The organism is Chitinophaga sp. 10T418, assembly GCF_056394125.1.
In genome coordinates this window covers 1-105191 of the sequence record NZ_JBFTHG010000021.1, presented here as the reverse complement: position 1 = coordinate 105191, position 105191 = coordinate 1, and the positions used below count along the sequence as shown (strand labels likewise).

At 46.8% G+C, this 105191-nt stretch carries 75 protein-coding genes and 1 tRNA gene; 47 read left to right on the top strand and 29 right to left on the bottom strand.

The genetic code is table 11. The features are described 5' to 3' along the window. The 3 genes from AC1DCV_RS34350 to AC1DCV_RS34340 all read right to left on the bottom strand — a co-directional run. The coding region (locus AC1DCV_RS34350; RefSeq protein WP_477027423.1) for an Ig-like domain-containing protein at positions 1 to 2709 on the bottom strand (2709 nt) is incomplete at its 3' end. Positions 2710 to 2717: 8 nt separating this feature from the next. Next, positions 2718 to 3887, bottom strand: a complete 1170-nt coding sequence (locus AC1DCV_RS34345) for an ABC transporter substrate-binding protein (protein ID WP_477027422.1) — start codon at positions 3885 to 3887, stop codon at positions 2718 to 2720. 31 nt (positions 3888 to 3918) lie between these two features. Further along, the gene (locus AC1DCV_RS34340) at positions 3919 to 4506 is read right to left on the bottom strand and encodes a phage tail protein (protein WP_477027421.1); all 588 of its coding nucleotides are present in this window, start codon (positions 4504 to 4506) and stop codon (positions 3919 to 3921) included. Positions 4507 to 4857: 351 nt separating this feature from the next. Between AC1DCV_RS34340 and AC1DCV_RS34335 the strand changes: the two genes are divergently transcribed. The 13 genes from AC1DCV_RS34335 to AC1DCV_RS34275 all read left to right on the top strand — a co-directional run bounded on the left by AC1DCV_RS34335 (position 4858) and on the right by AC1DCV_RS34275 (position 24227). Then, positions 4858 to 6120, top strand: coding sequence for an amidohydrolase family protein (locus AC1DCV_RS34335; protein ID WP_477027420.1), 1263 nt, complete (start codon positions 4858 to 4860; stop codon positions 6118 to 6120). A gap of 145 nt (positions 6121 to 6265) precedes the next feature. Next, complete coding sequence (locus AC1DCV_RS34330) at positions 6266 to 6835, top strand: hypothetical protein (protein ID WP_477027419.1); 570 nt, start codon at positions 6266 to 6268, stop codon at positions 6833 to 6835. A 167-nt stretch (positions 6836 to 7002) separates the two neighbouring features. Further along, on the top strand, positions 7003 to 9072 hold the full coding sequence (locus AC1DCV_RS34325) for a carboxy terminal-processing peptidase (protein ID WP_477027418.1): 2070 nt from the start codon (positions 7003 to 7005) through the stop codon (positions 9070 to 9072). A 73-nt stretch (positions 9073 to 9145) separates the two neighbouring features. After that, positions 9146 to 9736 (top strand): RNA polymerase sigma-70 factor, encoded by a 591-nt coding sequence (locus AC1DCV_RS34320; RefSeq protein WP_477027417.1) that lies wholly within the window; start codon positions 9146 to 9148, stop codon positions 9734 to 9736. An 11-nt stretch (positions 9737 to 9747) separates the two neighbouring features. Then, positions 9748 to 10869: a FecR family protein gene (locus AC1DCV_RS34315; protein ID WP_477027416.1), complete on the top strand. Its 1122-nt coding sequence runs from the start codon at positions 9748 to 9750 to the stop codon at positions 10867 to 10869. 105 nt (positions 10870 to 10974) lie between these two features. Continuing rightward, positions 10975 to 14538: a SusC/RagA family TonB-linked outer membrane protein gene (locus tag AC1DCV_RS34310; protein WP_477027415.1), complete on the top strand. Its 3564-nt coding sequence runs from the start codon at positions 10975 to 10977 to the stop codon at positions 14536 to 14538. Between the two features lie 23 nt (positions 14539 to 14561). Then, the gene (locus AC1DCV_RS34305; protein ID WP_477027414.1) at positions 14562 to 16058 is read left to right on the top strand and encodes a RagB/SusD family nutrient uptake outer membrane protein; all 1497 of its coding nucleotides are present in this window, start codon (positions 14562 to 14564) and stop codon (positions 16056 to 16058) included. A gap of 31 nt (positions 16059 to 16089) precedes the next feature. After that, positions 16090 to 16968 (top strand): hypothetical protein, encoded by an 879-nt coding sequence (locus AC1DCV_RS34300; RefSeq protein WP_477027413.1) that lies wholly within the window; start codon positions 16090 to 16092, stop codon positions 16966 to 16968. Positions 16969 to 16979: 11 nt separating this feature from the next. Beyond that, the gene (locus AC1DCV_RS34295; RefSeq protein WP_477027412.1) at positions 16980 to 18047 is read left to right on the top strand and encodes a redoxin domain-containing protein; all 1068 of its coding nucleotides are present in this window, start codon (positions 16980 to 16982) and stop codon (positions 18045 to 18047) included. Between the two features lie 68 nt (positions 18048 to 18115). Beyond that, entirely contained in the window at positions 18116 to 19528 is a 1413-nt protein-coding gene (locus tag AC1DCV_RS34290; protein WP_477027411.1) for a peroxiredoxin family protein, read from the top strand. Between the two features lie 36 nt (positions 19529 to 19564). Further along, entirely contained in the window at positions 19565 to 22126 is a 2562-nt protein-coding gene (locus tag AC1DCV_RS34285) for a M1 family metallopeptidase (protein ID WP_477027410.1), read from the top strand. Between the two features lie 25 nt (positions 22127 to 22151). Then, positions 22152 to 23258: a TlpA family protein disulfide reductase gene (locus AC1DCV_RS34280; RefSeq protein ID WP_477027409.1), complete on the top strand. Its 1107-nt coding sequence runs from the start codon at positions 22152 to 22154 to the stop codon at positions 23256 to 23258. Positions 23259 to 23390: 132 nt separating this feature from the next. Then, on the top strand, positions 23391 to 24227 hold the full coding sequence (locus AC1DCV_RS34275) for a universal stress protein (RefSeq protein WP_477027408.1): 837 nt from the start codon (positions 23391 to 23393) through the stop codon (positions 24225 to 24227). Here the strand turns inward: AC1DCV_RS34275 and AC1DCV_RS34270 are convergent. Beyond that, the gene (locus AC1DCV_RS34270) at positions 24220 to 24885 is read right to left on the bottom strand and encodes a hypothetical protein (RefSeq protein ID WP_477027407.1); all 666 of its coding nucleotides are present in this window, start codon (positions 24883 to 24885) and stop codon (positions 24220 to 24222) included. The two genes, AC1DCV_RS34275 and AC1DCV_RS34270, sit on opposite strands and share 8 nt — an antisense overlap. Positions 24886 to 24894: 9 nt before the next feature. Next, on the bottom strand, positions 24895 to 26361 hold the full coding sequence (locus tag AC1DCV_RS34265) for a patatin-like phospholipase family protein (protein ID WP_477027406.1): 1467 nt from the start codon (positions 26359 to 26361) through the stop codon (positions 24895 to 24897). Positions 26362 to 26496: 135 nt separating this feature from the next. Between AC1DCV_RS34265 and AC1DCV_RS34260 the strand changes: the two genes are divergently transcribed. After that, on the top strand, positions 26497 to 27513 hold the full coding sequence (locus tag AC1DCV_RS34260; RefSeq protein ID WP_477027405.1) for a DUF3500 domain-containing protein: 1017 nt from the start codon (positions 26497 to 26499) through the stop codon (positions 27511 to 27513). Between the two features lie 86 nt (positions 27514 to 27599). Here AC1DCV_RS34260 and AC1DCV_RS34255 read toward each other — a convergent pair whose 3' ends face one another. The 5 genes from AC1DCV_RS34255 to AC1DCV_RS34235 form a co-directional block, all read right to left on the bottom strand. Beyond that, complete coding sequence (locus AC1DCV_RS34255; protein WP_477027404.1) at positions 27600 to 29132, bottom strand: sulfatase family protein; 1533 nt, start codon at positions 29130 to 29132, stop codon at positions 27600 to 27602. Positions 29133 to 29168: 36 nt separating this feature from the next. Beyond that, positions 29169 to 30824: a RagB/SusD family nutrient uptake outer membrane protein gene (locus AC1DCV_RS34250; protein ID WP_477027403.1), complete on the bottom strand. Its 1656-nt coding sequence runs from the start codon at positions 30822 to 30824 to the stop codon at positions 29169 to 29171. A 20-nt stretch (positions 30825 to 30844) separates the two neighbouring features. Next, entirely contained in the window at positions 30845 to 34237 is a 3393-nt protein-coding gene (locus AC1DCV_RS34245) for a TonB-dependent receptor (RefSeq protein ID WP_477027402.1), read from the bottom strand. A gap of 113 nt (positions 34238 to 34350) precedes the next feature. After that, positions 34351 to 35499: a FecR family protein gene (locus tag AC1DCV_RS34240; RefSeq protein WP_477027401.1), complete on the bottom strand. Its 1149-nt coding sequence runs from the start codon at positions 35497 to 35499 to the stop codon at positions 34351 to 34353. 72 nt (positions 35500 to 35571) lie between these two features. Further along, positions 35572 to 36150, bottom strand: a complete 579-nt coding sequence (locus AC1DCV_RS34235; RefSeq protein WP_477027400.1) for an RNA polymerase sigma factor — start codon at positions 36148 to 36150, stop codon at positions 35572 to 35574. A 324-nt stretch (positions 36151 to 36474) separates the two neighbouring features. On the opposite strand from AC1DCV_RS34235, the gene AC1DCV_RS34230 reads away from it, so the two are divergent. Further along, positions 36475 to 38916, top strand: coding sequence for a tail fiber domain-containing protein (locus tag AC1DCV_RS34230; RefSeq protein WP_477027399.1), 2442 nt, complete (start codon positions 36475 to 36477; stop codon positions 38914 to 38916). A 240-nt stretch (positions 38917 to 39156) separates the two neighbouring features. After that, positions 39157 to 41289, top strand: coding sequence for a family 20 glycosylhydrolase (locus tag AC1DCV_RS34225; RefSeq protein ID WP_477027398.1), 2133 nt, complete (start codon positions 39157 to 39159; stop codon positions 41287 to 41289). A gap of 46 nt (positions 41290 to 41335) precedes the next feature. Here AC1DCV_RS34225 and AC1DCV_RS34220 read toward each other — a convergent pair whose 3' ends face one another. Continuing rightward, a complete protein-coding gene (locus tag AC1DCV_RS34220) occupies positions 41336 to 43717 on the bottom strand; it encodes an ABC transporter permease (RefSeq protein WP_477027397.1) in 2382 nt (793 codons plus the stop codon). Positions 43718 to 43908: 191 nt separating this feature from the next. Continuing rightward, positions 43909 to 44460, bottom strand: coding sequence for an AAA family ATPase (locus AC1DCV_RS34215; protein WP_477027396.1), 552 nt, complete (start codon positions 44458 to 44460; stop codon positions 43909 to 43911). Here AC1DCV_RS34215 and AC1DCV_RS34210 point away from each other — a divergent pair. The 3 genes from AC1DCV_RS34210 to AC1DCV_RS34200 all read left to right on the top strand — a co-directional run bounded on the left by AC1DCV_RS34210 (position 44459) and on the right by AC1DCV_RS34200 (position 47699). After that, entirely contained in the window at positions 44459 to 45907 is a 1449-nt protein-coding gene (locus AC1DCV_RS34210; protein WP_477027395.1) for a sensor histidine kinase, read from the top strand. The two genes, AC1DCV_RS34215 and AC1DCV_RS34210, sit on opposite strands and share 2 nt — an antisense overlap. Positions 45908 to 46194: 287 nt before the next feature. Beyond that, a complete protein-coding gene (locus tag AC1DCV_RS34205) occupies positions 46195 to 47187 on the top strand; it encodes a hypothetical protein (RefSeq protein ID WP_477027394.1) in 993 nt (330 codons plus the stop codon). Positions 47188 to 47246: 59 nt separating this feature from the next. Next, positions 47247 to 47699 (top strand): DUF7832 domain-containing protein, encoded by a 453-nt coding sequence (locus AC1DCV_RS34200; protein WP_477027393.1) that lies wholly within the window; start codon positions 47247 to 47249, stop codon positions 47697 to 47699. A gap of 14 nt (positions 47700 to 47713) precedes the next feature. Here AC1DCV_RS34200 and AC1DCV_RS34195 read toward each other — a convergent pair whose 3' ends face one another. After that, positions 47714 to 48067 carry a winged helix-turn-helix transcriptional regulator gene (locus tag AC1DCV_RS34195; RefSeq protein ID WP_477027392.1) on the bottom strand — a complete coding sequence of 118 codons (354 nt, stop codon included), beginning with the start codon at positions 48065 to 48067 and terminating at the stop codon, positions 47714 to 47716. 132 nt (positions 48068 to 48199) lie between these two features. Here AC1DCV_RS34195 and AC1DCV_RS34190 point away from each other — a divergent pair, with 132 nt between their 5' ends. From AC1DCV_RS34190 to AC1DCV_RS34145, 10 genes are all read left to right on the top strand, one after another. Further along, positions 48200 to 48511, top strand: coding sequence for an NAD(P)-binding domain-containing protein (locus tag AC1DCV_RS34190; RefSeq protein ID WP_477027391.1), 312 nt, complete (start codon positions 48200 to 48202; stop codon positions 48509 to 48511). A 42-nt stretch (positions 48512 to 48553) separates the two neighbouring features. Beyond that, positions 48554 to 49084: an imine reductase family protein gene (locus AC1DCV_RS34185; protein ID WP_477027390.1), complete on the top strand. Its 531-nt coding sequence runs from the start codon at positions 48554 to 48556 to the stop codon at positions 49082 to 49084. Between the two features lie 40 nt (positions 49085 to 49124). Further along, a complete protein-coding gene (locus AC1DCV_RS34180) occupies positions 49125 to 49808 on the top strand; it encodes a response regulator transcription factor (RefSeq protein ID WP_477027389.1) in 684 nt (227 codons plus the stop codon). Continuing rightward, positions 49805 to 51172, top strand: coding sequence for a HAMP domain-containing sensor histidine kinase (locus AC1DCV_RS34175; protein ID WP_477027388.1), 1368 nt, complete (start codon positions 49805 to 49807; stop codon positions 51170 to 51172). The genes AC1DCV_RS34180 and AC1DCV_RS34175 overlap by 4 nt, the downstream gene beginning before the upstream one ends. Positions 51173 to 51384: 212 nt before the next feature. Continuing rightward, positions 51385 to 54135, top strand: a complete 2751-nt coding sequence (gene mgtA, locus AC1DCV_RS34170) for a magnesium-translocating P-type ATPase (RefSeq protein WP_477027387.1) — start codon at positions 51385 to 51387, stop codon at positions 54133 to 54135. Positions 54136 to 54279: 144 nt separating this feature from the next. Beyond that, positions 54280 to 55380 carry an efflux RND transporter periplasmic adaptor subunit gene (locus tag AC1DCV_RS34165; RefSeq protein ID WP_477027386.1) on the top strand — a complete coding sequence of 367 codons (1101 nt, stop codon included), beginning with the start codon at positions 54280 to 54282 and terminating at the stop codon, positions 55378 to 55380. A gap of 26 nt (positions 55381 to 55406) precedes the next feature. Continuing rightward, complete coding sequence (locus AC1DCV_RS34160; RefSeq protein WP_477027385.1) at positions 55407 to 58490, top strand: efflux RND transporter permease subunit; 3084 nt, start codon at positions 55407 to 55409, stop codon at positions 58488 to 58490. 9 nt (positions 58491 to 58499) lie between these two features. Then, positions 58500 to 59786 (top strand): TolC family protein, encoded by a 1287-nt coding sequence (locus AC1DCV_RS34155; protein ID WP_477027384.1) that lies wholly within the window; start codon positions 58500 to 58502, stop codon positions 59784 to 59786. 36 nt (positions 59787 to 59822) lie between these two features. Then, a complete protein-coding gene (locus AC1DCV_RS34150; protein ID WP_477027383.1) occupies positions 59823 to 60533 on the top strand; it encodes an SDR family oxidoreductase in 711 nt (236 codons plus the stop codon). A gap of 107 nt (positions 60534 to 60640) precedes the next feature. Then, positions 60641 to 61783 (top strand): FG-GAP-like repeat-containing protein, encoded by a 1143-nt coding sequence (locus tag AC1DCV_RS34145; protein ID WP_477027382.1) that lies wholly within the window; start codon positions 60641 to 60643, stop codon positions 61781 to 61783. Positions 61784 to 61785: 2 nt separating this feature from the next. Here the strand turns inward: AC1DCV_RS34145 and AC1DCV_RS34140 are convergent, their stop codons facing one another. Continuing rightward, the gene (locus AC1DCV_RS34140) at positions 61786 to 63081 is read right to left on the bottom strand and encodes an OmpA family protein (RefSeq protein ID WP_477027381.1); all 1296 of its coding nucleotides are present in this window, start codon (positions 63079 to 63081) and stop codon (positions 61786 to 61788) included. An 83-nt stretch (positions 63082 to 63164) separates the two neighbouring features. Continuing rightward, on the bottom strand, positions 63165 to 63395 hold the full coding sequence (locus tag AC1DCV_RS34135; RefSeq protein ID WP_477027380.1) for a hypothetical protein: 231 nt from the start codon (positions 63393 to 63395) through the stop codon (positions 63165 to 63167). A 132-nt stretch (positions 63396 to 63527) separates the two neighbouring features. Between AC1DCV_RS34135 and AC1DCV_RS34130 the strand changes: the two genes are divergently transcribed. From AC1DCV_RS34130 to AC1DCV_RS34120, 3 genes are all read left to right on the top strand, one after another. Next, positions 63528 to 64007 (top strand): inorganic diphosphatase, encoded by a 480-nt coding sequence (locus tag AC1DCV_RS34130; RefSeq protein WP_441578063.1) that lies wholly within the window; start codon positions 63528 to 63530, stop codon positions 64005 to 64007. A gap of 302 nt (positions 64008 to 64309) precedes the next feature. Next, positions 64310 to 66937, top strand: coding sequence for a PAS domain S-box protein (locus AC1DCV_RS34125; RefSeq protein WP_477027379.1), 2628 nt, complete (start codon positions 64310 to 64312; stop codon positions 66935 to 66937). Positions 66938 to 67120: 183 nt separating this feature from the next. Continuing rightward, positions 67121 to 67636, top strand: coding sequence for a response regulator (locus tag AC1DCV_RS34120; RefSeq protein WP_441578065.1), 516 nt, complete (start codon positions 67121 to 67123; stop codon positions 67634 to 67636). A gap of 3 nt (positions 67637 to 67639) precedes the next feature. Here the strand turns inward: AC1DCV_RS34120 and AC1DCV_RS34115 are convergent, their stop codons facing one another. The 3 genes from AC1DCV_RS34115 to AC1DCV_RS34105 all read right to left on the bottom strand — a co-directional run bounded on the left by AC1DCV_RS34115 (position 67640) and on the right by AC1DCV_RS34105 (position 73045). Further along, a complete protein-coding gene (locus AC1DCV_RS34115) occupies positions 67640 to 69994 on the bottom strand; it encodes an ABC transporter permease (protein WP_477027378.1) in 2355 nt (784 codons plus the stop codon). A gap of 19 nt (positions 69995 to 70013) precedes the next feature. Then, positions 70014 to 70421, bottom strand: a complete 408-nt coding sequence (locus AC1DCV_RS34110; protein WP_477027377.1) for a hypothetical protein — start codon at positions 70419 to 70421, stop codon at positions 70014 to 70016. A 143-nt stretch (positions 70422 to 70564) separates the two neighbouring features. Beyond that, the gene (locus tag AC1DCV_RS34105; protein ID WP_477027376.1) at positions 70565 to 73045 is read right to left on the bottom strand and encodes a YfhO family protein; all 2481 of its coding nucleotides are present in this window, start codon (positions 73043 to 73045) and stop codon (positions 70565 to 70567) included. A 395-nt stretch (positions 73046 to 73440) separates the two neighbouring features. Between AC1DCV_RS34105 and AC1DCV_RS34100 the strand changes: the two genes are divergently transcribed. Next, a complete protein-coding gene (locus tag AC1DCV_RS34100; protein ID WP_477027375.1) occupies positions 73441 to 74373 on the top strand; it encodes a hypothetical protein in 933 nt (310 codons plus the stop codon). Positions 74374 to 74405: 32 nt separating this feature from the next. Further along, positions 74406 to 74942, top strand: coding sequence for a hypothetical protein (locus AC1DCV_RS34095; protein ID WP_477027374.1), 537 nt, complete (start codon positions 74406 to 74408; stop codon positions 74940 to 74942). 63 nt (positions 74943 to 75005) lie between these two features. On the opposite strand, the gene bla is transcribed toward AC1DCV_RS34095, so the two are convergent. Then, complete coding sequence (gene bla, locus AC1DCV_RS34090; RefSeq protein ID WP_477027373.1) at positions 75006 to 75722, bottom strand: subclass B1 metallo-beta-lactamase; 717 nt, start codon at positions 75720 to 75722, stop codon at positions 75006 to 75008. Between the two features lie 126 nt (positions 75723 to 75848). Between bla and AC1DCV_RS34085 the strand changes: the two genes are divergently transcribed. The 7 genes from AC1DCV_RS34085 to AC1DCV_RS34055 all read left to right on the top strand — a co-directional run bounded on the left by AC1DCV_RS34085 (position 75849) and on the right by AC1DCV_RS34055 (position 82705). Next, positions 75849 to 76664 (top strand): serine O-acetyltransferase, encoded by an 816-nt coding sequence (locus tag AC1DCV_RS34085; RefSeq protein WP_477027372.1) that lies wholly within the window; start codon positions 75849 to 75851, stop codon positions 76662 to 76664. 98 nt (positions 76665 to 76762) lie between these two features. Next, positions 76763 to 78820 carry a TonB-dependent receptor gene (locus AC1DCV_RS34080; RefSeq protein ID WP_477027371.1) on the top strand — a complete coding sequence of 686 codons (2058 nt, stop codon included), beginning with the start codon at positions 76763 to 76765 and terminating at the stop codon, positions 78818 to 78820. 3 nt (positions 78821 to 78823) lie between these two features. Further along, entirely contained in the window at positions 78824 to 79396 is a 573-nt protein-coding gene (locus AC1DCV_RS34075; protein ID WP_477027370.1) for a Crp/Fnr family transcriptional regulator, read from the top strand. 170 nt (positions 79397 to 79566) lie between these two features. Beyond that, positions 79567 to 80028, top strand: a complete 462-nt coding sequence (locus tag AC1DCV_RS34070; RefSeq protein WP_477027369.1) for a hypothetical protein — start codon at positions 79567 to 79569, stop codon at positions 80026 to 80028. 79 nt (positions 80029 to 80107) lie between these two features. Beyond that, positions 80108 to 80902: an MlaE family ABC transporter permease gene (locus tag AC1DCV_RS34065; protein ID WP_477027368.1), complete on the top strand. Its 795-nt coding sequence runs from the start codon at positions 80108 to 80110 to the stop codon at positions 80900 to 80902. A gap of 3 nt (positions 80903 to 80905) precedes the next feature. After that, entirely contained in the window at positions 80906 to 81679 is a 774-nt protein-coding gene (locus tag AC1DCV_RS34060; RefSeq protein WP_477027367.1) for an ABC transporter ATP-binding protein, read from the top strand. Between the two features lie 3 nt (positions 81680 to 81682). Then, positions 81683 to 82705: an MlaD family protein gene (locus AC1DCV_RS34055; protein WP_477027366.1), complete on the top strand. Its 1023-nt coding sequence runs from the start codon at positions 81683 to 81685 to the stop codon at positions 82703 to 82705. 4 nt (positions 82706 to 82709) lie between these two features. Here the strand turns inward: AC1DCV_RS34055 and AC1DCV_RS34050 are convergent, their stop codons facing one another. The 10 genes from AC1DCV_RS34050 to AC1DCV_RS34005 form a co-directional block, all read right to left on the bottom strand. Continuing rightward, complete coding sequence (locus AC1DCV_RS34050) at positions 82710 to 83006, bottom strand: isochorismate lyase (protein ID WP_477027365.1); 297 nt, start codon at positions 83004 to 83006, stop codon at positions 82710 to 82712. A gap of 1 nt (position 83007) precedes the next feature. Continuing rightward, positions 83008 to 83712, bottom strand: coding sequence for a 3-keto-disaccharide hydrolase (locus tag AC1DCV_RS34045; RefSeq protein WP_477027364.1), 705 nt, complete (start codon positions 83710 to 83712; stop codon positions 83008 to 83010). Between the two features lie 64 nt (positions 83713 to 83776). Next, a complete protein-coding gene (locus AC1DCV_RS34040; protein ID WP_477027363.1) occupies positions 83777 to 84478 on the bottom strand; it encodes a CDGSH iron-sulfur domain-containing protein in 702 nt (233 codons plus the stop codon). Positions 84479 to 84980: 502 nt separating this feature from the next. Continuing rightward, entirely contained in the window at positions 84981 to 86327 is a 1347-nt protein-coding gene (locus AC1DCV_RS34035) for an alpha-L-fucosidase (protein WP_477027362.1), read from the bottom strand. Positions 86328 to 86333: 6 nt separating this feature from the next. Next, on the bottom strand, positions 86334 to 87518 hold the full coding sequence (locus AC1DCV_RS34030; protein WP_477027361.1) for a DUF4998 domain-containing protein: 1185 nt from the start codon (positions 87516 to 87518) through the stop codon (positions 86334 to 86336). A 25-nt stretch (positions 87519 to 87543) separates the two neighbouring features. Then, the gene (locus AC1DCV_RS34025) at positions 87544 to 88710 is read right to left on the bottom strand and encodes a DUF5000 domain-containing lipoprotein (RefSeq protein ID WP_477027360.1); all 1167 of its coding nucleotides are present in this window, start codon (positions 88708 to 88710) and stop codon (positions 87544 to 87546) included. Between the two features lie 30 nt (positions 88711 to 88740). Next, positions 88741 to 90639, bottom strand: coding sequence for a RagB/SusD family nutrient uptake outer membrane protein (locus AC1DCV_RS34020; protein ID WP_477027359.1), 1899 nt, complete (start codon positions 90637 to 90639; stop codon positions 88741 to 88743). A gap of 21 nt (positions 90640 to 90660) precedes the next feature. Further along, on the bottom strand, positions 90661 to 94047 hold the full coding sequence (locus AC1DCV_RS34015; RefSeq protein ID WP_477027358.1) for a SusC/RagA family TonB-linked outer membrane protein: 3387 nt from the start codon (positions 94045 to 94047) through the stop codon (positions 90661 to 90663). 238 nt (positions 94048 to 94285) lie between these two features. Continuing rightward, on the bottom strand, positions 94286 to 95449 hold the full coding sequence (locus tag AC1DCV_RS34010) for a FecR family protein (RefSeq protein WP_477027357.1): 1164 nt from the start codon (positions 95447 to 95449) through the stop codon (positions 94286 to 94288). An 84-nt stretch (positions 95450 to 95533) separates the two neighbouring features. Beyond that, positions 95534 to 96118 (bottom strand): RNA polymerase sigma factor, encoded by a 585-nt coding sequence (locus tag AC1DCV_RS34005; RefSeq protein ID WP_477027356.1) that lies wholly within the window; start codon positions 96116 to 96118, stop codon positions 95534 to 95536. Between the two features lie 349 nt (positions 96119 to 96467). Between AC1DCV_RS34005 and AC1DCV_RS34000 the strand changes: the two genes are divergently transcribed. From AC1DCV_RS34000 to AC1DCV_RS33975, 6 genes are all read left to right on the top strand, one after another. Next, a complete protein-coding gene (locus tag AC1DCV_RS34000) occupies positions 96468 to 97616 on the top strand; it encodes a putative sensor domain DACNV-containing protein (protein WP_477027355.1) in 1149 nt (382 codons plus the stop codon). 61 nt (positions 97617 to 97677) lie between these two features. Beyond that, positions 97678 to 98277, top strand: coding sequence for a pseudouridine synthase (locus AC1DCV_RS33995; RefSeq protein ID WP_477027354.1), 600 nt, complete (start codon positions 97678 to 97680; stop codon positions 98275 to 98277). Between the two features lie 147 nt (positions 98278 to 98424). Next, positions 98425 to 100725: a family 20 glycosylhydrolase gene (locus tag AC1DCV_RS33990; RefSeq protein WP_477027353.1), complete on the top strand. Its 2301-nt coding sequence runs from the start codon at positions 98425 to 98427 to the stop codon at positions 100723 to 100725. 94 nt (positions 100726 to 100819) lie between these two features. Continuing rightward, the gene (locus AC1DCV_RS33985) at positions 100820 to 102118 is read left to right on the top strand and encodes a hypothetical protein (protein ID WP_477027352.1); all 1299 of its coding nucleotides are present in this window, start codon (positions 100820 to 100822) and stop codon (positions 102116 to 102118) included. Positions 102119 to 102431: 313 nt separating this feature from the next. After that, positions 102432 to 104882, top strand: a complete 2451-nt coding sequence (locus tag AC1DCV_RS33980) for a glutaminase family protein (protein ID WP_477027351.1) — start codon at positions 102432 to 102434, stop codon at positions 104880 to 104882. Between the two features lie 160 nt (positions 104883 to 105042). After that, positions 105043 to 105115: transfer RNA gene (locus AC1DCV_RS33975), tRNA-Lys, on the top strand. Positions 105116 to 105191: the final 76 nt, after the last annotated feature.

The window sequence follows — 105191 nt, the reverse complement described above, 5'->3', positions numbered from 1 at the left end:
GTTACCCACGTTCACGGCTACACTGGCGGGTACCTGGATAGTCACGGTGCCATTAGCAGTAGGTGTTACCAGTACAGTGTAGGTAATATTGTCTGTTGTTTGGAATGCACTTAACGTAGCATTGGTAGCGGTAATATCTCCGACTACAAATCCAGTCACCGCTTCAGTGAAAGTAATCGTAGCTGTGAATGGTTGATTTAATGGAGACGTAGCGCTGGCTGTCACCGTTACACCTGGTATGTTTGTATTCACCAGTACACCTGTGGTATTTATCGCAGGAAGTGTAAGTACGGCATTGTTACCGGCTGCATCTTTTATAGTGCCGGTGAGCGCAGCGCCAAGGGTAATGCCGTCCATGTCTACATCTCCGGCCTGCACTATATATAGGAAGCCCAATGTATCTGTACCAGTGCCGCCCTGATAGGTAGCCTGATGGGTAGTGCCACCAATGGTGATATCGAGCGTAGGCGTGCCCGTTACAACGATGGACTCACTGAAATGTGCTTTGAAGCGGAGCCCTTCACCGAGGTGATAGATGCCGTTGGCTGGAATATCTACAGCTGTAATAGTAGGCGCCGTACCATCATAAACGCGGCTTAGCATATTGGAAGCCGTATTGTTGTTGCTACCCACGTTCACGGCTACACTGGCTGGTACCTGAAGGGTTACGGTGCCATCTGCGGTTGGTGCGACAAGGACAGTATACGTAATGTTGTCTGTTGTTTGGAATGCACTTAAGGTCGCATTGGTAACGGTGATATCTCCGACTACAAATCCAGTCACCGCTTCAGTGAAAGTAATCGTAGCTGTGAATGGTTGATTTAATGGAGACGTTGCGCTGGCTGTCACCGTTACACCTGGTATGTTTGTATTTACAAGTACACCAGTGGTGTTTACTGCAGGTAGCGTGAGTGCTGCATTGTTACCGGCTGCATCTTTTATAGTGCCGGTGAGCGCAGCGCCCAGTGTGATACCGTCCATATCTACATCTCCGGCCTGTACTATATAGAGGAAACCCAATGTATCTGTACCGGTACCGCCTTGATAGGTAGCCTGATGGGTAGTGCCGCCGATAGTGATATCGAGCGTAGGCGTACCTGTTACGGCGATAGACTCACTGAAATGTGCTTTGAAACGGAGTCCTTCACCGAGGTGATAGATGCCGTTGGCTGGAATATCTACAGCTGTAATAGTTGGCGCCGTTTGGTCCAGCGTAATTTGTGCCTGTACAGTTTGCGTATTTCCCGCTGCATCCGTCAATTGCATGTATACGGTTTTGAGTCCGTCACCTGTTGGCAGCGTAAATGCTTTTGTAGCGGCCACTGCTTCATAGGCGGAAAAACTTACATTGTCCGTCGAAAAGCGCATCTGCGTAGCTCCAGCGGTTGTAATGCCTAAGGTGACTGCGGTCGCATTGGTAAGAGTGGCGCCACTATTGATCGTAAGCGTTCCCGTAGGAGCGGTTTTGTCAATGGTATAAACATCTCCGGTGGTAAAAGGAACATTACTTACGGTACTTCCCATGCCGGTGCCGGTTACATTCAGACGCAGCGTACCATCTCCGGTGCCTGTATTGACAGTGACGGTATAAGTAGTGCCACTGCCGGTAACTCCTGAAATAGATGCGCCGGTAACACCACCGCTGGTGGTTAATGAAAAGGCAGAAGTGGTAACGCCGGTAGCCGTACCGCTAAAGGTTACGGTGTACTGTACGCTTGCAGCATTGGTAGGACTGCTGCCTACTTTAGTGACGCTGCTTACAGAAATAGAAGGAGGAGATAGTTTGATAACCCGGCCACTTCCGGTGGAAGCCCCATCATCTACAAAAACATCGCCATGACTGTTGACCGCTATTCCCCAGGGATAAAAAGAGAGGCTGCCAATCGTCAGTCCATTAAAAATTTCAGTACCTGTGGCTCCGATGCCAACAGGAGCCGTATATTTCATAACATGAGCAGCAGTGCCGCTGGTACTTTCTGTTGTATAAAGATTATCCTGATCATCTATGGCAAGAGAGGAATAGCCCTTTCCGCTACCCAGAGTGGTGGCGGCATAGCCGGGCGCTGTTAGTTTAATGAGCCGGCCATTAAAGCTATTGTTGGGAAAGTCAGTGATGTAAATATTATTAGCATGGTCGGTGACAATGCCCCAGGGATAAGTACCTGAACCTACGGCCAGCGGCAGTCCGTTGTAGATAGTTGTTCCCGCACCGGTTAAGTTGGCTGCAGCATATTTTACTACGCGATAGTTAGTCGTTGCGGCATCATATTCGAGCGTCAGCAGGTTATTGCTATTATCAACGGTCAACCCGGTGAAGAAACGTCCTGTTTGTATGACAGAGGAGGCATAAGTACCTGCTGCCAGTTTAATGATCCGCCAGTTACTGCCTGGATCGGGGTCCATAACAAATACATCGCCGGCACTGTTTACCGCAATGCTCCAGGGGTACTCTGAGGCATAGGACAATCCCTGGTAAATAGCGGTAGGACTGCCTGTACCATTGGTATATTTGAGCACCTGGTATTTGTCGGTCGCCGAATTATAGGCGGCTATGTAAATATTATCCAGATTGTCTTTCGCGATGGCAGTATAAAACTTACCTGTTTCCAACACGCTGCTGGTATACTGTGCGGTCGCTTTATCGGACACAATTATGCTACCCAATACCCATAAGAGTATTTGTAGAAACCTGATGTAAAATTTTTTCATAGCATCTGTTAAATGCAGAGGAAAGGATTTTGCCATCCTGACACGGTGCCTTCATGGATCACCTCAAGCTCTTTCGCATCAAAGCGCATCCCTTTTCCCTGATCAAGAATAATTTTATGAATTTGATTATTGGAAGTGTTAATCTTTATAATGTTGGAGGAAGGCAGTGCAAAGCCAGATAAAGGATAGAAATTCTTTTCTCCACGGGGGCCCTGTATCACTTCTGTGCGTAGTTGCTGCTTTACTTTTTCCCAATCTTTTTTCCGGGCATGTGGTAACAATTCTTTCCATATCAATCCTGCTTCATAGCCCATCAGGGCGTAGATATTGGCTGGTTGCTTTGCCAGGTTTTCAAATTGTTTTACAAACAACTGATTGGCCCTGTTTTCATCTTCCCGCATCCAGGAGCGGGAGGTGTACAGTTCAAGGTTTGCATGTTTTACATCTTCGAGAATATCATCATACACCATGGCTTCGTGCACAAGTAATGGTACTTCTTTGTGCAAGCCACTCTGTATCCATTGTTCAAGGAATTTCAGGCCCAGGCTTCCGCAGAAAATAGCATGTACATAGGTGGGTCTTTCTTTTTTCCATTTATTAAAAATTGCGGTGGTGTCCAGTTTATGAGGATCCTGTGGATCAAATGGGAGTATATTTAACTGGAGGGAAGTACCACCTGCTGCTGCAGTGCCCTGCTGAAAAGTACTGTTCAGATGATAGCCGGCTTCATACACAGGCATGATCATATGTCCTCCGTCACCAAAGGTGTTTTGTGCCCAGTGGCCCAGTGCATATTGCGATTGCCAGAGTTGATGGGAGGCGTAAAATATATCGGGACTCAGATAGGGGAAGTGAGGTACATATTCTCCCATATCAAAAAAGAAGGCGGGCTTTTTTCCCATCTCTATCAGGGGAACCAGGTCTGGTATTGATTTATAACTGATAAGGCCGGAAAGTATATCTACTCTGTTGAAAAAAAGCAGCTTACGGGCGGCTTCTTCACTGGCTTTTATTCCTCCCATGTGTGTAAATTCCGGTATGAACTGAATGGTACGTTGCCGCACGGGGTCCAGGCCCATACCGATTAACCATCCGGTAATCAGATGATGGGAGAAAAAAGGGTATATACCCGAATAGGGAGTCAGGAACCCTACTGTGAGGGACGGGTTTTGAGACATGTTATTGCTCGTAAATATTTAATAGTGACCCTTAACTTCTTGAAGGGAAAATGCCTTCGAGTGCAATCAGATAAGTCATTGCCAGATAAGGATTCAAAATGGAAATGGGTTGATTGCCACCGCTAATTCCAATCGTGATAGTGCCCGCAACTGCACCGGGTGCAAGTGTGGTGGTGTTGTCCTGAACAGCATAACCTTTAATCTGAGTGGCGGATGGACCACTTCCAATAGAAGGTAGCGTAGCTGGCACCAGGGTTGCGCCAGGGGTGGTGGTGGTGCCAACAGCAGTACTAGCCGATGGGGCAGCCGTCAGACTGAAGGTGGCCTGGTGATTGTGCGACGGCATGTTGTTCAGGAGAATACTGGTATTTTCGGTACCCCCTGTCTGACCGATAACATAAGAGGAAAGACCAGGGCCTTGTCCCCAACCAATAGGGGCTCTGCCTCTCAGGTCCGGTAAAGCAAAAGTAGTCACACCATCACCACCATAAGTGGTGCCGAGCAGGGAAAAGAGCGCACTGTTTTGTGCGATAGATAATAGTTGTCCCCAGCAGAGGGCCCAGCCTCTGATGGCAAAATTACCGCCGAATAAAATGACCATTGCGAGGTACGGTTCCATAACGAATAGTATAAAGGTTAGAGAATAATGACAGGGGAATTATTTTGAAGCTAACTATCACGTTATTTCCCGAGGAGGAAATAGTCTGGCTCTCTTGAGGATTTCAACGACTAAGGATAAAATTTTATCAATTATTAATTGGACTAAAGTGTGTACTTGATAAAGATAGGATTTTCCATTTAATAATGTACCGGGAATTCTCCCGTGGTTAGGATTCCTGTACTGCGGTCCCATTTCAGTGGGATAGCCATTGGGCGGAAAGATAAATTCTTATGGGTGCAATAGGAACACTATCTGATTTTTATAAAATGTTTTTTATACATATATTTAAAATTGAACAAGAGGGAAAATATGAAATTTAACACACGGCTCATTCACCGGTTAACCTTTCTTACCTGCCTGCTATTTGCCGGCATTGTAAATGCCCAAACCACCATCATCAAAGCAGGACATGTTTTTGACGCCCGAACCGGTAAAATGCTGTCCAAACAGATCATTGTGGTGAAGGATGGTAAAATTCAACAAATGGGCGCCCGTATACCTTATACTGCAACAGATAAGATAATAGACCTATCAGATTCATGGGTGCTTCCGGGGCTGATGGATTGCCATGTTCATATGACGGTAGCATTTCCTTATAAGAAAGTAGCCATTGAACATATGTATGTAACCGAAAGCACTGCCTTACGTGCACTGCGTGGTGCACATAATGCGGAGATACTGCTGGCGAACGGATTTACTACTATAAAAGAAATAGGTAACGATGGCAACTACGCCTCCGCAGATGTCATCAGGGCGATTAAGAAAGGATGGATACAAGGTCCTACCATTTTCTATGCAGGAAAAATCATTAGCCCTTATGGCGGGCAAACTGCTACTGATATTGAACATGAACATTTATGGGAGTATGAATATTTAGATGCCAACAGCCCGGACGAAATCCGGAAAGCCGTCAGGAAAAATATCTACTACGGGGCGAATGTGATTAAGCTGGTGACAGATTCCTACGCTTATCATTATAGCCAGGCGGAAATTGAAGCTGCAGTCGGCGAAGCAAAAAGTGCAGGTATGAAGGTCACCGTTCATGTGCAGGGAGGAGAAGCTGCTAAAAATGTGATTCTCGGAGGAGCCGCGGCAATTGAACATGGTGTGGAACTGGATGATGAGTTGCTGCGTTTAATGAAATCCAAAGGCACTTTTTTAGTCGGAACCGATCTTTCCGTCAATAATAGTTTAACCTATGGCATAGATACGGTTACAGCGCTGAAATATTATCAGCTAAATATCGACCGGCTGAAACGTGCCTACAAAATCGGCACTCCGATGGCATTTGGATCCGATATCATCATTGATATCCCGGGAAAAGACAGGGCACAGACGATACTGGAAGTGCTGCAGACGTGGAAAGATGCGCAAATTCCAAATGACTATATCCTGCAGTGCATGACCATTCATGCAGCAACCTTGTTGGGCATAGAAAAAGAAAGAGGCATCATCGCACCCACATTTTTTGCTGATATAATTGCGGTGAAAACAAATCCCCTGGACACTATTGATGCAATAAAGCATACCAGTTTTGTGATGAAAGAAGGAAAAGTAATCCGCCAGGATTAACGGGTCATTGATAAGATCTGTTACCGGAACAGCCGATCACTACTACTATATTCCAACGGAAATACTGTACTTTTAAGATGAATCTGTAACAATAGCTTAGCTACGCATGCCGGACACCGTTACCTGTCAATAAAAAAATAAGATCATGTACCTTATAAAAATAGGTTGCCTGCTGGCTGCTTTTTTTTTACTTCATCCTCCACTGTTTTCACAGGATACTACCGCGCTGATCCTGAAAGATATACGGAATAAATGCCAGGAGATCAATGCGGGCAAACCTGCTTACAGGAAAGTAGGGGCGGACCCGTCTCAAACTTCGGAAGGGGGAGAAGCAATGGGCTATTTTAATAAAGGTATTATCATGCTGATAGAGGAGCGTATGTATTGGGAGAGCGGGAAGTCGCGGAGATCTATCTATTATAATAACGGATTACCTGTTTTTATCTTTTTGCAGGAAAGTACCTACAATGTTCCATACTATGATTCTACATTTAATAGTAAACTTACTAAAGTAACGGAAGACAGATCTTATTTCCATAAAGGTAAAATGATTCGTTGGGTAGATGCCAAGAAGAAAGTCTTTTCTGCCAGAGATAGCATGTATGCTGAAAAAGAAGCAGGCGCTTTAGGTCTTGCTAAAGAATTATATGATAAGGTACTGGTAGCAGATACCTCTAAAAAGGTGTCGCTGCCCGGCAAGCCCCGGACTAAATAATTGTCGCGGTGAACATCTGCCTGTTTTTATCGGGACAGGCTCATAAAACATATTGCTACAAGTATAGTATAATTTTTTACTCCTCTTCACCCTTTTTTACACCCGCATTGCCTTAATAAGGGAACATTACCCGCCGGGTAATATTTACAAACCGTAATTATTCTGATATGAGCATTGCCAAATATGGGCTTTTCCTGCTGCTGCCCGCAGTGGGCTTCACTTCTATTGCCGCCTCCCGGACAGACGGCGATGTGGATGTCAACCGGAAGAACGTAATACGCCTGGTGATGAAGCGCATCAAAAATCAACACTATGCACCGAAACCGGTAGATGATAATTTTTCAAGGACGATCTGGCAGAACTACCTCAGAGCATTGGATGGCAACAAGAATACGCTCTTGAAAAGTGATGTGGAAAGTTTGCGTAAATATGAAACGCTGATTGATGATGAACTGGAAAACCCTTCCCTGGAGTATTTCAACGCCATCTATGCCGTGTCTATGCAACGTTTGAATGAACTGACGGTGATATACAGGGATCTGCTTTCAAAGCCGATGGATTTCAGCAAAAAAGAAACCATACAACCTGATCGCAGCAAGGCGGACTTTCCCGCTGATGAAGCGGCTCGCCGGGAAGTATGGCGTAAGAGCCTGAAATATTCCGTGCTGAAAAAAATGCTGGAGCTGCAGCAGGCCGATAAAACGAAAAGTGATGCGGTGGCGGAACAGGAAGCCAGGGCCGCTGTGCTGTTATCAACGGATGGGTTATTTAAAAACCTCCTCGGCAGCAGCGCACCTGATGACCGTTTCAGCGCTTACATGAATACGATCACGCTGGAAATGGATCCGCATACGTCTTATTTAGCTCCTGTGGATGCGGGGATCCGTGATGCACAGATGGCGCACCGCTACTATGGTCTTGGCCTGGAGCTGACTTCCAAAGACGGTACTATCCTGATAAAAAGAGTGTTGTCTGGTGGAACCGCCGATGCCAGTGGCTTACTCCAAGCGGAAGATTGTATACTGCGGTTGAGCGACGCGGCCGGCAAAATGGTAGACATCAGTGGCATGAGCATCCTCGATGTATCCAGGATGATCCGCGGTGAAAAGGGGACAACCCTGAAACTGCTGGTGCGTAAATCTTCCGGCAGTGAAAAAGAAATGACCCTCACCCGTGGCGAAATTGTAGAAACAGAAAACGCCGCTAAAAGTGCGGTAATAGAAAAGAATGGTCAAAAGATCGGTTACCTGTTGCTGCGTGAGTTTTACCGGGATTTCAAAAGGGCGGATGGCGCGCAATGTGCGGTGGATATGGCCAAAGAAATCATGAAATTAAAAGCGGAAAAAGTAGACGGTATCGTAGTGGATCTCCGCGGCAACCCCGGTGGATCGCTGGATGAAGTAGTGAAAATCACCGGCTTTTTTGTAAAAACAGGTCCGGTGGTATTAGGCAGGGATAAAGACCATATACAAAGCTACGCCATTGAGAATGGAGATCAAACGCTCTATGATGGCCCGCTGGCAGTGATGGTAGATGAAAGCAGCGCGTCTGCATCTGAAATATTTGCGGCCGCTATCCAGGATTACAAACGAGGCATCGTAGTGGGAAGTCCTTCTTCTTATGGTAAAGGCACGATGCAGGAAAGTTTGCCGATGGGTAAGCTGGGAGATGCAGCTAAAGGCATCCCTGACATCAGCTACGGTACGCTGGCCCTGACCATCAAAAAATTTTATCGTATCAATGGCACCACCACGCAGCTGAACGGTGTTATACCTGATGTGATTTTCCCCAGCAGAAGAATCTATCAGAAGATCCGGGAAAGGGATAATGCCAGTGCATTGGTATGTGATACCATTGAAAGTGCCTGGTTTATGAAATCGCCAGTAGCAGCTGTTTTGCCTGGTGTAATTGAAAAGGCCAATCTGCAAATCAGCCAGGATAGCACGTTAAATGAAGTGAAGCGGGAGGTAGAATGGCTCAAAATAAATGAAGCGCCGGTATTCAGTTTGCAGAAGAATACCTTTAAAAAACAACTGAGCGATATCCAGGCACATAATAATGCGATCGATTCGGCACTTAGATTAACTGCCGGCAAACAATTAAAAATGAGTGCCACGCCAATAGACAAGCCATCACCGGATAAAATTGCCCGGAACCAGGAGTGGCTCCATACCTGCAGTACAGATGTATATCTCAGTAAAACAGTAGATATCCTGACTGATTTTTCAGGTAAATAGCCGGATGAAATGAATAAATGCAGATTTTAGTCTATTTTGTGCGTTGATTAATTATGGGGGGCGCCAACGGGCTATGTATCAACCAAATTCAATAGAGCCGGCTTCATTTGAAGAGTTATTCCGACTACATTATTCTTTTTTATGCGCAACAGCTTATTATGTGGTAGAGGATGAAGATGCTGCGAAGGACATTGTGCAGGATTTTTTTCTTTATTGCTGGGATAAGCGGTTTATGATTCAGATTACGCAAAATTTTAAAAGTTATGCCACCCGCGCTGTACGCAATGCATGTTTAAACTATCTGAAAAAGAACGGTAAAATTGTTTTTGGTGATCCGCTTACATTAGCGGAAGAAACACCACAATTGCCGGAAGACGATAAAGAACAGGAAGAGATTCGAAATGCCGCCCTATGGGCGGCTATCGGTCGTTTACCTATACAGCGCCAGCGCATTTTTTTACTCAGCAACCGCGATGGACTGAAGTACAAAGAAATAGGGGAGCAGTTAGATATCTCGGTAAATACCGTTAAAACACAAATCAAATTAGCTTATCAATACCTCCGGAAAGAGTGTGAATGGATGGTCATTTATATTGCTGTTTTATTTTTTTTAAAACAAATAATGATTTGCCTTCACCCTTTTTTTAAATACGGTTGCCTTTAATACAGATCGTTATGGATACACCAGATAAGGACATCAATTGGGATAAACTGCTATCGGCATTGGAGGATGGCAATACAACGCCTTTGAATGAAGAAGAGGCGGCCATGTTGCGTGCTGCCAAAGAAATGAAGGATAGGGTAAAGGTAGGGGCTAAATTTCCTGCAGAAGAAGGATGGCAGCATTTTGTAATAGCAAAGGAAGCGCGGAAGATGAAAATGATCTGGCGCAGAAGAATAGCGGTAGCTGCTGCTGCCGCAGCACTGCTGATCACCGCCGGCGTGTGGAGCTGGCAACAACGCACACCAAAGCCGCAGGTAGCTGCTATCAGCAAAGCTGATCAGCCGGCCGTAACACAGGTACAATTGGTGATGTCTAACGGTAAAACCATTACGCTGGGTAATAACGCCCCCATTACGCAGGATAATAATGGCACACAGGTGCAGGTAGACAGTACCGGTATCGTATACCAGGCAGGCCGCAATAAGCATGTGGTGAATGCGATGGATACCTTACATGTACCCAGAGGAAACCAGATCCGGATAGCGCTGTCTGATGAAACCGGGGTATGGGTAAATGCAGATTCCAAACTGGTCTATCCGGCTACTTTTAACGGGGATACGCGGGAGGTATGGGTACAGGGAGAAGCTTATTTTGATGTGGCCCCCAATGCGCAGCAACCTTTTGTAGTGCATGCCGGAAGTACCAGCGTACAGGTGCTCGGAACATCGTTTAATATCAGCACTTATGTGACGATACAAACTACGCTGACCAGTGGTAAAGTGAGTGTCAGCGCGGGTAAGGAGAAAGCCGTATTGTCGCCGGGACAGCAGTCGTCTTACAATGCCGCCACCGGCAACTTACAACAGCAATCTGTTGAAACCAGGATCTTTACCGCCTGGAAAGACGGAGATATTTATTTCGAAGAAACCAAGTTATCAGATATACTGAACGGCCTTKGCCGCAGCTTTGACTACGATTTTAAGTTTGAGGATACCACTTTGGAAAAGTTGAATATTACTTTGGATATGCATAAACCAGCAACATTACAGCCGGTACTGGAGCATATCAGGCTAACTATTGGGAATATAAAATTTCGCGTACAGGGTAGAACGGTATTTGTGAGCCGGCCCTGAGAACAGCGAAACAGTAACATGAAAGAAGTATGTAGAAACACTGCATTACGCCACACTTATGCGTAGCTGCGGGCAGGCAGTTTAAATCTTTAATATCAAACCAAAATGAAAAAAATGTTGGGCTTACCTTCATTCGGGAAGGGTATGCAGGGCTATGCCATGTGTTTATTGCTGCTGTCCTTTTTGCTGGTGATTTCGAATGTAGCAAATGGGCAGAATTCCGGCATCCTGAACAAACCGGTGGTGTATCATGCCAGTAAACAACCGTTGTCGAAGGTATTAAAGGAAATACGTACACTCACGAATGTACGTTTCACCTACAACAATGATGCAATCCGAAAGCAAGGGCTGGTAACAGTGGACCAGAAAACTGGTACGCTTGAACAGTTGTTGAAACAGATCCTCCTGAATACAGGACTGGACTTTGCTGAGGATCTGGGAGGAATTGTTATTTATCCGCAGCACCCAATAGAATCTGTGAGTATAAGCATTTCTTTCCTGGTCACCGGGCAGGTCACCAATTCGAACAATGAACCCTTACAAGGCGCCACCGTACAGGCGCTGGGTTCAAAGGACGGAACGGTGACCACCCGCGACGGCGTTTTTTCTATGATGGTGACGGATAAAGAACAATTACGGGTGTCCCTGCTGGGTATGAAGCCGGTGATATATACATCTAAGGCCAATGCAGGGTTTGTGAAAATTGTCCTGGATACTGCCGCTCAGGCTATCCAGGAAGTGGTGGTAAACGGATATCAGAAGATAGATGCCCGCATGTCTACCGCCTCTGTATTTAAGCTGACAGCGGCGGAACTGATACAGCCGGGGCAGCCCAGCATTGATAAAATGCTGCAGGGCAAAGTGCCCGGACTAATGCTCATCAACAATTCAGGTGGAGTAAACGCCCGGCCCACTATCCGTGTGCGGGGTACCTCCACCTTTGTGGGCAACGCCAGCCCTTTATGGGTAATAGATGATGTGATAAGACCTGATCCGGTAGATATCTCAGCAACCCAGTTAAACAACGTGGTATCAGATGCACAGGGTGGCAACTTTTCACTGATAGGAAACGCTATCAGTGGATTAAATCCTTACGATGTGGAAAGTATCACCTTTCTGAAAGATGCTGCCGCTACTGCTATTTATGGGGTCCGTGCCGCTAATGGCGTGATTGTGGTTACCACGAAAAGGGGTAAAGCAGGACCTATGCAGGTGAGCTATAATAACAGTTTTTCTTTCCAGCAACGTCCTTCCTATAACAATTTACACCTGATGAATTCCAAACAAAGAGTAGCGCTTTCACAGGAATTGCTGGACGATGGAATTTTGTTTAATAGCGCCGCAAACGGATTCAGAGAAGATGTTAGTTATGAAGGATTGTTGCAGTCGTTCTTTGCCCATAAACTTACGAATGCTGAATTTAAAAAGGCGGTGAACAACCTGGAAACCAGGAATACAGACTGGTTCAAAGTATTATTCCGGAATTCATTCAACATGACGCACGCCATTAATATGAGCGGTGGAAATGGGAAAACAACCTACTATGCTTCGTTAAATTATACAGATAGTAAAGGTGCCGCACAACTGGATACCCGGAAGATGTATACAGCGAATATCGCACTTCATACAGAAATGGGTAAACGGCTGGCAGTGGATTTCAGGTTAACAGGCGGTTACAGTAAATCCGGAGGTTATTTTAATGGCATCAATCCATTAACCTATGCGTTGCAAACCAGTCGCGCCACCAGCGAAAATGACGTATATCCGTTACTCGCAGGTATCTATACAACACAGCCGTTTCCCGGGCCTATTACTTTTAATATGCTGAAAGAAATATCCCAGACGGAAAATAACGCCAGTACCCGGTCTTTGATAGCCAATCTGGGATTGGGTTATAAAATTGCGAATGGGTTGTTTCTCAGAAATACGACCAGTGCTACATTGGATGCATCAGAATCCATGACGGCGGCTTATGAAGGGAGCAGCTATGTGGGTGCAAAACGCGGATGGAATTGGGATTTCAAACCCTCGGATTTACAGGTAGCAGCTTCCTATCTGCCTTACGGTGGCCTGGCCAGCCTGGCCAATCAAAATTCAATGACGGTGTCTGTACGCAATATACTGGAGTATAACCGATCCTTTTTTAAGGAACGCGACCAGTTTATTGTCACGCTGGGAAATGAGATTACTTCTACGCAAGCGAAAGGTGTGTCCTCCACAGAACCAGGATATTTTCCGGATCGGGGGCAGAGCTTTTTTGCAACTGATTTAAGCAGGCGGCAATTGAGCCGGTATAGTATTACCAATGGTGTCACCAATACGCTGTCTATGTTTAGTACGGCAGTCTACAGTATTAATAACAAATATGTAGTAAGCGGCATTCTCCGAACAGATGGGTCTAACAGATTTGGCCAATACTCCAACGCCAAATTTTTACCCAACTTCGGGCTCTCCGCCAGGTGGAATGTAACAAATGAACACTGGCTCCAAACCAGCAGATTGATCAGTGGCCTGGATCTGAGGGCATCTTTCGGTACACAGGGCAATGTGGTAAGTTCAGTGGGACCGGAGTTAATCGCAATGTATCCTACGACTGGACAGGTTGATCCGCTTACCGGCATTCCTTTTCTGGGCATCAAAAGTTTGCCCTACCCCGATTTGCGTTGGGAAAAAACATATCAATGGAATTTCGGAGCAGATCTTTCTTTGTTTAACAGCCGGGTAAATCTTACAGTGGACTATTATGCCAAGAAAAGTAAAGACCTCCTTGTGAAAAAGGACATTGCTGATGAGTATGGAATGGAAAGTATGTATAAAAACGGAGGCACGCTCTTAAACCAGGGGATCGAGATGCAGGTACGTGTGGAGGTGATCCGCCGGAAATTTACCAATCTCTCTTTCAATTTTGTGAACAGCCGGAACATTAATACCATACAGGAACATGATTTTACCAATAGCTATGTCGCCTACCTGGATGGATCTGCTTTTGTTCCCGGCAGGCCGGTGAGCGCCTTTTATTCCTATGCTTACAAAGGATTGAGTCCAACAACCGGGTTGCCATTATTTAATCAACAGGATCTTAAAGACCGGGTAGACTCATTGGCTTCTTACCTGGTTTATTCCGGGCAGTTGCATCCCGTATTTAGTGGAGGTTTTTCGGCAGCGTTCAGGTATAAAAGTTTTTCTGTAAATGCCGATTTCTATTATGCCCTGGGAAGTCAAAAAAGGCTGGACCCTTTATTTATGGAAGACCGGACGGGAGATGGTGTGCCAACTCCTTTTACGAATGTAAAGGAAGAACTTTCTCAACGTTGGCGCAAACCAGGTGATGAGAAATATACAAATGTACCGGCCATCAGGGATGTTTCTGCTGGTTTAACCACCAGTGGACTTGGAATGAATGTATATCAGGCGTATAACCGCTCAGACTTACGCGTAGTGAATAATAGTTTTCTCCGTTGTCGGGGTATGCAGTTTAACTATATGGTGCCAGCAGCTTTTTACAAACGGGCTGGTATAAAAGGGCTTACCACGGGGCTTTTTGTCAGTAATCTGTTTACCATCGCCAGCAAAAAGCTGAATGGACAGGACCCTGAAATTGATGGTGTGGGATCCACTGCATTGCCCGTTACGAGGCAATACGGGTTTAATATGAACCTGAATTTTTAGTACTGACATTTAAAAAAAGAAGTATGAAGAAAATTATAGTGATCACTTTATTGGCACTGAGCACCATTTCATGCAAGAAGTTTTTGGAAGAGCGCTCACAAACGGATGTGATTCCAAAAACAACGAAAAATTTTGGAGAGATTTTATATACAAATGGTTATCCTACCACATCTACTTACCTGCAGCCCTATATAAACCTGATGGATGATGATATCCAGTGCTATAACGGACCTATGCTGGCCGATGCACAGGGGACTATTATAGGGAATGCAGGCGCTTTTCAATGGCAGCCGGACTTTATTGATGTATGTACGGCAGCCGGCAGTCCGGATACTAAATTTTTCAATTCATGGAAATCATATTATCAACTGCTTTTAGGAGTGAATGTGGCATTGCAGTACATGGATAATTCCGTTGGCAATGCTACAGAAAAAGCGATGTATAAAGGGGAAGCGTTTGCACTCAGGGCTTTCTATCATTTTATGCTGGTGAACCTGTATGCGAAGCCATATAATGACTCTACCACTACTCCGGACAAAAGCCCCGGTATTCCATTGCGGTTATCTGCAAATCTGTCGGAAGATTTACCTGCCAGAAGCTCTGTAAAAGAAGTATATGCACAGGTGACAGCAGATCTGGATAGCGCTATTAATTTGCTGGAACAAGGAAGGGTGGATCAGCCATTATATCGTATTAACCATGTGGCGGCACACCTGCTGGCAAGCCGTGTGTATTTATACATGGAGAATTGGGAGAAGGCGATTGCTCATGCAGATTATGTACTGGCTTATCATCCGCAGTTAGTAGACCTGAATAATTGGGGAGATGTGATCGATCCAAACGAGAAACCGGTGTTGGGGCTACAGAGTCCGGAAAGCATCTGGTGCTACGGGCAGCAGCGGGAAACATTTCCGGACGGAACGGAAACAGCATATGATATTTCCACTGACCTGGCCAGTTGCTTTGAGGCCAATGATCTCCGGAGTAGCATCTATTACGTACCAACGTCAGACTTCTTAAAGGATTATGTGGCGTCTTCATTTATATATTTCAAGAGCTATCCTAGCCCGGTAGTGTATGCAAATCTGGGTTCTTCCTGGCGTAGTTCAGAAGCTTATCTGAATCGCGCAGAAGCCTATATCCAGGTATACAAAACCAAAGGAGACGCTGCAGCCGCTGCAGAAGCGCTGAAAAGTCTGAATACACTCCGGGCAAAAAGGATCGATAAAAACAGTTTTACCAACTGGACGCAGCAACCGGCGGATGTGTTACTGACGAAGTGCCGTACGGAACGCAGACGTGAATTATTCAGGGAATGTGGTCATCGTTGGTTCGACCTGAGAAGATATGGGATGCCAGCTATAAAACACACTTTTGCGCCCGGTATTTACACTACTGCCGAATACGAGTTGCCCAAACGGGATCCGCAATATGTGCTTCCCATTCCAAATGAAACACTACTGAAAAATATGTCGCTCAAACAAAACCCGCAATTGGGTAGCCACCGGTTGCCGCGCTAATTTTTTTCTGCCAAATCATAAATTATATTTTATGTATACTGCCTTTTCGCGTAACGTCCTTGTCGCTTGTCTGCCGCTGTTATTATGTATATTCATATCCTGTCATAAAGAAGCGCCGCTGGTGGCCGGTGAGCCAGCCGATTTTTATAAGCTGCCACAGGGGAATCAACCCTATGACGATTCCATTGTGGCGTTCTATCAAAAATATGGTTCCTATATATTGTACCGGTTTACCGAAAAAGATCTTACCTATGATTATTCCCGCTACCTGACAGTAAGGGGAACGGAAGCGAATCCCGCTTATATCAAAAATACGCTCGACTATTTTAAATCCCAGTGCCTGGATTTTTACCCGGAAAGCTTTCTAAAGAAGACAATTCCTTTTAAGATTATACTGGCGGCTGCTATTGATACTTTCAGCCTGGTAAATGAAACAAGACCCACCCCTCTTATCAGGTCTTTAACAGGCTTTTGTGCCTCCGGAAACATGCTAGCCATCGGCTGGGCAGACAGTACGTTGCTTCAGCAATCTTCCGCGCGGCTGAAGCAGCTCCGTGGATTTATGCACAGGTCTTATATGGAGCAGGCAATACAAAGTGGTGCTATGGATGTTCCCGCAGCGTTTATGAAATATATGCCGCCGACATATAATGAGGTCGTTGGCAAGGAACGTGCAAATGGCATTATCGAAAGTGTAGGCGACCTGGCTCCATCAAGAAGGACTGTGATGTGGGATTTTACCTGTTATGTTTGTGCGATTACCGGCCATACGAAAGCTGAACTTGATGCTACTATTTTAAGTCCTGCATATGATGTGAAGGGGTTGATAAAGCTTAAATATGATGTGGTTATCCGTTTCTTCCAAAATACCTATGGCGTGGACTTACAGGCAATCGGTAATCATCCTTAAAAATCAGATGTATGAATTATTTCAATAAACAACTCCTCACTGTCATCACATTTTTAGGATGTACGCTGATAGCTGCGGAATCGGCTGCAGCTCAAACCGCAAAACCTGATTTTATTCCCAGCTCACCACTGCTGCAGCTGGCAGAAGAACCGGATGAGCTGGCGTTCGGCAGCGCTGCACCCACTTTTACACTCCATGATGTAAAAGGGAAAAAAGTAACGCTGGAAGATTTCAAAGGAAAAATGCTGGTAATACACTGCTGGAATGGAGACAATGAAAAAAGTGTAGCCCAGCTCCGTGAGTTATACAAAGCCGCAGGCGACAACCAACAGGATGCCAGTATTGTTTTTTTAGTGGTCTCCGGAAGCAGAGATCCGAAAGTAAAACAACCTGCCATGCCTAACTGCGTGGAAATAGCATTGCCTTCCAACACAACAGATGCCGCTGGTGCAGCCTTTCTGAAAGACTATAAAATTGCCAGTCTTCCCCGTACGGTGATCATAGGCAGGAAGGGAGATGTTTTATCTTCCTCTATTCCTGACACTGCTTTTACCAGCTTCTTTAATATGTGGCGACTACAACAGGAACGCATAGACGTAGCCAGCCACGAACCATACTGGGATTATAAAATACGGGAAGGTGACCTGTTGCCTGCCGATGTGGAGCTGTCTGTAATAGACGGAAAGAAAGTGACTACCGGTGATCTCCGCGGAAAAGTAACCCTGCTGGAATTCACTGCCACCTGGTGTTCCTATTGCCGCAAACTCATGCCGCACCTGGAAAATGATATCTGGAAAGTATATCAGCCACGAGGTATGCAGGTATTTGGTATTGATTTCGATGAGCCGGCAGCTACGGTGCGTAAATTTGCAAAGGACATGAATATTACTTATCCATTGGTATTAGATGCCGGCGGAAAGATCTTTAAACGTTTTGTAAAAGAGAATGGGGGATTAACGAAAGTGATGTTGATAGACCGCAACGGCCGTATTGCGCATCTAAGCCAGACACTGGATGCGGCCGAATTGGAAGTCATCAAAAATAAAATAGCCACTCTACTGCAAACAAATAAGTCATAAAAAAATAACACAGGGCTTCACCCTTTCTGTCTTTCCAGTTGCCTTTATTTAAACTATCATACTTGACCATGAGATCATTCCCGCTTTTAACAGCGATGCTGTTCGGCAGCATCGGCGCATTTGCCGGCACCCCGGTGGCTACTACTTCCCTGAATGTAAAGGTGGGGATTACCCCGGAGTATATGGGCCTGATGCAATTCAACCGTTTAGGAAATAAGGGACTGACAGCGTATAAGACAGAAACTTTTTTTGTAGCGAAAGATAAACCGGTAGCAGCTTTTACCCGGTCGGTGGAAGCAGGCAAGCAAATTGTTCATCTCGGTAATTATCCTGTACTGGTAAATACCGGCGACAATGTACAAATGGCATTATCGCCTAAATATAAAGATGGTAAAGCCCTGCCCAATCAGTTTTCCGCTTCGTGGACCGGAAAAGATGCCGCCAGACAGGGACTGCCGTATCTGATAGATAGTTTGTATACTATAGGTGCTGACATCAATACTGTAGAACAGGTAGACGCATTTATTGCGACCCGCTCACTACAGGTGAAAGAAGGCATCTCCCGCGCTAAAATAACTGACAAGGAAAATATTGCACTTATTAACGCGTACGAACAAACGAAGTTATTACTCCTGAAATTTACCTTTCAGTATTCCCATAATAATTTATTGCCACTAAAAGCTTATGGTGACTGGTGCTTACAAGGTTTTGATATTGCCACACCGGCCTTTTCCGGATTTGGTGATAATGGACTGGCACAGCAGGCGGTGAACCTCTGGTGGTCTGCCAGGAAAATGCAGGACTCCACACTCACGGATGATTTTAAATTACCGGAAGTGATGATGCACGCTAAAAGTGAACTGGTTAAAGGATCATTGGCAACCATATTGATCCTCGGAGAAGCCAGAACAAATTGCTTCACGCAGAAGTTGAAGAGTTTATTCAATGCTGCCAGTGGACTGAGTAAAGATGCGCCTGCCAAGCACACCATAGATTCGCTGTACAAAGCTTATCACCAGTTGGAAGTGGGAGAACCTGCTTTTAACTTTGCATTGAAAAATGATCAGGGAGATATTGTACGCTTATCTGATTTTAAAGGTAAAGTAGTGATCATCGACATCTGGGCTACCTGGTGTAGCGGCTGTGTAGCTTCACTGCCTACCTACAATAAAATCAAAGATTCCTATAAAGATAAAAACGACATCGTGTTCTTAACCATTGGCTGGGAAAGCCCCGATGCAGTGGACTATTGGAAAGAGTTCTCCGTAACGAAACAAATCGCAGGTGAGCATAACTTATTCCTTTCCAGCGACAGAACAGAGGAGCAATGCAAACAATTTGTAGAACGCTATTGCCTCACAGGTGTTACCCGCTGGATTGCCATCGATGAAAATGGAAAAATAAGGAACGGTAACCTTGGGTATCCGACGGATCCCGCATTTCCACAAAGGATTGCGAATTGTTATAAAATGAAAAATTAAGGCTTCTTCTTTCTCCATTCCAATAAATTAATACGCTTGTTCAGTAAAATTTCAACGCTGTTGATAGTGGGATGCTGTTGCTTTTATAACGGTATTGCACAAACGAAAAATGAAGGGGTAAGCATAGACGAGGCTTTTGCGCCACTGGTTCGTCCGTCCGGCAATAACAGCCGCACGGCGGATGGGAAACCAGGTACACAGTACTGGCAGAATCGCGCTGATTATAACGTAACAGCATCTTTCGATACCCTTACACGGAAAATAGAAGGAAAAGCTACCATTACTTATACGAACAACAGTCCGGTTACGCTCACTTACGTATGGTTGACGGTGACACAAAACCGCTTCCGGAAAGATTCGCGTACCGCACTCTTAACTCCTCCTGCCGGCAGTCGTTTCGGCGTGCAGGAATATACGGAGGGATGCCGTATCCATCAGCTACAGGCCAGAGTAGGAGGACAGCCATTGAAAAAAGCAGTCTACGATATTACAGATACTTATGTAAAAGTACAGCTGCCGGCGCCGTTAAAGCCCGGTGATAAAGCTGTGATGGAAGTAGCCTATGATTTTACGTTGCCTTTCAACGGATCGGATTACTTCGGTATCCTGGATGCTGCACACGGAAAAGTGTTTCAGTTTGCGGGGTTGTTTCCAAGAGTGGTGGTGTATGATGATATACAAGGCTGGAACGTATTTGTTGGCGGGTATTATGTAGAACCTGGTACCCTGGATATAAACATCACCCTGCCAGCGGGGTTAACGGTACAAGGCACCGGTCAACTGATGAATCCGGAAGCGGTACTGCCGTCAACGGTATTAAAACGCTATCAGCAGGCATGGAAAAGTGATACCGTAGTACATATCATCACTGAAAGGGAAGCGGAGAAAGTGACAGCATTGCCCGGACAAAAAACATGGCGTTTTCATATTGACAATGCCGGAGACGGTATGTGGGCGGCATCTGCGGCCTTTGTATGGGATGCGGTGAAAGTAAACCTGCCTGCAGGAAAACAAATGCTGGCGATGGCATTATATCCGCCGGAAAGCAATCCCGAATGGAAGCCCATCGTGGGGCAAATGAAACGCATGGTGGAAACCTATTCCGGTTTATGGGCGTCTTATCCTTACAACACCTGGGTTAATATAGGCGGTTCCGTTACAGGCATTGCATCCCCGGCAGTATCCATATTGCATTATAAAAACACCGGGTTCGGTAATAATGTGTGGACTAAATCCAATCATGAGCTCGGCCACACCTGGTTTAACATGCTGATCGCTGCCGATAGCCGGCATGGCTGGATGTGTGAAGGATTGAACACTTTCATCAATCTTATTAACTGCGATTCTCTAAAAGGAGAGGCTGCCTTTCAAATGGAGAGTGCCATTGAATGGCTGTCTGCCAAAAAAAGTATACAACCGTTGAATACGCCTGCGGCATCTGTGACAACGCAGAATATGGCCATGGTCATGTATGTGAAGCCTTCGGTAGCGCTGTCGCTGCTACGTAATGACGTAATAGGTCCCACACGTTTTGATCCTGCTTTCCGTGCATTCATAAAGGACTGGTCTTTTAAACATCCTACTCCTGATGATTTTTTCCGTGCCATAGAAAACGGCACCGGAGAGGATCTTAGCTGGTTCTGGCGCAGCTGGTTTCTGACCGACTGGAAATCAGATCAGGCGGTTAAGCAGGTGGTATATGTAAACAATGATCCGTCAAAGGGCGTGGATATTACAGTAGAGAATAAAGGAGATATGGTGATGCCGGTAAACGTACTGATTCGCGAGTTTAACGGTGACGCACATACGCTGCATTTCCCCGCACAGATCTGGCAATTAGGTCGTACACATACTTTTCATTATGCATCGGTTTCTCCGGTCACTGCGGTGATCGTTGATCCGCTGAAAGCGATCCCGGATACAGATCGTAGCAATAATGAGTGGAAAGGGAGTGGTGCAAAATTAGCTATCGGAAAGGAAGTAAATGTCTCAGGTGTTATTGCCCGTTATCTGCTGGCCATTGGTGGTGAAGAGCGCCTGCGGGAGATGCATATTGCCGCATTAACCTACGCATCATCGGTTGGTGGCCAGTATGTATTTGCAAAAAATAATACTGCAGATGGTCAGCATCATATGACGATTACACTGAGTAATCTGAACCTGCGGCTACGCAGCGTGGTGGTGACCGACAGCAGCACCAGCAGCGAGCGACTGGGAGCTGCTACAGCACTGAATGCACAGCAGGAAGAGGAATTACGTATGTCCGTTGCTGTTATTCCTGAGCTGCATTTTTTTGAAAAGAGATATCGTGCGGTATTAAGTGATTCGACCATTCACATCAATGGTATGAATGCTTATGTAGTGAGTGTTACTGCACCGGCAGGGGCAAAATGGAACTACTATTACGATGTGGTGACCGGTTATAAAATACAGGAAGAATGTGCCAATAAACCAGCGGAAACTCCTTTCTGCACAAAGCTGGAGTTTTCCGGTTATCAGCCACGAGAGCGGATGATTTTACCCCGTCAGGTGATCATCAAATTTTATGAAGAAGCAGAAGAAAGCCTGGTGCTGAATAAATTGGAATTACGTCACTAATCATAAATCACTTAAAACAAGCTATATGAAAAAAATAATGTTAGGGCTTAGCCTGTTTGTAGCTTTTGGGGCCAATGCCCAAAAGCGTCTGGATCTGAACGTAAAAATTCCGGGATTGCCAAATGGGGATACCGTAGTTTTATGGGGGCCGTTAACCAATACCGTGGATAAAGCCGTGGTGACCAACAGCACCATCCATTTCGATGTAGATATGAAAGACGGTGGTTCTACCTATATTATGCAGGTAGGTAATGATGGTAATGACCAACATGGCACTGTACTTTACCTGGAAGCGGGTAAAATGAACATCACCGGTAAAGGGCCTTATTTTAAGGACGCGGTGTTGACCGGAAGCCCGTTTGTGGCAGATTGGGTAGATGTTTCTAAAAACATCCTCGATGGCGATACGCTGGGTGCACAGAAGGATGCCCTTGCTAATAAAGTGGCGGCTGCCAACCAGATTGGCGATGCAGAAGCTGCACAGGAAGCAAATGTTGCACTGGCAGCATTGAACCAAAGAGAAGTAGATGCCAGCCTGAAATGGATCAACAGTCATCCTAACTCCGGTGTATGCTCCTACCTGGTAAACTCGTACCTGTCCGCTCTTTCAAAGAAAGAGGTCATGAATATTATCGACAAACTGGGCCCCGATGCTAAGAATACGTTTACGATTAAGAAAATGATGAACGACTTTACCGGCGGGATTATGAATTTAAAAGGCAAGGATGCACCTGCCTTTACGATGCCGGATGCCAACGGGAAAGCTGTATCACTGGCTGATTTTAAAGGTAAGTATGTATTGCTCGATTTCTGGGCCAGCTGGTGCAAACCATGCAGAGCTGCTACTCCAGGATTAGCTGCTGCCTACGAAAAGTATAAGAACAAAAATTTTACGGTTGTTTCTGTATCCCTGGACAAGGATAAAACGAAATGGTTACAGGCCGTTGCAGAAGACAAAATGGTTTGGACGCAGATCAGCGACTTACAGGCGGAAGAGAGCCCGGTGACAAAAGCCTATGGTGTGAAGGCCATTCCCGCTGCAGTGCTGATTGACCCCAACGGTAAAGTGATTATGATAGGTGTTGCGGCAGGTGATGGACTGGACCAGTTGCTGGCTGATCTGCTGAAGTAGAAATGTATCCTCCAATTGATATCCTGTTGAAAAAGAGACCGTTGTAAAACGGTCTCTTTTGATGTATAATCCTCATGAAAATGATATCTTTGTTTATAGGATAATGATCAGAATAGCTTAAGAAAAATAGTTATGAAAACATTACTCGTACCTGTTGATTTTAGCACCACTTCAGAAGAAACTATTCACTTCGCTGCTGCCTGGAGTCAGCACTATGAGTATAAGCGGGTGATTTTGCTCAAAACTTTCTACCAAAATGTTTTCAGTGACATTGTGATGGCGGCGGAATATGGTGCAGTGAGCCATGATTTTATGGAAAGCCATCGGGAAGAGGCCATGGAGCACCTGGAAACGCTGTCGCGAAAAATAAAGGATGCAGCAGATGTTACAGTTGAAATAGCGGTCAGCGAACTGCCGTTGTTAAGAGCGGTGATGGAAGTGATTCATGAAGAAACGCCTGATATGGTGATGCTCGGCAGCGAGCATGGCAATGCAGACAGCCTCATTTCCCGTAACATTATCCCGATCGCTAAAGCCAGTCCCATCAGGGTGATGGTGGTTCCTGCAGGATTTACGTATCAACCGGTAAAAAATGCACTGGTTCCTGCGGATTTTAATGCCCTGCATGCCCTGGACAAACTGAATAAATTAAAGGCTTCCCCGGTGTGGGCAGCTACCCGCTTAATGGTGCTGAATGTAGACCCGGAAGAGCATTATGAACACCCGGATGATCAGTTCCGGGAAGACGAGCATCATCTGCACGAATACCTGAAAAATTTCAAACACGAATTGTACTACCGGAACGATAAGGACATTCTCAGCAGCATCATCAATTTCACTGCCACCAATGATGTGCAGCTCATTATCGCTTTACCGGGCAAACGCAGTTTTCTGTATTCCCTGACGCATAAAAGTATTTCTGACGCTATTTGCCGCTCCGCTAAAGTGCCGGTTATCATCCTTAAGTAAGCGAGGGCGCCTTAACCGGTTTGGCCACAAACAATAATCCGATGAACACCCCGGCTTCGGCAGCCATTATCAGCAGGTAATGTAGCGAGGCGGTGTCAAAATCACCTGTTACCCAGAAAAATAACAAGGCGGATAATCCGCATACCATGCCAATCGATGAAATGCCCCACTTCGTTATTTCCAGCCATTGATAAGCTTTATGTACCATTTCCGTTGAGGCGGGAACGTTAGGAGCCGTTTTGCGGAGCAGGTAAATATTTTCTATGATGTCACATAACCAGGGCAACAGTTGTAGCCATGCCAGCCATTCGAACAGGGTGGTGCCGGCGGGATTCATTTTCTCTGCTACTTTTATACATACCAGGAATATACTGCCATATGCGGCCGGCATAAACAGAAAATCTGTCCACAACTGCCCACGTAAGGCAGATAAGGTTTTAGATCGTTGATCTACCGGTAATGCATATACGCCTTTTATAAGCGCCGGTATTTCATATCGTGAACCCGGGAATTCCAGGTCCAGGATACTGAACCTGCGCATCACTACATCCATGGTATAAAACTGCCGGCTTTGCCGCATCATGACAAAAGTAGTGAGCAGCAATATCCCCATTGAAATGCATAACCAGCACCAGGCATCGTTGATGAGTGTTTCCATGTTTGGTTGTTATTTGGTGAGTTGCTTTTGTAATGCTTCCCGTTTGTCTTTGTAAGTACTCCAGTCAAATTTTTGCAGGAAATCGCAGGCGGCATGAGCGCCCATGGCAAACATGTCTATTTTATCCTGGTCAGACAGGAAGAAGTTGAGCCAATTGTATTTGTCATCCGATAGATCCACTTTACCTACTCCTTTCTGATATACTTCATTTTTCAAGAGAAAATCTTTATCGTAATAGTTGCGGATGGTATTGAACATGCGCCCCAGGTAGCCGGTGAGCGACCAGTTGAAGGCGTTTTCTCCTTTATCTCCCGGCTTACTGTCGTCCAGGTCTATACCGAAAGAAGGGAGGCGGGGAACAGGTATATTGGCGTTGTAAAAAATGCTGATCGGGAAATTGGACAGAATACCACCGTCTACAAATCTTGCATTGGCAGGAGGGCAGCTATTGTGAAAAAAGCTTTGCCAGGCAGCTTTGATCCGGTCATCATTGTAAGGGATGTTATTGATCATATAAGACTCAAAAAAGACAGGGATGGACATCGATGCGCGGATAAATCCTGCGGGCTGCATTGTGTCTATATCTGTAGCGAAAAGGCTGCACATGGCGGGGAACTGGATCTTGTTCTGCGTCACCAGTTCAGAGGTGATGAAGGTCACGTCACCTTTCAGATCATCAACGCCACTCTCGTTATATACTCTCAGGGATAGCTTGGGGCAGATACCCGCTTTTTGATTCAGATCGCTGACCGTAACCACACCGTTCCGGATTAGCAGTTTTTTGATCCAGTCGTAAAAAACATCGMCGGGATTAACCCCAAATCCGGAATTCTTCAGTCGCTTAAACAGGTTGATGATATAGGACCCACCAATAGCGATCAGCAGTGACCAGAAGCCGCTCAGGATAAAGCTGGCGCCTGCCCAGGCAGAAAGGACCGGGAATTTGCTGCGTAGTCCTATCAGCACTACATCTGCTATTATCAGCAATCCGAAAAATCCCAGCAGGAATAGCAGCCAGTTTTTGGCTTTACCAACAAAATCTTTTTTAGTAATAAATTTCCGGATCAGCCAGCGGGCAGCAGGGTGTCCGTCTACCAGTGAAAAGAAATCGAGTTCACAGATGGCCTGCAGTACTTCTTTTGACTTTTTGTCCTGCTTGTTTTTAATGACAGTGAGAAGGGCCGTGTTGATAGCGCCGGCACTGGTACCGGCCAGCCGCAGAAAACGGATGCCCATTTCTTCCAGTATGTAGGTGTATCCTACGAGTGCAATCCCGAATACACCACCACCTTTTTGTACCAGGTTTACATACTGATTCCCGGCTGCATCTACAACGTCTGATACCACAAAGGGCCTGCCGCCATTGGCAGGGTCAAAACTTTTCTTTAGATTTTCCAGGTCCGCTTTTACCCTGTTGTCATTGATAAAATCGTCAGTAGTAAGTTTGGCTTTGGCGCCGGCATTTTTAGGGGACATAAGATGATGTTAAGGGGTAGACTTCTAAATTAGTCATTTTTTTAATTCCCGGGTAGAGTGGCGGTTGCATATTCCCGGTTTAACGAGTATATTGAGGGATATTCCGTATTTCCACGTTATCCAAACCGTCCGCATATGTACCGGTCTTTCCTGTTAGTTGCCATTGGCCTGCTTTTCCTGACGCCCATTCACGCGCAGGAGATGGTTAGTAAAACCAACGCGTTCATTCATCTGCTCAGTAAGGAGCAACAGGCACAAACGCTTTATCCCTTTGATACAGGAGAACGGTATCATTTCAGTTACGTGCCGCGGGATGATCGTAAAGGTATTTCTGTAAATGAATTGAATGCAGCCCAGCGCAAGGCCCTTTTTGCCTTATTGAGTACTACGCTGAGCGGGGAAACGGTGAAGAAAGTAAACGATATTATGCAACTAGACCTGGTGCTGAAAGAGTTGGAGCACCGGCCGGAAAGTGATCATTACCGGGATCCGGGCAAATATTTCCTTACCATTTTTGGCGTGCCGGCCGCCCACACTGTCTGGGGCTGGCGGTTTGAAGGCCATCATGTTGCTTTCAATTTTTCTGCAGATAAGAATGAACTGGTGGCCGGAACGCCAGGTTTTCTGGGCGCCAATCCTGCTATTGTGCTGGAAGGACCTCAGAAAGACAAGCAAGTATTGAAAGCAGAAACGGAGCAGGGGTTTGCCTTGCTGCGGTCCTTATCTCCCGAAGAACTACAAAAAGCAGTGATAGCGACTAGCGCACCGGCGGAAATTATTACAGGCGCCAGCAGACAAGCCATGATTGCGCATCCCAGCGGTATCCACTACACGGAGTTAAGCCCGGCCCATCAGCAGCTGTTGCTGGGGTTGATCAGCCTGTATGTACACCGGTTCACGAAGTTGTTTGCAGATAATATGCTGAAAGATATTCAGCAGGCGGGCCTGGACAGTTTATATTTTACCTGGGCCGGCAGCCAGGAACATGCGTTGGGAAAACCTTACTACTACCGGATTCAGGGACCTACACTGATTATTGAATATGATAACACACAGAATAATGCCAATCATATTCATACAGTGGTACGGGATCTTAAAAACGATTTTGGAGGTGATCTGTTGCTGGAACATTATAAAGCGTCGCATGAGTGAAGCAGAAAGCGGAAAGCAAAAAGCTATTGTCGCGAGTGATTATTTTCGACAATAGCTTTTTGCTTTCCGCTTTCTGCTTCCTTTTATCAGCGGCTTTGCGGTTTACTTTTTATTTCTTCCAGTTGAGCCGCCAGTGCTTTTACTTTGTCCGGATACTGCTCCGCCACATTTTTTTGTTCATGAACATCTGTACTCAGATGATAGAGTTGTGGTGCGGGATCATTCCCTAATTCAATATTTACGGCACGGTCTAACTTTGCTCCTTTGGAAGGGGCCATGTATTTCCAGTCTCCGGAAATAAGTGATAAGGTACCGGCATGTGTTACCAGGTAGGGGCGGTTGTTGCGTGACTTACCCAGCAGCTGATCCAGCATATCAAAACTATCGGGTGCTTCATCAGGTAGCAGTGATTGTCCGGTTAAGCGGGCAAAAGAGGCAAAGAGGTCCAGTTGACTGATGAGGGTATTGGAGGTATTGTTTCCTTTAACTGCTGCGGGCCATTTTACAATAAAGGGCACTCTGGCACCGGCTTCAAAAGCGCTGTATTTACCGCCACGCAAAGGGCCGGCAGGTTGGTGTGTACCCGCCAGTTCCACTGCCTGATCTATATAGCCGTCGTTCAGCACGGGACCATTATCACTGGAAAAAATGATCATGGTATTTCTGGTGAGCCCCAGGCTGTCCAGGGCCTGCACGATTTGCCCTACAGTCCAATCCAGCTGCAGAATAGCATCGCCGCGGAGGCCCATCCCACTTTTGCCACGGAACTGGCTATGAGGATAGCGGGGCACATGAATATCGCCGCTGGCGAAATACAGGAAGAAAGGTGTTTGTTTATTTTTGCTGATGAAGCCAATGGCTTTCTGTGTAATGGTGCCGGCAATGTCAGCATCTTTCCAGCGGGCGCTGTTACCGCCACTCATCCAGCCGATGCGGCTGATGCTGTCGACGATCGTTTGGTTATGTCCCTGGTGAGGATCCGGATGCATACGCAGCTTTTCCGGGTTTTCCAGGCCGGTAGGATCTGTACCTATTTTGTGCTGATAGTTAACGGTAATAGGATCGTTCGGGTCAGCATTCACTACGTTGTGATTTTCTACAAATATACAGGGCACGCGATCCAGGGTGGCCGGCATGATAAAAGAATAGGTAAAGCCTACTTCCAGTGGACCCGGCTGAACGGATTTGTTCCAGTCGATCCCTTCCCGGGTGCCCAGTCCCAGGTGCCATTTACCTATGGCAGCGGTCTGGTAGCCCGCATCTTTCAGCATACCTGGCAATGTCCGGTGATCGGTAGGAATGATGAGAGAAGCATCTCCCGGTGCTATACCGGTATTTTTTTGCCGCCATGGATATTTGCCCGTCAGGATACCAAAACGGGAAGGCGTACACGTAGCTGAAGTAGCATATGCATTGCTGAAACGGACACCCTGTTTGGCCAGCTTGTCGATGTTAGGGGTCTTGATTTTTTTCATCCCATAACAGCTTACATCACCATAGCCCAGATCATCTGCGTAGATGATAATGATATTGGGCTTTTGCTGTGCGGCAGCAGTTAATGTCAGTAGCCCGCATAAAAGACTACTACTGATTTTTTTAATGAAGGAAGAATATATCATCAGTTAATGTTTACGGAATTATTTGAACGCCACAAGTTACTTCAGATTTGGATTGATATTGGTTTCTCTTTGCGGGATCGGCCATTTTTCATCGGTGATTGCTCTGAAGGCTTTGGTGGTTACATACCAGCGACTGTAAGGATCAACAGTGGTGCCATTCTTGCGCAGGTTCATCGCACCAGGAAATGGTGCGCCATAAAAGTCGCCTTTTAATACCTGTGCTGCCACGCCCCATCTGAGCAGATCCCAGTAGCGGATGCCTTCCAGTGCCAGCTCATTTCTTCTTTCGCGGCGCAGTATGGTACGCAGGGTAGTGATATCCGTAACCGTGATGGCCGGCATGTTTACACCGGGCCGGGTTCTTATTTTATTAATAGTAGCATCCAGCAAACCCTGATCAATACCATCGCCGGCTTCCAGTTTAGCTTCGAGGTAACTGAGCAATACTTCTGCATAACGGATAATGGGCAGATCGATGCCGGAATTTTGAAGATCGCCGCCGGCGAAACCTTCGTAGCTGAATTTCCCCATGCCAAAACCTGTGCGGGTGGCTTGTTTGGTGGTAGATAGCTGATCCGGTGACCTGGTACTATCCGGGTGAGTCACATAGCGGATATTTTTGAAAGGCTGGTTATTATACAACACGGTAAACTTCAGTCTCGGGTCGCGGTTGGCGGTTACATCTGCCGGATTGTATTTTGGATCGGTAAAAGAAAAAGGCGTACCATCTTTAAACTCATACGATTCCACGAGGCTGCCCAGTGGGCAGTACAGATGCCAGCCACCAGCGGTAGCCGGGTAAATATGTTGCAGCATCGCATTAGGTGAAAGATCCTGCAGGTACTGGGTAGCAAAAATAATTTCTTTGCTGTTTTCATTGGTACCGTTAAAGAGACTCTGAAAATTAGCATCGATGCTGTTGTCGTTGAAGTCGATGATTTTTTTATAGGTAGCGGCAGCATCTGCATATTTCTTTTCAGATAATTGTAATCTGCCGAGAAAGGCCAGGGCTGCCTGTTTGCTGGCACGACCCCGTTCTGATGCCGGTAATTCTTTGTACTGTGGCAAATCAGTGATGGCAGCGTTGAGTTCACTGATCACGAAGTCTACTACCTGTGCTTTGGTAGCTTTGCTGACCGTATTGGCTTCCTGTAATGAAAGGGTTTTGGTCACCAGCGGCACATCTTTCCAGTATTGCGACATATAAAAATAAGTACACGCGCGCAGGAACCTGGCTTCTGCTGTCATCCGTTTTAGTTTGTCCTGGCTCACAGGTGTTTTGCCAACATTTTCCAGGAAATAATTACAGCGGCCGATACGAATATAGCTGGCATTCCAGTATTCGCCGAGTATGCCCAGATCCGCTGTCATGGTGCCATTTCCAAGACGGTTGATCACTGAGTTATCACCGCGCCGGTCATATGCATTGTCAGTGGCTAGTTCTATAAAAAGTAAACCGTAGTACGACCACCAGTCGGTGGCATTAAACTCAGCGGCTTTTTGCATCTGTATATTACCTCTGTATACGCCGGTCAGTGCCAGCATGGCATTTTGTTCGCTGGTCCAGAAAGCATCATTGGAGTAATTATTCAGTGGCGATTTATCCAGTTCTTTTTTACAGGACATGCTGCCGATACCGGATAGCAATACCAGGAAAAGATATTTATATAGAGCAGAAGATTGTTTCGTCATTTTTTCAGATGTTGCAAGCATTAAAAATTAAGATTCAGTCCCAGGGTGTAATTCGCCAGGATAGGGTAGTAGGCGCCACCGGTATTTACTTCGGGGTCCCAGCCTGTGCGGTAGTTGCTCCAGGTATGGATATTTTCCGCACTGAGACTTACACGCAAACCTTCTATATTAGCGCGGTGCAGGCAGTCCTTCGGAAAGCTATAACCTACCTGTATGGATTTTAGCCGGAGATAGGAACCATTCAGCACCCAGTAAGAAGAGGTGAGGGTATTAGCGGTACCCTGGTTAGATATGAGTTCCAGGCGAGGATATTTGGCCTGTGGATTAGGATTGTCTGCCGTCCATCTTTCATCCATCTGCCAGCGCTGTACATTACCATTCTGATAAAAAGCCCACCCTGCATAATTATTCAGGTAGCCGTTTACACCGGAAACGCCCTGTAATAGTACATTCAGATCGAAGCCTTTATAGCTGCCACCTAAAGTAATGCCGTACGTATATTTTGGAATAGTGGATCCTAATACTTTGCGATCGTAGTCTGCGGTCACTTTGCCATCTGGTTTTCCATCGGGGCCACTGATATCTTTATAGCGGATATCGCCGGGTTTCGGACTGGGGCTGATAACTGTCATATCGTTGTTGGCTTTCCAGGCAGCAATATCGGCCGCATCTTTAAAGAGACCATCTGCTTCGTAGCCGTAGTAAAGATTCATCGGATAACCTACGAAGAGGGAACTTCCGTTGCCTGTCAGACCATTTGCCTGATGGATGTTGCCTACACCGAGGTCCAGTACTTTGTTATTGATAATGCTGAAGTTGGCACCTACATTATAATTGAATTTCCCAATGTTGTTGCGGTGGGTGGCAGTAAATTCCCAACCGGTATTTTTCAGCCGGCCGGAATTCTGTTGTCCTACGGCAGCTCCTAATACGCCGGAAACGCTGGCAGTGGGGCTTACGAGGATATCATAGGTATACCGGTCGAAGTAGGTAACGCTGACGGTGAGTCTTTGTTTAAAGAAAGTTGCATCGAGTCCCAGGTCTTTGGTACGGGTAGATTCCCAATGCAGGGTAGAGTCGTTGATGGTAGGTCGTACGGCACCTGGTGTAGCCACGCCACCGATCGGGTAGTCGTAGCCGGTATTCAGGAGGTTCTGGTAAGGATAGTTCCCAATGTTCTGGTTGCCCAGTGTACCATAGGAAGCTTTCAGTTTCAGTTCATCCAGCCAGTGAATACGATCTTTCAGGAAGTTTTCTTCTGTTATCCGCCAGCCCACTGCCATGGAAGGGAAGAAGGCATACTTATCATTTGTGGGGAAACGGGAAGATCCGTCGTAGCGCATATTCGCTTCAAACAGGTATTTTCTTCCATAGTTATATTGAAATCTGCCGAAGAAAGATTTCAGGGCATATTCACCTGCAGAGCTATTATTTGTTTGAGTGCTGGGATCTCCTAAACCCAGTACAGTCAGGTCGTTGCTGGGAAGATTACTTCTGCCGGCACTTAAGCTATCTGCATGATAGCCTTCAAAAGAATAACCACCCAGTACACCTATTTCATGTTTGCCCAGTTGTTTGCGGTATTCTGCCAGCATCTGAATGGTGCGGTAGTCCGAAAAGCGGGAGAACTGTGATAATCTGGAGGGGCCCAGGAATATATTTTCATTGATGCGTTGGGTGGCGAGGAATGTTTTGCCTTGTTCCTGGAATTGCGTGTAGCCGCCGATGAGCGACAGTTTTAAGTCGGGTATCACCTGCCAGTCCAGCCGCATATTGCCATTGAGATCTGTGCCGCGGTTTTTATAGAAGGCGCCGCTATTCAGCCATGCTACAGGATTTCCTTTGTTCACACTACCGGCTCCCCAGTAGCCGTTGCTTAGCTGGATTGGGTAGTTGGGCGTATACCTGATCACATTAGAAATGATGTCCTGCATGCTGGTAGCATCCAGGGTAGCGGGGGTAGTAGGTTCTTCCCGGTTGGACTGTATCACGGCGATGCGGGTAGTGAGCTTCAGTTGCTGACTGATATTGGTCTGCAGGTTTAGCCGGGCATTGTATCTTTTATAATTATTGCCTTTTACCACGCCATCCTGGTCCAGGTAGCCAGCAGAAATAAGGTACTGCGTTTTGTCGTTCCCGTTAGAGAGAGAAAGATTATGTCCTGTTTGCAGAAAGTTCTTTTTGAAGGAGGCATTGGTATAATTCACGTTGGGATAATTATCCGGATCGCTGCCATTTTTAAATTTCTGAATTTGTTCATCGGTATAAGATCCCGGTTGCGCTTCATTCATGAGGGTAGCATATTCCCAGGAATTGACGAATTTAGGAGTAGATGTAATTTTTTGTTGACCTACGTAGCTGTTCAAACTGATGCGCAGCTTTTTGGCGTTGCCTGTTTTGGTGGTGATCAGGATTACGCCATTGGCCGCTCTGGCGCCATAGATAGCGGCGGAAGAGGCATCTTTCAGTACAGAGATACTTTCCACATCATTGGGATCAATATCATTATACGATCCGGTGGGAATACCATCTACCAATATGAGCGCATCTGAAGAGGCGCCGAAGGAGCCGACTCCCCTGATTTGTATGTTGTTGCCGGTGCCTGGTTGTCCGGAGCGTTGTATGACGGTCACACCAGGCATTTGTCCGGTGAGAGCCTGGGAAAGTTGGGTTACAGGTCTGTTATTTATTTCCTTGCTGCTGATCTGCGATACAGATCCGATCAGTTGTGATTTCTTTTGTGTACCATAGCCTACCACCACAATTTCATCTCCTTTAATTTCCCTGCGCTTCAGGATAATGGTAATGGAAGATTGGCCATTCACCGGCACTTCCTGCGTTTCGTATCCTACAAACGATACTTCCAGCATAGCGTTATTGTCCGGAAGGTTCAGGGTAAACTGCCCTTCTGCATTGGTAGACGTGCCTTTGGTAGTGCCTTTCAGGCGGATACTGGCGCCGGGCAGCGGAACGCCCTGCTCATCTTTGATGATACCTTTTAGTTCTGATAAGGGCGCTGACAATGGCGTACCTGCTGCCGGAGCGGCCACCGGGGCTTCCCGGATCACCACTATTTTATCCACGATATCATACGTGAGTCCTTTAGGTTTCAGGCACTGGTTCAATACATCCCGGATATCGGCATTGGTAAAATGTGCGTCTACTGTTCCGGCCAGTTTTAATACTTTCTCTTTAAAGAAAAACTGGTATCCGCTCTGTACCTCAATTTCCTTTAGCACCGTTTTTAAGGGGGCATGGGAGGTGGAGATAGAAATTTTCTGTGAATACGTTTTGGCGCTGATCTGTAAACAAAGTGCCAGTTGTAAAATGACTGCAAGCCTCATGGCCAGTATGATTTTGGTGATTCCCGGCCTTTTCAGGAAGGGGGGAGTGAACTTAGCTCCTAAAAGCATAAATTTGTTTGGTTTAGGTGAGATAATAAGTAGTTAAGCGACTAGTTTGAACTTACCTGAATACGGCCGGTAGTGCGGGAACACTGCCGGCTTTCTTTTTGGCGGATGGTTGTTTATGGCATAACGGTAATTTGTCTTCCTGTTATTTTAAAATGTACTCCATTCAATTCTAAAATCTGTAGTACCCTTGATAGTGGTACGTCTCTGGATATTTTTCCGGAGAAGCCATCTTCTGTGATTTTTCCTTCAAAACGTACTTCCACATCATACCACCGGGCAATCTGTTTCATCAACGCATAAATGTTGGTATCATTGAACCAGAAGTAGCCTTCTTTCCAGGCCATTATCTGTGCGAGGTCTACCTGTTTACGGACATTGATACCGGCCTGTTCGCTGATCACAGCCTGTTGTCCGGGGCTCAGCAATTGTTGCTGATTGCCTTTCCTGATGCTGACGGCGCCTTCCAGCAGGGTGGTGGTGATGTCTGTTTCATCTTCATATGCATGCACATTAAAGTGAGTGCCCAATACGGTGATAGTTCCTTTATGGGGCATCTGTACCTGGAATGGATGGTGGGCATCCGGGGCTACTTCAAAGTATACTTCTCCCGTAACTGCTACCTGTCGTTCACTACCCGAAAAAGCTACCGGGAAATGCAGGGAGGAAGCGGAGTTGAGCCATACTTTAGTACCATCCGACAGCACCATGCTATAGTGATTTCCTCTGCCGGTGGTGATGGTGTTATAAGTAATGGCGGTGTTAGCAGTACTGCCGGAGTAAATGAGTTTTCCATTGACCAGTTGGACGGCGGTATTGCCCTGTTGAGGGAGCAATCCGTTGGAGGCGGTATCCAGTCCTACCACAGTGGCATCGCCGAGGGTCAGCGTAGCGCTTTCTTTACCAGGCGCAATGTCTGCAATGGGTGTTTTTACCAGCGGTGCAGGATGTTTGCCGGGCATGAGCCAGGAGATACCCAGGAGCAGCAAAATGGCGGCAGCGGCGGTGCCGGCGTACTGCCAGGCGGAGAACCTGCGCACCGGACGGCGGTCTTCCTGCAATATATTTTGCAGGATATTCCGGGCTACGTTTGCAGGAATCACCGGATCTGCCACGGATAATTTTGCTCCCTGTTCCCGGATGAGTTCCGCGAGTTTTTCAGCCGGTGCCTGATCGATCAATGCCATCAGGGTGGCGGTTTCCTCTGGCGTAGCCGTTTGGTTGTAGTATCGTTCAAAAAGTTCCTGCAGCTGCTGCTGGTCCATAGTAAAATGTCTTTCTCCATACTATGGACAAATTACCGGGACAAAAAGGGGGAGGGTATCTGAAAAAAATTTTCAGAGCAATAAATGAATAGCCGTCATCGTAACTGCCAGTTGCAGCTTTACATGTTTGGAAATAGCGTTGGTAGCCGACTCCAGGTGTGTTTTAACGGTTTCCCTGCCGATGTTCAGGTGTGCTGCAATTTGCTGATAGGTCATTCGTTGATGACGGTGCAGCAGGTAAATTTCTTTCTGCCGGGGAGATAATTTGTCAATGGCCTCATCGATCAGCGTATAAAAAGTGGTGGTAGGATCGGTGCTTTCCGTTTCGGTGGCATTGTCTTTTACCCATTGTTCCCAATGTTTAAATTCCCTTGCTTTTTGTTGCAGGGCATTGAGTGCATGGTTGCGGGAAATAACCAGCAGGTAGGTCCAGAAATTGCGGATATCTCCCAGTGTTTCGCGGTTATTCCAGATCTTAAGGAATACGTCCTGCACAATTTCTTCCGTGAGTGTTTGTGATTGTGTGACCCGGAAGATATGTGTAGCCAGCAAAGGATGCCATTGCTCAAACAGTTGCTTAAAAGCCCGCTCATCTCCGGAAGCTATCCTGGAGAGCAGCATTTTTTCATCACGCGTAGCTGAATTTTCCACTGTCAAATATTAATAGTTCTTACTGCCGGTGGACTGATGTCCGGCTTTTCTGTATTAACATAAACCTGGTGGGGGTTTGTTGGTGTTAGTTGTTTGTTCACTTTTACTCCTGTCAGGGAGTGACAATCACAAAGATGCAGTAAAAATAGTTTTTTCTTGATAAATATTTTTCTGCGGATATTATCTAATTTTGGCACCCCAGTATATCCGGTAGGACATTTGCACCGGGAGCTGAAGTCCCTTTTTTATGAAATGTATTGCAAAGTGATACCTGTCTGTGAAAGAGATGCCCTTATTTTCATTTAATAACCTATGTCATACCTGATGAAATTTTTACCCATCCTGCTTATGCTGATTGGCGTAAGTTATGTTTCCCAAGCCCAGCAAGTATACCAGATCCGCGCCGACAGTGTGCGTATTTACAGTAATTGTGATACGGCGGAACTGATTATTGAAAACCGGACCAAAGCGGTGCCGGGATTTTTGTTTAATAAAGGGAACGGTCGTACGGAGTTCCAGCGTCTTGGTTTAAAAACGATCGGCAGTTTGCTGACAATACCGGGGCAGGATACTGTGAATCTGGGTTTATGGGGAAATCAAAGTTTTATCCGCAACGATACAAATCTTCAGACGGGCAGCTTTTATATCAGTGGCATTGCCCGCTCAAAGGCAGTGGATGTACAGCTACTTAAAACTACCGCCGGAACAGATGCAGATGGTGAATCGCATTATTACATGTATAATGGTCCTGGTGTGGAGGGAAATGTACGCTGGTCACAAGGTTTACTCGGAGTACAAGGAGCTGCTGATTCAGGGGCTGACTACCGGATATTCCGGTATTCGAATACGGGAAAATTCCTGTCTACCGCCCTGGGGATCGAAAGATCTACCGGGATCGCGTTCATCCCTTCAGGATTACAAACCGGGTACTTAATGGTGAATACACCTTTTGCGCCGACTGCAAGATTGACGGTAACGGATACCAGCAGCATCCCTTATGCACCTTATTCTACTACAGTGGCAGGGCCTAAGGCAAGTGTGGCCAGTTTTTTTAACCTGACATCTATGACAAATAGTTTCGTTGGGTTTAACATGCAGGCAGTGGTACCTCCAGGGATTTATCAGTCTGCTTATATGGGAGTTGTATCACTTACTGGCGGAGGTTACGGCGCGCACATGGTATTCGGACAGAGAACTGGTTTAGCATCTTATGCTGAGCGCATGCGTATTGCTGTTGACGGATCTGTGGGCATTGGTACTACCACGCCTGCTGCTATGCTGGATGTGGCAGGATCGGGTAGGATGGCGAGCTTACAAGTAACCGGAACTGCTGCCTTTGCGAAACTAAAAACCTACGGCGTTACCGGCGCCGGCCAACTGGAGATATACGGTGGTACGCTCGATCCGAATGATATAAAAAACAGGAGATGGTCTTTCACGCGTAATAACGCGGAATCGGGTTTACAAACCGGCAGTGATTTAGGCATCAACCGGCATGATTCCAATGGAATAATGATAGACACTCCCCTGAGAATAACGCGCAGCAGAGGTATCGTGGAAATGGCCAATGGGTTTATTGCTGCCAGTTCTTCCAGGATCCGCGGCTTAGCCACAGGAAATGCCAATACCTCCTACATCGCATTTATGGAAAAAAATGATACGGTAAGAGCAGGATATGTAGGGAAAGTATCTTCTGTAAACGGGGATGTCAGCTTATTAAGCGACAATGGGAACATTTCTCTGGGCGCTTTGGGGGGCGGGCAGTTTACGTTGTCGCGGGCTTTTTTAATGGTCTCAACGGGTAATATACTCCTGACGGATACGATATCCAATATGATCAATTACAATACCGCAGGAGTGGCGTTGCCTACACTCAGGGCAGCCAGTGCAGGAACCAAGTTGTTATTATATCCCCGGGCTACTGATACCAGTACAAATTTTGCCATAGGCATTGAATCCGGTGCGACCTGGTTTTCCGTGCCTCAACCTACGCTTAGCTACAGCTGGAAATACTATGCGGGTACAACCCTGGTCAGCAGACTTACCGCTCAGGGTGGACAGGAATGGAATGGACAGGGGCGGTTTAAGGGTTGGTATACCAGTGGTGCAGACCCTGCAAACAGTCCTGCCGCTGAAATAGGGTTTACTAATGGATGTGCTACACTCATAGGCTGCAATAGGAGCACCAATGCGTATACCCCTTTGAGATTAATGGGAGGATCTACTTTGACTGATTTTAAAGTTTTTGACATAGATGCCACTGGCTATAGATTTCAACAACTTCCTAATGCCGCTGTTTTAAGTACAGATGCTAACGGATATCTGGTGAAAACTTTGACCACCTCCACTGCTGCCACCGCTAATACCCTGGCTTTACGTGATGCCAGCGGGAATCTTAACGCCACCGGATTCTTTCAGAGCTCCCGTGCCAGTCTGAAAAAGAATATCCGCAGTTTTAATGAAGATGCACTGGCCTTACTCATGCAGGTACAGGTGAAACAGTTTATCTATAAAGATGATAAACAGGAAAATGTACGTGTAGGCATCATCGCAGATAGCACTGACTGGCATTTTTCTACGGCGGCGCATGACCGGTTTGATACCAACAGTTCCCTGGCCATCACGATGAAAGCTGTACAGGAATTAAACCAACTCCTGAAGAAAGAGAATGATGCCATGAAAGCAGAGAATAAGGTATTGACCGAAAAATTAGAAGAGCTGCTCAAAAGAGTGAGTGCCATAGAGCAATCCGTGAAAAAGAACTAATAGGAGAGCTCCCGGAATATTCAGACAGGCTCCGTGCATTGCACCGGGCCTGTTTGTTTTATAAAGCAGCTCTGAATAAAATGTAAACGCTTATTTTGACTCCTGCCGCTTTTGATTACATTTATGATCAGATAGCAGGAATCCACGATTCACACGATATATCACGAAGCCACTACTATTCCCCATTCCTGCCGGGAAATACAAACAAATAAACAGTGAACTAAAATGAAGGCTGGTCATATGAAATTATCATTTTTAAGCGGTCTGCTTTGCCTGGCATTATTGTCTGGCAGAACACAAAGCAAAATGGACATTTGGATACCTCCGCATAGTTTACAGGCGCTGAAAGCTGCGCCGGTAGCATTGATTCCGTTTCCGCAACAGATCGTCTGGCAACATGATAACTGGCGGCTGGCAGCATCGCCACAGCTGGTGTATTACGCCAAAGATGCCGCGATGGTTAAAAATGCTGTGCAGTCGTTGCAGGCATTGCTATCTGCCGAAGGCGTAAAAATTACTTCCCGTGAACTGCCTGATGGCAGCCCTTTGCCGGCCCATGCCATCAGTATAAAAATAGCGCCCGCACTGCCGGTAAAAGCAGAAGGTTATCAGCTCACGGTGAACAGTAAAGGTGTGGCGATTACCGGCAAAGATGCAGCCGGCGCTTTTTATGCGGTGCAAACATTCCGGCAACTGCTCACTTCACGTGCAGGGCAGTTGAGCGCATTTGGTTGTACGATCACCGATGCACCTGCCTTTGCCCTACGGGGTTTCATGCATGATACCGGTCGTAATTTCCGGGAAATAGCTTCGCTGAAAAAACAACTCGATCTGCTGGCGGCGTATAAATTCAATACCTTCCACTGGCATCTCACGGATAACCCCGCCTGGCGTCCGCAGAGCAGGATTTTTCCACAACTGAATGATCCTAAAAACAAACGGCCGGGCAGAGATCCGGACAGCAGCTATAGCTTTGACGACATCCGTTCGCTTATTTCGTATGCGCGTGAGCGTTGTATAACAATCATCCCTGAACTGGATATGCCCGGGCACAGTGCTTATTTTGAACCTACCTTTGGTTTTAAGATGGGAACACCGCAAGGGATGGAGGTATTGGAGAAACTGATAGATGAATTTTGTGCAGAAATACCAGCATCAGATTGCCCCATTATTCATCTCGGTTCTGATGAAGTACATATCCCGGATCCGAAAGTATTTATGCAGCGTATGTCTGCCCGTGTAAAAGCAAATGGTCGCAGAATAATGGTCTGGAATCCCGGGCTGACCGGGGAAGCGGGTACTATTGAGCAACTGTGGTACGACATGGATCCTTCCGCGCTACATGCTTCCAGCGGGCATCCGTACGTAGATTCCTATGCGGGTTACCTCAATTCAGGTAATGCGCTKAACCTTTTACAACGCTATTTTTTCCAACAGGTATGTAACCGTCCGGAGGGCGACTCGGTTGCTTTGGGCGGTATCCTTTGCTGCTGGCCGGATACCCGGGTAGCGGATAAAGAAAAGATATCCTTACACAATCCGGTGTGGCCTGGGGCGTTGACTTACAGCGAAGCAGTATGGTGTGGTCGCCCTGGTTTTGTTAAAGCGTATATGTCGGTGTTGCCGGAAAAAAGTACCCTGGCCTGGCAGCATTTTAATGAGTTTGAAAAACGACTGGCTGTACATCGGGATCGTTTCTTTAAAACAACGCCTTTCCCTTTTGCCGCTTTCAGCAACGTCACCATGTCGTTGATAGGGCCGTTTGTCAGAACGCCGGATCAGGCGCCGGATGCAGCTTTTGCGCCGGAGTATACCGGCAACGGGTCAACGAAAATACCGGCATATACCGGTAATGCCCCTACGAAAACAATCCCGCTGACCGGAGGTGTGCAGATGATGGATGACCTGATTGCCCACTATCAGCTGCCGGATAGCACAGATGAAACATTTTATATCAGCACAGCGCTATACAGCGAGTCGGCGAAAGAAATACATGCCTGGATTGGATTTGAAACACCAGCCCGCTCCACACGTTTGAGTGCAGGTATTCCGGCTGCAGGCAAGTGGGATGCCAATGGCGGTAATGTATGGGTGAATCATCAGCCACTGCCGGCGCCGCATTGGCTGCAACCCGGTGTCCATCGTTACCTGACGCATACCTGGGAAAGACCCGGTAATGAAATACCTTTTACAGATGAAGAACTTTTCTGGTCCCGGCCACCGGCAGCCATTTCTTTGCAAAAAGGGTGGAACAAAATACTGATCCGGGTACCACGTAGTTATAAAGAACAAAACTGGCAATGTGCTTTTGTACCCGTGATAGCAGGGCCCAACGGCAGATGGGTGGAAGATAGGTCACTCCGCTTTCGTTAAAATATACGCGGGCCGCAGCTATGGCTAGCTGCGGCCCTTTTTTGTATTAACCCGCGCTGATGTTTTTCGTGGGATTAGCGGCTACCGCCCGCATTACCTGCAAGGCCACCGTGGTGAGTGTAAGGAAGACAGCAAAGCTACCGGCTACTATAAATATCCAGCTGCTGATGTTTACCCGGTAGGCAAACCCCTGCAGCCAGTTATGCATCACTGCCCAGGCCACCGGCGAGGCCAGCAGGAATGCTATTAGTACCAGCTTCATAAAATCTCCGGAAAACAATAAGATTATATCAGACATACCCGCGCCTAATATTTTGCGGATACCAATTTCCCGTATCCGTTGCTGTGTAGCAATATGCGCCAGGCCAAATAATCCGGAGCAGCATATAGCGATAGACAACAGCGCCGCGATATAAATGATTTTTTTCCAACGTTGTTCCTGTACATATTCGCGGGCATTTAATTCATCCAGGAACTGATACGTAAATGCTGTTTCAGGTAACGCTTTTTTATAGGCTGCCGCGAGCGCTGCGAGGGCAGCGGGTTGACGCTGCTTATCCAGTTTCAGCCAAACCGCATTACCGTAGGTAGGATGCTGTATCATCACCAATGGCGTAATGCGTTCCCGCAGGGAGCCGGTATGAAAATCTTTTACCACCCCTGTAATCATCCGGGTTTCTTTATCAAAATATTCATCGGTATGTATGCGTGTACCTATCGGATGTTTGATGCCGGCAGCTTTTACAAAGGCTTCATTTACGATGGCGCCGTTAGAAAGCGCAGCAGTAAAATTTTCACCCTCTTTCAGAGAGATCCCCATGGCTGCGAGGTAGTTGTTGTCAATTACCCGGTGTACCGCGGCGATCTGTTTGCCCGGCAATTGCACGCCAGACGTGCCGCCCCGCTCACCGCCAAAGGATACCAGGCTGATACCCGGCTCTTTCGACAGCTCACTTTTCAGTAACTCCTGTACGGGGTGCAGGTCCCTGTCGCCACTGATATGGGTAACTACTACCTGCTGCGGACGGTAGCCCAGGTCCTTGGTCCGCACATAATCCATTTGTCTGTAAAATAGCAGGGTAACGATCATAAAGAATACCGCCAGTGAAAACTGAGTAACAATCAGTATCCGGCCAAGCAACTGACGACCAAAAAGGTGCCGCTTGCCTGAAAATGCCTGCAGGGCACTGAAATCGGCTAATACATAAGCAGGATAGGCACCTGTTAATAACACGATAACCGACAGCAACGCCGCACAATACAAGAGTAGTTCACCACTAAAGATAGCGGAGATGGTAATGGCTTTGCCAGCCAGGGTATTGAATAGCGGCAATACTGCTGCCGCCAGCAGGAATGCCAGGATGAATGCGAGTCCACAGAGCAGGCCTGATTCTACCAGGAATTGAGCGATGATCTGCCGGCTGCTGCTACCGTTAATTTTCCGGACACCTACTTCTTTGATACGCTTTAATGAACCAGCCAATGTAATATTGATAAAGTTGATACCAGCCATCAGGAGTATAAACACTGCAATGCCCAGGAAGATATAAGAGAATACCGGGTTGCTGCCATTGATAACGCCGCCTTCCCGGTTGCCTTCCGCGTTGTATAGTGGATGGAGGTGTATATCCGTTATCCGTTGTAACCCAAATACCATGGTGGGTTTACCGGTAGTTGCATAACTGCTTTGAACACGATTCAGTTTGGTGGTCACGGCAGACAATGCAGCATCGGCGCGCAGCAACACAAAAGTACTGAGATAAGTATTGAACCAGTCGGTATCATTAAATGATAGTTGCAGAAAGCGGAAAGGCAGCAATACATCAAACTGCACAGAGGAATGCACGGGCGGGTCTTTAACTACGCCGCTAATGACCAATGGCTTTCCCAGCATGCGGGCAGATGGATCTGCATCCATACGGAGCATTTGTCCGACTACATCTGTGCGGTTAAAATATTTCAATGCGGTACTTTCTGTAATCACCGCAGAACCCATATCATGCAGGGCTGTAGCCGGATCACCTTTTATCAGCGGAAAGGTAAACACCTTGAAAAAACTTTCATCTGCAAAGAGCAGCTGTTGTTTCAGTACTTTATTATCAGCAATGATATCACCGTAAATATCTCCTCCCATTACCCGGCTGTAATCAACAATTTCAGGTACCTGTGCTTTGAAAGCTGGTCCCTGTAACTGCCCCGTGTTGCCTGTTAGTTGCGGGATATTATCTGCGGATGTAACGGTAGTGGTTACACGATAAAGATGAGGATTTTTTTCATGGAAAGCATCGAAGCTGTGTTCATCTTTCATATATAATACCGCCAGCAATATAGCCGTAATACCCAGTGCCAGCCCGCAGACATTGATCAGCATATAAAGTTTGTGTTGCCTGTGATGACGGAAGGCTATTTTGAAATAGTTGATGAACATAGTTTTAGGTGCTTTAGCGGTGACCCTGCGTCAGAAAAGATGCCACCTTTTGCCGTATCTGACAGTCAGGAAGTTAATACTTTTAAGAGAAACCGGATTGTTCATTATAGTACTCCGGTGTTCATATGTGAACTAGGAAAGTAGCGGGTAGAAGATAGCGGAGAAGATTGCCGGCAGGGGAATGAGGTGCATTATTTCCCTGCCGGCTTTATAACAGCCAGCATCAATTGTACTCTTTCTGCAACAGTTGCTTCCGGTAAAATGATCAGGTCATAGTTCAGCTCCTGATAAGTCTTTACCATCTGATCATACGTACGCACCGCCTCTTCAAAGGATTGTTTCCGTTCGTTATCCTGCTCATAGATAGCCGGCCATGGAGGTGTAATAAATACGCTTGAGTTAAAACGGTATAAGGTTGCTGCCTCGCGCATGGCAGCCGGTACCGGTAAAGCACAAAGTTCCAGGTAGCCGATGGTGTCTGCAATACCACGGTCAAAAAATGCCGGCGACTGTTGGTCGGCGAGGGCCCCGAAATCGAGCAGCGAGCGTTCAAACATCAGCCGGGCAAATGCACTCCGGTTGGCCCAGGGGAGTGCGTTGCCGCCAACCGCCACCTGTTGCCGGATAATGTCCCTTCCCGTTTCCGGTACACAGGTATATCCCTGCTCACTCAATGCCGTAATAACGGCGGTTTTACCCATGCCGGGTCCGCCGGTGATAATGAAAAAGTTGTCTTTTTTCATGATGAAATATTTGGAAAAAAATAAATATAAAGGAGGGGAGTGGGTGAGAAGAAGTTGCAATGTAGTAAAAAAATACGCGCTGCAAACTGTGGATTTTCGGACTATCTTTGGGGTATCTATGCGGCAGGGACTGAAGCAACTACTATATCAATCCGCTACACACTACTGGCATCACATCGTTAATTTAGGTGTGCATCCTGCCATGCCCTACATCGAATCGAGGCGTACGATGTTGCTCAACTTAATGGCGCTGCCCTGTATTCCTTTCATGTTTTTCTATTGTGTTTTAAATGCCTTTCAGGGCAGGTACCTGTTATCGGCATTAAATGCAACTACCACGATAGCCGCCATCATCGTATTGCTGCTACATAAATACCGCATGTATCTCAGCGCCCGGGTGGTCCTGATATTCTTCAGCTCAGTGCTATATACCTTTACCGGCCTGTTCTTTTATAATGGCGCCGAATATTTTTTATTGAATATCCTGGTAGTAACGATACTGGTATATGATAACAAATGGATTGTTGGATGCCTGAGTGTATTAATTACGACCGCGTTTCTCCTGATCATATTTATGCCACAGTCCTGGTACCTGGCGCCACCAGTGCCTGCGCAGCGGGTATGGAGTAATGTAGCCATATCGCTGGTGTTCCTGATTGTAGCACTTAGTTTTTTTAAATATATACAGTCCGGCTACCAGGAAGAAATAGAAAAACAGCGACAGGCACTATTGGCCATGAACAAAGATAAAGAGAAGCTCTTCTCTATCGTTGCGCATGATATCCGTAGTCCGCTGGCCACTCTGGAGAGTTTACTGGACATGTTCCAGAAAGGAGAATATCCCCGGGATGACATGGAGGAGGCTGCCGCCGTACTTCATAAAAAAGTGGCGCAGCTGGGAGGCACACTGGATAACGTGTTGCGCTGGAGTACCCGGAGCATGAAGGGGATTCAGACAAGGCCCCGGCATTTTTTACTGGCGCCGGTAATGAGTGAAGTTTTACTTTTTTTTGAACTGATTATACAGCAGAAAAATATGACGGTAGATGTACAGGTGCCCGTCAATACTACCTTGTATGCCGATAGGGATCAGGTGTCTGTTATTCTCCGTAACCTGTTCAGCAATGCACTTAAATTCAGTTATGCCGGTGGAAGGATCGCGGTGATTGCCGGGCAAACGGATCAACAGGTGGCTATCAGCATTACTGATTATGGCGTTGGGATAGATCAGCAGCAGCTGAAAACGCTTTTTACCTCCCAGCAGCAGCCGGCATATGGCACCAGCGGCGAAAGAGGTACCGGCATTGGCCTGATGCTTTGCCGGGAATTTGCAGAACAGAACAACGGGTTCATTGATGTGGAAAGCGCTCCGGAAGGTGGCACCACCTTTATTGTATTGCTCAGCAAGGGAGATGTCCCCATCAATGAACCGGCTGTTTCTAATTAACTATCGAAACTTCAAAGCCACGCTGGCATAGATATCATTATTGCATATCTGGTAATCAGGTTGAATCCTGGTAGCGGATTAGTGATCAGTTCTGCTTCAAAGCCTTTGCTGAGCTGGCCGCCATCCTGTACGCTTTTCTGTGGATTTCAAAAATCCGGATGAATCAGATCTGTTACTTTGATATGGTGACAAGAAGAAAAACTTTTCCAGCCGATCCGATTAGCGCTAAAGAATTACATATTTATTCTATATTTGTAGGGACTATGTCAGATCCCTATTCTTTATTCATGCAACGTATCATGTTCCGTCATCCCGTACTTTCCCTTTCGCTTTTGCTGTTTCTTTTATTTGCGGGTTGTGCCAAGGAGAAGTCGTATGAGCTACCAACAGATCCAGGTACGGGAATACCGGTACCCAGCGGTGGCGATGCCGTATTTGCCTTTGTAGCTACGGCCGGCAATTGTTCCGACGCCAAAGCTGCCGGCACCTTTCTGACAGGAAAAATACTGGATGTGGATGCTAACGTGACGGTAACGGTGAACGTTACACGAAAAGGTAACTGGGTATTAACCAGCAATGTAGTGAACGGTATGCTGGTCATGGGAACAGGTACTTTCACCCAAACGGGACCTCAGGTGATTACACTCCGGGTAACCGGGCTGCCGCAAACTGCGGGTGTCAGTAATATTTTGCTGGGCACCGGTGCAGCGAACTGCGGTGTAGCCATTACCGTTAGCGGAGATGCCGCTACCGGCGAAAATGACTACTATTATAAAATCACGGCGAGTGGACAAGTGTACGAACAGCACGCTACAGCAGATAATCATTACATACCCGGCTCCGGACTCGATGGGGTGGATGATGTGAACTTCTCCGCCAGCATCAACTATTCAGACATATCCGGTGGAGTACCGCCGGCAGGAGCTACCAGCTTTGGGGTTAAAATAGGGATGATGCATAATTACATGCGAGCTTCCGACAAAGAGTTTACTGATTTCTTTGCACTGGGCAATTATTCCTATGTTAAAGATTTTAATACTGCTAAAGGAGTGAGCATTTCCTGGGTAGATCCCCAGGGAGAGGAATGGAGTACCCAGGCGGGTACCGCTGATCAGACCGGCAGTACCTTTACCATCATCAGCACAGTTGATGCAAAGGCATTTAACGGACTTTATCTCAAAACAAAAATGCAGTTTAAATGCAAACTGTATAATGTGAACACGGGCGCCATGAAGGAAGTAACGAACGGAGAAATGGTAGGCACATTTGGTAAAATATAAAAGTAACGTTGCCGCATATACGCATCACCAACTGAATACATAAACTAAAGCTACTACCTATGGCCAAATACGATGACGCTTCCTGGCATTACGGAGGCGACTATCCGAAAGACTTACCCAACGCAAATGCAGCCACGCATATCGGCATGTTTTTAAACTGGTGTATTGATAACGATCTGTTGTCGGAAGAACAAACCGATGATTTCGAAGAAAATATTGAGAAAGTAAAGAACAGAACCCTCACGGGTGCGGAGTTCCTGATAAGCGTTTGCGATGAGAAATTTACAACAGACGACCTGGGACAACTGGGAAATGACTTTGCCAAAGCGTATTACGCCCGTAAAGAAAAAACTGCTTCCGCCAAATATGCCAGCTATTTCGAAGACTATGAGAAAGTATTCAGTAATGGTACTGCATTCGACTTATACAGGGTAGCTAACACCTGGGAAAATTATGATCTCATCAAACCATTAATAGACCAACGATTCAAAGAGTGGAAGGGCTTCCAGTAACCGGGAGCCTTTATTTACTGCAATGCTTCCTGTGCCCGCATGATATGGTCTCTGTTGGCATTGCCCCATTTGTCAATAGCGTCAATCACGGGTAAGATGCTTTCTCCCACCTCTGTAAGATAATATTCTACCCGCAGGGGTACTTCTGCATACACCTTTTTCCAGACCATCCCATATTCTTCCAGTTCCCGCAGCTGCATATTAATCACCCGGGGAGCAGCTGTATTAATGGCAGCATGCAGCTCGCTGGGTCTTCTGATACCTTTGTTAATACCGTCCAGTATACAGGGTTTCCACTTGCCGCTCAGGACTTTCATACTAATGTTGATGCCACATTCCAGGTCTTCAGGAATTTTTCTTTCGTACATATACAGGTAATTAAAACACAATTTTAATTAAATAATGTGGCATAGGGAATAATTATTCCCCGCCGGAATCTTTCTTCCCTTATTTTTTAGCTGCGCGATAGGGTGGAAGTTTGTGTCATAAAAACGAATAATATGACAACACACAAAGGGGCCGTTACGGTCATTGGTCTGGGTGCCATGGGCATCACATTAGCTGAACTCCTGTTAAAGGATGGATATAAAGTAACTGTTTGGAACCGCAGTCCGGAAAAAGCAACTGTCCTGGTAACAGCAGGCGCCATACTCGCCGCCGATGTCGCCGCAGCAGTGGCAGCCAGCCCGGTCACTATTATCTGCGTATACAATCACGAAGCGACTTTCCAGATTCTGGATACTGCCACTGTAAGAAATGTATTACAGGGACGCACTTTATTGCAGCTCACCACTATCAGTCCTGCAGAATAGCGCTTATCTGCCACCTGGGCAGCCGATAACGGTGCCGCCTATATGAATGGTGCTATACAGGCCGCACCGGCACAAATGGGTAATGCTGATACGCCTATCCTGGTATCCGGTCCGGAAGCAGTATACAGCGCAGTCACCTCATTTTTACAGGTATTCGGCGGGAGTATTACTTATCTCGGCGATGCCGTGGCGGCAGCCCCCACCATGGATCTGGCGACCTTATCCTACATCTATGGCTCGGCAATAGGTTTCTTTCATGGCGTAAGGATCAGTGAAGCAGAAGGCTTTGGAGCAGATAAGTATGCGGCGATCATAGGCGGCATAACACCTTCCTACGGAGAATTCCTGCAACATGAAGGCAATATGATCCATGCAGGTAATTTTAATGTAACGCAAAGCCCGATGAGGATTTCTGTAGAGGCGACTGCCCGCCTGGAACAAACAGCTGTGGAGTCAGGTATCAACAGCGCGTTCCCGGCTTTTGCGGCCGCATTGTTTAAAAAGGCAGTGGCAGCAGGTTATGAAGATGAAGAAGTGGCGGCATTGATCAAAGTATTGCGTAATCCTGCCTGAATGTGATTTTGTTTTACATTTGCCTTTTAAACAAGGCTTTATGCAGATCCTGGTAATTGAAGATGAACAACGGGTAGCAGAAATGATCAAAAAGGGGCTGGAAGAACAGGGCTTCCAGATATCGCTTGCCTATGATGGGGAGATGGGAAAGAAACTGGCCCTGTCCCAGACTTTCGATCTCATCATCATGGACCTCATTTTACCTAAGATCAATGGACTGGATCTGTGTAAACAAATACGCAGCGTGCTGCCCGATTGTCCCATCATTATGCTCACCGCCCTTGGTACCACAGATGATAAAGTAGAAGGCTTTGATGCGGGCGCCAATGACTACCTCGTTAAGCCTTTCGATTTCCGGGAACTGCATGCCCGCATCCGCGCACTGATTAAGAGAAACCAGGCAGGTACCAATACTTATAGCCAGGGCTTCCTGCTGCGGTTCGCAGACATGGAAATGAACCTGCAAACAAAAATTGTAAAACGCGATGAGGTGGTCATCGACCTGACACCAAAAGAATTCCGGCTGCTCGAATACATGATGAAAAACCCGGAAAGGGTACTGTCACGCACCGAAATAGCAGAGAAAGTGTGGGACACCTTCGACTCCGGCACTAACTTTATCGATGTCTATATTAATTACCTGAGAAAGAAAATAGATAAAAATTTTCCTACAAAATTGATCCATACCCGCTCAGGAATGGGTTTTATATTTAAAGCAGAGTGAAAATAAGAATCCGGCTCATATTATTGTTCCTGGTGCTTTTCGGAGTACTCTTACTCGCTTTTGCGGTATTCGTTTATATCTCTTCTGCCAGTACCCGGAAAGAAGATTATTATGAACACCTCAAACGGGAAGCCATCACCAAGGCCAATATGCTGCTGGATGCCAAAGTGCCCCCCAATGTATTACAGTTGATGTATAAAAATGCAGACAATGCTTTGTTCGGGGAAGAAGTGGCGATCTATGACACCGCTTTTAACTTATTGTATCATGATGCTGTGCAGATCGACAAAGTAAAGGAAACCCGGGCCATGATCAACCAGATTCTGGCAGAACAGGTCATCATGTTTGAGCAGGGATCCTTACAGGTGGTAGGGATCCTCTATGAACATAACGGCAGCCGTTACGTCATTACCGCCGCCGCTACCGATAAATATGGCCTGCAACGTCTGCAGCGACTGCAATACAGCCTCATTTTTTCATTTATAGGTATTATTGGTCTTACAATTATTGCCGGCTATTTTTTTGTAGGCAGAGCCCTCAAACCAGTAGAAGAAATGATTGATAAGGTAGAAGAGATCACTGCTACCAACCTGGATTTGCGGGTGCCCGTGCAAAATGAAAAAGATGAGATAGGAGAGCTGGCCACCACCTTTAATAAAATGCTCGACCGCCTTGAACATTCGTTTGATGCACAGAAACATTTTGTCAGCAATATTTCCCACGAGCTGCGCACGCCATTGGCCACCATTGTAGGAGAGCTGCAGATTGTGCTGACCAAAGACAGGACTACCACAGAATATAAAGAAGTGATCAGCCTGGCACTCGCCGATGCCAAGCGACTGGTAAGACTTTCCAACGGATTACTGGATATGGCAAAAGCCAATTATGACCATACGGAAATAGGTCGTAAGGAATTACGGGTAGATGAACTACTGATGGATGCCCGCAATACCGTGATCAAATCAGCCGAGGATTATAAAGTAGATATTTTGTTTGAACAGGAAATTGAAGATGATGACTTTATTTCTGTAAACGGCAACGAATACCTGCTGAAAGTGGCCTTTATTAACCTCATGGAAAATGCCTGTAAGTTTTCTCCGGATCATCAGTGTACCGTGTCTATCAATTACTTTGAAAACAACCTGGTGCTGCGCTTTATGGATAAAGGCATTGGCATCAGTGACGCCGATCTGCCCAATATCTTTTCCGCCTTTTACAGAGGCGCCAATATGGACTTCACCCGGGGCAATGGTATTGGTCTTTCTTTAACGCAAAAGATCATAGGCATGCACCACGGCACTATCAGCGTGACTTCCAGGATACAGGAAGGCAGCACGTTTACTGTAGAAATACCGCACTTATAACATACAGTCTCCCCAGGATTTTTCTCTCTAATAAATTTCTAATAAAATTCTGTTCCCCCTCTAACGGCCTATACCGCAGTACCGGCGTACCTTTGCAACGCATTAAAAAACAAAAAGATCATGGACGCAGGTCCCGAACGTTACTTAATTTCTTCATCTCCTGCCTGATAACATAGCCCTGCTGTGCCTATCAGCAGGGAAAATATAGCACTGTGTTATACTTATCAAATGCTGTAAATAAGCACCCACATTTTGTGCGCAACTACGCCTTCAGAAGGAAGTCCGGCATGCCTGAAATCAGGAGAATAATGCCAGGAGGCAATGAAGAAAGCGCCACCACCAAACTGCAGCAGGTAGCGGCTGCCGATCAGCCGGAATACCTGTCCCTGCTGGATAGTCACCTTGATGGATTATCTGCCGCACAAGCCAGGAAACGCTTAACGTTAGCCGGCCCGAATGAGGTACACCATGAAAAAGCGCCTTCCTGGTACAAACAATTGTTTACAGCATTCGTTAATCCTTTTATCGCCATCCTGCTGGCCATTGCATTGATTTCATTTATCACCGATGTATGGATGGCGGCCCCCGGCGAAGGAGAATACAAAACCGTGATCATGGTAGGCATCATGGTGATGGTAAGTTCCCTGCTCCGGTTTTTCCAGGAATACCGCAGCAACCGCGCCGCAGAGCAACTGAAAAGTATGGTGAAGACTACGGCCACGGTACTACGTAAATCCAAAGAGAAAATAGAAACAGATATCAAACAACTGGTACCTGGTGATATTATCTTTTTATCTGCCGGAGATATGATCCCCGCGGATTGCCGCCTGGTACAGTCGAAAGACCTGTTCGTGAGCCAGGCCATGTTAACCGGTGAATCATTACCGGTAGAAAAACATAGTCTCCCGCTGGCAAACGCTTATCATAAAACGGTGCTGGAGTTAGACAACATCTGCTTCATGGGCACCAACGTAGTAAGTGGTGCAGCTACCGCTATTATTGTCAATACCGGCAACCAAACCTACTTTGGATCTCTCAGCAAATCCATTACCGGCAAACGTGCGGAAACCAGTTTTGACAAAGGCGTAAATAAAGTAAGCTACCTGCTCATCCGTTTTATGCTGGTGATGGTGCCACTTATTTTCCTCATCAACGGATTGGTAAAAGGCAACTGGTGGGATGCCCTGCTCTTCGCTATTGCCGTGGCAGTGGGCCTTACCCCGGAAATGCTGCCCATGATCGTTACCGCCAACCTGGCGAAAGGAGCGGTGAACATGAGCAAACGTAAGGTGATCATCAAACGCCTGAATGCCATCCAGAATATTGGTGCGATGGATGTATTGTGTACCGATAAAACAGGCACACTGACCATGGACAAAATTGTGCTGGAAAGACACCTGAACATTTTTGGAGAAGAGGATGAAGAAGTCCTGAAATGGGCCTATCTCAACAGCTTTCATCAAACCGGTCTTAAAAACCTGCTGGACGTGGCCGTGCTGGAACATGTGGAACTGCACGACTACCTGAAAGTAGAAGAGCATTACCTGAAAGCAGATGAAATTCCTTTCGATTTTCAACGCCGCCGCATGTCGGTGATCCTGAAACAGCGTAACGGCAAACAACTGCTGATCTGTAAAGGAGCGGTAGAAGAAATGTTGCAACTATGTACTCATGCCTTTGATCCGGGCGAAGACAAGGAGCTGCATATCGAGACTGATAAAGTGATTGCTATCGATGAAAAAGTAAGAGAAAATATTCTGCGCATCTCCGGTAAACTCAATGAAGAAGGACTGAGAGTATTGCTGGTAGCTATTCGTGAGTTTGATGACCGTGCATTGACGTACACTGTGGAAGATGAAAAAGACATGGTACTCACCGGCTTCATCGGCTTTCTGGATCCGGCGAAACCCTCTGCCCGTTTGGCGATAGACGCGTTGCAAAAGTTAGGGGTACGCGTGAAAGTACTCACCGGCGACAATGAAATAGTGACCAGGAAAATATGCCGGGAAGTAGGTATTTCTTTCAATGAGATATTATTGGGTAACGACATAGAGCAGATGAGTGATGAAGCCCTGGGTGAAAGAATAGATGATGTAGCTATTCTCGCAAAACTCAGCCCCGTACAGAAATCAAGAGTGGTGAAGCTGTTACAGTCGAGAGGCCATACTGTGGGTTTTATGGGAGATGGTATTAATGATGCCGCCGCCCTTCGTGATGCAGACGTAGGCATCAGTGTAGATACGGCGGTAGATATCGCCAAAGAAAGCGCAGATATTATCCTGTTGGAAAAAGATTTAATGGTATTGCGCAAAGGCGTTATTTATGGCAGAAGAACTTTCGGCAATATCATTAAGTACATCAAGATGACCGCCAGCAGTAACTTTGGTAATATGTTCAGCATGATAGGCGCCAGCGCATTACTGCCTTTCCTGCCCATGCTGCCTGTTCAGATCTTAGTACAAAACCTGCTGTATGATATTTCACAGGTATCTATTCCATGGGATGAAATGGACCAGGATTTTATAGACCAGCCGAAGAAGTGGGATGCATCAGATATTTCCAGGTTCATGTTGTTCATTGGCCCGGTGAGTTCTATTTTCGACTACGCCACTTTTGCGCTCATGTTTTATGTGTTTAAAGCTGCCAGTCCTGAACACCAGAGGCTGTTTCAGACCGGCTGGTTTGTAGAAGGATTATTATCACAAACGCTGATCGTACATATGATCCGCACCCGTAAAATACCCTTTATTCAAAGCTGGGCAACAGCGCCCGTGGTGGCATTGACCAGTGTGATTATGCTCATCGGTATCGCGATTCCGTTTACACCGTTTGCTGCTACATTGAAAATGCAACCACTTCCATTGTCCTATTTTCCCTGGCTGGCGGCTATTTTATTTGGTTACTGTATGCTGACACAGGTCATCAAAAACTGGTATATCAGGAGATTTAATCAGTGGTTATGAGTCATTCAAAACGGTGGTGGATCACCACTATTATAGTGGTCCTGTTGCTGATTGCGATAGACTGCTGGATTAGCAGTCATCGCGCAGGAAGGTAAGCAACAGGGCCACTTCGGGTACTATATCATTTTTCAATCCGCAAACATCATGAGAACAAGACTAATTGCCGTAGGCATGCTGACGGCTGCTGCCTGTCATTCTGTAAAGGAAGCACCCATCACCACCGCCGTTCCGCAGGGAGATACGATTACCCTCCCGGCCGGATCAATCGTAAAGAACCGGATTAAAATCAATGCCGTAGTAAGTACCCCGTATAGCCGGGAGGTGAGCACCGCCGGCACTGTGAAAGCTATTCCCACCCAGTATGCGGAAATAGCTCCGCCTTTCCAGGGCAGGGTCACGAAATCCTATTTGCACCTGGGCATGAAAACACAACTGGAAACACCTTTGTTTGAAATCAGTTCGCCAGACTTTATTGCGGCACAAAAAGTTTTCTTCCAGGAAAAAACACAGTTGCAGCAGGCCGAAAGAACCTGGAAACGGCAGCAGGACCTGATGGCCAACGGAGTAGGTACACAGAAAGACCTGGAAGAAGCGCAGACTGCCTATGAGGTAGAAAAGAAAGAGTATGAAAACGCCGTCATGGGGATTCGTATTTTTAAAGTCAACCCTGCACAATTATCTCTCGGACAACCACTGGTAGTACGTGCACCGGTGGCGGGAGAAGTAATAGAAAATAAAGTAGTGCTGGGGCAATTTATAAAAGATGATGCCAGCAGCGTGGCTACCATCGCCGACTTATCCGGTGTATGGATTGCCGGACAGGTAAAAGAAAAAGATATCCGCTTTATTCACACCGGTGACGAATGTACGATTGAAGTAGTGGCCTTACCGGGCGTGCTGCTCAAGGGAAAAGTTTATCATGTAAATGCGGTGGTAGATGAAGATACCCGCAGTGTCCAGGTATTAATCGCCGTCACCAATACCGATCATGCCCTGAAACCCGGCATGTATGTAACTGTCAACTTTATGGATCATCCCGTTCCTTCGCTGCTGATCCCCGCCACTGCGCTGTTGCAGGCCAACGACGCTCCCTATGTATTTGTAGCCACCGGGGAAACACAGTTTGTAAAACGTGCTGTTACTACCAATGGCAGCAGCAACAACCAGGTGGTAGTTACCGCTGGTCTGAAGGCTGGCGACCGGATTGTAACGGAAGGCGGATTCTACCTGCTGGACGCTAAATAAGTACTCCTGTTTATCAACTACTTTTTATGAAGAAATTAATATTTACCGCTATTGAAAAGCGCTGGCTTTTTGCTGTGCTCTTTTTACTCCTGGCCCTGTTTGGTTATTACTCCTGGAAACAACTGTCTGTGGAAGCTTATCCGGATATCGCGGATGTGACTTCCCAGGTAGTTACCCAGGTACCTGGTCTTGCTGCTGAAGAAGTGGAACAACAGATTACTGTTCCGGTAGAACGTGCGCTGAACGGGATGCCCGGCATGCATGTGATGCGCAGTAAAAGTACTTTCGGCCTGTCTGTCATCACCATTGTATTTGAAGACGGGATGGAAGATTACTGGGCCAGGCAACGCATCACCGAACGGCTCAGCGATGTAGACCTGCCTTACAGTGCCAAACCCGGACTGGACCCATTGACTTCCCCCATTGGTGAAATATACCGGTACATTATTGAAAGTAACAACCATGACCTGAAAGCCATCACCGACTTACAGAACTGGACTATTATTCCCCGCATCAAACAGGTGCCGGGCGTGGCAGATGTGACCAATTTTGGTGGCATCACCGCGCAGTACCAGGTGGAGATTGATCCGCAGCTGCTGGAGCAGTACCATGTGTCACTGGCAGATGTGCAGGCCGCCATCAGTAACAACAATGCCAACGCCGGGGGGAGTGTACTCACCATTGGCGATCTCGGTTATGTAGTGCGCGGTATAGGGCTGGTGAAAACCTTGGAGAGTCTGGGTGATGTGGTGGTGAAATCGGTAAACGGGGTGCCCGTATTTTTAAAAGACCTGGGACGTCTTAAACTGGGCAACCTGGAACGCAAGGGCATCCTGGGTTACACCGATAGAAAGGTGAATTACAGTGAAGGTGATGAAGGCATTGTATTGTTGCTGAAAGGCCAGAATCCTTCTGTGGTACTGGAAGGTATACATGCCGCAGTTGATGATCTTAATCAGCATATCTTGCCGGCAGGGGTCACCATCCGTCCTTACCTGGACCGTACACAGCTGATCAACAATACCCTGGATACGGTATCGCATACGTTGCTGGAAGGTATTGGGCTGGTGATTATTGTGTTGATCATTTTCCTCGGTAACTGGCGTGGGGCACTGATTGTGGCCATCACCATTCCGCTGGCGCTGCTCATTGCATTTATACTGATGCACTTCACCAACATTCCTGCTAACCTGCTTTCCCTGGGTGCCATTGATTTTGGGATCATTGTAGATGGGGCTATTGTGATGATGGAAGCGATCCTGAAAAAGCGGGAAGATAATCCGGAAATGGAATTGTCGGAAACCAGCGTTGCGCAGAAAGCGGCGGCAGTGGCTAAACCTGTTCTTTTTGCTACTGTTATTATTATCACTGCCTACCTGCCTTTGTTTTCTTTTGAAAGAGTAGAACGCAAGCTGTTTACACCGATGGCTTTTACAGTAGGCTATGCATTGTTGGGGGCCTTGGCCGTGGCGTTGTTGCTCATACCCGGTCTCGCGTTTGCGATATATCGTAAGCCCCGTAAACTGTATCATAATAAATGGCTGGAGCGGTTAACAAATGCTTACCGGCGGCGGCTGGAAAAGATCATGGAAAAACCCAGACGGGTATTTGTTCCGTTGGCGTTGGTGCTGACGGGCGCGGTGATCCTTTCTTTTACAGTAGGGAAGGACTTCCTGCCACCGCTGGATGAAGGTTCTATCTGGCTGCAGGTGCAACTGCCTCCTGGGATATCGCTGCAGCGTTCCAAGGAAATGAGCGATAGTTTGCGGCAGCGTACCATGCAATTTGGTGAGGTGACCTACATGATGGTGCAGGCCGGCCGCAATGATGACGGTACTGATCCCTGGACCGCCTCACATTTTGAATGTTCTATTGGGCTCAAGCCCTATCATGAATGGAAGAATGGTCGTACCAAAGGAGATCTTATCAACGATTTGTCTGCCGCCTATGCCGCTATGCCAGGGTATAGCGTAGGTTTCAGTCAGCCAATGATTGACGGCGTAATGGATAAAATATCCGGGGCGCATAGTGAGCTGGTCGTAAAAGTATATGGTGATGATTTTAAAGAAACGCGGCGCGTGGCAGAAGAAATATCCGCTACATTAAAACAGATTCCGGGAGCAGCCGATGTGGCCATCGACCAGGAGCCGCCACTGCCGCAGCTGCAGATTGCCATCAACCGCGATGCCATTGCACGTTACGGCCTGAACGTAAATGATGTGGCAGAGCTGATAGAGGTGGCGATCGGCGGGAAAGCCATCTCACAGGTCTTTGCCGGCAATAAAGTGTACGATGTCATTTGTCGATATACCGATGAAAGCCGTAACACACCGGAGAAAATTGCAGGCCTGATGCTTACTTCCGCCACGGGTGCAAAGATCCCGCTGTCGCAGGTGGCCACCGTAAAAACAGCCACCGGGGAAAGCACCATTACCCGCGAGTTAAACAAACGGCACCTGACCGTGAAGCTCAACCTTCGGGGCAACGACCTCACCACATTTCTTCAGTTGGCACAGCAGCAGATTGAAAAGAATGTGCACTACAATCATGAACTGTATAGTATTAAATGGGGCGGACAGTTTGAAAACCAGCACCGGGCCTATGCCAAGTTGATTGTCGTAGTACCGTTGGCGTTAGCCATCATGTTTTTACTGCTCTATGGCGCCTTCGGGAAATTCCGGCAGGCGGCCCTGATCATCAGCATTGTGCCGCTTGCATTATTCGGTGGGATGCTGGCACTGAACATTCGTGGCATGACGCTGAATGTATCTTCCGCAGTGGGTTTCATTGCCTTGTTTGGCGTAGCCATTCAGAACGGCGTGATTTTGATTTCACAGATCAATGATTTGAGAAAGCAGGGCTACCTGCTGCTGCAGGCTGTAATAGAAGGGGCACGTAACCGCTTCCGGCCGGTATTGATGACCGCCTCCGTAGCCGCCCTGGGCTTGTTGCCGGCTTCTTTTGCCACCGGCATCGGGTCGGATGTGCAACGTCCGCTGGCTACCGTAATTGTGTATGGACTGCTGGTGGCTACTGCTATCACCCTGTTCGTATTGCCGGCATTGTATTATCTCATCGAAAAGAAATGGAATTCTTCACCTGAAGCGTAAAGTCATTGTATGCAGTTTTTTAAAAGATATCTTATACTGACGGGGGCGCTGTGGTTCATTCACAGCACCGCCCTTGCTCAATCCGACAGTAGTTTTAATAAAACGCGGCTCTCCCTGCCGCAATACCTGCACCTGGTAAGCACACAGCATCTGGGCTATGCAGCGCAACAATATAACGTGAGCATCGCCGCTGCCGGCATAGAAAGCGCTAAAGTTTTCCCGGATCCGGAATTATCGCTGGGTGGTTTTGATAATCAGCACCGGGTACTCCATCTTTCTTATGGCTATAATGCAGGACTAAGTACCGCCATTGAACTGGGAGGCAAAAGAAAAGCCCGCATAGGACTGGCCCGCAGCAGCCTGGAACTAAGCCAGGCCCTGTTGCTCGACTATTTCCGTAACCTGCGCGCAGACGCTGCTCTGGCCTGGTTTAATGGCATACAACAGCAACACCTGTACGAAGTACAACAGCAGTCTTATCTCCTGATGCGGCAGCTGGCAGATGCAGACGCCATCCGTTTTCAAAAAGGCGTGATAACGGAAACGGATGCACGCCAGTCGAAACTGGAAGCAGACAACCTGCAGAACAGCGTGTACCAGCAGGAGGCTGACTGGAAAGCCGCGCTCTTGCAACTGAATATCAATACCGGACATGCACATGCGGATACCCTGTTATGGCCATCGGGGAACTTTGAACACCTGCAGCGGGTATTCATCTTACAAGACCTGCTGACCAACGCACAAAATACCCGTGCAGATGCGGTAGCCGCCAGCGCAAGTAAAGCAGTAGCCGGCAAAACACTAACACTGGTGAAAGCCAACCGGAAAATAGATCTTGGCATCAATGCAGGTGTAGGCTATAATGCAGCAGCTACCAGCGAAATTGCGCCTACACCCCGTTACATTGCCAGCAGCGCCGGCATTTCGGTACCGCTGAAGTTTTCCAATCACTATAAGGGAGAGCTGCATGCCGCGCAATATGCAGTGAAACAGGCAGCGGTGGAGTATGAACAGGTACTGCTGCAAATCCACACTGATGTGATGCAGGCCTGGTTTAATTATAATGCGGCAGGGCATCAGGTAAAACAATTTGAAAACGGATTGCTGGCAGACGCACAAAAAGTATTGCAGGGGAAAGTTTACAGCTACAAACGCGGTGAAACCTCCCTGCTGGAAGTACTGAATGCGCAGCGTACCTGGAATGAAGTGCAGCAGGATTATTACCAGACCTTATACAACTATGCCGCAGCATTGATTGCACTGGAACGTGCCGCGGGTACCTGGGATATACAATAATTGTAAAATTATTATCTTGGTATAAACCCAACAGGAATGAGTAACGGAGATAAAGTATGTTTAGTTACCGGGGCAAGCAGCGGTATCGGTTATGCCATCGCCGACGCATTACGGGCAGAAGGTTTCCAGGTAGTGGCTACTGCCCGACGGGAAGACCGGCTCCTGCAACTGCAGGCACCCAACGTAGCGATCTTAACCGGTGACCTGAGCGATCCTGCTTTTCAGGATAAGATCGAAACATTTGTATATGAACAATACGGCAGATGCGATTACCTTTTTAACTGCGCCGGTACTATTGCCACCGGTACTATCGAAGCGATAGATATCGATAAGGTAACGGATATGATACACCTGAATGTGACCGCTACTTTCCGGTTGACGTATAAATTATTGAAACGTTTTCGTCAGCAGGGATTCGGTCATGTCATTAATATTTCCAGTATCCTGGGTACCAAAGTAAGACCTACCGCAGGCGCTTATGCCGCTACTAAGTTTGCGATGGAAGCCTTGTCGGAGGCATTGAGGATGGAGCTTACCGGCAGCAACATACAGGTGTCCTGTATTGAGCCCGGACTCGTGATGACAGAGCTGCATAAGGATTGGGAAGTACATCCGAAAGATGGGATGGGCATTCATGAACCACTCACCACCATTGATATTGTGGCCACCGTTAAATTTATCATGCAGCAGCCCGCACATGTAAGAATCCCCCGGCTGATGATTTTGCCGAAAGATCATAATATTTAAAAACAGCTACCGGCGGATACCACGTGATATCCGCCGGTCAGGACACTACAGGATAGTTTATTCGGAAGGTTCAGTATATTGTCAGGTATAACTGATTCCACGTTGATATGAAAAAACGATTGATGCCAGCGCTCGCCGGACTATTATTTGTTACTGCTGCCTCTGCGCAGCAGCACGTATCCAAAGTAACACCATCACTGAAGTTTGAAAAGCAGGTCATCGCTGCAGAAAGCTATGAGTCGGTGGCCGTGTTTGATGTAAATAATGATAAGATCCCTGACCTGGTATCCGGCGCTTTCTGGTATGAAGGGCCGGCATATTTCAAGCGCCATTATATTGGGCCGGTGAAGCAGTACGGAGAGTACTGGGATGATTTTTCCACCATCCCTTTTGATGTAAATGGAGATGGCCGCATGGATTATATTACCGGCGGCTGGTTTGGAAAAACGCTGGTGTGGAAAGAAAATCCCGGCAATGATAATGAGTGGAAAGAACATATCATAGCTACACCTGGCAATATAGAAACTACCCGCTCCTGGGATATAGATGGAGACGGTGTGCCGGAGATCATCCCCAATACCCCCAATGACCCGCTGATTATTTATCACCACAATAAAGCTACCGGGGAGTTTACTGCCCATAAGATCCTGGACAGAAAATCCGGTCATGGTCTTGGTTTCGGAGACGTGAACGGTGATGGCCGTGTAGACATCGTAATACCGGAAGGCTGGTTAGAAGCGCCTGCAGCAACATTTGCGGCGTCCTGGACTTTTCATCCGGAGTTTAACCTGGGCACTGCCAGTGTACCCGTGATCGTTACAGACGTGAACAAGGACGGGCTAACAGATTTAATTGCAGGGCAGGGCCATGATTATGGGCTGGACTGGTACGAACAAAAAAAGGATGCCAAAACAAATAAGCGCACCTGGATCAAGCATGTCATCGATCCATATAATTCCCAATACCACACCATGGCGTGGGTAGATATTGACGGGGATGGTGCGGAAGAACTGGTAACGGGTAAGCGTTACCGTGCCCATAACGATCATGATCCTGGCTCCGATGATCCCTGCGGTATTTATTATTTTAAATGGAACGGGGAATCTTTTACCAAGCAGGTGATCAGCTATGGCTTAAAAGGGGCGGGACTTTACTTTGGGATATATGACCTTACCGGCTCCGGTAAAAAGGATATCATCGTAGCCGGTAAGGATGGGTTGTTTATTTTTTATAACAAAGGGAATAAATAATACTACAGTTTAACAAATTCCACTCTTCTGTTATTGGCTTTTCCGACCTCGGTGGTATTGTTATCTATCGGCTGCGTTTTGCCTTTACCGTTAGTAACCATTCTGCCGGCATCAATATTGAAATTTTTGCTGAGGGCGGTCTTCACGGCTTCGGCTCTGCGTTTGGATAATTCCAGGTTCAACTGTTCGTTGCCATCGGCATCAGTATGGCCGGTGATACTTACCCGTAAGGCAGGGTTTTCTTTCAGCACCGTGGCAATATCCTGTAAGGCGCCGTAGGATTCCGGCAGTATCATATCACTGTTGGAATTAAAGAGAATACCATGGGTAACGAATTTGCCTTCGGTAACCAGTTTGTTCCGGGTATCTGGGGCACCTACCGCCAGGCGTATATTGCTGAGAAAGAAAGTGCCACCATTCTGGCCATAATCGGGTGCGTAAGTCGCAAAAACCAGCGCATTCATGACGGCGCCTGCGTCCAGTGCGCGGGGCAGGTCCAGTACTTTGGTGCTGTCCAGATATACCCTTACTCTTTGTTTTTGCCGCCAGATAGCTATTCTTACTGCATTCTTTTTCGGCACATTAAAAGCGGGCATCGCGGGTATGGTATTGCCGCCTATTACGTTGGAGGAATAGTGCAACGTACCGCTACCGGAAGATTTAGGGGTGAGTGTTACTTTAAAGGAGGGTATAGCACTTACATCATGCTCATCGCCATAACTGAATTTTTCATCCGTATTGGCCGCCTTGATAAGACTGATGGTGAATCCGCCAATGCTGGAAATATTGTTGTTGGCCATCACGTCGGCCTGCAGGGTGAAATTTTCCGGCAGGTTGCCCGTCAGGTATTCAGGGAAAAAGATACCATCCTGTTTCATGCTGAGCCATTTGCCAGGGCGGTTGTCCACTGTTACCAGTTCTGCGCCGGAGTGGGTATTCCATTGTCCGGGAAATTCACCTATGGCGTCCTGGGCAAACGATTCTTCTACAATTATTTTTTCTCCCGGCACAAAATCAAAATGAGAGTAAGCGGTAATGTCTGTCTTTATATTCGTACCTGCTTTACCGTTATCAGCTGTATTTTCCGGGGTTCCGGCAGCTGCTGGTGTAGTTCCTTCCGATGGCTGACCTGCCGGTGGAGGCGTATCTTTTTTCTTGCCTTCCGTAGCCTGGTCAATGGTTTTATCTATTTTTTCATTGACCTTCTGTTGTACTTTGTTTTTGATACGGTCGAAGATCTGAGCACTGGCACTGGTTGCCAGGCTACAAACAATTGCTGTGAGTATTAACTTCTTCATTACTAGGGGTCCTTTATCTATGGTCTCTATAAAGGAGTCCGCAAGATAAGGATGTTGTAAATATCAGAGACATGATTTTTGTATTATGCGTCCCGATGCTCCTGTGCCAGCCAGGTTTCAATAGCGGTGCCTAACTCGGCAGTCTGAGGTGTTTCATTGTCTTTTCCTTCTTCGAACCAATGATTCGCGCCTTCATTGTCCTGTCTTCTGAGCAGGTGAATTGTTTTTTCCGGGAGGCGGACAATAAACACATTTTCATCCTGGCGGGAAACGCCGATTTCATGGTTATGCAGTTGTATATGGAAGGTACTCATGGCTATATGTTTATGTCTTTCGTACAATCATTATGCCCTCCTGTGTATTATATATCAACTGGTTGGTCCTTTTTTTGTTTCTTCGCAGCTGAGTCCTCTTTATCCTATTTATTAGACCAACAAAATGTGCGTATGATCATTAAAGAGTTACCTGTTGTCATTGAAACCCCGAAAGGGAGTAGCGAAAAATATGATTTTGATCCGTTATCCCGGTTTTTTGTTCTCAGCAAAATATTGCCCGCCGGAATGGTTTTTCCTTATGACTTTGGGTTTATCCTGGGTACAAAGGGTGCAGACGGTGATCCGCTGGATGTCATGGTGATTTCTGAATTTAAAAGTTTCCCTGGCTGTCTGATTAAATGTCGTTTGTTGGGCGCCATTAAGGCGGAACAGCGGGAAAGAGATGGCACCATCCTGCGAAACGACCGCTATATTGCAGTTCCCGTAGTGTCTAAAATCTTCAAAGGAGTAGATGCGGTGTCTGCGCAAACCATCAAAGAGATAGAGCATTTCTTCGTTTCCTATAATGAACAGGAGGGTAAACAGTTTACCCCATTGGGCTATATAGAGGCCGCCCCAGCATACGAACAGATAAAATTTCCGGATAAATAAAGCTGGCAGAACAGCTTTCGTCACGATTATTGCAATTGTAAGGAGGATGGGAGGAGCCCGGACGGTCGCGGGGCATTCCCAGTTTGCTGGCATTGCAGCCGCTGCGATAGAAAAGGCTTACCAGGAACAAAAGAACGGATCAGCTTTATGTGGAAAACAGCATCATACACAGATCGGGTGTTTTGTGCATTTTTTTACCCAGTTTTAAGCTGACTGTGGATTTTAATAGTATCAATGTAGCGCGTGGATCAACCTTCATAAACCTTTACGATTTTATTTTTTGTACGATGATAAATGCCCCATTGAAGGCAACTTTGAATGAACTGTCTGCACCTTCCTTTGGATTTTTCGCTGGCGGCGGAGAAACAGGTGAACTGATCCGTTCCTACAACTGGACCAATACCCCACTGGGGCCGGTGGATCAATGGCCGCAAAGTTTACAGACCTGCATGCGTATTTTGCTTACTTCCCCTCAACCGATGTTTTTGTGGTGGGGTAGTGAAGCCATCCATATATATAATGATGCCTGCCGGCTTTTGCTGGGAGATCAGCATCCGGGTGCTTTAGGTATGCCAGCATCTGTAGTATGGGCCGGACTCTGGGATCAGCTGCAACTACGATTTAACGACCTCCTGGTACCTCGTACCGAGGCATCAGGTACGCCCTTGCTACAGATGGTACAACGGGATGGGCTATACTATAATTTCAGTGGTAGCCCTATTCCGGACGAAAAGGGCCATATCGCTGGTATTCTTTCCATTGGCGCGGTATTACCGCATCCGGTGCCTTCTTCTTTTGTTAAAACAGATATCAGCAGCTTCACCAAAGGATTACTGGCGCATTTCGATCCCGTTATCAGACAGGCGAAATTAACCCTCGTTATTAGTTTTGAACCTATCATTGATGAGGTATACATAGACCGGGAAATGTGGGAGAAGATCCTCCTGACGCTATTGGCTAACGCGCTCAAATATACGTTGAACGGCGCCATTGCAGTAAGACTTACCCAGCAACACGGAAAGGTTCAATTGTCTGTAGCCGATACCGGCATAGGCATGAGCCCTTTGTTACTGGCGGAGATCAGGCAAAGCCTGCTCCGGAAAGAAGATGCTAACAATGGTCTTGCCCTGGTAAATGAGCTGGTAGCAAGACATGCAGGTGAATTACAGATCAGCAGTTCGCCGGGAGAAGGCAGCACTTTTTACCTGACCATTCCGGTAGGAAAAGAACATTTGCCGGCAGACAAAGTAAGCAGCGGAAATAGCCCGGTAGTATATAAACAATACAAGGATTTTTTATCTGCGATGGAATCCAACATACGGATATCCAAAGAAAGACTACGGCAGGATGTTGGGACAGAAGCCTACCGCCAGTTAATAGAATGCTTACCCGCAGCTATATACACCTGTGATAAAAATGGGCGTGTACTCATGTATAATGAAGCCGCTGTAACCCTCTGGGGCCGGGAACCACGGGCCGGCGTAGATATGTGGTGCGGCTCATGGAAAATTTATGAGCCGGATGGTATTACACCCATAGAACTGGATAACTGCCCGATGGCACAAGCTATTAAAGGGGCCGTTCCTGTGAGAGGTAAAATAATCGTGATAGAAAGACCAGATGGTAGCCGCCGGATTATACAACCTTATCCGGATCCGCTTTTTGACGCGGATGGTATATTGACAGGTGCCGTGAATATGCTGGTGGACATTACTGATCAGAAGTTCGCAGAAGAATATGTATCTAAGCTGGCGGCCATTGTAGAAAATTCAGATGACGCCATTATCAGCAAAAACCTGGATGGCGTTATTACCAGCTGGAACCCTGGCGCCGAAAAGTTATTCGGATTTACTGCCGAAGAAATGATCGGGGAAACCATTACCAGGATTATCCCACCTGATAAGTTGAATGAAGAGCCTAAAATAATAGAGCAGCTGAAGGCTGGGCAACGTGTAGACCATTTCCAAACGAAACGTCTTACCAAAGACGGGAAATTACTGGACATCTCTTTAACCATCTCCCCGGTAAAAGATATAGAGGGTAAGGTGGTGGGTGCCTCCAAAATAGCCCGGGATATCAGCCAGCAGCGGCAACTGTTTTCCGCACTGAAGGAAAGTGAAGCCAAGTACATGCAGCTGGCTTATAAACTGGAAGTCCTGGTAGAACAACGTACCCGTGAACTGCAGGATGCTAACTTCTATCTCGAAAAATCAAACCGTGAACTGGAACAGTTTGCCTATGTAACCAGTCATGATCTGCAGGAACCGCTGCGCAAGATTCACACTTTTGCGGGCATGTTATATAACGTAAACAAAGACATCCTTTCCGACACTTCCCGGATGTACATTGATAAAGTGATGTTTAGCGCCAAACGCATGTCGCAACTGATCAATGAATTATTGGATTATTCCCGGCTCGTACATGTAAAGGATCCTTTTGTGGAAACAGATCTCAACGAAATACTGAAAAATGTACTGATAGATTTTGAGGTAGGCATCAGTCAGCATGATGTGCAAGTGGAGACTGCGAAATTGCCGCGCCTGTTTGTGAGCCCGTTGCAGATGAACCAGTTGTTTCACAACCTCCTGGGTAATGCGCTCAAATTTTTATCACCCAACAGGAAACCGCAGATAAAAATATATGCGGAACCGTTATCTGCAGAGGAATTGGCAACCTTGCCGGATCTGGACCAGGAGAAATCTTATACTGTTGTTATTGTAAAAGATAACGGGATAGGTTTTGATCAGATGTATGCCGATAAAATATTCCAGATTTTCCAGCGGTTAAATGAGCGTACTGCATTTGAAGGAACCGGTATAGGGCTGGCTTTGTGCAGTAAAATTGCCATTAACCATAAGGGATATATTTATGCAAATGGTGTTCCCGATGAAGGGGCAGAATTCAAAGTGATTTTACCGGCAATGCCTTAGGGCATTGTTGCGGTTTTGTTAATTATTGGTGTTTTTTGAAAGATCCCGGTGTATTGTAGCTATCMAATTTTTTCAGGAACATTTCCGGGTGTAATATTGCAGCAGAAGAACAAAAATTTTCTATCGCTTGTTTTCAAGAGATTGTTGTTACTGAATTTTTTCCTGCCATTAAACTGCCCTGCAATGAGAGAAAAATTAACCTCCTTATTAATTGACCCGGACCGCGACCGGCGTAACCAGTTTTATCTTGCACTGGATCTTTTAAATATCAGCAAAGCTTGTATTGCCCAGGATAATACGACAAGGGCATTGGAGTATTTAAAAAAGCAATCCGGCTTTACACCGGATTACATTTTTTTAGACAGCCTGCAACCTTCAGACGAAGCCATTTCATTTTTGCGTGAACTCAGAAAAATGAAGCGCCTGAAACAGGTGCCATTAATCTGGTATGCCGCATCGTTTGAGCCTGCACAGCAGCAAGCGATCCGGGAGGCCGGCTTTGCGGCTGGTTTGGCCAAGCAGGAAAATCTGCATAAGCTGAAAGAGAACCTGAAAGTGCTCTTCCAGAGTGAGCTGCTTGAAACAGTGGTGCCGGACGAACTATCTGCCGCTACGCGCTTTAAGTTGAAGATGAAGGAAGTATTCCTGCAAACACAATCGCTGCTGGAAGCTCCCGAGCATTTACTGACCCATCCCTGACGCTTATTCCATTTGTAATGCCTTCACGGGATTTGCACCTGCTGCTTTAATGCCCTGGTAGCTGATGGTGGCGATCGCAATCATCACCGTTAATATCCCGGCTGCCAGGAAGATCCACCATTGCAATTCAATACGGTAGTCGATACCTTTCAACGCCTGTTGCATCGTTAACACGGCGATAGGTATGGTAATGAGAAAAGCGATGAAAACGGGTTTCAGAAACTCCTGTGCCAGCATAAACCATATCCTGCCTGCGCTGGCGCCCATGATTTTGCGAATGCCTATTTCTTTCGTGCGCCGTTCAGCCAGGAAAGAGGAGAGTCCAAATAATCCCAGGCAGGAGATCAGGATGGCCAGACCGCCTGTCCAGTTCAGCATAAATCCGGAAGACCTGAGCCCCGTAAATTTTTGCTGATAGGCTTCTTTTGTAAAGTGAAATTCAAATGGAAATTCAGGATTGCTCTTTTTTATGGCTGCCTCAATTTTAGTCAGCGCCGTTTGCGGATTATCCGTTTTTCGTAGCCTTACAAAGAAATGACCCATAGCGCCGGTACCCAGGTATACAACCATAGGACCGGGAGTTTTGTAGGGGTCATTGGACACAAAATCTTTAACAACGCCAATAATAGGATTGGTACCCAACAGTGTACCGATGATGGGTTCTTTCAATCCCATTTTTTTTACGGCGGCTTCATTTACCAGGCAGCCGATAGAATCGCTGCCATAGTCTGCGCTGAAATCGCGTCCGGCAGCCAGTTGCAGCCCACCTGTTTTTACCCAGTCGTATTGTACCCAGGTAATGGTGATGGGGAAGTTCTGGTCAGGCGTTTTTCCGGGCCATTGCACGCCATCAGTGGCGCCGCCAAACCCTAAGAGGTCGTCTGATCCGGCAGATACACTTTCGATTTCCGGAATCCTTAACAGGTCTTCCCGCACCACTTTAAACTTGTTGCTCATGTCGCCACGGGCAGGTATTTCCAGCAGGTTATCCTGGTTATATCCCAGTGGTCTGTTTTCTCCATGCTGCAGTTGTTTGTAGATAACGATGGTAGTAATAATGAGAAAAATAGAGATCACGAACTGAAAAGTCACGAGGCTTTTCCGGAAGAAGCCACCGCCATGCTGGTTGGCAACAACGCCCTTCAACACTTTTACCGGTTGGAAGCTGCTGAGGAAAAAAGCAGGATAGCTACCTGCCACCAGGCCGGTGAATAGKGTCAGCAATAACAAGCCTGACAAAATTTTCCAGTTGCCGAAACTAAAGGAAACACTCCGGCCTGAAATACGATTCAATCCCGGGATAGCCAGCTTCGCCAGCAGGATACCCAGCAGCATCGCCAGAAAGGTAATGAGGAGTGCCTCCGTCAGGAATTGCAGGATGATAGTGCGCCTGGAAGCGCCCAAAGCCTTGCGTACGCCCACTTCGCGGGCACGGCGCTCTGAGCGGGCGGTGGAAAGATTCATGAAATTGATGCAGGCAATCAATAAAATAAACAGTCCGATAGTGCCCAGCAACATCATAATCTCGATACGACCGCCATCCGGCTGCCCATTCTTAAAACCACCATGCATATGCAGTGCTGCAAATGGGTAGGCGAATAAATAGCTGGTCTTATCATTTTCACTGGTGGTTTGTCTGGACACCTGCTTCAGTTTGTTGTTAAAGCCGGCAAGACTGCTGCCCGGTTGCAGCTGTGCCCAGGTGGAGAGCCGGTAATTATCCCACTTATCTATCCAGTCTACGTTCTCCAGTTCATAAAGACGGAAGGGGAGGATGATATCAAATTTGGTGGTACTGTTAGGGGGCACATCGCGGATCACCGCCGCTACTTTGAGGTCATGCAGACTATTATGCCGGATGATTTTACCCATAGGATCCAGCTCGCCAAATAGCCGGCTGGCGGCGCTTTGTGTGAGTACTACGTTACCGGGTTCCCGTAGCGCTGCTACCGGATCGCCGCTGATGGCAGGGTAAGTAAAGATGTTGAAGTAGTCGGGATCGGTATATATACTTTGCTGGTAGATGCTCTTGTTACCGGCAAGTACCAGCTGCTGCCCGCCGAAGGCGCTACGGGAAGCATATTTTATTTCCGGCAGGTCCAGTTTTAACTTTTTCATCAGTGGTCCCTGCGTATTATCGCTGGTGCTCCAGGAACCTCCCCGCTGCCGGTTTTCCATTATCCTGAAAATGTCGGCGCTGTTTTTATGGAACGTATCAAAACTAAATTCATCATTGATCCAGAGCAGGATAATGATGCCGGTAGCTAAACCGATGGAGAGCCCACCAATATTGATAAGGGTAGATAATTTGTTTTTCAGGAGATTTCTCCAGCCATGTCTGAAGTAATTTTTGAACATAGAAAACAGTTGAGGGAGATTAAAAACCGATTTCTTCTATCGTACAATCGCCGGATGCATCACGGTGATTAGTGCCATTAGCACTTTTGATAGCGATGCTCAGTGATATATTGTTCGCGTTTTTTTTCAGCCCGTATTTTTCCCAGAACTTAATATTGCCTTGCTGATCCCTGACTTCAATAATATGTGTGCGGGAGGTGAGCAGTACGAAGCGCGCCTTTTTATCCAGGTTATCTTCTCCGCATTTGGGTGCTTTTTCAAGGTAAGGGAGCGTGCCTTGTAAGCTATCGTTGATATATAGGAAGTAGGGACCGTTGCTTTGGTGGCGTGTCCAGAAGTAAGCCTTCATTGTGCCTCCTTCTTCCCTGCAATGGCTGAGTAATAGCAAGGAGAAGGAAGCAACGAGAAGGGTAAATATGATTTTCATGCGATGTGATTTTGGAATCAGTAACTATCCAAAAATTACACAAAGCAGTGGCGCATTTCACCTAAATGTGACAGAACGATTATTATATGGGACGAAAGCACACATGTTTTGTTTAACATCCGGTTCGTCTTTATCTTGTCCTGTTATTTCTGTACGACAGATTTCCAACCACTCCATATAAGTCCGATGGCCACGCCGATCAATAATATCAGCGAGGATATGGCGGATATTTTTCTTCCGAGGAAGAAAGTAGCCGGTTCAAATTTAAATGTGATATCGTGTTTGCCCGCGGGGACTTTGAGTCCACGCAGGGCATAGTTCACCCGGATGATCGCTGTTTCCTTCCCATCGATATAGGCCTTCCATCCGGCAGGATAATAGATGTCGGAGAATACCGCCAGTCCTTCGCCGCTGTTTTGTGCTGTAAATTGTAATTGGTTAAGGCCGTATTTGGTTAATGCTATCTGCGCGCTGCTATCCGCTGCAGGTGTGAAGCTGCCGGTGATGGGCTGAAAACGTTTATCGATGATAACGGTATCCTTTGGATTAAAATGATCCAGTGTACTCATTTCCGTATTCGCATCAGGCACCCAGTTGATAGCTTTTACAAACCATGCATTGCCCAAGGCGCCGGGATTACGTTGTACCGCAGGTTGTCCGGACTGCCGGTCCGGTACAATAAAGTATTTGGTATTGAGCATATTAAACACCGCCATATTGTTTTTCGTGAGCTGATGTTCAATCAGGTCTTCGTAGATCCAGAGCTTGGCGGGACTTTGTCCGCCTACCGATTTGTGAAAGTAGGAGGTGTTCGCATCCAGGAAGGGATTGGTGGTGAGATTGATCACGCGGTAATAAGGATCCTTATCCTGTAAGATCTGTTCATCTGTAGGGGACGGGGAAACGTATTCCGCAAGGGGTGCTTCACTGAAGTTGTTTTCATTCATGTAGCTTTTATCCAGCTGAAAGAGGTCAAACAATACAGCTACCGCGATGATGCCCACTGCCAGTCCCGCTTTTAATTTCCCTTTCAGGAAATACCACATGGCTGCAAAGGCAATCAATATTAATATGAGTGCGCGTATGCCATCTGCTCTTAATATCGCGCTGCGATCCTGTTTCAGAGCGCCCAACAGTTTGGCTGCGGGGATTTCACCTCCGAGCATCTGCGCATAACGGGAAAGGAGAGCACTATCGGCCGGACCGCTGAAAGGATACAGTACACTGCCCGCCAATGCAAGTAGTATTACCAGTCCGCTGGTGACAAACAACGCCATCTTCAGGTGCTGCTGTAAAAACGCTTTGGGTAAATCGCCATAGATCAACTCCTGCAAGGCCCAGCAGGCCAGTATGACCATGCTCACCTGTGGAATCACCAGCGCCATGGTAGGAGCCCGGAACTTACTATACAAAGGCAAATGATAAAACAGGAAGTTATTGAGCTCCGGGAAATTGGATCCCCAGCTGAGTACAATACCGATCACAGTAGCAGCCACCAGCCACCACTTATGCCAGCTTTTAATGATGAGCAGTGATAGTACAAACAGGAAACAGATAATAGCACCTATATAGGCCGGGCCAGAAGTAAATGGCTGTCCACCCCAGTATAACTGCCAGCTGGCGGTGTTCACTGCATCTTCCGCTTTAGCGGGAGGTACACCAATTTCGGTGAGTGCTTTATAGGTATGTGATCCGGTCGATAGTTTTTCGCTGGTAGAACCGCCTACCAGGTGGGGAAGCAATAGTGTGAAGGTTTCTCCTTTGCCATAGCTCCATTGGAAAGCGTAGTCAATGTCGAGTCCACCGGATTTTTTATGATCCTTGTCCTGCTGGTTCAGTGTTAACTCAGACTGGCTGCCCCGGATGGTATACTTCGTATACTCTTTCATGATGAGCAGGTTATCCATCGCAGGCAATACCGCCATTACGCCGGCAATGGCCAGCAATACCGATGCTTTGAAAAAAGCAGGGAGTTGCTTCTCCCGGAAAGCATTAATACCAGCAGCCACTGCAAGGCAGATAGCCATGATAAGCGTGTAATAAGTGATCTGGGGGTGATTGTTATAGATCTGTACGGCTGCAGCGAGTGCAGTAAGACAGGCGCCCGCAACATAGCGCCCGCGGTAGGCAAGGATCATGCCTGCCAGCACCGGCGCCATATAGGCCATGCTCATTACCTTGGTGATATGCCCCGCATCCATGCTGACTACCGTGAAAGTGGCAAAGCCATAGGCGATGGCGCCCATGATACTTATCCAGTAGCGTATATTCACTACCGATAGGAACACATACATGCCCATCATCAGCACAAAAAGCATATCTGCCGGGTTGGGTAACCAAAGCGTCAGCAGTTTATTTACCATCCCAACTTTGTTGGTAGAGGGACCGGTGAAGATGACATAAGAGGGCATACCGCCAAACATGCTGTTGGTCCACATCGGTAAATCACCGGTCGCTTTATAATAATCGGCCGCCTCTTTTGACATGCCCTGAAAATGCATCATGTCCGATTGAAACAATTGTTTGCCATCTAAGACGGGACTACAAAATACTAAAGCCAGGGTTACAAATATCAATAAGGCAGCAAAATGTGGTATAAAAGCCTTCAGCCAGTTTGATTTCATATCTACTTGATTTTCTTTTTGTTTAATCGGGTTACCTGAAGTGTATTCTAATGAAAAATGCCCCTCGTTTAAAGTAAAGCTTTAAGTATACCTGAAGTAAAGCTTTAAGTGAAATACACTTCTTTTTTAAAGTGGGTATGTCTTTTCTTACGACTCACTTAGTGCAACACAAGTTTCTTTTTCATGAGTTTTAAGTATTCGTCATTGACATCTGGATTCATAAAAAAAGCGTGTCTCATTTTCGGGGCACACGCTTCGTTTACAAATTAGCGGGTAAATATATTAAAATATATAAGTAAGCGAGTGGTTTTTTAGCGTTGCAAACCAGGATGGCAGTAAAGTGCTATTGAATTACCTAACCGCAACAATTACCTTTAAACATCAGTGACGCCTGCATGAAACGTATCCTTTTTATATTATTAACTGCACTCTTTCTGGCTATTGCCTGCAAACAGCCTGTTAAAACACCCGGGGAAAAAACTCCTCCAACCAATGTGTCAGCAACACCAATTAAACCCGGAGAGCCGCTTCCTGTGGTCATGAACCTGGAAAGGAGTGCGCCTGTTCACGTTTCTGTCAGTAACGCGGAGAATACACCTGAGGATACGCCCGTAGACACAGAACCTGCGGCACTGAGTGAGGCTACTGATACCTGGAATACTACTTCCTCCTTAGCTGCCATGATCTCCAAATGGACGCCCTGGCCGGCTGTGGGCAGCCCGGACAGCTGCCTGGTTCCTATCATGGGCTCCCGCCTCGTTTTACAGGGTGACTTCGATGGTGACGGACTAGCCGATACCCTTACCGAACATTTTTTCAGCAACATTGATCACCTGGAAACCAATAAGTATTATAAGGACCTGGACTATGATCTGATGGTAAAATTAAACGATCATCAATCTCCATTCTCCTTTGTGAGCTGCAGTAACAGTAAGATAGATACCCTGCAAATCGGAAGTGGATTAATGTTTGGGTTGTCGTGGCTGAAGAATGAGGGCGACTTAAATGGTGATGGCACCGATGAATTGTCTTATGTAGTAGATCTGGCAGACTGGTCCAGTTTGAATCATTGTACCCTGATGACCTATCGCAATCATCAGTGGGAGGTACTGTACCGCTTCCCTATATGGGACTGGCAACTCCCGGATTTACCGATGACGGATAGTGAATACGGACTTTTCGGTTTACAGGATAAGGTCATTGGCGGAGATGCGGCAGCCTCCCGGGAGAACTTTTCTGGTTTTATTAAAAAGATAAAGTCCGGCAAGATCATGGTGTGGTTTGAAAATAAAGGAGAGCAGGATAGCGCGATCATCCGTTTAGATTAATACCTTCGACCAAATTTTTTAATACCTGACCTATGTTAAAGAAATGGAACCTGCTGAGTATTTACACAAGAACTGTACTGACAATGGCGGCTGCATTAATTGGCTATGGCTACCTGTGCCGGGGCCTGCATCTGTATTTCTTTTGGGAAAGCCTGCCCATAGGATGGGAGGTTTTATTAGCAGGTGGCATATTAGCATTGCTGGAGATCATTAAAATCAGGAAGAAGGAAGGAAGTAAAGCCACCCCTTTAAAAATTGGAGTGGGGCTGTTGTGTTTTGTAGCGGTGATACAGTTGGTGATGAGTATCGCCATTTTAAACTCTGATAGCTGGATTGCTACCAAAGAACATCTTCGTAATGATAAGTGGATAATGACTACGTTAGGAGGCCCTCAAACTTTTGTACTGATGCCGGCAGGAGGTATTTCTACAAGTACCAGTGCTGCCGGAACGGAAGGCAGTGCGGAAATTCATGTTATCGTAAAGGGAACCAACGGTATGATGGATCTGGTGGTACTGGTTGAAAAACAGCTGGGCGACAAGAAATGGAAGGTCGTATCGTCTAAATAAAATATTGAAGGGGGCAAAGTGAGTTGATATGAAAACTTACTTTGCCCCTTTTTTATATAAGTATTACTTCAGCAGTTGCAACGAATGATCCACCTGTTCCATACCGCCTTTCCAGCCATCGTGGCCGGGAATCAGGTAAGCCGGATGCGGAAATTTGCGCTTTAACCGTTTCAGGGAAGCCGGATATTCTTTAATATTACCATCACCGGTGAAGCCCATATTAGTGGCCTCCAGGCTTTTGACAAAGCAACCACCATATAATACTTTTGATTGTGGCAGCCAGATGACGATATTGTCTTTGGTATGTCCTTCGCCGGGATAATAAGTTTGCAGGGCTACACCGTGGATGTTAAATGTGGTGTCCTTCCTGAAAACATACTGCGCTTCTTTTTCTCCTTTTGCTTTACACAGATCCAATGTTTGCTGCGTGCTGTAGGTTTTAACACCCAGCTGCTTCAATACATCCAATCCTGCAGTGCAGTCGGCATGAAAATGCGTTACAATGCAATGTGTGATTTTCTGATGGTATTGTTTTTCCAGGGTATCCACCAGTTGCCTGGTTTGGTCCTCACTCCAGGGAGTGTTGATCAGAACGATGCCTTTGCCGGTAACAATATACAACCCGTTGGCAGGAACTGCGGCGCCTTTGTATTCGCCATAAGATACATCCACATAAACATTTCCGGTCAGGCGGGTAGGGTGAATCCGGAAGGATGTGTCCTGTGCGAAAACAGCAAAGGAGCACAACAGGCAACAAATAAATGAGAGTAGATTCTTCATGATTTCCAATAATATACGGCAAAATTAATGCATTAATGAACCGCCCCAATTTTTAATTTTTACCCGGAAAAACATTATCCTACTAAATTAGTAGATTATTCATATCTTACCCTGAAATCAAGTGTTTTGGATAGTCGTCATACACAGTCATTAATAAACCTGTTGCGTAAAACGCATCATGCAGAGTGGGAGGCTACGCCTGCTGCGCAGGATGCCATCACCTGGCTGAATGATCTGGTCGGTTTTCTGTTTCCCGGCAATCATCTTCCCAAACAAACTTCCTATGAAGGCATTCTGAAAAAGAACCAGATAGACCTGGAAAATATCCTGCTCAGCTACCTGGATCCGCGGGAAGTACCTATAGAAGATATTGTACACGCCTTCTATAACTCCCTGGGAACCATTTATCAGCACCTGCGTCAGGATGCGGCCAAAATTCATGAATATGATCCGGCAGCTACCAGCGTAAATGAAGTAATTGTTTCCTATCCCGGTTTTTATGCGATCACCGTTTACCGGATTGCGCATAAACTCACCCGGTTGGACATACCGATATTGCCCCGTATTATCAGCGAATATGCGCATGGCAAAACAGGCATCGATATTCATCCCAATGCCAGTATTGATGTACCATTTATTATTGATCACGGCACCGGCATTGTGATAGGAGCCACCACCATCATTGGTTCCAATGTAGTCATTTACCAGGGCGTTACCCTGGGAGCACTGCATGTTACCAAGGAATTATCTGATGTAAAAAGACATCCCACCGTAGAGGATGATGTGATTATTTATGCCCGCAGCACCATTCTGGGTGGCAATACCGTCATAGGGAAAAGCAGTATCATTGGCGGCAGCGTGTTTATTACGAAGAGTGTTCCTCCTTTTTCCCAGGTATTTAATACCCACCAGGTGAGAATTACCACAAAAACAGGCGTATAGGGCGCTCCACACAAATACCGGTGCAATTCGCAGAAATATTTCTATATTAAGCCCTCCAGGCTGACCGCCACAACGGCGGCAGAAGAACTTATACTGACATGCGAATCAGAATTTTACCGGTAGGCGTTTTATTAACCATGTTATTGATGACTAACAAATTGCAGGCACAGGAAGATACGCTACAGCAATTACCGGAAGTCGTTGTTCAATCTTATTTTTCAAAGGCATCGCTGCAACGTATACCCACCGCCGTGAGTGTACTGTCGCCCGCCGATATGCAGCTACAACAGGGCGCTTCCCTGTTGCCGGCTTTTAATACGGTGCCGGGTATACGTATGGAAGAAAGGTCACCCGGTAGTTATCGTTTATCCATCAGAGGTAGTTTACTCCGTTCTCCTTTTGGTATCCGCAATATTAAAATTTATGCAGATGATATCCCGCTGACCGATGCAGGGGGCAATACTTATCTCAACCTGGTAGATCCGGATGCTATCAGCAGGGCAGAAGTACTGAAAGGGCCTGATGGTAGCCTGTTTGGCGCTAACTCCGGTGGAGTGGTTCGCCTGGACCTGGCGCCATTGCCCAGTGATACACATCACCTGCAGGTAAATCTGCAGGGAGGCAGCTACGGACTTTTTCACGGCAGCATCGGCTGGCAGCAACAATGGAAGAACTACCAGCTACAAGTATTCCAGGGATACCAGCGGGCAGATGGCTACCGCCAGAATACCGCCATGAAAAGATCTTATACCCAAACTACCCAGCGCTGGGAGTACAAACCGGGGTATGCCCTGAAGCTGCTGGCATTTTATTCGGACTTGTCTTACCTCACACCGGGTGGACTGGACCTGGCACAGCTCCATGCCAATCCCCGTGCTGCCCGGCCAGCTACACCTACCAACGCCGGCGCCATCGCTCTAAAGGCGGGCATCTATAACCGTACTTTCCAGGGAGGACTGATCCATGAAGCACAGTTTACGCCAAGACTGCAACATGTATTGTCCGTGTTTGGCGCCAATACCCATTTCGAAAATCCGTTTCTTACGAACTATGAAGCCAGGGATGAAAATACTGCGGGCTTCCGGACCTATCTGCAATGGGTCAACAATCCGCAGCAGCATAGTATCCTGCAATGGAAATGGCTGAACGGCGTGGAGTGGCAACAAACTGTTACCGATGTCATTAATTATGGTAACCGTGGCGGAAAAAGAGATACGGTGATGGCCGCCGATAAGCTGAATGCCCGGCAGTACTTTTTCTTTAGCCGCTTTCACGCGACCATCAACAATTTCACGTTGGAGGCTGCTGCCAGTTTAAACTATTACGGATATAGTTATAACAGTAATGGACACACGAATATTCATTTTACACCACAGCTGATGCCGCGTTTATCGATGTCGTACCTGTTTACACCACAGGTAACCGGTCGTTTAACGGTGAGCAGAGGGTACTCACCACCGGCCACAGCCGAAGTTCGTGCATCCAACAACGTTATTAATACTTCATTGCAGCCGGAAACCGGCTGGAACTATGAGGCTGGTGTGCGTGCCGCTACCCGCAGGGGCAGGGCCATGCTGGATGCCGCCTTCTTTTATTACCGCATGCAAAATGCCATCGTTAAGCGACAGGATGCGAATGGCAATGATTATTTTGTCAATGCTGGTGGGGTAACACAGAAAGGCATCGAGTTGCAGGGCATGTGGTGGATCATGAAACCGCGTACACAGGGCGTGTTGCGGGGCATTAAATGGCAGGAAGGATATACGTTCAGCGATTTTAAATTCAGGGATTATATCAGCGGTACAAAAAATTACTCCGGCAACCGGCTAACCGGGGTACCGCAACATGTACTCGTGAGCAGTTTGTTATGGCAGTTGCCGGCGAGTATCTCACTGTATATTCAGCATACATTCACCAGCCGCATTCCGCTGGACGATGGCAACAGCGTATATGCCGGCAGCTATCACCTGCTGCAGGCCAATGTAAACTGGAAACTACCCCTGCATACCCGCTATGCTTTGTCCTTACGTGCAGGCGCCGACAACCTGCTCAATGTAAAGTATAGTCTGGGTAACGACCTCAATGCCGTAGGTGGCCGATATTATAACCCGGCCCCCGGCAGAAACTATTTCGGTGGCATCAGCATGCAATTATAATTTATGTACGAAGCAGCTATTCTGACGAACCTCGCCAAACACATCGTCCTGGACGCCACAGAAACGAACTTTTTCTGTTCACTGCTACAGGAGAAAACGCTGCGGCGGAAAGAACTCCTGCTCCGGGAAGGAGAAGTATCCCGTCATCAGACCTATGTGGTGAGTGGCTGCCTGCGGACTTACAGCATTGATGAATCAGGGCGGGAACATATTGTGATGTTTGGCCCGGAAGACTGGTGGGCCGGTGACCTCTATAGTTTCCTTGCAGAAAAACCAGCTACCTATAATATAGATGCATTAGAACCTACCACGGTCGTACAAATCACTAAAACAGATATAGATACCCTGTTCATCCGCGTTCCTAAATTTGAACGCTTTTTCAGGATGCTGTTCCAGAATGCCTTTGTCATTCACCAAAACCGCGTAGCCGGCAACCTTTCCCGTAAGGCGGAAGACCGGTACAAGCAGTTTACCCAAACATATCCCGGACTGGAACAACGTATAGCCGGTAAGTATATAGCGTCTTATCTCGGGGTTACCCCCGAGTTTTACAGCGGAATGCGGAGAAGCTGTTAGCTTTTAGCAGTTAGCTTTTAGGCAAATGCAGCGGATAAAATACTATATGCTCTCCGCTGCATTTGCCTAAAAGCTAAAAGCTAACGGCTAAAAGCTTTTCTTAATCTACCTTATTTTTTACTCCTCTCCACGGTTGTTTCTTTGTGTAAACAAATAAAAAAAGATACATCATGCAAACAACTACCGCTACCAACGCCATTAACATCAACGAAACAATAGAAACAGGTCGCGCTTTATGGGATAGCTGGACCACCATGTGGAATGGTGACTTGCCGCTCGCCCACGATATTATCGCAGACGGATTTTATGCGCATCTTTCCAATACGCTCACCGCCGATCCGGCCACACTGCGTAATGCCGTAGAAGTGGAGAAGTGGGTGGTTCGGGTAAGAAGCAGGTATGCAAAGCTGGTATATGCTACTCATGCTGGTCCTTTTGTAGACGTAACTGCCCAAACGGTGACTTGTTACTGGAAGGCCCGCGGTGTATTTGCGGGATTGACCGGTAAGGCGGGCGATATAGTGGGGAAGGAATTTACCGTAGTGGGAACTGACATCCTCAGATTTGACGACGGCAAAATAACCGAATGCTGGACAATGAGTGTACCTCTGGAAATAGATCCGCTTTCATAGCGGGGGCTGACATATTCATCGCGATCGTTAACAAAAGCGGCATAGAATTGTAATTAGTGTGTAAGCATTTTACATACAGATGAATTCTACCAACGGAAAACAGGATAAGCCGGTTATTACCGCCAAAATTGATGGATTTTTTATCAACTTTTATAATATATCCGTCTTTATAGCTCGTTTCTTCAGAGAGGCTTTCCGGCCTCCCATAGAATGGGGTGAGTTTGTACGGCAGTGTTACCAGGTGGGATATAAGTCACTGGCCCTTGTTACGGTAACAGGGTTTATTACAGGTGTGGTGTTCACGGAACAGTCGCGCCCTACCTTATCAGAATTTGGCGTTACGGCATGGCTACCTTCCCTGGTGGCCATTGCTGTTGTACGGGCATTGGCTCCGCTGATTGCTGCCCTGATCTGTGCCGGTAAGGTAGGATCCAGTATCGGCGCCGAGCTGGGCTCCATGAAAGTTACCGAGCAGATTGATGCTATGGAGGTATCCGCCATCAACCCTTTCCGTTACCTGATCGTTACCCGGGTAACGGCAATGACCATATGTTTACCACTGCTTATGTTCTACAACGCCCTGATTGGCTGTCTGGGATCTTATTTTGATGTACATGCCCATGAACAAACCAGCCTGGTATCCTTTTTTGATAATGCCTTCGCCCAAATCACCTTCCTGGATTATGCCACCGCGTTAACCAAAGCAATCCTTTATGGTTTTACTATCGGTATTGTGAGTTGTTACCAGGGATGGAATGCTTCCCAGGGAACAATGGGGGTAGGTAAGGCCGCCAACGTTTCCGTGATTGTTTCCATGTTCCTGATATTTATTGAAGAAGTCATTATTGTTCACGTGTTTAATTCTATCCGATAGTATATGAAAGAAAACGGGCATCATATCGACATGAATGAAACAGTGATCAAAATACGTGATCTGTATAAGTCGTTTGGAGAAAAGCATGTATTGCAGGGCATAGACCTGGACCTGCATAAGGGTGAAAACGTGGTGGTACTGGGCCGTTCCGGTACGGGGAAGTCTGTGCTGATAAAAATTATTATCGGGTTATTAAGACCGGATGCCGGTACGGTCAATGTGTTGGGGGAAGAAGTAGATCAACTGAAAGATGTGGATTTGCGCGCCCTGCGACTAAAAGTGGGGTTCTCTTTTCAAAGCAGCGCCCTTTATGATAGTATGACAGTAGGTGAGAACCTGGCATTTCCCCTGAAACGGAATAACCGGAACCTCACCAAAGATCAGATCCGGAAGACCATCGACATTGTACTCGATGCCATCGGATTACCGGATACGATTAACCAGTTGCCTTCAGAATTATCCGGTGGGCAAAAAAAACGTATTGGTATTGGCCGGACGCTCATCCTGCGACCCGAAATCATGTTGTATGACGAACCCACTGCAGGATTGGATCCTATTACCAGTATGGAACTGAATAAGCTGATTATTGCGGTGAAGGAAAGGTTCAATACCAGCTCCATTATCATCACCCATGATCTTACCTGTGCAAAAGAAGTAGGCGATCGGGTGGCCGTAATGGATGAAGGGAAGTTTATACGGCAGGGAACTTTTGACGAAGTATTCAACGAAAAGGAAGGATTGATAAAAAGTTTTTACGACTATAATTTTATACAATAAGCTATGGAAGCAGGAAAAAAACGCGCAGTCATTGTAGGCATCTTTGTATTCCTGGGGTTGGCAATTTTTGTGACGGCGGTCATGATGCTTGGCAAACAACAAAAATTATTTAATAAATCTGTCCAGGTAAAAGCGATATTTAAAGATGTGAATGGTTTGGCTGTGGGCCGGAACATCCTGTATTCCGGGGTGAAAATAGGTACGGTGAAAAAAATCAGCTTTGTGAGAACAAACGCAATCCTCGTAGTGATGAATATTGATCAGAGCTCACAGGAGTTTATCCATAAAGATGTGGAGGCGCGTATCAGTTCCGAAGGTTTAATGGGTAATAAGATCGTGATGTTGTCCGGTGGCACCCCGAATGTACCGGTGGTTGAAGATGGTGACCAGCTCCATGTTGGCAGTGGATTAAGTACAGAAGAAATCATGAACACCCTGCAGGTAAATAATAAAAGCCTGGTAGAAATTACAGATAACCTCAAAGTCATCACCAAAGGAATGGTAGACGGAAAAGGTACGCTGGGTAAATTACTCACAGATGATTCCGTTTACAAGAATCTGAATTCCACCATGGCGGGTTTGAACGATGCCGTGATCAATACCCGGCGGCTGACCAGCGCCTTGTCGTTATACGCTTCCAAACTGCAAACGAAAGGTGTATTATCAAATGACCTGGTCACGGATACGATGGTGTTTTCAAATTTGCGTGCAGCAGTGGCGCAAATGAATAATGTAGCTGATAATGCCAATAAAACGGTATTGGATCTGCAGGCTACCAGCGCCGGCATCAAAGCCGACATGGCCAACCACAATGCGCCTATAGGCATGTTGCTACAGGACACATTGCTGGCGGATGCTTTCAAAGCCACCATTTATAACCTGGAAAGCAGCACAGAAAAGCTGGATACCAATATGATGGCCGTGAGAAATAATTTCCTGTTCCGTGGCTATTTCAGAAAACAGGCGAAGCGTGAAAGAAAAGCACAGCAGGAAAAAGAAAAGGCAGAAAAGCAGGCACAAAAATGACGGGCTATTGTTTGGCCCGCCAGTGTTGCATTTCTTCTTCTATAAAATGTTTGACGAGGTCGCTGTACATTTTTTCAATGGCGTCTGCATTTAAACCTGCAGCCGTTGCCCATTCTCTTCTTTGTTGTAACATGGCTTTAAACCGCTCTGGCGCCTGTACGGCGGTGGCACTCGTTTTGAATGCCGCCGCTGCTTTTACATAAGCAAAGCGTTTGCCCAGCAACTGCACCACCTCATGGTCAATAGCATCAATCTCGGTGCGTATGTCCTGCATATTTTCGCAGGCTTCGGGTAGCTTCATATCAATGTCCTTTTTCGGAGAGCGCTTTAATTGGGGTGAGGTCTACTTTACGGAATTCCACTTCAGCGCCTTCTGCCTGCAGTGCAATCTGGCCTTTACGGGCAGTGGCCTGCGTACCGTAGTTAACGAGGTCGCCGTTTACCCATACTTTAATGGCGTTGCCCACACATTCAATGATCATGGTATTCCATTCTCCCAGTGGTTTTTCTGAACCATCAGTGAGGTTGAGGATACGGCGTTTTTTACCATCTACTGCGCCCCATTCACTTTTGGGACCGCGGCGTTTTTCCATGTCAGGAACGGTGATGTCTTCACCAATGCACCAGAAATCACCGGCATCCTGGTTTTGCAGCTGCACTTCTATTGATTTCGGGAACATGCCATACAATACGCGGGGCGTAGAGGCAAATACCAGTACACCGCAGTTGCCCGGTTTAGCGGGGAAACGGTATTGTACTTCCAGGCGATAGTTTTCATAGCTGGCATCGGTAATGAGATGCCCCTGTGGGTTAGCCAGACTAACGACTACACCATTGCGCACCAGGAAAGGACTGCTCACGGCTTTGTCTTTGTCCATGGCAGGTACATCTATATGCCAGCCGCTAAGGTCCTTGAAATTGAATAAACTGCGCGTTTGCGCGTTTACGTTGGCAGCACCGCAAAGCATAGTGGCAGCAATGCAGGAGGAGAAAATGAATTTTTTCATAAAGGAACTTATCGGGATTTAGGACTAAATATAATAAGTTTCCTGTCCTTATTCAATATCCTTTTTAGGGAACTATGCCATCTTTAAAGCCCATAGACGCATGTGAACCGTCGCAGAAGGGTTTGTTGGCGGAGGCGCCGCAACGGCATAAAGTGACACGATTACGCACTTCATATGGTACCCCGTCTGCGTCTATGACTTCGATACCGCCTTGCAGCCACAGGGGGCCGCTGATATCTTTGGCCGGATCTTCAATGATACCGATGGCGGGCTCCAGTTTGGGTTCTATGGGTGTTTGTGTTTCCTTGTCCCAGGCTACCAGGCGGCCGGATGGACATTCGCCTACCTGCTTGATAAACTGTGCTTTCACAGTGGGATCATCTGAATCATTGACCATACTCCATACCTGCCCGTTTGGATCGCAGAAACGTGCAAACGCACAGAGGTGCTGTACATCTGTGAGCAGCAGCGTCGGCCCTTCCAGCAATTCGGCATCTTCTACATAGGCCGTATGTCCTGCTGTTTCGGTGCCTTCAAAACGGATTTTTAGATGAGTATCGTCACAAAAGGGTTTGTGTTTGGAATGTCCACACCTGCAAAGATAAAAGGGTTGTTCTGTTGGCGTGAAGGCCTTGCCGGGGATCCATTTCACGGATTCCTTATTTACATTGGTACCAATGGTTTCCAATCGCAATGGTACGGTGCCGGAAACTTCGTAAGGACCGTCAGGGGTTACTTTTACCTGTATGCCTGGTGCTGCTTTCATGATGACTGGGTTTAACCAGGATAAACAACCGGGAGCCGGAAAAGTTGAACCAGCGGTTAGCTTTTAGCAGTTAGCTTTTAGCAAATGCAGCGGAGATCGGTATATGATCTTCAACATGACATTTGCTAAAAGCTGAAACAGCGGTTAGCTTTTAGCAGTTAGCTTTTAGCAAATGCAGCGGAGATCGGTATATGATCTTCAACATGACATTTGCTAAAAACTGAACCAGCTTTTAGCTTTTAGCTTTTAGCAAATGCAGCGGAGATCGGTATATGATCTTCAACATAACATTTGCTAAAAGCTGAAACAGCGGTTAGCTTTTAGCCTTTAGCATTTTAGCAAATGCAGCGAAGATCAGCATATGATCCTCAACATAACATTTGCTAAAAGCTAAAAGCTAAAAGCTAACCGCTGTTTCAGCTTTTAGCAAATGCAGCGAAGATCAGCATATGATCTTCAACATAACATTTGCTAAAAGCTAAAAGCTAACCGCTAAAAGCTGTTATTGCAATACGAGTTCAACCACCGGTATCTCCATTGCCGGCTTTTTTTCCGGGAGAGATAATACCACACTATTATCTCCGTCAGCGGTGAACTTCACTTCGGAGTTATCGTGGAGGAACTGGGCATATTTTACTTTGCCTTTGTAGCCAGGGAGTACAATGCGGGCATTGTAATCCAGGAGGTGTACATACAATCTTTTCGTAGTTGGATTGTAGGTCAGCATCGTATTTTGAGGGACTTGAAAGGTTTCGGGTGCATAGGTGCAACCATAAATGGATTCACTGTTGCCTTTCATCCAGTCGCCGATATTGCCGAGGGCACTTTGTGCGCGGTAGTCGAATACACCACGGGCAGTAGGGCCAACATTGAGGATCAGGTTACCCCCTTTACTTACGGAACCAATCAGCAGTTGAAGTAATTCGTGGGTACTTTTCCAGGTGTTTTCATCGCGGTAATATCCCCAGGAGCCGGAGAAGGTTTGACAAGTTTCCCATGTTTTGCCACGGAACTTTGCCAGCTCTTCTACTTTTACCTGTTCAGGTGTCAGGAAGTCGGCACCATCTTCGTATTCATCGAGGTTCAGGCGGTTATCTACGATAATGGAAGGCTGTAATTTGCGGATCATTTTCAGCAGTCCTACTGCATCCCAGTCATTTTTGTCTTTACCGTTTTTGCCGGGATAGGAGAAGTCCAGCCACAGGATATCTATTTTACCATAGCGGGTTAATAGTTCTGTAATCTGGTTGCGCATATACTGGCGGTATTTGTTCATGTCTTTGCCCTGGTTCAGCCGGGCGAAAGTACTGTCGGCGCCATTTGAAGGGCGTTGCGGATGTACCACGTCAATGGTGAAGTCAGGATGGTGCCAGTCGATCAACGAATAGTAGAAACCTACCTTAATACCTTCTGCGCGGAATGCATCTACAAATTCCTTTACGAGGTCGCGTTTAGCGGGCGTGTTGGTGGCTTTGTAGTCGGTATACCTGGAATCAAACAGACAAAAGCCTTCATGATGTTTGGTGGTGAGTACGGCGTACTTCATACCAGCGGCCTTTGCCTGCTTGGCCCAGGATTTCGGATCAAACTGATTGGGATTAAATAAGTCAAAGTAGTTTTGATATTGTGCGTTGGTCAGCTGCTCGTTATGCTTTACCCATTCATGCCGGGCGGGCATGGCATATAAGCCCCAGTGGATGAACATTCCAAAGCGGTCGTGTGTCCACCAGGCCATGCGTTGTTCTTTCTGTGCGGCTGTTTCCGTACCTATTCTTTTTAACTCCTGTGCCTGCGCGGAGATGAGCGGGCTGAATAGCAGTGCTGCTATCAGCAGTTGTTTCTTTAGCATGTGTCGTTATTTATCTTTAATCAGTAATACTTTATTTACACGGATGGTTTGTTCTGCGGGTGAGCTATAGGTGCCGGTGAATCCTACGGTAACGGTAGTGGTAGCGGCCAAACTAAATCCGGCAGATGCATATTTGTTGTTGTTATCGACAATTTTTGCGAAGCCGAGTGCAGTATTCATCTGGTTAACATCGGGCAGTTGATTGCCGGCAGCCACCACCAGGTAAGTGCTTTCGAGGGTGTTGTCGATGTTGGAGATATCTGCCTCAAATTTGTAATTTCCTGGCGGCAGTGTAAAGGTCTGGTATATTTTACCATTGGTGATGGTGCCGTTATCCCAGATCCAGAGTGTCAGTCGGCCTTGTCCGCCTATTTCATCATAGGTACCATTCCTGCCGGCTTCGCTGTTATATTTCCAGTCTTTCAGCTGCCCGAAACGCCCACCAGGCATTTGTACCGCATCCCGGATGAAAGGAGCACCAGGATTTAGTATATACGTTAACGTGACATCTTCTTTTATACCGGAGGTAGCGAACGAGGTATAAAAAGTATCTACTGCCAGCGGATCCGGAATATACAGGGTGCGGTAGCGGAAGTTACTGCCGGAAAGATAATTCGGCAGCGTAGTTACCTGCATCTCGGGTTCTGCATGAATGATGGTGTCGTGCAGTACATGATCGCTGGTGGAGTATTGCAGCTGCATACCGATGATGCCGCCGGTGGTATCAATGTTTGCCCAGGGTATTACCGCATTGCCATTTTTCATTTCTGTATTACCTAATGCCCTGCTGAGTAATGCATCTTCATATAAACTACCATATACAAAACCATTTGCTTCTGTTCTTACGGAGGTGTTACCGTCTTTGTCATAATTAAATACTTCAAAGCTGTACGCTCTTTCTTCCAGTTTGTCAATAATGAAGCGGATGGTATCAACGCCGGAGGTACGTTTAATAGCTATAACAGCAGAGTCTCTCCGGTTATTCCAGTAGATTTTTGATTTGCTGACTTTGGGATCTGCGATGAGCAGCCAGGAGAGCTGTACCCGGTTACGTCCCGGATGTACTTGCAGGGAATCGGCTTTGCCGGTGTAAAGTATTTCTCCCTTTTCGATAAATCTTTTATAGTCATCCTGTTTGCGGCAAGCCGAAAATAGCAGCAGGCAGCCTATGATATAGCTAAGTGTGCGCATAAATTTTTTTTTAGGTAGATGATCATCATTTGTCGTTACCCCAGAATTTCATTTGCTGGATGTTAGCGGCATAACCGCCATCGGTCCAGGTACGCAGAATTTTAAGGCGTATGTACCTCACTTTGGGCGCATTCAGTGGCACGGTCATTTGTTCGCCGGCAATGGAGGCATCTATATCATCCTGTGTTTTTTGTCCTACTGGTAAACCGGAAGGTTTTATCACGGTATGCTCTACTAACCTGGTCCAGCTATCCCAGCTGCCATCGGAGGCGGGGTTCACTGATCCCCAGATTTCAAATTTGCGGACGTTGTTCTGCAGGTAGATCCATTCGTTAGGGCGCTGCCACAAGGCAATGCGGCTTAACTGTGCAGTAACGCCGAGGTCGAATGTAATAGACATCGGGAATCCATCCAGCTTATCGGCAGAGTGCCACATGGTGCCATTCCATAAACCGGAGATAGGGTAGCCCCAGCCGAAGTCGGTATCTCCTGGTAATTTTACTTCCCGGAAAGTACTTTTGTCGAGTAATTTTTCAAAGATGGGAACGAGGTCCTGCAGGATGGTATCTGATTGATTACCCCAATGGTCTCTCACATAAAAGCCAAACTTCCTTTTGGTGGCAGCATAACCTCTCACAGAATAATTGCCTTTTTCCAGTTTGGTATAATGTACGTCCGCCGGGCCAAATACGCCGGAGGAATCTGTGGTGAGTGTAACGATGGCCAGATCCGCTTTACTGTCGTTCGTAAAGGCAACGTTGATACCGCCGAAATCTTCTTTTATTATTAACGAGTTGCGTACGTTCATCATGGGGGGCGACAGTGGTTTTACTTTTGTGACCACCGGATCGGAAGCTATTTCATTGCGGCTTACCACGTACAGGGAGATGTCGTGGGCGAGTGAATCGCCGAAGCCATCTACAACGAGGAAGTTATTATAGTAAGATGATCTTATTTCGCGTTGCTTTCCTGATTGGATATTGTATACGGCTTTTACGTAAAGAATATCTTTATTATCGGGGAGGCTGTAACTAATTTTAGCAGCACCGGGCATATTGGTGATGTTCAGATTTTTCAGTACATCCGGTTTATCTCCCGTGGTATTTATCGGCGCATGTGTTTCTTTCTGACAGGCGGCTACCAGCAGGAGCATAGCGCCGGTGAGCAATGTTAAAAAATTATACGGTTTCATGTTGTCGGCTGTTTACGTAAGTGGAAAAAGTTACCATCCAAAGTTTTGCACCAGTTTGGGATTATTGAGTAAATCCCAGCTATCCAGCGGCCAGAAATAATTCCGTGTCTGGAATGTTTGACGGAACAATGTTCTGACGCGGTAATAGAAGGCTGGATCTGACTGATCTACGTCCCAGCCGGTAACTGGTTTATTCAGTTCTTCCATACTTTTTTTCCAGCGGCGCAGGTCCCAGAAGCGGGCACCTTCGAAGCTGAGTTCTATGAGTCTTTCCTGGTGGATGATCTGTCGGAATCCTTCTTTGGTCTGGAATTTTCCTGGTTGTTTGGAGTAGTTGGTCCAGGCAGTTTGTACGGTGGGCAATCCTGCACGGGCTCTTACTTTATCGATGTATTTGAACGCTTCCGCTTCAGGACCGCTTTGTTCATTCAACGCTTCTGCATACAAGAGGTAGAGGTCTGCCAGGCGCATTTCGGGCCAGCTATACGTTTTCACATACAGACCTTGTCCTTCCAGTATTTCATTTTTCCAGTTGATCATCTTTTTGCAGAAGTAACCGGTCACGTTATTATCGTAAATATTTTTCCTGGTTTGCCATTGGCCGGCCTTCGATTCTATATGGAAAGTTTTTTTCTGCATGCTCCAGATGGCGCCGTCAAATGCGAGGTCGGCATAGAAACGTGGTTCCCTGTTGAAGTGGGTGGCGGCAGTGGTGTAGCCTTCCTGTATGAGTTCTCCTTCTGCTTTGGTAGCGGTTCTTAACTTCAGCCGGTTAGCATAGTCCCAGGTATTATCTTCATTGATAGGTACGCCTTTATCTGTGTAGAACTGATCGGCTATTTTCATGGTAGGTGCTACGCTGCCTACTACGGATTCATTACCGATGCGGGCAGGATCCAGTCGTGGCATCATCTGCCGTTGCATGTCGTAGTTCATCGAATTGGAATTGTTCCAGATGATTTCCGGATTCCATTCTTCGCAAACGCTGTTGCGTAAAGACATTTGCCTGGTCATGGTATCAGAGAGAATGACGCCCAGCTGATCGAAGGTATATAGCAGCATCCCCATTTTTTCGCACTCGGTGATGGCCGCTTTGCAGGCGTCCACCGCTTTTGTCCATTTGTTGGGATCATATGCAGGGTTGAACAGGGGTGTGCCATCGTAATTTTTAAAGCCGGTATAGTCCGGGTTACCATTAAACAGTGGGCTGGCGGCTGTAACCAGTATACGTGCTTTGATGGAAAGTGCAATGGGTTTGGTAAGACGCCCCAGCTCAGTGGATCTGTCGGTGATGAGTTCCGGTAAACCAATGGCTGCGGTATCGAGCAAGCGCGAGATGTAGTTGAATACAGTGTCTACATGCAGGCGCGGTACCTGGGTTTCCTGGATCGGACTGGAGATAGGAAGATTATGATCTATAATCGGAACAGGACCGTACATACGCAGCAGCACCCAGTGATAGTAGGCTTTGAGGAATTTTACTTCCGCAGTCCAGCGATCTTTTTCCGGTTGGCGCATATCTACCACTTTATTAATATTGTCGAGGAAGATATTGCAATCGCGGAGACCTCTGAAGTAATAACTCCACTGCGACATATAGATGACGTTAGCACTCAGGAAGCCCTGTGCAATTTGCCATGGGGATTCATCGGTACTGTAAGGGCGCACCATCCAGAATTCATCGCCGGAAAGTAGTGCAGGATTAGCCCCAAAATCAGCAGATTTTGGGAGATAAGAATAGCAGGTGAAAAGATACTTTTCTGCTTCTGCGCGCATGGTAAACGCGTTGTCGATGGTAGCAATATTATCCGGCACCACATCCAGGAATTTTTTGCAGGCAGTAAACTGCAGCAGCAGTGTGCATAGTAGTATGCGCAGTGCTTTCTGGCGGAAGGAGCGGGTATATAATATAGTAGTGATATGTTTCATGTTGCACAATTAATCGGTGAATCAAAGTCCCAGGTTAATGCCCAGATTTATTACACGTTGCACCGGGTATCCGAGTCCGTTGCCACCCATTTCAGGATCCCAGGTTTTGAATTTGCTGATCACAAACAGGTTAGAGGCATTGGCATAGATGCGGGCGGTGGTCATGTGTATGCGATCCAGCAGGCGTTTGGGTACAGTGTATCCCATCTCTACTGATTTTAACCGCAGGAAGTTGCCGCTGCGCATCCACCACGTAGAAGTCTGGTTGTTGTTAGCCACAAAGTAGTCGCTCAGCCGCGGCCAGAAAGCATAGAGGTTCCTGTTGCTTTCACTCCAGTGATCGTCTGCAATAGACTGCAGCAGGCCGTGCTGGCCGCCGCCATTCAGTACAAATGGTGAGGTGCTGTAGGAGTCTATCCAGAAAGAAGACCTGGCAGAGCCCTGGAAGAAGAAACTAAGGTCCAGTTGTTTGTAGCCAAAAGAAAATCCGAATCCATAGGTGATTTCAGGTGTAGTGGGTAATCCTATGGGTACTGCATCAGCACTGTTAATCTGACCGTCACCATTTACATCGTGGTATTTGATATCTCCGCCCATCACTACCTGGCCCCAGTTCTGGTAAGCAGAGTTGGCCACTTCCTGGTCATCTACAAATAATCTTTCTGCGATATATCCATAGTTCTGTGAAAGTGATTGCCCTACGCGTGAACGGTAAGCTTCGGGATAAGTAGGCTCCTCATTGACCAGCAGTTTGCTGGTAGCATAGGTGAAGTTACCACGGAACTGTATGAAGGAATTGTTGTTAAAACTTTTCGTATAGTCCACCGCGAGATCCACTCCTTTACCGGAAGCTTCGCCCACATTGGCCTGTGTCCAGGCATTCAGCCCCATGGTGCTGGGGATGGTGCTGCGGGTCATGAGGATGTTTTTACGATGTTCCTGGTATACGTCCAGCTGTACATTCACCGCATTGAATAAGCCCAGCTCCAAACCGAGGTTTGTTTTATAGGATTGTTCCCAGGTGATTTCCCTGTTTTCATAGCGGTTAATAGAGATACCATTGCGATAGTATTCACCTCTTTCTCCGAAGTAACCACCTTTGCCGCCGTCATTCATATTTACATCCGAGAGGTAGAAGAAGCGGTCGTTTTCATTACCGATCTGGTCATTGCCTACGATGCCGTAAGTAGCTCTCAGCTTCAGTTTGTCGATGGTATGTTTGAGTGGCTGAAAAAAGCTTTCCTCCTGTATATTCCAGGCCACACCGGCAGAGGGGAAAAATCCGAAGCGGTGGTTGCTGGCAAATCTTTCAGAGCCATTGTAGCCGAAGTTAAATTCTGTGAGGTAGCGGTTGTCGTAGCCGTAGGTGAACCTACCGGAAATACCCTGGTTACGGTGTGGCAGTGATGATTGCAGTGAGCCGGCATTAGCGGTGAGGTAGTTACGGAATAACCCGATGAGCATACCGGAAACGCTATGTACTTTATTAAACTCCTGGTTATAGTTCACGGCGGCTTCCATGTAGGTAGTCGTTGTCATGGTTTTACTGCCGGGACTATAGTTCAGGTATTCTGTACCATTGGTGTTGAGTGAAGTCAGTTGAGGTATCTTATCATACTGATCATATTTCATGGTATAGAAATAGGGCGTGTACTGACGGGTTAAATCGAAATAAGAATAACGTTCTGTGTATCCCATCATCCTGGCGCTCAATCCTGGCAGGATAAACTTGAAATCCTGTTTTAACTCGGCCTGCACCAGCAGGGTAGAAGTGTTGTATTGTGAATAACCGGAAACTGAGTTGGCGTAAGGATTATTATAGAGGTTGCCACCATCGCCCGGCATGCTGTTGTATCCGGGTTTTACGGCGTTACCAAACAATGGATGTTTCAATTCCGGTGCGTAACTGGCAGGATATACCGCCGGGAACATCACCGGGTTGGCCCAGATTGTTTGTGAAAACAGGCTACCACCGCCGCCTACAGGTCCGTTGTATTCATCGAACTGTCCGTAAGTACGTACAATGGCGGTAGTAGTGGGGGTGAGGTTTATATTAACATTGGAGCGGAGCGAGTAATTTTTTAGTTTGATGTTGCTGTTAAAGTTGTTTCGTTTATCTACGTTCAATATGCCATTGTCTACGTTGTAAGTACCTGCTACATAAAACTGGGCTACTTTTCCGCCGCCTTTCAGGTTAAAGTTGGTGCGTTGGTTAATGGTGTAGTCTTTGATCAGTTGCTTTATCCAGTTATTATTGGGATATAGCAGTGGATCATCGCCGGCAGCAGTATGGTCTATTTTGGTTTGCGAATACTGTACATCCCGTAGCGGGTTCCTGGTGAGCACTGCTTCGTTGGCCAGGTTCATGTAGGTGATGTTATCTGCAAAATGGAAGTTGCGGGTATTGCTGGAAATCGAATTTTCGAAACGTACGTTAAAAGATGTTTTTGCTTCCACACCGGATTTAGTGGTCACGAGTACCACGCCGTTAGCGCCCCTGGCGCCATACAGGGAGGATGCGGTGGCATCTTTCAAAATAGAAAAGCCGGCAATATCATCGGGTTGTAAGCGGGCCAGGTCATTGGTGCTGGATTCCATTCCATCAATCAGTATCAGCGGATCTACTTTACCGGTACCAAAAGTGGTGATACCGCGAATGAAGAAGCTGGCATTATCTCTTCCCGGTTCGCCACTGCGTTGGTAAGAAATGACACCTGAGAGCCGGCCGGCCAACATAGTAGTAAGGTTGCTGGTAGGACCTTTCAGCTCTTTAGGGTTGATGCTGGTGACGGCACTTACCATACTGGCTTTTTTCTGAGTACCATAGGCTACCACCACTACTTCTCCCACATCAGATACTTTTTGTTGCATCACTATTTTAATGAGCTTATCACTTTTTACGGCCACCGTTTGCGGTACCATGCCGATCATGGTAAATAATAAGCTGTCGCCCAGGTTGGCTTCAATCGTAAAAATACCCAGGTCATCTGTCAGTGCATTGGAGCGACCGGATTTGTTGACTACCGTAACGCCTACCATCGGGTTACCGTTACTTTCTGTCACCTGCCCTTTTATTTTAATACGGGCCACTTCCGGGACAGAGGAGCGGATGACCGTTTTCTTTTTGATGATGATTGTTTTTTTAACAATGGAATAGGCGAGTGGCTGGTCTCTGAAGATATCGTCCAGCACACGTTCCAGCGGGGCGCCATCTTGTGAGCAGTTGACGGGTTTGGCATTGTCGATCATCTGCAGATCAAAGACAAATACGTACCCCGTTTGTAGCCGGATAGCCTTAAACACTTCCAGCAGAGAAGCGGCCTTTACGTGCAGGGTCACTGACTGCGCATATCCGTTGGCGTTAGCCTGCAGCACCAGGGATAGCAGCAATACGAAAGTTAGTTTCATAAAGCGAAATAGTTTTTGGTTTGATGGACCACGCCGTTTGAGGTGGCGGGCTTTTTGTAAAAGGTGCATCGTGTGCGTTTAATAAGATGAATAGATTCTGGTAAGTGAGGACATAGCTACGCCTTGACGTGCCTGTCGTCTGTCGTTATTCACTGCCGGATGTTAGAACAAATGTTAAGCTGTTGTCGAATTTGGTTGACTGATMATTGCTTTCATAACTATCGATTGTAGGTTTTTTTTAAGGACTTACGGTAATGGTTTTATCTGCTATATTAAAATGTATCGTACCTGTTAATTCTAATTGTTCGAGGATATCATTCAGACTATCTTGTCTGGAAAAAGTAGCGGCAAAAGACTTATTGGTTACTTCGCCTTCATAGATCACCTGCAGATCATACCAGCGTGCCAGCTCCCGCATAATTGTTTTGATATTACCATTGAATTCGAAGCGGCCTTCTTTCCAGGCGATGGCGGCATTTACATCTGCGTTGCTGATGCTGATACCATTATGTTCTCTGTTTACCAGTGCCTGTTGTCCGGGTAACAAACGTCTTACCGATGTCCCGTTGATAATATTCACGCCACCTTCCAGCAGAGAAGTACAGATATTTTTTTCTTCTTCGTAAGCCATGACATTGAAGTGCGTGCCCAACACGGCTATTTTCGTGGTACTGGTTTTTACAATAAAGGGCTGGTTAGCCTGCGGAGCTATCTCAAAATAAACCTCTCCCTGTATGGCTACTTCCCGGGTGCTATCTGTAAATGCGGTAGGGAAGCGGATAGAGGAGGCAGCATTCAACCATACTTTGGTGCCATCAGGCAATACTACCTGGTAGGTGCCGCCTTTGTTGGTATAGATGGTATTGACAGTAGGCGTGATAATAGGACTGTTACTGTTATAAGAAAGGAGATTTCCCCGTTGGTTTACAGATACGCCGGATTGTACTGCTACGGTAGTTGTATCCGTTTGTTCCAGGTCAATAACAGAGTTGTCGCCGAGTACGAGCCTGGCCTTTTCATTTTTAGGTTGGGCCGGGTGGCTGCTGGCCACAGGCATATTGGCAGGGCTGCTTTTTTTATACAGTTTATACCCGGTAACAGAAATCGCTGCCAGGATACATGCGGCAATGGCGGCCCGTTTCCAGAGCGGTATTACGCGGATGGGCGCTGGTGTAACGCCGCCGGATGTTGTTTGCATGATTTGCTGTAACATGTTGGAGGCGGTATCATCGGGCATGGTGCCAATCTCGTCCGCATCCAGCAGGAGTTCATCCAGCAGCTGCTTTAGTTCTTCGTCATGTTCTGTCTTTTCTACCAGGAGCATAAATTCCTGTTGTTCTTCCGGCGTGGACTGCCCGGAGTAGTATCGACTGAACAGGTATCTGAAACGGGATACTGTCATGAAAAGCGATTTGATAATGGTGTCTGAATAAGGAGACGATAAAAAGGAGCGGATGGGTTAGTGCCCCGTAAAAAAAAATTCGATTTAGCAGCAAAGGCATATCAGGAGGAGGAAAGTATTGAGGTCCATACGTGCCAGACAGAAGGCCCGGATAGAGCGCATGGCGTTGGCCAGATGCACTTTGATGGTTTCGGGAGATAATTGCAGGCGGTCTGCAATTTCATTTCTTTTCAGTCCCTCTTCTTTACTTAATTTATAGATGAGTCCCTGTTGAGGAGGTAACTGAGCGATAGCGTTTAAAAGAATCTGCTCATATTCTTTCTGAATAATGGCAGCCTCTCTTATATTATTGACCATGGTAGCAGAGAGTTCTGACTCCATGAGCTGTTCCCTGGCCAGTAATTTGAGTGCGGTGAAAATATGATTGCGTGTAACAGTAAAAAGATAAGCTTTAAAATGACTGATTTCATGCAGCTCCTGGCGTTTGAGCCACATCTTCAGAAAAACATCCTGTACGGTATCTTCTGCCTGTGAGGTAGAACCCAGTAAACGGAAAGCAATGGCGTATATACGGTGACGATAGTGATGGAATACAGCGGCAAAAGCATTGTCATTGCCTTTTGCAAGACTTAACAATAGTTCCCTTTCATTATAGGTATTGACTTCCATACGTGGTTACAGTAGAGKCAAATTACTGTTTTATAACATAGCTTGTTAACGGTAAATTCGCCGGGAATAATATTATTTTAGCTATTAGCGGTTAGCGGTTAGCTTTTAGGAAATGCAGCGAAGGAATAATGGGAATTATAGTGTTATGTTCCTTCGCTGCATTTCCTAAAAGCTAAAAGCTAACTGCTAAAAGCTAACTGCTAAAAGCTAACTGCTAAAAGCTAACTGCTAAAAGCTAACCGCTAAAAGCTAACTGCTAAAAGCTAACTGCTAAAAGCTCTTTTTTCACGACATTTTGAAAAGCCTTAATTTAGAGGTTTAATCCGGACCTAAAAGTGAACCTGGCATTATGGAAATAGTTAATGAAGCAACGTATCAGGCCGCCGCTAAGGTAGCCGGAACCATAGAAGCACATTTTCAGAAACACCTTTCTACAGCGAAAGAGGAAGGGGAAGATGACCTCGCCGTGGTACCTACCTCGCGGCAGGTAGAGAAAATTATTGACGTGGCCTTCTGGGCCAGCTTACGTAAAGAAGAAGGCAACGCAATCCGTATATCACTGGCATTTTTGTCACCCTCACAGGCAGGTAAGCCTTTATTGTTTGAGAAACCGCTGTTGCTCACGCCACAGCTGCTCACCAAGCTGGCACCGGGCGTAGAACGTCCGGGCATACATGTAGGCGTGTGGTTTGAAGGAGATGAACTGTATGTATGGGGAACGACCATTAAATTACCGAACCTCTGTTTTGTACTGGATGTTTCCGAGCCGGGATTGCTGGTGGTGAAACACCGTCGCGCTGCCGGGTTGGGCAAGTTTACCAATGTGGCCGTATTACGCGGCGACCAGATAAAGGTGGTGAATGAAGACAGTGGCCTGCTGCCCGATAGTCCGGCTATCCTTAAATCACTGCTGGGCCTCACGCCTTCCTGTTTATGGAATAATGGGGTGAATGTGCTGATACAGATTGCCGTATCCATGCGGGCACATAAGCGAGGCGGTATTTTACTGGTAACACCATCCAAAAGTGACGCCTGGCGCGAGTCTATCATACATCCCCTGCAATATCCCATCAATCCTGCCTTTTCAGGCGTAGCGGATCTGCTGCGTTATGACGGTAAAAGTGTAACAGAAATTTTCTGGCAGAATGCCCTTCGGAGAGAAGTAGAAAATATTACCGGTCTTACTGCTGTAGATGGGGCTACCATCGTCAACGATCAGCAGGAACTACTTGCCTTTGGCGCTAAAATAACCCGGGCTAAAGATGCCTGGCCGGTAGACAAAGTACTACTGGCAGAGCCGATTGAAGGTGGTACTCCGACATTGATCCATCCATCGGCGATTGGTGGTACCCGGCATTTGTCGGCCGCACAGTTTGTGCATGATCAGCACGATTCGCATGCACTGGTGGCTTCACAGGATGGCTATTTCACCGTATTTTCCTGGTCGGCGCGGCAACAGCTGGTACAGGCACACCGGATAGATATATTGTTGTTGTAATCGGTATCATCGCGGATCAGACAAGCATCCGCTGGAATATTCTTTACTTTGCCACCATTATATGGATCGATACTTTATTATTAATAAGCCACACAACATGGTTTCGCAGTTTGTGAGCTCGCATCCGGTGAGACTCCTGGGGGAACTGGATTTTGATTTCCCGGAAGGCACGCATGCGATCGGACGGCTGGACAATGATTCGGAAGGATTATTAATATTAACCACCAACAAAAAAGTAACGCGGCTGTTATTCCAGGGCAAGGCGCCACATGAGCGCACTTACCTGGTCAGGGTAAAGGGCATCATGAGCGAAGCCACTTTACAGCGGCTAAAAGAAGGTGTTGCTATTTGCATTGCTGAAGGGCAGGAATATATTACCACACCCTGTCGCGTAAACATCGTAGACCGTCCTCCCGGTTTATTTGATCATCCCCGGGAGTTACCCAATAATGCACCGCATACCTGGTTAACGATTACGTTGACAGAAGGAAAATTTCACCAGGTAAGAAAGATGGTAGGAGCGGTGCATCACCGGTGTCAGCGCCTGATCCGCGTATCTATTGAAGACTTATTGCTGGGCGACCTGCAGCCGGGAGAAGTAAAGGAGTTTGCGGAAGAAGAATTTTTTTCCCTGCTGAAAATTGATGACTATAAAGATTAGTGTATCCATATAAGAAATTGTTTTTTATAAAGATGTATCCTGCACAGTCGTCAATTTTGCTACAGGATTAGAGAAGATCGCATTAGGTTAACGGGTTGATTCTTATTACGTTTGCGCTTTGGAATCATGTTTTAACGAGATATTATTATGAGGAAACTTTTCTGGCTTGCAGGGGCTTTGTGTTTAGCGCTGCAGGTTACTTCCGCGCAGTCACCGCGCTACCCCATCATTCCCTATCCGCAACAACTGGTGGCTAAAACCGGCACATTTGTGATCACCCCGGCTACCAGCCTGGTATTGCCGGAGGATCCTGCGCCATTTTTAATTGAAACGGCCCAACTGGAACTGTTGTTGACCCAGGCATTGGGTAGGCCGTTGCCGACAGCGAAGAAGGCGGTGAAAGGAGCGATTGTATTGCGCCAGAACCCTGCGCTGGCAGGAGAGGAGGACTATACGCTGGATATCAGAGGAACGCAGTTGCTGATCACTGCAAAAACAGGCACCGGTTTTTTCCGTGCTATTCAAACATTGCGGCAGTTGATGCCGGCCAGCATAGAAGATGTCAATACTCCTGATCTGACAAAAATCATTCTCCCTGCGATGCAGTTGAAAGATCATCCGGCCTACGGCTGGCGTGGTATGCACCTGGATGTGTCGCGTCATTTCTTCTCAGTGGATTATCTCAAAAAATTCATTGACCTGCTGGCATTATATAAAATGAATAAGCTGCACCTGCACCTGACCGATGACCAGGGCTGGCGCATTGAAATAAAGAAGTACCCGTTGCTCACGTCTCAGGGCGCATGGCGGGAATTCAACAACCAGGATTCCGTGTGCATGCAGAAGTCGGTGAATAATCCTGATATGGCTATTGATACCTCGCATATCATCCATAAAGATGGTAAAACATTGTATGGTGGCTTCTATACACAGGAGCAGATGAAAGACGTGATCCGGTATGCCGCTGCACGTCATATTGAAATTGTTCCGGAAATAGATATGCCGGGACATATGATGGCGGCCATCAGGGCTTATCCATTCCTGGCCTGCAGCAGTGAGTTGGGCTGGGGTAAAACTTTCTCCACACCGATTTGTCCTTGTAACGAATCTACTTTTAAGTTTGCCGAAGATGTGTTTACAGAGATCGCCGCATTATTTCCTTCAAAATATATTCACCTCGGCGCCGATGAAGTAGAGAAAACCAGTTGGGCCTCAGCGCCTGGCTGTGCGGAAGTGATGAAAGCCAATAACCTGAAAACGGTGGAAGAGCTGCAAAGTTATTTTGTAAAAAGGATGGAGAAATTTTTTCAGTCGAAAGGTAAAACGCTGATTGGCTGGGATGAAATCCTGGAAGGTGGTATTAGTCCTACTGCAGTGCTGATGTACTGGCGCTCATGGGTACCTGATGCGCCGATAAACGCAGCCAGACATGGCAACCAGGTGATCATGACACCCGGAAATCCGCTGTACTTCGATGGTATGCCTGATCGCAATTCTATTTATAACGTATATCATTTCCAACCGATCCCTAAAGGATTAACGGCGGATGAAGCCACCCATATCATGGGAGCGCAGGCGAATATCTGGACAGAATACATTCCTTCAGAAAAGCGTGCGGACTATATGTTTATGCCACGTATGACTGCCCTGGCGGAAGTGTTATGGACAAACCGCAACGAATACGACAGCTACCTCCAACGGCTGAACGAACAATATAAGCGCCTGGACCTGTTGGGTGTGCACTATCGTTTACCTGACCTGGACGGGTTTACAGAAGATAATGTATTTGTAGACAATGGGACGCTGGATGTGAAGAAGCCACTAACGGATATGACTATCCGCTATACCACAGACGGCACTATTCCGGGTGACAATGCCACCATATTGCCGGCACATTATACCATCAGTGAGCCACAAACCATTAAGCTGGCGGCTTTCAGCCCAGCAGGCAACCGCGGTGATATTTATACGCTGCACTACCGCAAAGAAGCCTACCGCAAAGCTACCGTGGTTAAAGATGCGCGTCCGGGTTTGAAACTGGATTACTATGCAGGTATTTTTAAAAGCGCGGCTAAAATAAAAGAACAATCCGACAGCAGCATCCGCGTAAACAATGCCATTATTCCGGAAGGAATGGGCAAGGGTGGCGGTGCATTCGGCGCCCGCATACAGGGTTACATCAATGTACCTGTTACCGGTATTTACAGTTTTTACCTGACCGTTGATGACGGAGGGATATTATATATAGATGACCAGGAAGTAGTGAATAATGATGGCTGGCATGCTCCTTTTCAGAAGAGCGGGCAGGTAGCACTGGAGAAAGGCTGGCATCCGGTGAAGGTAGCATTTGTAGAAGGTGGCGGTGGTTATACCCTTAAACTGGAATACAGTGTGAATGGCAGTAAGCTGCAACCGGTGCCCGACAGTTGGTTTGGAGCAGGAAGATAATAAAGCAATACCTAACTATAGGAGCGGATGACGATAATTCATCCGCTCTTTTTTGTTTATATAAAGTGCATTTTTTTGTTATTTTTATGGCATTATGCGCATTATAAAAATACTATTGTTCCTGTTAACCATTGGTCAGGTGGCATTTGCAACGGATGCTGCGTTGGCAAAAATACTGGCCTCCCTTAGTGGAGAGCAAAAAACATTGTTGTACCAGTATGGTACATTAAACACCTGGGCAACTCCGGCACAGGCAGACAGCTTCTGGCGGCAGCATCAAACGGAGCTGACCAATATTTCACAAGAGGATGGAAAGTTGCTGGCTACGGAGCTACTGGCTAATACAGAGCTGGTGTATTCTATTAAGAAGCCTTCTCGCCTGCAGGCACTCAGGGGTGTGTTTACCGCTTCCCGCCTGTTACTGGGGCTGGCAGGGCTGGTAGGGGCCTTTGCGTTGCTGATGTTGCTGGGTAAGTATATGCCGGGAATATGGAAATGGCTGGTGCTGCGTTTTTCCGGGGTATTCCGCTTGCTGTTTTCGCCACGTATGCTCAGCTGGGAACTGCTGGCAGTGGGCATTGCCATTGTTTACTTTGGTCCGATGTTGTCGGACGTGATGCTCCGGACGGCAGTGATCCATCTTGGATTTGCGCTGATATGGACGCAACTAACGGCGATAGCTACACGTCAACATGGCGCCAAACAGTATGTGGATGTTATCCGGCGCAGCTACAGTAATGAGTATAGTCCGCTGAGGATATTTGTCAATATATCTGTTCCTGCCTTACTTGTTTCCGCGGCGATATTCCGCGTGATGTGGGTGTGTCCGGATACCTGGTACCGTTACGAGGTGATTGTGCCGGTGATGATCGGCATATTTGCGTTGCCACCGTTGCGTGGCATGGAAGGGATTGTAAGCCGGATGTTGTTTCCATTCCGGGAGTCTCATCTGAGAGCCCAGGACCGGCGTTTAGCTGCTTACATTGTGATATCAATAGTAGTGTGGATCATATTGTTGGTATTGCCGGTGCTTTTGTATGAGTCGCTGCTGATGCTGACCATTTTCGTGGCGGGGCTGTTGTTTGTGTTGTCGATTGCAGAAGTGACGCATTGCGGCCCCGGAAATTACTGGTGGCTACAGGCGATGACGCTGATCTTCCTGTTTGCCGCCGTGATGGTGGGTGCCCAACGGGGGCTGCTTTTCCTGACCTGGGCGGGTATGGGAGGTTTGGTGGTATATTTACTCATCAAGTATTGGGAAGTACCCGCGGTATTCGGCTGGAGCTGGAAGAACAAAAAGGGCTGGGGCGCACTGGGCATGGCTTTGCTGATATGGGGTATTGCCACATTGATTCGTTCGCATCCGGAATGGTTTGTGCTGTTTCGTGGGTAGTTTAATAAGATTTAATGTAAAATTTGATGTAAAAGTGTATTTTTGCGCTCCTTACCTGTATCGAATTTAATTAATTTAAGATACGCGTAGATCTGAATAACGTACTGACAAGGCTTCTCAGGGCCTCCAAGGCGTTCGTAGGGTCTACGCTTTTTTATTTCCCTGATATTTTTTTGCCCCGGCTGGTACTATTAGCGTTTATAACAGATATGTAACGAAGGCTATTCCTTTTTATGAGCGGTGATGATTCATAGCGGAAATGTAATAGATTCAATAATTGTATTTTCTACGCTTAATTGTTTTAAATCACGTTATGGTGAGAACACTTGCATTTTTAGCATTGCTTGGCCTGGGCAGCAGTGTGGCCGCACAACAGCAGGCGCCGGCCTATCCACTGATCACACATGATCCTTATTTTAGTATCTGGTCAACCACAGATGAGTTGAATGGTAGCTCCACCACCCATTGGACGGGCGCTTCCCAATCACTCACCGGCCTGGTAAAAGTAGACGGCGTTACCTATCGGGTACTCGGACAAAACGTGCAAAGCTATCAGGCGGTTGTGCCCACGAGCGATGAAAAGGCATACGAAGTAAAATACACTGAAACGGCGCCCGCAGGTGAGTGGATGCAGGCTGCCTATGACGACAAAGCCTGGAAGACAGGCAAAGCGCCGTTCGGCGATAACTCCGGCATGGGCGGCACTCCCTGGCACAGTCATGACCTCTGGACCAGGAGAACATTCGATGCAGGTGACTTATCATCTGCTGAGTTATTTTTAAAGATATCTCACGATGATAATATTAAAGTATACCTCAACGGAGAAGAGATTTACAATTACGAAGGCTGGCTGAATAAATATATTTATCTCCCTATTCCAGATGCTGCAAAAAGTAAATTAAAGCCCAAAGGCAATGTATTGGCTATTCATATCCTTAATACCGCCGGTGGCGCTTTCCTGGATGCCGGTATTTCGCGTTTAGCTGCTGCTCCCGGGGAGAAAGGCATAGAGAGAGGGGTACAGACTGCCGTGCACACCAACGCCACGCAAACAGGCTATAACTTCACCTGCGGCAAAGTAGACCTCACGCTTACGTTCACCTCTCCCTTGCTGATGGATGACCTGATGCTGCTGTCGAGGCCCGTATCTTATATTTCCTATAAGGTAGCCGCCAATGACAACGCGAGCCACCAGGTAACTGTATATTTCGGTGCTTCCTCCAACCTGAGTGTGAATGTGCCCTCACAGCCGGTTACCGCTACTAAATATACTTCCGGCAAACTATCTGTTTTAAAAGCAGGCACCAAAGAGCAGCCAATACTAAAGAAAAAAGGAGATGACCTGCGTATCGACTGGGGCTACATGTATGTGGCCGCACCAACCGCCGCACATCCCATACAATACATCAGCGCTGCTAGCGATGCCATGCAGGCGTTTGCCAACGGTACTACTCCCGGCACCAAGCAGGATAAGGAACTGATGTTAAGTACTGTTGTGAACCTGGGCACTGTGAACAGCACCGCTAAAGAACAACTGTTCCTGCTCGGCTATGATGACCTGTTTGCCCTGCAGTATTTCAATACCAACCTCAAAGCCTGGTGGAAAAATGATGCCACCCAAACCATCGATAAACAATTGAATGCTGCCTACACGGACTACGCCAGCATACTGGATAAGTGTACTAAATTCAACGAACAGCTACATAAAGACGCCGTGAGCACCGGTGGAGAATCTTATGCCAAACTCTGTGAACTGGCCTATAGACAAGCCATTTCCGCACATAAGCTGGTAAAGAGTCCACAGGGAGATATCCTTTTTCTTTCCAAAGAAAATTTCAGCAACGGATGCATCAATACCGTAGATGTCACTTATCCATCTGCTCCGTTATTTCTCCTTTACAATCCTGATTTGCTGAAAGGCATGATGAATGGCATCTTCTATTTTTCTGAAAGTGGTAAATACACCAAGCCTTATGCAGCGCATGATCTGGGCACCTATCCGCTGGCCAATGGTCAGGCGTATGGCGAAGGTATGCCAGTAGAAGAATCCGGCAACATGCTCGTATTAGCAGGCGCCATCGCCCACGCAGAAGGTAATGCCGACTACGCCAAAAAACATTGGGCTACCTTAACTACCTGGGCCGAATACCTGCTGAAAGAAGGCTTCGATCCCGCTAACCAGTTATGTACCGATGACTTTGCAGGACACCTGGCACGTAATACCAATCTCTCACTCAAAGCTATCGCCGGTATCCGTGCATATGCCATGCTGGCGCGCATGTGCGGTCAAACAGCTGTAGCAGATAAATATGAAAACAGCGCCAAAGAAATGGCCGCCAACTGGATTAAACTCGCAGATGATGGCGATCATTTCAGTCTCGCTTTCGAAAGCAAAAACACCTGGAGTCAGAAGTACAACATGGTATGGGATAAAGTGCTGAACTTTCACCTCTTTCCCTCTGACGTGTACAAGAAAGAAATAAATTTCTATCTCACGCAGCAACATAAATACGGTCTCCCACTGGATAGCCGCAAGACTTACACCAAGTCCGACTGGATTATGTGGACAGCGGTATTAACTGACAACGCCGCTGATTTCAATGCATTCATTGAGCCGTTATACATCTATGCTACGGGCACGACTACACGTGTTCCACTCAGCGACTGGCACGAAACCACTGATGGCAAAATGGTAGGCTTTCAGGCGCGTAGTGTAGTAGGAGGGTATTTTATGAAGATGTTGGATGCGAAGTTTAACCCGTGATATTTTAACTCTTCCCGCGTTGCCTGGAAGGGCTTTTTTATAGCGTTTTATATATATCAGAAATGTAGCTGAGATAAATAATTAAAAATGAAGTGAATAAAATTTGGAAGTAATTTAGAAATTCCTATCTTTGCACTCCGTTAAACAAACGGGTGTGAATGATTCCCTAGCTCAGTTGGTAGAGCAATACACTTTTAATGTATGGGTCTTGGGTTCGAGTCCCAAGGGGATCACAACAAAGAATACAAACAGTATCAAAGCCGCATAAATCGCACGATTTACGCGGCTTTTCTGTTTTGGGACTACAAA

Coding starts and splice junctions, on each gene's coding strand:
- AC1DCV_RS34345 (WP_477027422.1), bottom strand. CDS start 3,887: ATGTCTCAAAACCCGTCCCTCACAGTAGGGTTCCTGACTCCCTATTCG.
- AC1DCV_RS34340 (WP_477027421.1), bottom strand. CDS start 4,506: ATGGAACCGTACCTCGCAATGGTCATTTTATTCGGCGGTAATTTTGCC.
- AC1DCV_RS34335 (WP_477027420.1), top strand. CDS start 4,858: ATGAAATTTAACACACGGCTCATTCACCGGTTAACCTTTCTTACCTGC.
- AC1DCV_RS34330 (WP_477027419.1), top strand. CDS start 6,266: ATGTACCTTATAAAAATAGGTTGCCTGCTGGCTGCTTTTTTTTTACTT.
- AC1DCV_RS34325 (WP_477027418.1), top strand. CDS start 7,003: ATGAGCATTGCCAAATATGGGCTTTTCCTGCTGCTGCCCGCAGTGGGC.
- AC1DCV_RS34320 (WP_477027417.1), top strand. CDS start 9,146: ATGTATCAACCAAATTCAATAGAGCCGGCTTCATTTGAAGAGTTATTC.
- AC1DCV_RS34310 (WP_477027415.1), top strand. CDS start 10,975: ATGAAAAAAATGTTGGGCTTACCTTCATTCGGGAAGGGTATGCAGGGC.
- AC1DCV_RS34305 (WP_477027414.1), top strand. CDS start 14,562: ATGAAGAAAATTATAGTGATCACTTTATTGGCACTGAGCACCATTTCA.
- AC1DCV_RS34300 (WP_477027413.1), top strand. CDS start 16,090: ATGTATACTGCCTTTTCGCGTAACGTCCTTGTCGCTTGTCTGCCGCTG.
- AC1DCV_RS34295 (WP_477027412.1), top strand. CDS start 16,980: ATGAATTATTTCAATAAACAACTCCTCACTGTCATCACATTTTTAGGA.
- AC1DCV_RS34290 (WP_477027411.1), top strand. CDS start 18,116: ATGAGATCATTCCCGCTTTTAACAGCGATGCTGTTCGGCAGCATCGGC.
- AC1DCV_RS34280 (WP_477027409.1), top strand. CDS start 22,152: ATGAAAAAAATAATGTTAGGGCTTAGCCTGTTTGTAGCTTTTGGGGCC.
- AC1DCV_RS34275 (WP_477027408.1), top strand. CDS start 23,391: ATGAAAACATTACTCGTACCTGTTGATTTTAGCACCACTTCAGAAGAA.
- AC1DCV_RS34270 (WP_477027407.1), bottom strand. CDS start 24,885: ATGGAAACACTCATCAACGATGCCTGGTGCTGGTTATGCATTTCAATG.
- AC1DCV_RS34260 (WP_477027405.1), top strand. CDS start 26,497: ATGTACCGGTCTTTCCTGTTAGTTGCCATTGGCCTGCTTTTCCTGACG.
- AC1DCV_RS34255 (WP_477027404.1), bottom strand. CDS start 29,132: ATGATATATTCTTCCTTCATTAAAAAAATCAGTAGTAGTCTTTTATGC.
- AC1DCV_RS34250 (WP_477027403.1), bottom strand. CDS start 30,824: ATGACGAAACAATCTTCTGCTCTATATAAATATCTTTTCCTGGTATTG.
- AC1DCV_RS34245 (WP_477027402.1), bottom strand. CDS start 34,237: ATGCTTTTAGGAGCTAAGTTCACTCCCCCCTTCCTGAAAAGGCCGGGA.
- AC1DCV_RS34240 (WP_477027401.1), bottom strand. CDS start 35,499: ATGGACCAGCAGCAGCTGCAGGAACTTTTTGAACGATACTACAACCAA.
- AC1DCV_RS34230 (WP_477027399.1), top strand. CDS start 36,475: ATGAAATTTTTACCCATCCTGCTTATGCTGATTGGCGTAAGTTATGTT.
- AC1DCV_RS34220 (WP_477027397.1), bottom strand. CDS start 43,717: ATGTTCATCAACTATTTCAAAATAGCCTTCCGTCATCACAGGCAACAC.
- AC1DCV_RS34210 (WP_477027395.1), top strand. CDS start 44,459: ATGATGAAATATTTGGAAAAAAATAAATATAAAGGAGGGGAGTGGGTG.
- AC1DCV_RS34215 (WP_477027396.1), bottom strand. CDS start 44,460: ATGAAAAAAGACAACTTTTTCATTATCACCGGCGGACCCGGCATGGGT.
- AC1DCV_RS34205 (WP_477027394.1), top strand. CDS start 46,195: ATGCAACGTATCATGTTCCGTCATCCCGTACTTTCCCTTTCGCTTTTG.
- AC1DCV_RS34200 (WP_477027393.1), top strand. CDS start 47,247: ATGGCCAAATACGATGACGCTTCCTGGCATTACGGAGGCGACTATCCG.
- AC1DCV_RS34195 (WP_477027392.1), bottom strand. CDS start 48,067: ATGTACGAAAGAAAAATTCCTGAAGACCTGGAATGTGGCATCAACATT.
- AC1DCV_RS34190 (WP_477027391.1), top strand. CDS start 48,200: ATGACAACACACAAAGGGGCCGTTACGGTCATTGGTCTGGGTGCCATG.
- AC1DCV_RS34185 (WP_477027390.1), top strand. CDS start 48,554: ATGAATGGTGCTATACAGGCCGCACCGGCACAAATGGGTAATGCTGAT.
- AC1DCV_RS34180 (WP_477027389.1), top strand. CDS start 49,125: ATGCAGATCCTGGTAATTGAAGATGAACAACGGGTAGCAGAAATGATC.
- AC1DCV_RS34165 (WP_477027386.1), top strand. CDS start 54,280: ATGAGAACAAGACTAATTGCCGTAGGCATGCTGACGGCTGCTGCCTGT.
- AC1DCV_RS34160 (WP_477027385.1), top strand. CDS start 55,407: ATGAAGAAATTAATATTTACCGCTATTGAAAAGCGCTGGCTTTTTGCT.
- AC1DCV_RS34155 (WP_477027384.1), top strand. CDS start 58,500: ATGCAGTTTTTTAAAAGATATCTTATACTGACGGGGGCGCTGTGGTTC.
- AC1DCV_RS34150 (WP_477027383.1), top strand. CDS start 59,823: ATGAGTAACGGAGATAAAGTATGTTTAGTTACCGGGGCAAGCAGCGGT.
- AC1DCV_RS34145 (WP_477027382.1), top strand. CDS start 60,641: ATGAAAAAACGATTGATGCCAGCGCTCGCCGGACTATTATTTGTTACT.
- AC1DCV_RS34140 (WP_477027381.1), bottom strand. CDS start 63,081: ATGAAGAAGTTAATACTCACAGCAATTGTTTGTAGCCTGGCAACCAGT.
- AC1DCV_RS34135 (WP_477027380.1), bottom strand. CDS start 63,395: ATGAGTACCTTCCATATACAACTGCATAACCATGAAATCGGCGTTTCC.
- AC1DCV_RS34130 (WP_441578063.1), top strand. CDS start 63,528: ATGATCATTAAAGAGTTACCTGTTGTCATTGAAACCCCGAAAGGGAGT.
- AC1DCV_RS34120 (WP_441578065.1), top strand. CDS start 67,121: ATGAGAGAAAAATTAACCTCCTTATTAATTGACCCGGACCGCGACCGG.
- AC1DCV_RS34110 (WP_477027377.1), bottom strand. CDS start 70,421: ATGAAAATCATATTTACCCTTCTCGTTGCTTCCTTCTCCTTGCTATTA.
- AC1DCV_RS34105 (WP_477027376.1), bottom strand. CDS start 73,045: ATGAAATCAAACTGGCTGAAGGCTTTTATACCACATTTTGCTGCCTTA.
- AC1DCV_RS34100 (WP_477027375.1), top strand. CDS start 73,441: ATGAAACGTATCCTTTTTATATTATTAACTGCACTCTTTCTGGCTATT.
- AC1DCV_RS34095 (WP_477027374.1), top strand. CDS start 74,406: ATGTTAAAGAAATGGAACCTGCTGAGTATTTACACAAGAACTGTACTG.
- bla (WP_477027373.1), bottom strand. CDS start 75,722: ATGAAGAATCTACTCTCATTTATTTGTTGCCTGTTGTGCTCCTTTGCT.
- AC1DCV_RS34080 (WP_477027371.1), top strand. CDS start 76,763: ATGCGAATCAGAATTTTACCGGTAGGCGTTTTATTAACCATGTTATTG.
- AC1DCV_RS34075 (WP_477027370.1), top strand. CDS start 78,824: ATGTACGAAGCAGCTATTCTGACGAACCTCGCCAAACACATCGTCCTG.
- AC1DCV_RS34070 (WP_477027369.1), top strand. CDS start 79,567: ATGCAAACAACTACCGCTACCAACGCCATTAACATCAACGAAACAATA.
- AC1DCV_RS34065 (WP_477027368.1), top strand. CDS start 80,108: ATGAATTCTACCAACGGAAAACAGGATAAGCCGGTTATTACCGCCAAA.
- AC1DCV_RS34060 (WP_477027367.1), top strand. CDS start 80,906: ATGAAAGAAAACGGGCATCATATCGACATGAATGAAACAGTGATCAAA.
- AC1DCV_RS34055 (WP_477027366.1), top strand. CDS start 81,683: ATGGAAGCAGGAAAAAAACGCGCAGTCATTGTAGGCATCTTTGTATTC.
- AC1DCV_RS34050 (WP_477027365.1), bottom strand. CDS start 83,006: ATGAAGCTACCCGAAGCCTGCGAAAATATGCAGGACATACGCACCGAG.
- AC1DCV_RS34045 (WP_477027364.1), bottom strand. CDS start 83,712: ATGAAAAAATTCATTTTCTCCTCCTGCATTGCTGCCACTATGCTTTGC.
- AC1DCV_RS34040 (WP_477027363.1), bottom strand. CDS start 84,478: ATGAAAGCAGCACCAGGCATACAGGTAAAAGTAACCCCTGACGGTCCT.
- AC1DCV_RS34035 (WP_477027362.1), bottom strand. CDS start 86,327: ATGCTAAAGAAACAACTGCTGATAGCAGCACTGCTATTCAGCCCGCTC.
- AC1DCV_RS34030 (WP_477027361.1), bottom strand. CDS start 87,518: ATGCGCACACTTAGCTATATCATAGGCTGCCTGCTGCTATTTTCGGCT.
- AC1DCV_RS34025 (WP_477027360.1), bottom strand. CDS start 88,710: ATGAAACCGTATAATTTTTTAACATTGCTCACCGGCGCTATGCTCCTG.
- AC1DCV_RS34020 (WP_477027359.1), bottom strand. CDS start 90,639: ATGAAACATATCACTACTATATTATATACCCGCTCCTTCCGCCAGAAA.
- AC1DCV_RS34015 (WP_477027358.1), bottom strand. CDS start 94,047: ATGAAACTAACTTTCGTATTGCTGCTATCCCTGGTGCTGCAGGCTAAC.
- AC1DCV_RS34010 (WP_477027357.1), bottom strand. CDS start 95,449: ATGACAGTATCCCGTTTCAGATACCTGTTCAGTCGATACTACTCCGGG.
- AC1DCV_RS34005 (WP_477027356.1), bottom strand. CDS start 96,118: ATGGAAGTCAATACCTATAATGAAAGGGAACTATTGTTAAGTCTTGCA.
- AC1DCV_RS34000 (WP_477027355.1), top strand. CDS start 96,468: ATGGAAATAGTTAATGAAGCAACGTATCAGGCCGCCGCTAAGGTAGCC.
- AC1DCV_RS33995 (WP_477027354.1), top strand. CDS start 97,678: ATGGATCGATACTTTATTATTAATAAGCCACACAACATGGTTTCGCAG.
- AC1DCV_RS33990 (WP_477027353.1), top strand. CDS start 98,425: ATGAGGAAACTTTTCTGGCTTGCAGGGGCTTTGTGTTTAGCGCTGCAG.
- AC1DCV_RS33985 (WP_477027352.1), top strand. CDS start 100,820: ATGCGCATTATAAAAATACTATTGTTCCTGTTAACCATTGGTCAGGTG.
- AC1DCV_RS33980 (WP_477027351.1), top strand. CDS start 102,432: ATGGTGAGAACACTTGCATTTTTAGCATTGCTTGGCCTGGGCAGCAGT.